This is a genomic window from Pseudoalteromonas ardens (assembly GCF_030125445.1).
Classification (GTDB): domain Bacteria; phylum Pseudomonadota; class Gammaproteobacteria; order Enterobacterales; family Alteromonadaceae; genus Pseudoalteromonas; species Pseudoalteromonas ardens.
The window spans coordinates 1-81,684 of record NZ_JASJUV010000012.1 but is presented as its reverse complement, the minus strand read 5'-3'; the positions used below and the strand labels follow the sequence as shown (position 1 = coordinate 81,684).

Below are 81,684 nucleotides of genomic sequence, written 5' to 3'. Positions count from 1 at the left end.
CATAGCATTTTGGAACCACCTGACCCCATGCCGAACTCAGTAGTGAAACGAAATAGCGCCGATGATAGTGTGGGGTTTCCCATGTGAAAGTAGGACATTGCCAAGCTCCTAATAAAAGAAAGCCCGATTCGAAAGAGTCGGGCTTTTTTGCGTTTTGAATTTAAAAAAGCGTCGATGAAGTTGTAGACAGAACGGTGTTGTCTACTCATCCATGAAGGTGGTATCTAGCAACCTTTGGAGACACTTCCCTGTGGAGGGCTCCTTTTGCGCTGTGAATAGGTCTGCGTTCTCTACAATTGCTCATTTCACCTTGCGCAAAGGCCGCGCTAAAGCACGACTTTGCACGATAGCTGCGAAGCGGTGCTTCGGTCGCAATTCACCCATGAATCTCATCGACATTCGTACCTCCTTGTACATCAAAGCCCGATTCGAAAGAGTCGGGCTTTTTTGCGTCTGGACTCAGAGTACTTTTTATTTGGCATGAGCATAACCCACATTACCGTCATCCCGCACTTGATGCGGGAGCTACTCACAGGTCACACGGCGAGTATAAATGGCACATCGATCTGACAGTCACTATCAAGCGCCGCATTAAATCACCTTTGTCCATATCCACTCATATAACCAAGTATCTTGAGATCTTTTCTGGTGCACAGCACCGAAGTTTCTCAATAGTTAAGTTGCACCGATATGGCGGCTCATATTGGCGGCTCGGTAGTTATTTTAGTTGGCGGATCCACGCTTGGCGTTCATTAAGGTGCTTGCATTGCTCTGTACGCAATGACCCGTTATGATGAATGCTGGTTGTTGAATTTATGAGTTGATTGTGTCCCTATACTTACTTGTCTTGTTTGTTATTTTTGCCCTATTTGGCTGTGCTTCTACTTACCTGGTGAAGTTTATTTATTGTTATTGGGTAAAGAAGCAGATTGAGATCCGCTACGTATGGCGAGCGTGCTTGTGCGCATTACTCATCATACCTATCTCTTTACTGAGTCAGTGGTTGGTATAGTTGCAGAGTAAGAAAGGTTACTGCCAGACAGACGTTTAGCTTACTGGCAGTAAAGCAGGGTTATTTCAGTGTAATGGCCTGACATTGACTGTTAATACAGAGTGCCTGAATAGGAAGTACCTGCTTGCACACTTCGCTGGGTGGCGTTTGTTGGTTAAAGGCGCGCTCTTTTTGGGTAATTGCAACGGCCATTTGTTCTACTTGGGTTTCATCGACGTTTCGAACCGAATAGACGACGTACTGGCTTGGCCCACCGCAGGTTTGTCGCTCTCCTACTCCAATGACTTTACACTGAAAGCTCGCATCACAGCCTTTGTCTGCAACGAATTCTGCCAGCGCAAAGTCATCACCATTGCTTGCTGACTGCGCGGTCTGTGTGGTGCTACAGCCACTGAGTAAGCCTGTCAGTAAAAACAGCGTCAAACACTGATACTTCATCGAAAATCCCTAGTAGGTTGCCTGATTTGAATGCTCGAGTTTAACACATTTATTGTTAACGCACTGAGTGGCCGGTGCACTTAGGTGCTCGCAAATACTGATCATCCGGTTTTTGGCATTGTAGGTGGCTTCGGCATGGGTTAGCTTATCCGCCAGTTCCTTCACTTTGTCGGGATCGGCTGTTTTTGTGGAAAAAATCACATAATCAGATGGGCCACCGCATGCACGGCTGCCGACAGGCAGGACTTTGCACTGAGTGGTGGTATCACATTCTTTGTCTTTGGTAATGAATTTCAGATAGGCGCGTTGATTCTTCAGGCCAGCTTCGCTGATCGCGTCTTTATCTATGTGCGCGACAGGTTCTTTTTCCATGACTTTGTCTGCTGGTGAAGGTTTACTGTGCCCAACATCATGGCGCACCGCTGCCTTTTTTTGCAGCTTGGCAGGTTCAACTGCACGCTGCTCCGCAGAGCCTTGTGGCGTGGTAACGGTTTCCTCGTTGTTTTGGGGTTCACTGTGTGAGGCGTTGCAGCCTGCAATGAATAACAAACTGCAAAGAGAGAGTTTAAACGCGTTCATATTCGATCCTGTTAATTTTTTATCCAGTGTGCCGCGCTTTTTCTTCAGATACAAGAGGTCACGCGCCAGAATAACAGGCGCGTGACTTGCTTACAGGCCCCCGAGCGTGAGTTTCTGCGGGTCTAATAATTCGCGCAGTTGGGTTTCGCTTAGATCAGTATGCTCTGCGGCGACTTCGATGATAGGTCGACCTTGCTGATAGGCCTGTTTAGCAATAAATGCTGCCTTCTCATACCCGATCACCGGATTCAGTGCCGTGACCAGGATTGGGTTACGGGTTAGGGTCTGTTGCAGACTGGATTCGTTGACCTTGAAAGTAGCAATGGCTTTGTCTGCAAGCAAACGGGATATATTTGCCAGTAACTCGATACTTTGCAGGATATTGTAGGCAATGACCGGCAGCATAACGTTAAGTTCAAAGTTACCCGACTGACCCGCCACAGTGATGGTCGCATCATTGCCAATGACCTGAGCACTGACCATCGCTGCGGCTTCCGGGATCACTGGGTTGACCTTACCTGGCATAATAGACGAACCGGGTTGCAATGCCTGTAACTCTATCTCGCTCAGTCCAGCCAGAGGGCCCGAATTCATCCAGCGTAGATCGTTAGCGATTTTCATATTTGCGACGGCCAGCGTTTTTAACTGACCAGACAGCGCCACAACGGCATCTTGTGAGCCAATGTTATAGAAAAAGTTTTTACTTGGGGTGAAGCGGATCCCAACATTACTGCTTAAATAGCTGTTAAACGTAGCCGCGAAACGGGCATCTGCGTTCACGCCAGTGCCAACAGCGGTGCCGCCCTGGCCAAGCTCATAGATCTTTTCCAATGCCTGTACAATGCCCTCACAGGCAGAGTCGATCTGATGCTGCCAGCCACTGAGTGTTTGTGCAAAGGTAACCGGCATGGCGTCCATCAAGTGAGTGCGGCCTGTTTTAACCAAATGACCGACTTCTTTACTTTTGCGTTCAATGGTCTGAGACAGGTGTTTAAGTGCTGGTAGTAGTTCGTATACAGCGAGTATGGCACTGCTGACATGAATCGCAGTGGGGATCACATCATTGGAGCTTTGCCCCATATTTACATGGTCATTGGGATGGACCGTTTCGCCGCTTAGTTGAGTAGCCAAAGAAGCGATGACTTCATTGGCATTCATGTTGGAGCTGGTACCTGAACCGGTCTGGAATACGTCGACAGGAAACTGAGACTGGTGCTCCCCGTCAATGATCTGCTGGCAAGCAGAGACAATGGCCTGAGCCTGGTGCGAAGGCAGGTGACCCAGCTCTTGGTTTGATTCTGCGGCTGCTTGTTTGATATACGCCAGGGCACGAATAAAGCTACCGGGCAGTGTCAGGCCACTGACGGGAAAATTATTGATGGCCCGCTGAGTTTGCGCCTGATAAAGCGCATCTTGTGGTACGTCTAACACGCCCATGCTATCTGAAACTTGACGAAATTCGCTCATAACAACTCCTAGCTGTACGGATTAAATTCATGGCTGATGATCCTGGCTTCCCGCTCAAGCAGGTAAAACTTGTGTAAGCCTCTGCGCCTGGCTTTGTAATAGCGTTTTAGGGCCAGCAGGGGTTTATAAATTTGCTCCAGACATTGTTGTCTGATGCAGGTATGAACCAGAGGATCAGCAATGTGGTTAAGTAGCTCAAAGAATACTCGTCTGAGGTATAGCTCCTGTAACAACGCACAGGATTGTCGCTCATACCATTTTGCTAACTCGCAGCCAGTGCGTATGAACTCTGCAACTTGTTGTGGTGCATCAAGATGAGGGCGTGTGCAGTGCGCGTTGAGATGCGGCTTAAAATTAATAAGCGCAAGCGGTGTTAGCATAGTGGAATATCCTTTAGTGTAACGATAATAATTATCATTACACTAAAGGGCGATGTAAGCAAGCCCAGATTGTTGTGCGGGCATTTAATTGCTTAGTTGTAACCAAGTAGAAATTGCTGAGAGGTCTTTTCTCGTTCTTGCTCCGGGCTGGTCAGGATGTTGGCAACTTCCTGGCAGTAGTCCTGGCTTTCCAGTAAATTGGGTTCCGCATCCGTGTCGATCAGACCACGGCTTTGCAACGGGGTTTGAGAGAGATCTGAGGTTGTCATAATGTGCTCCAAGCGTTAAGTGGAAATTTCAGTATAGACAATGCATGCTTTATACCAAGGATAAAAGCGTATATTTTTTATATGTTTAAGGTTATGCAATCTAAAATGACTTGCATTTTAATGGCAGGGTTGCCTCAATAGAGCGCAAATTTGGATCACAGAGGTGCAATATGGACAAACCTTTCTCACAAGCCTGCGAAAATAACAAACGACCGATACTGGAAAAAATACGACCCTACGTCACTGAGGTGACGTCTGTGCTGGAAATAGGCTCCGGTACTGGTCAGCATGCTGCTTTTTTTGCCAGGGCGCTGCCTCATTTAGTCTGGCAGTGCAGCGATCTGGCGGTGAACCACGCCGGGATCCAAATGTGGTGTGAAGACAGTGGCGCAGCGAATTTGCCGGCGCCGTTGACCCTCGATTTGTCATCAACGCCCTGGCCAGTCCCGCTGGTGCCCGCGATTTATACGGCGAATACCTTACATATTGTGTCTGAAGCCCTGGTCGAAGCTTTTTTTACGGGGGTCACACGGCATTTGGCACCGGGTGGACTACTGATGATATATGGACCTTTCAATTATCATGGTCAGTTTACTTCAGCGAGCAATCAGGAGTTTGATGCGTTTTTACGTAGTCGTAACCCGCACAGTGGGATCCGCGATATCGAATGGATCTGCTCGCTGGCCAGCAATGCCGCACTGACGTTACAAGAAGACAATGCGATGCCAGCGAACAACCGTTTACTGATCTTTAAACGGCAGTAATTCGGCACACTGACTCAGGTAATCGGCCATATGGACTCGTTCACGGGCCAGGTAGTCGCCGATTGCTGAAGCAAAATCAGGATGACGAATATGATGATAAGAATAAGTGAAGACGGGCTCGAATCCGCGCGCCAGTTTATGCTCGCCTTGTGCACCTGCGTCAAAGCGCGTTAATCCGTGGCGAATGGCATACTCGATGCCCTGGTAATAGCACAACTCAAAGTGCAAATGCGTGTGGCTCTGCAGTGCGCCCCAGTATCGTCCGTACAACGTATGTTGATCATACAAATACAGGCTTGCTGCCACGATTTCTCCCTGTTGGTATGCACATACTATCGCTACCTGCTCGCTCATGGTGTCACAGATCTGTCGGAAAAACGCTTCGTTCAGATAACCCTGGTGTCCAGAGCGTTTTAGATAGGTGGTGGCATAGCACAGATAGAATGCTTGTCGTATCTCATCGGTGATCTCGGCACCCTGGTACCAGCGAATGGTTAACGCCTGACTGGTGACGGCTTTTCGCTCTTTTTTGATGGTTTTGCGTTTGCGAGAGGTCATCGTGTTAAGAAAGTCGTCAAAGTGCCTGTAGTCCTGGTTTTTCCAGTGAAACTGAACTCCATGGCGCTCCATCAGCAGCTGTTTTTGCCAGCCTGCCCGGTGTGCCGGAAAGTTGATATGCCACCCTGACCAGTGCTGATGTTGTGCTTCCTGGTGCAAGGCCGTTGTGACATAGTCATATAAAGCCTTGGAGAGCGGTTCATCGGACAGCATGCGACTACCCACCACAGGTGTGAAGGGAATGGCACAGATCCATTTAGGATAGTAAGCAAGCTGATGACGCTCGTATGCTTCAGCCCAGGCCCAGTCAAAAACATATTCACCATAAGAATGGAGCTTGATATAACCAGGCAAGAGCGTCTCCAGTTTACTGTCACGGTATACCAGTAAATGGTAGGGCAGCCAGCCGGTGTCTTCGCCCACACAGCCACTCAATTCCAGCGCTTCGAGCCACTGAACACTGCTAAATGGGGATTGGCCTGACAGTACCGCTCGTTCGGTCGCAGTGAGGGGGGACAGGCTGGTAATAAAGCGATGTTGATACATAGTTTACTGCATTGCCTTGCCTAAAAACGTGACCAGCTGAGTGGTCATAGGATCATAATCCGGATTAAAAGAGACCCTGATCAACGGTGTGTGCGCAGCGAGGTTTGCCTGACTACGCTCACCAAAATGTGGCGTATCTGTGGTTTTGCAATGGGCAAAAGCCGTGATGTCATCCAGGTAAGTATCGCAGTTTCGAAACACACCGGCTTTACCATAGTAAGGATGATCGGGCGGATTCAAAAAGCCAATGTGTGACATATCAATCACGCCGTTCAGTGTTGTGACTTCAGTGACATCGATAGATTCGGGTAGCGCGGTGAGCGTATCAGGTGCGTAGACTCGCAGTGCCAGCGGCGCTGTGCGTGCCTGTGCCCAGCGTGATAAAAGCTGATAAGTGACCTGACTATTAATCGTGGCATCGACATCGCTGGCAATCACCAGCGTTGGCAAGGAAGCCGGCAAACTGGCTTCGCGCATGTCCGCCATAGCTTGCTCCACCAGGGTGACCGCATGCAGTGGAAATGACTCATACTTTGCCAGGTCCAGATCGGCTGCTTTATCCACCCAGTCAACCCAGGGGAGCCAGTCCAGCCATTTTGCCAGCCAGGCTTTCTCGCTGTGGCTCTGTGTTGCGGGCGCGACCAGTACCAGGGCGGCTAAATTATCCGGCCGGCGTGCGGCAATTTCTGTGGTTGCCAGCGCGGCACCGGTTGAATAGCCCAGCACAGCAAAATCGCTGTAATCACTGGCTGTGCGTGAAATGGCGTAGCGGACATGCTGTTGCCAGTCACGGTAGTCTGTTTCTTTGAGGTCGCTGGCCGCTGTACCGTGACCGGGTAAGAGCATGGTTCTTACGTCGTAACCTTGTGCATACAGATCTGCGGCCAGGCTATGAAAGGTAAAGGGCGAGTCGGTCAAGCCGTGGATCAGCAATATCGCTTTTTGGTTGTTGGGATGCGTTAACTCAAACGGGGCTACGTAGTCTGCAACCTGGATTGGCTTACTGGGCAGCAGCGCAGAGACTTTGGTCTCCAGCTCACAGGGAAGCCTTGCTTTAGGATTACGGGCAAAAATCAGCGCCTGCGTTGCACGGATATACGCTGAGTATGACTGCGCCTCGGGAATGTCTAGGACCGCATCGCCGGCGTTGTTAGCAAAGCGATAGCTGCCCTGCTGCGCATCAGACTGATAGCGAGCCAGATCGCTCACCAAACTCTGGCACGTTTGCGCCTGCACCGGCATGACCACCAGATGGTTCAGTGCGACCAGAAGAGAAACTAACAATCCTTTTTTCATCATGATTTTCGGTATTGTGTTAAGCATTGCACCAGCTTATCGCGCTCCAGCGGTTTTGCAAGGTGGCTGTTAAATCCGACTGCCAGCGCGTAAGCTTTATCTTCGGGCATCACATCTGCTGTCAGGGCGATGACAGGGAGCTGCTGCTGAGTGTAGCGTTTACGCAACAGCGCGGTTGCCTGATAGCCGTCAAGGAGTGGCATCTGACAGTCCATAAGTACCAGGTCGAAGGTTTGGTCGTGACACGCATCTACGGCTTGCTGGCCATCACTTACTAAGACAAATTCAACCTCAATCGACTGTAGCATGGCTTTGATGACAAGCTGATTAACCGGGTTATCCTCTGCTACCAAGACCTGCATACCTTTGAGTAAGGTCGGATCGGGCGCAGTATTATGCGCCAACTGCGCATCGCCAAAGGGGCAACGCAGCGCAAAGGTAAAGGTACTGCCTTGTCCCGGGGTACTCTTTACCGTGAGTTGGCCAGCCATGAGTTCTACCAGCTCTTTGCTGATTGCCAGGCCCAGCCCGGTGCCGCCAAAGCGCCTCGACGTTGAGGTATCGGCCTGTGTAAAGGGGGCAAAAATAAGCTGCTGTTTGTGGTAATCAATACCAATGCCGGTATCAATGATGGAAAAGGTAAGCAGGTAATCACTATCACCATGTAGCACCTCACAGTGTAAGGTTACTTTACCATTGTCGGTGAACTTGACGGCATTACTGCACAGGTTTAAGAGGATCTGCTCCATCCGTAGTTCATCGGCTTTGAGCCAGCAGGCGCCACTGATGTTGGTATTCAGCTGCCACTGTAGTCCTTTGTCCGCAGCGCTGGTGGCAAACAGGCTATCTATGCGGCCGAGTAAATGCTGTAAGTTAAAGTCGTGTTGTTCAATGACCAGGTGGTTCGACTCGATTTTGGCAATATCAAGAATATCATTTACCAGGTTGAGCAAGGTTTTTGCTGCCATATCAATCCGGCTGGCATAAGACTGGAGCGTGTCAAAAGAGTCGGTCGTCTTCATCAAAGAGGCAAACCCCACCACGGCATTCAGTGGCGTACGCAGTTCGTGGCTCATGTTAGCTAAAAAGCGGCTCTTGGCCTGGTTGGCTCGCTCGGCATCGTCAACGGCCTGGCGCAATGATTGAGTGCGTTGCTCAACCAGGTGATTGAGTTCATAGTGCTGATAGTTGTTGAGCAGCACGATAAAGATGATCAATGCCGTGATACTGAGCTGCAATAATAACAGCAACACAGTTTGTCGGTGGTTGAGGCTGGCGACAAAATCAGCCCTGAGTTCAAGCTTGATCCGCCAGATTTGGCCACCAAACTGAATACGGGTTTCAAACAAGTTGTCTACTGCCACCTCAGCGGCCGAGAGGGCATGATTGCTATAGAAAGGCTCGGCCTCATTGCCATCATAGACCGCAATATTATAGCTGCTGGCCTGCGACTGTTTCAGTGCTGAACCGAGCAGAGTATCGGTTTGCACCACCGCAGTGGCATAGCCAAGAATGTCTGCCTGAGGGTCGGTAGCGCCGCGCCGGTAAACCGGGGAGAACAACAAATAAGCTGGCACCGGCGTATTACTTTGAATTAACTCAATGATGTCTGTGGCCTGGGGTTGTACTGTGATGATCGGGTTTTCTAGTGCCTGCTTACGGTTTTCACGCGAATACACATTAAAGCCCAGCGCGCTGAAGTTTTCTGTTTGCGGTGAAATATAGGTCACCACCACCAGAGGGTCATTGGGGGTCAGGGGCAGCCCTTTGAGTTTCACTCGGCCATCGTATAGCGTATCAAACTTTTCCTGAAGGGCATTTCCTTGCGTTTGGTCCAGCCTGACATTCCAGGATATCGCCCGTAAAAATGGATAGCGTACACGTTGCTGTTCTGCGATTTGGTGAAACTCTTCGCCATTCACCTCACTCAGCGATTGCAACTTAGCTGCGACGCCCTGCACGGCCAGCATGCTGAGGTTGACCTGTTGTAACAGCAGGTTTTCTATCAACCTGAGCTCTCTTTGCGCTTCTCGTTTGGCAGCCTGAATATTGCCTTGATTGTATAAGTAAGTGGTCAGCACCACAGATAAAAACAGCACAAAGCTGGTGGCAAACACATTACGACTGCGGTGATAACTGTGTTGTTGAAACGCCCATGCATCCAGCATCAGCAGCAGTAGCGGGGTAAAAATCAGTATACCCAGACTGTCGCCCAGCCACCAGGCCACCACGTTTTGCCAGTGGTGGCTAAACTGATACTCAGGGTTAAACAGACTAAGTGAGAAGACGCCAATGTTGGCCGAGATCAGATTACAGAATATGCCGACCAAAAAGATGTAGTAGGCAATATGCTTGCGCGTTCGCATGCGTAGCGGGTCGCCCAACCAAAGCCGCAGAATAGAGCCGCCTGCCAGCCCCTGCAGGCAGGCACCCAGTGCAATAATTGAGACTTGCAGCTGTTGCGATAAGGTCGCCTCGGAAAATACATAGCCGTGGGCTGTGGTCCAGTTAAACAGCGCCGAGGCGGCAAACAAGCCGGGTAGAAAGCGCCAACCCCAGATCAGCACACCTACCAGCCCGACGCCGGCAGGCAGCCAAATGGGCAGCACCTGGTCTTGAAACGCAAAAGCGGTGAGTATTTTTCCCAGCGCAAAGTAGCTCACTGTCATGAGCAAGTAAGTAGCCCATTGGTGGTAAGCTGTGCGGAATTGGAACTGCATGTTGATCCTGTCCTTTCGTTAAACTGGCAGGGGGCGTTTGGTAAACGTTTGTTTCAATACTATGGTCGACTCAATCCCTGCAATACAGCCGATGGCGCCAAGGCGGTGTTTGACAAAGTGCTCATAGCTGGGCAAATCTTCGGCAATGATCTCGAGTAAATAATCATGTGCACCGGATACCACGGAGCAGCTGAGTACCTGCTGCAGTTGTTCCACATCAGATTCAAACTGGGTGGCCGCTTGTGCAGAGTTCTCGCTCAGGCGAATAAAGGCATAGACCAGTACAGTATAGCCTAGTGACTGCGGTGCCAAAGTGGCGTGATAACCTAAAATAACACCATCTTGTTGTAACTTTTTGACACGCCTTAAGCAAGGGGTATCTGATAAGCTGGCTTGTTCAGCAAGTTGTGCGTTGCTGAGCCGGGCGTTGTGCTGTAACGCGCTGAGGAGGATACGGTCTTTATTGTCAAGGTGTGCCATAGTAGTGGATTCTGCTAACTGATGATGGTTTATTTATAATTATTACTAACCCAGTCTAGCGTTTACATGAATTTTAGCAAATTTTAGCGCAAGAGTTTTGATAGCCTGAGAGCTCAAAGTTAAGGAGTTCGTCATGACTACGCTGACACAGGCATTTGATCACTGGATCCGCAGTGATTTTGTTACGCTCAACGACACGCTGGAGGCTGCATACTGGCAGCAGCAGGATAAGGCGAATGTTGTGGGTGTAGAAGACCAGGTAAAACAACAACTATTAAACGAAGGTCAGCAACACATCCAGGCCTTGCTGGCAGAGGGCAATACCGATGAAGGCTTCGACAATGCGTTTGATCTGCTTGGCAATGTCGGCCTGTACATGGCGGCATGTCGTCGTCATGAATTGACCGAGCCCAGCCGGGAGCAGTATTCACCACTCAAAGAAGCCTCTGCACTGGCCATGCACATTGGTGCGTCGATTGGCGTGACGCCTCGTTTTGCAACGGCACACCTGACCACACATAATCGCGCGGTTGATGGGGTATATAAACGCTTTACCAGTCATCCGGCTGAGCAGTTATTCATTGATTACAATACCCGTGCTATTTTGGCCTATAAACGTGCCGCGGAGTGTTTGTTAAAGATCCAGCCTCTGGGGATTTCGCACCCAATGACGCCAGTGCTGCTGAACCAGGTCAAAGAAGGCCTGTTAGATGTGATCCGCTCCAATCAATGTTTGTTTGAACAGCTGGATACCGATGCCTTCTTTTACGTTGTGCGACCCTATTACAAGCCTTATCGGGTGGGTAAGGAGGTATATCGGGGGGCCAATGCCGGGGACTTCGCCGGGATCAATGTGATCGATATGCTGCTGGGCTTGTGCCAGGCCAATGATGTAAATTACGCTCAGATGCTGGTGGATAAGTTCCTGTATATGATGCCCGAAGATCAGGCCACGTTGCGCGAGTGCATGCGCCTGCCTAATCTGATGGATGCGTTTGTGGCAGCAGCGCCGCAGCATCATACCAGCGGCTGGTATCAGGAAGCGGTGAGTGCATTTGTACAAGTGTGTAAGCTGCATGGCGACACCGCTATTCAGCACCACAATCAGCTGGTAGAAAAATACATTGCACAACCTTCAGGCGATATGAACACTCAGCACCTGGACAAAGTGACAGCCAGTGGGCCGCCTTTACCTGTGCTGCTGAACCAGCTGGCATTATTGCGAGACAAACGGGCGGCGGCAAAACGTGAAGATGCCTTTACCCGCTTTGATGACTTAAATACGCTGCGTCGCAGCATAGTAAAGGACACACAATGAAACAGGCCGATTTCTCATTACCGCAGGGCCATTATTTACTCAGTCACTCGGTAGGCCGGCCGCTCACGACGGCCAGACAGGATTTTATGACGCGCTATTTTGACCCCTGGGCAGGTGACAATCATGAGCCCTGGTATCAGTGGATCGACGGCATACAGCAATTTACCGCTGCCCTGGCGAGGTTATTCAATAGCCAGGCGGAGTATTTTTGTCCGCAAAGTAACCTCTCCAGCGGCTTGACTAAATGGGTAATGAGTTTGCCGGAAACAGGCAAGCAAACCGTGCGGGTGCTGATGAGTGAAAGTGACTTTCCCAGCATGGGGTTTGTGTTGCAGCAAGCAGTGCCGGATGTCGAGATCCGCTTTATCCCTGCGGCACTGGATATGTCAGATTTAAGCGTCTGGCAGCAGCACCTGGATGATGATATCGACTGGGTATTTGTCAGTCAGGTTTACTCCAATACGGGGCAGCAGGCACCGGTTGAAGCCATCACCCAGCTGGCAAAAGCACAGGATTGCCGGGTGATCGTCGATGTGGCACAGGCGGCAGGGGTGATCCCTATCGACCTGTCAGACAGTGCAGCGGATTGTGTGCTGGGTTCCTGTGTCAAATGGCTGTGCGGCGGTCCAGGTGCCGGGTTTATCTGGGTTAATCCCGATATTATTGAGGTGTGTCAGCCTAAAGATGTCGGCTGGTTCTCTCATCAAAATCCTATGGAATTTGATATTCACCACTTTACGCCTCACCACACTGCACTGAGGTTCTGGGGAGGCACGCCGTCTGTCGCTGCTTATATTTTTGCTGCCCACAGCATCCAGTATTTTGCTGAGTTCGGTGTTGAGCAAGTACGGGCACACAATCTGGCATTACTGAAGCGCTTGCAGGCCGAGCTGGCACCCTGGTACATCGCCCCGACGGATGCAAAGCGCTGTTCAGGCACGGCGATCCTCAATGTGGAGGATAAGCAGGAACAGGTGCTGGCGACGTTAGGGGAAGCCGGTATTGCGGTCGATGCACGTAAGCTGGGGATCCGCGTATCTCCCCATATTTACACCACCGTGGAAGACATCGACACCTTTATCCGGGTATTCAAAAGTGCCGTATCAGGGTGAAGTGTGACTCAGCCCCAGCGCCTTTCTGGTTTTGGTTTTGACTGAGCGCCAGTGAGTCACCGGTTGTGTGGGCGCACGCTGTAACAGTTGCCCAAAGTCTATGTCGGCAAAGGCAATTTCACTGTGGTGTGCCAGCATCACAGTGTCTGGCTCAAGCTGTTGAAGTTTCAACAGGGTAGCGCGATACAGTCGCGGGTAAAACACCGGATAGGGGGGGATCAGCTTGCCGCGTACCTGCACCATCACATCGGCAATGTACACGGTGCTGCGCTGTGCATGGTACAGGCTGATATCCCGGTCGGTATGTCCCGGGGTATGCAGCACCTGCCAGTCGTCAAACCCGGGTAATGTGACGCCGTCGGGCAGATAGACATCAGGCTTAAGGGTGCGGGCATACCAGAGGTTTTTTCGTGCCTTGCGTTTACGTCCGGCAACCCATAAGGCCAATGCGATGTCCGACAAATGCATCAGCACGCCATCTATCCCCTGATACCACTGACCCGGGCAATTCGCCGTGGCAATCTGTGCACCGCTCAGTTTTCTTAATGCATGAGCCCCGCCGGCATGGTCTGGATGCATATGCGTGACCACAACCAATTTGAGCTGATGTAAAGGGCGGCGCAATTCATCGGTAATAAACCGACAGATCAACGGTACATCTGCCCGGCTGCAGCCATCTAGCAAGAGCAGCCTGTTCGGATACTCCACCAGGTAGATATTCTGAATATAGCCTTCGAGGGTATGGATCTTCATGAGTGTATTTTATTCGCAAGACGTCATGCCATATAGGTAACACATCTGACCAGATAGGCAAGATGAAATAGTTGTCAAAGAGAAGTAGAGTGCAGAATTTTGTGTAAAGGAGCTATCAAAATATCCAGGCTAAAATTGGCGCAAGAAAGGGTGGCTCTGTTCTAATTATAGTGCACCACTGTCGTTTACATATTGAGTGAAGTTAACCATGACTAAAATGTTCGGCATAGTATTCACGATAACTTCTTTGCCAATCATGTCTTGTGAATTGGATGTCGTGAGTATTCTGAATAAGCCCGTAAGTTTTGAAAATAAAAGCGTGAAAGTCCATGGCTACTATCGGCAGGGCGCTTTGTATCAAAGTATGCGCGATGCCAATAATTTTACTGCAAAATTTATAAACGTAACATTGCCAGGTGAGCCATCCTCGCAGTTTTATAAAGAGTGTGACGAGCGGGAAGTTGTGTTGTCTGGTACCTTTACCTCTCCCAAGTATCCAGATTCAATTTTGTGGAAAATCACCGGGTTTTGGTCTGAGACCGGGGCAGATTGTTTATCTTTAGTTTCAAGTAATTGACGTTTTTGGAAGCGACAGCCTTTCAAAGTCGGTACTCTGTAAGACGCGGTTCAAGCTAGTGATCAAGATTCTTATCCAAAATTGTTGCCACCTGGGCAGAGAGTGCATTTGTTTTCAGTTACATGATCCCCAAAATATTTGGAGACTCCTTCAGGAAATAGAGCTATAAATATGTCGAATGGTGAACCTAGTAAAAGAAATATTTTAAAGTCCCAAATTTATAATGGGATGATTAGGGGGAAATGAAAGGTTTGTTATTGTCTTTGTGGCTTTTTGTTGGGTTTTCTGCTTCTTCAAAATCTGAAGAAGCAGAGGGAGTTGCTCATAAACTGTCACTTGAATGCGCGATTGCCGTGCAGGTCGCTTTAAACGAGCTGGAAAAAATTAACTTTGAGAAGCTTACAGCACCTACGTCAAAATTATATAAAGATGTGGAATGCAAGCAAATGAGAAATGAGTACGCTATTTATCTTTCCCCCAGGGGAAAAGGCATGCGTGGCGGAGGAGCTCAATTTATCGTCGATGTTAAAATGAGAAAAGTTAAAGATACGATATTTGGTAAATAGTGATCAGGTTAGAGATGCAAACACACCCATTCAAAATAAGCGCTATGTGAGAGAGAGGCGGACTCAATGTGAACCAGCCCCTCACAAATGGACGTCAGACAACGCCCAGCTATTTCTAACATAACCTACCGCTTGAAAATTCCTCTCATCGGGCCCAACAGGTTATTCGGGTCGAACCAGTTTTTCAGTATTTTCAGTAAAAACCACTTTCTGTGGTAATGCTTTTTCCAGTCTCTTGAGCTCATGGGGATGGCACCCACCGGATACTGGAAGCCGCCTAACGCCCGTGCGCCTTCATAAATGCTTCTGTTGGCCTGGGTGAGTTGTTCAACCCGCTCAGGTGTGGGTGGGATGGCGGTGCGCATCAAGGAAAAGTAAACAAACTTGTCTTCTTCAGGCACGCTGAAAAATAAGCTGCCAAACGCATCTCTTTGCTGCATCGACATCAATACCGGGCCTGCGACATCATTGGGTGGTGTATTGGCCAGGGTATCCTCGATAAATGCCTGAGCTTTTGATGCAGGTATCAGCAGCGGGCACCAGGGGTGGGGCAATGTCCAAAGTCCGGCCGCTTTTAGCTGCTCCACCACAGGTGCCAAACGGTTCAGAAACGTAAAATAAGGCAGATCCTGAATGACTTCTTCTCCATACACAAAATTCAGGCCATCGAGTAGCTCGGCATCCACGGGAGGGGTATCCGGCTCAAAGTACTTAGCCAGCTGCATAACGTAGCGCCAGCCACCGGCTGGATCGGGCTCTGCGCCACCCTGAACGCCATCAAAAATTCCTTCGTCCAGCAGGCGCTGATTGTCATTTAAGTAGTGCGCTAAGTCATCATAAACCAGTTGGTAGGCTCTGACCTGACTGGGGGCTGGCTCCAGTTCAAAGCCAGCCTCTACAATGATACCGAGCTGACCCAGTCCGCCTTTCATTGAATGGAATAGCATGCTGTTTTGGTATGGCGAGCAGGTGAGTAAACGCCCGTCACCGGTAATGACTTTGAGGTGGCAGATATTATCGGCCATGCAGCCATGTTTGAAAGACTGTGCACCCAGGCCGCCCACCGCCAGGGTTCCGCCAACACTCAAATCAACAAAGTCTGTGACAATCGGTAACCCCAAATTGAGCGGTACGGTTTTGCTGAGTAAATCAATCCAGCGTGCGCCAGCCTGGGCAGTAATTTGTTGATTGTTAACGTCGGATACATCCGATAATGTCACCATGTCAATGACAACGCCACCCTGGGTTTGCGTTTCCCCATTGGTAGAATAGCCTTGCCCTTTTACCGCCACTGTTAAATCGTGCTGGTTGGCAAACTGGACCATCTCGATGATGTCCTGATAGGTGGCGGGTTTTAAAATCGCGCGGGACACATAGCGATGAATGTGGCCAAAATCGTCGGCGGCTTCGCTGAGGCTGGTTTCATCTGTGATCAGTTCGCCTTCGAATACCGGAAAGTTATCGGCAAACACCTCTGGGGGTAGCGTGAGTAAATCTGTTTCATTTGCCCAGCTTTGACTTTGCAAGTTAAACCCAACAACCAGGCTCCCTACCCCTACTTTCTTAATAAAGTCTCTGCGAGATGACTCTTTAATCATACATTCTCCTTATCTTGCTGACGCAAAACGGTAAGCTCAAAATCCGATTTGGTACTGAGAAACTCGCGCTGAATGCAGGCCCGCATTCAGTGGTTGTTGCCCAGGTATTCAAGTGGCAGCTGCTAATATGTGTTTACTTCTGACACAGAGCCTCAGCGCTTGGTAAATATGTGTATTGGATATGTTCAGTACCATTAAATGTCTGAATTCAGGCAAGTCCTGCATCAGCGGCACTTACCTTACAGTGTGCGACGAACAGGATTTATTTAACGCGTTAGCCGCAATATCACTATATCAATATAAACATAAAGTTTACAAGTTTTTAACCAGGGAAGGTGAGTCAATAGATCAATGGAGGGGGAGGCGGGGGCGTTCTGTGCCTAACGCCCCGTGCAGTGCATCAGGGCGCAGGCCGTGTATAAAAGTTGTTTCAGTCTTATCAGATCACAGGCTCAAGTACCTCTTCTGGCCTGCCATCTTGTGTGACTTTACCGTCTTTAATTTCAATAATGCGATCCATCATAGCGAGCACGTCATAAGAGTGCGCAACCGAAATCACGGTTTTGCCCTTCATCAGTGTTTTGAGAGACGCGATAAACTCAGCTTTGAGCACCGGGTCCAGGGCGCTGGTTGCTTCGTCCAGTAAGAGGATTTTTTTGTCTCTGAGGATCGCTCTGGCCAGTGCCAGGCGCTGTCGCTGGCCACCCGACAGTTGCCCGCCATTTTCACCAATAAAGGCCGATAAGCCTGTGCGACCCCGGGCGTCAGTGTAGCTTTCTACAAACGTCAGGGCATTGGCCTGTGCCAGGGCTTGTTTCACAGCCTCCCGGCTGACGTTATTCAAACCAAACGCCACATTCTCATAAATGCTTTGGTTAAACAGGCCGATATCCTGGTTCAAAAAGCTAATCTCACCGCATACTTTGTCTGTTGGGTAGTCTTCGATGTTTTTACCATCAATATAAATCGCACCCGCTTCAATTTCGTCAATGCCGGCAAGCATATTAAGTAGCGACGATTTTCCTGCACCGGAAGGGCCGATGATCCCGACTTTTTCACCTGCTTTGATTTTTAAAGACAGATCGGTAAACAGCGGCGCTTTGTTTTCATAGCCAAACTCAACCTGTTTAAAAGTGATTTTTCCGTTCGCGACATTAAAATTGCCTTCGTCTTCGATGGGTTCTACATCTTCCAGAAATTCGTTGACGACCTCTCTGCCCACGGTAACCTGGCCCCAGGAGACAAAGAAGGCGTCAAATTCGTCCTGACACCATTCCGACAGCGATATCACCCGGTAAACCAGGGCAAGTACCATAGAAAACTCACCAATTGAGATACTGCCCTGCATCCACAGTTGCAAACATAATGCGCCCGTACCGACTACTAAGAGACCATTGAGTAGGCCAACCACAGAGGCAAAGTTAGAGAATACGCGGAATTCCTTCGCCACCACTCTGCGGTGTCGGGTGGCCCATTTTTCGGCGAACTGTTGTTCATAGTCGGCGTTAGAGAGCATTTTAACGGTGCGGATACGCGCAAAGCGCTCGGTGAACTTCCCGGTGATCTGCGCGCAACTTTCTGCTTCGAGTCGGTTGGTGGTTTTGGCTTTGGGGATCCATTGCCCCAGTAACATAGCCAAAAACAGACCGGTCCAGACTAGGAAAGGCAGTGCCAGCCAGCCGTTAATGTTACCGACGTAAAACAGCAATGCCCCCAGAAACGCCAGTAAAAATCCGGCAAAGCCACAAAATTGCAATACCACATCGATGATAGCTTCGGAGGTGTCCACAATGACAATGGCGGTTGAGCCAGGATCATCTTCTTCGTGGTAACTGGCAGGAGAGGCAATCAGGGTGCGATACAATTTTATGATGGTGTTTTTTTGCAGGTTTGGTCCGAGCAACTGATGAAACACCAGATTTTTAATCAGGGTGATGGTGGGGATCACCACGGCGATGGCAATAGCAACGAGAGCCAGCGTGTGGCCTTTGTCATTAAGTTGTACGCTGCCGCTTGTGCTATCCAGCCAGTCGACTAAGTCGCCTAAAAAGTCGAACGTCACAATCTGCAACAGGCCACCCAGCAAAGAAATAATAAAGGCAATGGCTATCCAGCCAGAGAACTCTTTGGCGCACTGGCGAATAAACGGCAGGTTGTGCTCTGCTGGTGTTAATTGGCTGTCAAAGGTGTCTTTGTGGCCTAATTTCTCAAATAGCTTAAATAGTGATTTCATTGTGTTGTGTGGCACCTGGGCGGATCGGGTTTTGCTCTGGCTGTGTTGCCGGAACCTGGCACAAACAAGCCACTGGCACGATGACAAGGTGTCGTGACAGTGGCTCTGAGTGTGATGGTAATTTACCTTTATGTCATGCAGGAGAAAGGCTTATTCGTCATCGTCACTCTGATTGGAGGTTGCCGGGGTATAGTCATCCCAGTCACCGGCTTCTGGCATTGACAGCTCATCCACGTTTTCACATTTCACAGCCTGATTGACGTACTCCCGCATGTCTTTTGACAGGAAGAAGGCACCAAAGTGGGCTTCAGGTGAGTAGTATTTAGTGTGAACGTCGGCCTGGGTAAAGCGTGATTCCAGCTCATCAAGCGACAGTGTGTCTATGGTGCCACTGCGTGTTGCCCAGATAAACGCATGAGAGCCGCCAAAGTAGTCGTAACAGCCACCCATATAAATGCCCGCAGGGTTGTTAAACGCCTGGGTTAAACGCGACACCATAGATTGCATCATGTAAGGTTCAAAGTACGGTGTACCACCTTGTGCAACCAAAATCCCGTTTTGCTTCAGTGCAGTTAAGCAATTGCCAAAGAAAGATTGGGTAAACAGGGTTTCTGATGCGCCGCCATCCGGATCTGCCGCATCCAGGATGATGAGATCAAAGCAATCACTGTACTGAGAGATGATTTCCGCGCCATCTCCTATGCGCAATACAAACCTGGGGTCATCAAATGCGCCGTTGTTGATCTCGGGTAAAAACTCGCGGCTTAATTGAATGATTTGTTCATCAATGTCTACCATCACGACGTTTTCGACGCTCTTATGCTTTAGGACTTCACGGGCACTGCCGCCGTCTCCGCCACCCACAATCAGCACGTTTTTAATTTTGCCGTGAAACAGGATTGGGACATGCGCCATCATTTCATGATAAATGTGCTCACCCTTGGTGGTGACCTGAATACCATCGTCTATGCGCATTACTTTACCCAGGTGACGGGTTTCGAAGATGCTGACATCCTGGAACTCGGTTTCTACGTCGACCAAATCTTTTTCTGAACGAAGTGCAATGTGAACGCCACTTGTCATTTGCTCGTAATGCCAATTAATCTTAGTCATGTGCGTGAATACTCCGTTGTTATGCGGTTTTAAGGGTTGCGTGTAACTGGTTCTCTAACAGGGGCTGAAATGCTCCGGTGCGACTCACAGAGCCACCTCGGGTGAGGGTATTAATGACCATTCGGCCCGGCTGAAAACACGCCTCTATTATTGGCAGGCACAGTTCAGGCTGCGCTTCACCGCACATAAAAATGTCCATGGCAGCAAAGTTGTACTCCGGCCAGGTGTGAATAGAAATATGGCTTTCGGCCAGAATGATCATCCCCGACACACCACCGTTGGTTTCAAATGGGTGTAAATGGGTTTTCAGAACGGTGGCGTTAGCAGCGTTGGCGCACTCAATCATCATCTTTTCTATGTGCGCTTCACCTATCAGGTTAGAAGCATCAAACAGATCGACAATAATGTGCTGGCCCAAAGGGTAAACCGACTGCGACTCTGATGAGGGGATAGTCATATGTTTCCTTAATGCTGTGTAGTTGCCGCTTGGCTGGCCAGGCACTGTCCAGTGCCTTTGAACTGGTACAGACCAATTTTCAACCATCGGGTATACCGTAATTGATGGCCAGTGAAACAAGCATGTTGTGAATGCAGACATTCCATCATTGAAATGTGCAACGAGTGTGGAGTCAGGCATGCATGCTGAAGCAAACGGGCTAGTACGCAGTAGGTGGTGATTGCAGCTGGTATAAAAAACACAATGGGTTCAGAAAGTTGTGACTTCACAAATCAAGCAGGTTGCGCCAGGATAAGCACTGAAAAATGACGTGTTGTTTTGACTAGGTGTTTAAATAAGCCGGACAATAGGCGTTTAATACGATGAATCGTCGTCGAGGACCACGCTACAAAGGAGTACTGTCATTGAAAGCTTTTGTCTTTGTTGTTTTTATTCTTGTTATATTTCTTGAGCCAATGATTGAATTTGATACGCTGGAAGAAGCAAAAAAAGATAAATTTGAACTGGATACATTAATAATAATGGACGCCATCGCGCTGTACATGACAACAAACGGCACAGGCGTACCCAGCCTCAGCGACCTTGTCCCACAATACTTAGCTAAGATGCCCGAATGTCCTTATCACGGAGAATACAGGATAATAACCAGTAAAAGTGGATTTGAAGTGCTTTGCGAGTCATCAGAATGAATGGTTCGTTAAAAGTGGGGGTCGTGGCAAACCTTTTAAAAGCACTGGCGGAGAAGGAGGGATGACAAAATACGTCCTGTATTTTGCCCTGCGGGCCGCACTAAAGTGCGTTCAATTTTGTTCCAGACAAAACTGTTGAACCCTGGCCGAGGGTTCTCACCCATCTTCTCATTCGTGAAGAGGTAAAATTTGGGCACAAAAAAACCGCCGTATAGGCGGTTCTTTTAAAGCAATGGTGTGTGCACAAGAGTGAGGGATTCGTTTTCGGGCATAAAAAAAACGTCCACAATGGGACGGTTCTTTTATAAGCAATGGCGGAGAAGGAGGGATGACGAAATACGTCCTGTATTTTGCCCTGCGGGCCGCACTAAAGTGCGTTCAATTAACATTGTCGAACCCTGGTCGAGGGTTCTAACCCACCTTCTCATTCGTGAAGAGGTAAAATTTGGGCATAAAAAAACCGCCAATAAAGGCGGTTCTCTTAAAAGTAATGGCGGAGAAGGAGGGATGACAAAATACGTCCTGTATTTTGCCCTGCGGGCCGCACTAAAGTGCGTTCAATTTTGTTCCAGACAAAATTGTCGAACCCTGGTCGAGGGTTCTCACCCATCTTCTCATTCGTGAAGAGGTAAAATTTGGGCATAAAAAAACCGCCAATAAAGGCGGTTCTCTTAAAAGTAATGGCGGAGAAGGAGGGATGACAAAATACGTCCTGTATTTTGCCCTGTGGGCCGCACTGAAGTGCGTTCAATTTTGTTCCAGACAAAATTGTCGAACCCTGGTCGAGGGTTCTCACCCACCTTCTCATCAGTGAACAGGTTTATTTCAGGCATAAAAAAACCGCCGTATAGGCGGTTCTTTTAAAAGTAATGGCGGAGAAGGAGGGATTCGAACCCTCGATAGGGCTACAAACCCTATACTCCCTTAGCAGGGGAGCGCCTTCAGCCACTCGGCCACCTCTCCGGCGCAAAAACTTAAAAATGGCGGAGAGATAGGGATTTGAACCCTAGATACGCTATTAACGTATGCCGGTTTTCAAGACCGGTGCTTTCAACCACTCAGCCATCTCTCCATGGGCAAAGATAATACTTAGCGAATTTAGCGCTGTAAATAGTTTTTGAATTGTTTGCTTAAATTTTGTACGGATAAGTGCAGTTTTTTATGACTTTGACCGATTTATGGTCGGTTAGGTGTGTTTTATGATATTGAAATAGGGGTAATGAGGGTGGAAGAGGGCATGAACGGTTGGGGGAGCTCATGCCCGAAGCAGACTTACTTATACATAACCACCTGACTTAACATCAGTTGTTTACCCATGTTATTTAACCAAGTCGTTAGTTTAAAGCGGCGCTTGATGACTGGCGCTTCGACTGTGTTTAGGGTGGTTTGCGTGTTGCTGCACGCTGCAGCTGAATTAAGCATGTCTGACTCCTCAAGATTTTGATGTAATGTTGGTCTGTATCGACATGGTTATTTTGCGTGCATTGTGGCTAAAAATAAAACGATAAAAATTACTGGTGACGGATTAAAAAAACTAATGTAAATAAGGTTTTTTTATCCTATTAGGATTTGGGTTCTAATTTTTTATTCACTTTTATGAATACGTGATATCTGATTTTTTTTCTTTATTTATAGCTGTTTGTTTTTTATGGGTTGCTTTTCCTGACTTTATTCTGGGTAATTATTCAGATAAATTGATTTTGTTGTTTTGGGGGTTGTTTGTTAGTTGTATATAAACCGGGAAGTGGGCGAAAATTGCAACGCCATGTACGTTGGTTACGCGCGCAGGCTGAGCAACGCCAGATCCCCCTCAGCTGGTATGAGACGAGCGGGTTTTATGGTCGCGATGAGGAGGCGATCCGGTTGCGGCTCCAGACTGAATCATCGGTGGTGGTGGTTGGGGGCGATGGAACCATCAACCTGGTTGTCAATGCGATGTGTGGTTCGTCGGCTCTGCTGGCATGTTTGCCTGCGGGCACGGGCAATGATTTTTGCCGTCAGTTTGGTTATACCGAAATGCAATGGCGCGCGACGGTCTTTTCACCGCACAGTATTGCATTAGACTTGGGCGTAATAGGGGAGCGCTATTTTGTGAATATTGCCGGAGTGGGGTTCAATGCAGACGTCGTGCAAAGCCTGAAGGGACAAAAGCATGGCGGAGCACTGAGCTATGTCTGGGGCGGCCTTAAACAATTGTTTTGTGCACCAACTATTGAGCTCAAAACGGCTCAGGGCAGGAGCTTAACACAGGGCATGATGTTACTTCTGGCCAATGGCCGTTTTTTTGCAGCGGGGCTGCAGCCGGCGCCTTTAGCACAGTTACAGGATGGTCAGCTGGAGTGTATGTGGTTTTCTGCCAAAAGCTGGTGGCAGCGGCTGATAGTGTTTGCGGCGATGCTGGTGGGATGTCATCAGCGCTTGCCCTGGGTGCACCGGGAAAAGCGCACCCAGCTGGATATTGTGACGCCAGGGCTGGCCGTGGAGGCAGACGGCGATCTGGTGGCAACAACGCCAGTGACGATCCGCAGCCTGCCAGGGGCCATACAACTCAGGAGTTTGCCCGGGACGGCGTCGTCGGACTGAGCCAGGCGCGAATACGGCGGTACGGTGTGAGCACGATGGCGTTACCAATCAGCACCAAAGAGAACCCGATAAAGGTGTTGAGCTGCCAGACAAACCCTTCAAACCAGGTACTGAGCGTCACTGCGACCAGTGGAAACAGCACAATCAGGTAGCTGGCTTTTTCCGGACCAATGTTTTTTAGCAAGTGGAAGTAACAGGCAAACGCTATCACAGTGCCAAACACTGACAGGTAAAGTAACGACCCCCAGTACTGTGCATCGGCCTCAATACTAAACTGTAATGGGCTGAGCGCCACATAGCCGCCTAAAAACAGTGCGCTATACAACATGCCCCAGGCATTCCCCTGCAACACCCCAATCTGGCGATTGGAATTACGGACACTGACCATATTACCGAGCGAGGCGATAAACATCCCTGCCAGTGCCAGCAGTAACCCGATGAAAGCGTCGCTGTTGAGATCTGCATTGATCAAGTCCTGCCAGAATAAGCTGACGATGCCGCCGAGTCCCAGTGCTGCACCAATGTAGATGCGACCCGCAATGGGTTTGGCAAAAAACAATCGGGTATTGACGATATTGGCGACCAGCAGCAGTGAAAAGGCAATGGAGGCCATCGCGGAGGTCAGGCTGCCTTGCGCCCAGTAGAGTAAGAGGTAATTTAAGCCGAAGTTACCCAGTGCCAGCAGCATAAAGAAGCCATGATCCGTGAGTGAGTATCGCATCGGTGGGCGTTTGATCAGCACATAACACCACATACAGGCGGCAGAGATTGCGAAGCGGTAAAACAAAGAGACCACTTCGTCTACCGTGCCCAGCTGGAACTCGATCGCCAGCCAGGTGGAGCCCCAGATCAGGACGGTAATCGTATACAGAAAAACGTTATTCATTCTTTTAACTCACAAGAAGGACTAGTCAGCGTGGCCAGTTTAGCGATATATTCTGTACATGCCAGATACAAAAAATGTGTTTTTATACCTATACAGATGAATCATTCAACTTTGAAGTCTGATTACCTATATCAGCAAGTGATTACCGTGATCCGTGACATGGTCGAGCAGGAGTTGCTCAACCCGGGCGATAAGTTACCGTCGTTAAGGGCCATGGCAAGCCGTTTGCGGGTCAGTATTCCCACAGTCCAGCAGGCTTATCAGCACCTTGAAATGTCGGGTCAGATTGTGGCGCGCGAGAAGTCGGGGTATTTTTTGCAAGATGGACAACAGACAGCGACACCGCAGCGCAGCAAATTACCAGCCAAGCCTGTGATGGTAAACAAGCAGCAGTTGATTGAACACGTGTACGAGGGGATCCATTTGTCGGATGTTGCCCCGCTGGGGCTGGCAAATCCGGTTGCAGCGTCAAGCCCGCAACAGGCACTGGCCAGAAGTATGCGTCAGGCAATGCGACAGGCTCAGGCGCGTATGCTGGACTATGGAGCCATTGATGGCCTGAAGATGCTTAAAGCACAGGTGGTGCAATATTATCTGGCATTGGGATTAACGGTGAATAGTGATGAGCTGATCATCACCAATGGTGCCCAGGAAGCGATTGCGATTGCGTTGCAGTGTGTCACTCAGCCCGGAGACATCGTGGCCATTGAGTCACCCTGTTACTTTGGGATTGTTGAGCTGGTCGAAAACCTCGGTCTGAAAGCGATCGAAATTCCCGTCTGTCCGGATGATGGCATTTGGCTCGATGATCTCAGCGCCGCTCTGGCACGGCACCCGATCAAGGCCTGTCTGTTTTCAACCAGTATCAATAATCCACTGGGCAGTCAGATGCCTGAATCTCGGATGCAGCAGTTGTTGCAGCTGCTCCGTGCGCACGAGGTGGTGCTGATCGAAGATGATGTATATGGCGATCTGTATTTTGGTGAGCAAAGAGTCAGGCCAGCGCAGTGCTTTGCACAGCCGGGTGAGGTATTGACATGCTCGTCGTTTTCCAAGACCGTGGCGCCAGGCTATCGCGTTGGCTGGATGCTGGCAGGGCCGCAAAGCGCCCGGGCAAAGCGCTTTAAGCGGGCACTGAGCTGCTCTGCACCTATGATGAATCAATGGGCGCTGGCAGATTTTATGGCCAGTGGTGAATTTCAGCGCCATTTGCGACAACTTCGTAAGCGCCTTTTTGATAATAAACAAAAGATGCGCCTGGCGGTTCAGAAGTACTTTCCTGACCACGTGCGTATTAGTGATCCTAAAGGCGGCTGTGTATTATGGCTGGACCTGGGGGACGAATATGACGGTGGACTGTTCTTTCAGCTGGCCCTCCAGGCGGGGATCAGTGTTGCACCCGGCGCGATATTCAGTGCCTATGAGCGCTATCGCAGTTGTGTTCGGATCAGCTACGGTCTGCCCTGGTGCGACAAGATGGAAGGCTATGTGCGCACCCTGGGCGAGTTAGTGGTTCAGGCAAAAAAGCAGCCACACCTGTGATAAGCAGTTAGCTTAGACAAGTGTGGCTGACTGCACAGGGATAACCGGGGCTTAGCGATAAGCGAATAACTGATACCCTTCCATCTGGGGGATCATTGCACTGAGCTGTGATTCCTGCTCTGCAATGGTTTTGAAGTTGCCACACAGCGCATCGGCCTGCTGCTCCAGCATGTCTGCCTGCTGTGCGACTTTTTGTTCAATTTCGGCGCCGAGGTTTTCCATACGTTGCTCGAATCGCGCCATATCGCCACCTGAGCTGACCATTTCAGAGCCGATAGCAACCAGCAGGCTACCTATAGACTCCATCATGGCACCTTCAATGGCTTGCTCAATTTTCTCTTCAAACTGATGCTCAAAGTGTTCACCAAAGTCATTAAAGGTTTGCTCACCCATCACAAAAGTACCTTGCTGATAAAACGCCCCTTCAATTTCGGTATGCAGCTCATCCATCAGGCCTGACAGTGATTCGAAATTGTGCAGGTTAAAAGCGCTGGCGACTTCTTCTATGGCGACGCCGGCCAGTTCCACGCCTTGTAATGCAATGCTGGCGACTTTGGGCAGCTCGCCTCGCAGCGTATCCGCATATGTTTGCATTGCCATGCGCTCATCCTGACTCAGTTGCACCGGTTGATCTGCAATATAAAGAAAGCCCTGAGCATCTATCATCAAAGGCTGACCAGAGCCGTTTTTGATATACACCTGATCAGGCGTAATGTGCACGTCGTTTTTAAAATCTACGGCACATTCATCTGTACTGACGGAAAAGTGGCTGTCTGAATGGGCAGCGACCTGGGTGGACAAAACCAGAGTTGAAGCAAGCAGCATAGTTTTCATAATGTGTTCCTTGGTGTGTTGATGACCAGTATGAAATAACAAGAACAGTGCCACTTTATTATGCTATTGAAAGATATGAGATTTTGTTATTTTGGCCTCTGAGGAGCGATATCACTTTGTTAGTAATATGGCTAAAAAGTGGTGATTTTAACCAGAGTGTTTAGTTGGGGAAGTGGCAATAAAAAATTTTTATCGTATGGATAAAAAAGACTTGCTTTTCAGCGTCAGCTTTTAGCGCTAAATACTAACTTATGCAGCGTCATCATAGTGTGAACTGCTGGACTATTTAGCATAATTAAGTTTGGAGCACATCGTGGGTAAAACATTTTCCTATGATCCGTTAGATGATGATTATGAAGACGACTTTGGGTCGTTGGATAAAGAACTACAGGCACAGCAAAAGAAGCAGGTGAAACGTCGTCTGGATGATTATCTGGAGCAAAAACGCCTGAAGCGTAATCTTGGCGAGGACGATTTAGACTTTTTTGATGACTAAGCCGAAGTGGCGTGACTTAGAACCTGAGTGAAATTGGCATGTGCGTGATGATACTCGGTCACATTATAAGGCAGCGGCGGCTGCCTTATTGCTATTTATCGCTTAGTCTTTAAATGAATTGTGGCAATCTTTACAGCCTTTTGCCCAATTCTTGAATGCTGCGCCAATGACTTTTTTGTCGCCTGACTCTGCTGCAACAGCCAGCTTTTGTGCGTAGTCTGCAAAAGCTTGTGCTTTTTTATCAAAGGTTGCTCGATCAGACCAGATTGCCGGTAGTGCGTCCGTTGCCCCTTTGTCTGAACCTGCCGGGAAGGCTTCCCAAGGCATTGCTGATAAATGCGCTGCATTGTTAGCACGTTGCTTAAAACGCTCTGCATCAAACGGGACTTTGCCTTTCAGCATGTCGCCCATATCACCAATCTGATAACGGATCAGTTGAAATGCTGCTTTACGGTATTCGATAGCGTCTTCTGGTTTTTCGAATAGTGAACTTGCCTGTACGTTCAAAGACAGTCCGGTTAATAAACTTGTTAATAATAGTGTAGTTCTCATTTCGACCCCTTAATTTAAAAAAACTGCCTCTTTTCTAAGTCTTTACAAAAGATATTGCAAGTCTCTTAGACGAGTTCAGAATTATGAACTACATTTGGTACTCAATTTGTGTGTATTTTGTTCACCTTGCTTTACAACGTCCTCAATATGACAACATTATTGCAGGTCGGTTTACGTTCGTTTACAGTTTTAAAATTCTTAATAAACAGTAGGTTGCAAAGCTGATTGTGATTTGAATGAAAAGTTTGTAACTTCTTTGTATGTTTAATATTGTAATTAACAGGCGAGTCACACTATATTGATGGGCGAATCTACTCTCTAAAACTAAAAGAAACATCTTTTACACAACAAGTCCTAGGGGAAACTATGGCCAAGTATTCATTTAAAGCCACCGCGGTAGCATCAGCTGTCTCTGGTGCATTGATGGCAGCATCTGCAACGGCTGCAACCGCACAAGTTCAACCAAGCACATCACTCAAAGTCAGCCAGGTTGCTTTAGAGCAAGGCAACAAAGCTGAAGCGCGCACTAACGCCTACCTGGTCGTTATGAAACAAAACACGGCGGTAGACCTGGTCGCAAAAGGTGTGTACAGCGAAGCGGCAGCAAAGCATACATTTGCCAGCGTACAGGCTGCTCAGTCTAACCTAAGACAGCAAATTCAACAGCTTGATTCAGGTGCTAAGGTACTTGGCTCAACTAAAGTCTTGGCTTCTACTCTGATTGTTGAAGCATCAGACAGCACACTAGACAAATTACGTAATAATGCAGCGGTTGAGCGCGTTTTACCACTGAGAGATTCTCGACTGTTTGTTGAAGAAAGCTCGGGCTACATTGGTGCTGACTCAGTAAAACAAAACCTGGGCGTAACCGGTGAAGGTGTTAAAGTCGCGGTACTAGATACTGGTATCGATTACACGCACAAAGTATTCAATGAAGCGGCGGGTACTGTTGAGGCGTATGAAGCCGAAGCGGCTGATCCGGCAACTGTTTCTTGGCCACAAGGCCAGGTAAAAGGCGGTTACGACTTTGTACGTAACGACGCTGACCCAATCGAAGATGATCCAAAATTCCGCGAAGGTGCGACTGAACTAACTGACCATGGTACACACGTATCACACGACGTAACGGGTATTTCACCTGATGTTGAACTGTATGTGTATTCCGTATGTGGCGGCGGCTGTACCTGGGCTGCACAGATCAATGCCCTTGAAGCGGCAATGGATCCAAATGGCGACGGCGATATCAGTGACCGTGTTGACCTGATGAATATGTCACTGGGTGGCGAGTTTGGTAACACTTACACAGACGATGGTACGCAATATCTGATCCAGCGCGCGGTAGAGCTGGGCACTAACATGATCATCGCGGCCGGTAACGACAACGACGTACCGTTCCGTGTTGGTGGTCCAAGTACAACTCCTAACGCGCTGTCTGTGGCGTCTTTGACTCACCCAACACATGAAAGCTTGTTCGGTGAAGGTTCTATGGCAGGCTCTGAAACGGTGATCCAGCCTGCAAGCTTTGGTCCGCAAGAAGCATTCAACTTCACACAAGACGACGCTGAACTGGTTTATCCGAGCGCAAACCAAAACGGCTGTACTATTCAGCCAGCAGAGGATGCTGAGCCAGACGCAGAGCCTACCAATCCTTTTGCTGACATGGATTTCACCGGTAAGGCAGTGCTTATTGACCGTGGTGAATGTGCTTTCACAGAAAAAGTTCTCAACGCACAGGAAAGAGGTGCGGTACTTGTACTGATTGCGAACAACAATGATGATGGCTCTCCTGCTCCTATGGGTGGTAGCGATGCTTCTGTGACGATCCCGTCTGTAGGTATCAACTTTGCGGCAGGTGATGCCCTGAAGAACCAACTACGTGATGGCGCGGCAACCTATAGTGTAAGCGGTGTATTGAAAGCAACCACAGGTGGTGTATCGAGCTTCTCTTCACGTGGTCCTTCAATGGACGGTTTGTTGAAACCTGAAATTGCGGCTCCTGGTTCAAGCATTTTGGCGGCTGCGCCGTCTACCGGTGACCAGCTGCACAGAATGTCTGGTACATCCATGGCGAGCCCAATTGTGGCGGGTGCCGTTGCCCTGATGAAAGAAGGTCGTCCTGAGCTGGATGCTTTTGAAATCAAAGCTATGCTGATGAACACCGCCAACCTGGATATCCATGTTGATTCACTGAATGTTGATCCTGAGTCACCACTGGCGCCAATCAGCCGTATCGGTGCGGGTCTGATTGATGTTGAAAAAGCGATGGCATCGCCGGTTGCAGCGTGGAACTGGGTTTCTGAGTATGAAACCAACCAAGGTGCATTGTCGTTTGGCTATGACCAACTTGAAGAAGAGACAACCTACACTAAGACAGTAGAGCTGAAAAACTTCTCTGATACACCTAAGACTTATAACCTGCGCATCGAAGCACGTTATGAAAATGACGTAGATATGGACGCGCTAAGCTGGGAATACCCAGAAGAAGTCACTGTACCTGCGGGTCAGACGATTGCGTTTGACGTATCCGTGACAGTAGATCCTGCTAAGCTACCTGAGTGGGGCATGACTAACCCGCTATCAGCTGATGAACTTGGCCCTCGCGCTGCTGCGTTGACCTTGTCAGAAATGGACGGTGCGCTGGTATTTGACGACGTTGAAACTGAAGGTGACCACGACCTACACATGGTTTACCACATGCTGCCTAAAGCGCATGTCGGCCTTGATCTACACCATGAAATGGTTAATGGCGAACCGATGCTTGTTGCAATGAACAACGGTTACAGAACAGTTAACCCGCTGGCAGATCAGCTGGTTGCCGTTGGTGAAGAAGCGAGCGAAGAAGAAAAAGCCTTTAATATCCTGGGCACAACGTTCAATGTGTTTGCATCAGATGCCTGTACAGATACGGGTCTGTTCTTCACTGCATCAATGAAATTACGTGATGATGTGACGCATCTGCGTCAGGCCGGTTATCACATGAATCTTGATACCAATAATGACGGCACTTTTGACTATGCACTGGCGATTTACAACGATGTAGGCCGCAGCGCTGCAGTACCAGGTCGTGGTCGTACCGTATCAGGTGCAATTGTTGATGGTGCACCATCATGGAGATTCTTGACGCCGATGTTCCATGAGACAGGCTCAAGCACGGTGACATTCTCTGGTTGTACTGACATTATTGGTTTGACTGCCGATCAGTTGGGCAACGAAATGAGCATTGAAGCGCAGGTTGGTTGGGATAACTACCAGCTTGGCATCAGCACAGTCACTGATTCACTGACTGGTAACGCAATCTTTGGTATTTCAAACGCAACACTGGTAGATGCAGATGGCAACGCTGTGAGAGAGCTGGCGCCAGGCGAAAAAGCGTATGTGAATGCAGACGCACCATTTGCAATTGCAGATGCAAGCGGTACTGAAATTCTGGCAGCAGTAACTGAAGAAGTGCTGGCTGGCCCTGATGCAGCAACACCTCCTGCGATTATCAACGCGATGCATGAGACGCCTGAGCACACAGAAACAGGCACTGTGTTAGGTCAGGTAGAGCTTGAAGAGCAAGAAGGCACAGTAGATGTTTCTGAGTTCTTCGTTCGCTTCCAGTCAAACGAAGGTATCACAGTAACTAAAGACGGTGACATTGTTGTAACCAACGGTGACCTGTTAGATTACGATGCTGGTGTACATCAGGTTGAGCTGGTTGTTGTAGCAATTGACGTACAAGGTAACGTATCTGAGCAAGGTTACATCACAGTGATGATCACCAACGAAGCAGATACTGTTGAAGAGCAGACGCCAGTTATTGCTGCTGACCAGAGCTTTGAAGTGATGGAAAATGCTGAAGAAGGCACAGAAGTTGGCATGCTGATGGTGATGGACCAGGACGATGACCTGGTGTCTTTCAGCATTGAAGGTAGCAATTCTTTTGCAATCGATGAAGAAGGTTACATCACAGTTGTTGGTCCTATCGACTACGATGCAAGCGACATGATCACGGTTAAGGTTACTGCGCACGACGAAGCGGGTAATATGTCTGAGCCGGTAGACGTAGTGTTCTATGTACTTGAAGACGAGTATGAAGGCACGCCAGAAGTTGAAATGAACCAGCGTTTCACCGTAAATGAAAATGCGGCAATCGGTACTGAGATTGGCCGACTAGCATTCTCTGATGTTGATGGTGATGTGACTCAGTTCGTAGTGACAGGTACTAACCTGGTGTCTATTGACGAAGACGGTATCATCACTGTGGCAGGCAACATTGACTTTGAGTACGAGCGTGTAATCAAGTTCAACGTTGTAGCTGTAGATGAGATGGGCAAATCGTCTGAGCCTGTGATGGTTGAAGTTCGTGTGAACGACCTGACAGGTGGTGATGACAATGATGACGACGACTCAGGTTCACTGGCTTGGTTGACGTTACTTGCAGCACCGTTTGCAGCGCTACGTCGCCGCAAGCGTAAGTAAGCAGCTAATACAACATTAGTTGAAGAAACCGCCCCGGGTTACCCCGGGGCGGTTTTTTTATGGGCGTTTTATGGTGCTGGGTTTATGGGGTACGGCGGGAGTCATGCTTTGTGGCTTATGCGTTGAGCACGGGCAGAACACAGGGTGAGGGAGTCAGGCTGCTTTAACAGCCCAACGAATAGATCTAAGGTGTCTAGCTCGGATGGTTGAGGGGCATTTTTGCGTGCTATTCTCCGATATCTTTAAAGATCATACCCCGGCGCATACTCCGGGTGGCGAGAAAGACTTCAGCAAGTAAGGCTAAAAATGCGCAGATCAGTAACAGCATAGCGGCAATAAAACAGCTCGACAGCGTGATACCCAGCGACAAAGAATAAAGGTGGGAAATAAATAGCACCATGACGACGGCACACACTAATAACGCAGAAAGCACGCTCATGCTAAAAGCAATGTGAATGTAACGTGAGCGTTTGAGCAATGCGCGCATTTCGCGGGTGAGGTGGTCTTTTAGTTCTTCGTCCTGGCTGTTGTTTAATTTGCGATCCAATAATCTGGCTCTATCAGTGATCCGTGCCAGTCGATTTGACAAGACACCCAATGTGGCAGCAATACCTGTGATAAGAAACACAGGGGCGACCGCCGTTTGTATCACTTTAGCCATGGTCAATATGCTTACGACATCGGTACTCATTGCCAACGTACCTGTTCAATAATACCTGCCTGTTCGCCAATCAGTGTTTTCACAACCCGGTTCTGGTTATCCAGCATAATTAAACGTGGGATCCCCTTATTGGCATACTGGCTGTAAATGGCTCTGTCGGGGTCGGCTATCAGGTTAAAGTCGATGCCAAAGGAGGTGCGGAAGGCTTTTAAGGTGTCGGCATCTTCTTCGCGGCCTATGGCGATAATTTGCAATTGCGGATCGGCCATCAGTTGAGATGCTTTTAACTCGTTCAGCGTGCGCTGAGAGTCAGAGCACCAGCTGGCAAACAGGATGATCAGCTTGTTACCCTGAGCCAGCCGGACCGGCTCACCATCTATGTTGATGAGCTGTGTGTGCCTGAAAGTGTCGCCGGGGTTGATATAGGTTTCATAGCCCTTTGAATGAGCCTCTGGCAATGGGGTGGCTTTACAGGCACTCAGTTGACTGCCCAGTGCGGTTATGAAAGCGGCAATAGCGAGACGTTTTATCATTATTATGGTCCTTGCGGTACAATACCTTCATTAATGCGTATTTTTAAGGTGAGCGCAAGCTTCAGTGGTGTCTGAATCGCTACGCTGAGACAGGGTGTCACGGCATCCCGGCAGGCCAGCTCCGAGTATTATAGTTATGTTGTATCTCTCTTTGTTTTTTTCAGCCCTGATCTCCGCCACCCTGTTGCCTGCTTCTTCAGAGTTGTTGCTGTCCGGATTGGTGGTAAAGCAGCAAGGGGAGCTGTTTTTGCTATGGCTTAGCGCAACCGCCGGCAATGTGCTCGGCAGTGTGATTAATTATTACCTCGGTACCATTATCAGTCGGGTAGAAGACAAGCGCTGGTTTCCTGTTTCCAAACAGGCAATGAGCAAAGCGCAGCATCAATTCGAAAAGTATGGGGTCTACAGTCTGGTGTTTGCCTGGTTACCTGTGGTGGGCGATCCCCTGACGCTGGTTGCCGGCGTATTTAGAACCCGGTTCAGTCTCTTTTTGCTGTTGGTTGCAACAGGTAAGGGGTTGCGTTACGCGGTGGTGATAGGACTGGCAGCCGGCTTTATGTAAGTGGCTGCCAGCGTATGATCACATTGGTTTACGCCATTCGAGCGTCAGTGACACAGAATCAGCAAAGCGCAGTGCATGTGGTTTATCGACTTTCACTTTCGCGTAGCTGACATCAGGGTGTTGGTGACATTCTGTCAGAATGTCTGCGACCAGTTTTTCTAACAACAAGAAGTGGCCTTCTTCAACTTTGGCGATCACCGCTTTGGTAATGGTTTTGTAGTTCAGTGCATGGCCAACTTCATCGTGAAACAAGCACTCTGCATCAGCCGGGTAGTGGATCTCGATGTTGATCACAACATCTTGCTTTTTCTCTCTTTCTTCCTGGTTGAATCCGATGAAGGTACGTAACCTTAAGTTGGTAATATTGATGATCGCCGTGTGCATAAGCGGTCCTTAGCGTTTTAGTAGTTGTAAGAATTCATTACGTGTTTTGGCATCTTCACGGAAGTTACCCAACATTACTGAGGTACGCATCTGCGAATTTTGCTTTTCAACGCCACGCATCATCATACACATGTGCTTGGCCTCAATAACCACACCGACACCGCGGGCACCGGTCACTTCCTCTACGGCTTTGGCGATTTGATGCGTGAGCTGCTCCTGGATCTGAAAGCGACGAGCGTACATGTCCACGATGCGTGCAAACTTAGACAAGCCTAACACCTTGCCATTCGGAATGTAAGCGATGTGCGCGCGGCCAACAAAGGGCAGCAGGTGATGTTCACACATAGAATAAAGCTCGATATCCTGGATCAAGACCATGTCATCGGCATCAGAGCTGAATACGGCGTTGTTGGTCACATCACTGAGCTCCTGACGGTAGCCCTGAGTCAGGTATTCCATAGCCTTGGCAGCACGTTTGGGGGTATCAAGCAGCCCTTCACGGTCTTTGTCTTCGCCTACGGCGGTAATGATCTGTTGGAAACTGCTTTTTAATTCGTCATGCATAATAAAACTCACTGTAGTTAATTCGCTCAGGCCTGCTATTTCAGGTGGCGGCCTCCGTCCACGGCCAAAGTCCGGCCGGTGATGTAATTACTTTTACGCAGCAACTCTACGGCGTCGATCACTTCGCGGCAGCCAGGTTCAATGCCCATAATGGATTTCTTCAGGGTCTTCTCTTTATACTCTTCGCTGTCATCGTCATTAAAAATGATCAGTGATGGGGCAACGGAGTTCACTTTGATATGCGGTGCATATTTGGCGGCAAAAGAACGACTGAGGTTATCCAAAGCTGCTTTGCTCGCGGCATAGGCGATGTGTTTTGGGCTGCCTTTTTCAACCACATAATCGGTGATATGAATAATGTCGGCTGTACCTGAGTAGTTTTGTAGCAAAGGTGCGAGGCCCATATTGAGCAGATACGGCACTTTGGCATGGATATGCATCATGGCATCAAATAAAGCACTGTGATCCGGATTTTGCGCTTCACAATCCCAGCTTGAGGCATTATGTATCACCGCGCGCAAGGTGTCGGTATGTTGCTGAACTTGGGCAATCAGCGTTGCGATTGCGTCTGCCTGATTGAAGTCCACCTGGATACAGATCACGCCTTGTTCTGTCAGGGTATCTATGATCGGGCGTTGTGTGCGATAGGTCATGATCACCGGAATGTCTTCAGCGATAAAATGCTGAACCATCGCCAGACCAATACGCTGTGCGGCTCCGGTGATTAAAATGGGCGCTGTCATTGGCATGTATCCTTCTTTGCAGAGTTAACGGGTGGCGGGTGATCCCGCGACTGTACCCGCAGTGTGCGTCTGGCCTTGTACGTGGGTTAGTGCAGGCCAGATCACTCAGACTATGTCGGGGTATTACTCATCATCGTAAATGGTGGGGATAGGCTTGCGCTTGTGCTGGGTCTTTTGATAAATATCAACCAGCAGTTGCTCGACATCCAGGCTAATGGACTTGCCTTCCAGAAAATCATCAATGTCATCATAGCTCAGACCTAAGGCTTCCTCGTCAGCAAGACCCGGGCGGTCACACTCCAAATCTGCGGTGGGGGTTTTATGGACCAATGACTGTGGTGCACCCAGGTGATCGGCCAATGCTCTTACCTGGCGCTTAGACAGGCCAAACAGTGGTGCCAGGTCACAGGCTCCATCACCAAACTTGGTATAGAAACCAGTGATATTTTCAGCGCTATGGTCTGTTCCAACCACCAGGCCGCGTGTCAGGCCGGCGATTTCATATTGGGCAACCATGCGTTGTCTGGCTTTTACATTCCCTTTCACAAAGTCGACCAGGGCTGCGCTCGGCAGCTCTGTTTCACTGATCTGCATTGCCTGAAGCGCCTGATCATGCATGGCATCGGCTGCGGCTTTTATATTGACCGTTAAGCGCTTAGTGGGTTGAATGAAGGAGAGAGCCTGTTGGGCTTCATCTTCGTCAGCCTGGGTGCCATACGGTAAGCGCATGGCAATAAACTGATAACCCTGGCGACCTGATTCGGCATTCAGTTCATCAATGGCCAGCTGGCACAAACGGCCGCAAGTAGAAGAATCAACACCACCGCTGATCCCCAGCACCAGGCTGTGACAATGGGCTGAAATCAGCGTTTGTTTAATAAACTGAACACGTCGGGCGACTTCTGCCGCGACATCAATGGTTGGCTGAACTTTCATTTCAGCAATGATAGCTTCACGCATGGGATTTCCCTCTGGCCAACGTTATATTATCTGGCTGGCCTAAATATGATTGATTGCTCTAAGTTTACTTGAAATTGTTACCAATTAGATCTGTTTCTTGCTGAGATCGCATGGTTACAGGCCAAGATGTTGCTTGATGACCTGAAGTTCCTGCTTAAGCTGATCGATTTCTTCTAGTAGTTCATCCAGGTTTACTGCGGGCTCAGCAGGGCTGCTCTCGGCCTGTTCCAGGTCTGCTGTATCGCCGAATAAGTGCTGATAGCGCGCCTCTCGTTTGCCAGGCTCTCTGGCCAGGCGGGTGGCGAGTTCTTGTTGTATGAGTTCATTCAGTGCACTCTCAACTTCAACGACTGTGCTAAACTCGGCCAACCGGCCGCTTCGGGTACGCAGTTCGCCCGGTGTCTGGGGTCCGCGTAATAGCAACAAGCAGACAATAGCGCGTTGCTGTTCAGTGAGCTTCAGGCTACCAAATTCGCTGTTACAAAAGCGATGTTTGTACTTACTTACTCGACCTGATAAGCCCTCATCGCAAACGACGATGCGTTTTTGTTCGAGTTGGGTCAGGGTGTCAAGCACGTCTGATTCAGACAAGGTCATGACCGGTTCGCGGTTAGATTTCTGGTTACAGGCATTGGTCAGCGCGTTGAGTGATAAAGGGTACTGATCGGGGGTGGTGGTTTGCTTCTCCAGCAGACAGCCGATGATCCGTTGTTCAATCTTGGATAAATTCATCTCTATTCCCTATATGAAGTGCTGTGATACTTTGCAGCAGATCAGGTTGATTTTCATAACTTTACTCTATGCGATTTGCACGACCTTGCATAGTGGCGTCAGGTGAATAGCGGATAATTTCAATGTGTGACTCGGCACGCTTTGGTTTCATCTACCCAGCGCTGTAGCATTTTGCTCAGCGCGGCAAAGTTGATTGGTTTACTCAGGTAGGCATCCATACCGGCAGCCAGACATTTTTCTTCATCGCCTTCCATTGCATTGGCTGTGAGGGCAATGATAGGCGTTTGCTGGTGCTGCTCTCCAGCGACGCCGGCACGGATCTCTTTGGTTGCGGTGTAGCCATCCATTTCGGGCATCTGGCAATCCATCAAAATAATCGCATACGCCTCTTCGCGGACTTTAAGGTGCTTAATGGCGGCAAGGCCATTGTGCGCGCAGGTGACATGTGCCCCCAATTTCTCAAGCAGTGTGGTTGCCACAGTTTGGTTTATCTTATTGTCCTCGACCAGCAGAATATCCACATCCAGGCAGACGTCCTCTGTGATATTCGCTGCCAGCGGCTCTTTGCGTTTAACCAGAGACAACGCATTGGCAGGAGTGAGTGGGCAGAGTAATAGGTTGTTCGCTGAGAACTGTGGCCAGGCCTTGGTTTCTTGCATGGTATGGCACAGCAGGGCGTAGCTGAGCTGCTTTGCTTTGATGTGTTTCAGCAGACTTTTGAGTTCCGATTCGGGCGTCGTACTCAGCACCTCTGTGGCAATGATCAAAGCGGGTTTGTGTGATGTATTTGCATCGTATGCTTTAAGCATCTGTGCAACACTTTCAAAATGCTCTGTTGGGATATGCCAGGCATCCAGCATGTGTCGTGCAGCCAGATCGGACGGAGAGTGTGCATCTATCACATACAGGCTGTCATTATTGGTATCGAGCACCCGAATCGGCTGGGGATCTTCGAGCGCAACGTAAAAGGTGAACGTGCTACCTATATTTGGCTTGCTGTAGGCATTGAGTGCCCCGCCCATTAACTCGCACAATTGTCTGGCTATGGTCAGGCCAAGCCCGGTACCACCAAACTTACGGGTGGTAGAAGGGTCGGCCTGAGTGAAGGAGTCAAAAATTTTACTGAGCTGTTGTTTGCTGATCCCGATCCCTGTGTCTTCAACACTGCACCACAAACGAGACTGCTCACTGGTCCGCTCCGTATAACAGGTCAGTGTGACTTTCCCGCCTTCGGTAAACTTGACGGCATTACTGATCAGGTTATTGAGGATCTGCTTGAGCCGATGGGGATCCGTTTTGGCATATTGGTATTGCATGTTGCGGCTATCAATGAACAACTCGGTCTGCTGGTCGTTCGCACGAGGTGCAAAGGCAGCAAAACAGTCGCTAATTATCTGGATCAGGTCACATTCAATTTGTTCAATATTGAGCTTGCCAGCCTCAATTTTAGAGAAGTCCAGTATGTCGTTAATAATGGTTAACAGAGATTCTGCTGAGCTTTGCGCCAGCGCCAGGTTACGTTGCTGTGTGTCGGTGAGCTGAGAATTGCCCAGGATCTCAAGCATGCCAATGATGCCATTCATGGGGGTACGAATTTCATGGCTCATACTGGCCAGAAAGTCCGCTTTGATTTTAGCGGATTGCTCTGCCAGCTCTTTCTCAATAATCGCTTTGCGCTTAGCCTGCTGCTGTTGCTGGCCACTGAACAGGCTGGCTAACATCGCGGCGATGGCTTGAATAAAGCGCCGATCACTGTCTGTCCAGTCGGGGTAGGGGTCGCCGTATTCAGTGCACAAAATGCCACAGACCGCGCCGCGATGAAGGATGGGTGTAATCAGCATTGCTTCGACTTCAAATGGCTCAAGGTACTGATCAGCTAAAGGTCGGGTTATTGGGTGTTTAGTGGCGGTGCTAGCTTCAATAAGCTGCTTGCTGAGTACCGCTGAGAACAAGCCGGGTAGTGTCGCTTTGCGCCAGGGCGGGAAATGTTGCAGGCTGTCTCGTCGGGTATTGCTGAAGCACGTGGGGTAAAGTTGGGCGTGATCTTCGCTAAGTAGCCAGATACTGGCACGTGATGCGCGGGCTGCCTGGCAAACTGCATCGGTGCATAGCTCCTGTGCGCGTTCTGTGTGATTGTTGAGAATGGCTTCATGTGTGCTGAGTTGTGCCAGCAATTCATTATTTCTAGCCACTTTTTCATGTTCTATTGCCATCAATTTACGGTCATTGATGTTTTGTACCGAACCAAATACCTGTAACGTCCAGCCATTTTCTTGTTTTGCTTGCGCTTTAATGAGTACCCAGCATTCCAGGCCTTTTTGTGGCTGGACAATGAATTCATCCTCAAAGGGCCTGCCATGTTTGATTGCCTGGTTCATATAATCCTGAAACTTCTTGCGATGGGGACCCTCTTTAAAAAATTCAGTGCTGCTCATCCAGGTTGGCTGATAATAGGGGGAGATAGCAAAAATCTGACGTGTGACTTCCGACAAAGTGATTTGATGGCTTGCCAGGTCAACAGACCAGGCACCGACCTGAGCCAGCGAGCCCATGTTGGTCAGTGCACTGGTTTTGCTTTTTAGTTCGGAGAGTAAGCGTGTGTAAAATGAAAATGCGAACAAAAAGAACAACACTATGGTCAATAGTGCCAGGCGAAATGGCCATAAGGCGGCGGAAGAGGCCTTCCAGCCGTAGCGCGGTGCGGCGTACAATACCCAGCTGCCCGATGGCACATGGATCGTGAAGGCGAGCGGGTTGTGTTCTTGTATCGTGGGAGAGCCATAGAAATATTCACCACTGTCCCCCAGACCATTTCTACCCTGAATGGCAATCAGGTAATCACTCTCCAGGTTATTCAGCGACACTTGTTCGTACAGTTTGGGCATATCAATCACAACCGACAATAGCCCCCAAAAGGTGTCTTTATCAACATAGACCGGGATGCGGGCGATCAGGGCTACCCCGCCCTGCACCAGCTCAAGTGGGCCGGTCAGCACAATGGTGCGGGAATCTCTGGCCTTGATGGCGTCTTTTTTTTGTTGTGGGTGAGTGAGGTAGTTGAGCCCAATCGCTTTTTTATTCTCTTCGAGCGGGTAGATCATCTGTAGCACCATGTCTGGCGCGGCGCCGACATTGCGGAGTACTTTACTGGTCTCAAAGAGTGGCGCTGCAAAGCGTTCAAACTGCTTTTGGTCGAGGCGCTCTTGAGGTGCTAATGCAATGGCCAATCCTCGTACCAGCTGAATATTCGCAGCCAGTGTGCCTTCGAGCTGAGTGCGATAGACATTAAGTTCTTCAAATGTGCGGTTTTTTTCCACTTCTATCAGGCGACGTTCGTTTACCCCATCTATGTACCAGCCAGCTGCCAGGATCACCAATAGTAATCCACCCACCATAAAACGGGTTAAAAAAGCTTTCCTTGACGACAGCACGTGTATGGTCTGCATGTGAACGTGAAAAAGTATCCTTGAATCATTTAACTATAGTTGTCTGTGTGAAAACTCGCCAAGACTCAGACGAATTTATGATGGAAAAACCTTCTGCATGCTAACTATTGGTGCGTATCTGGCGGAGTTCTTTGCTGGTAAGGCAGCGTCGGGTTAGATGTCACTGACATGTAATGCAATCGCGCTTAATTAACGCTAAGCTGGCTAAGGTCATTAATCAACCAAGTGAGGGAAAAATATGCTGATGTGGCTGAAACGCGGGATTGCGGTGCTGGTGTTACTCGCACTTGCTGCCAGTGCAGTGGTATATGGCATTTTATCACTGAGTTTGCCTGCGCTCGATGGGCAGGGTCAGTCGACGGCGTTGAGTGCACCAGTGACGCTGGAACGGGATGCGATTGGTCAGGCGGTGATCACCGCGCGGAACCGACATGATGCTGCCTACGCGCTCGGCTTTGCGCACGGTCAGGATCGCTTTTTCCAGATGGATCTGTTGCGTCGCAATGCGGCCGGAGAATTAAGTGAGTTATTTGGTGAAGCAGCGCTTGGACTGGACAAACGCTTGAGGTTTCACCGATTTCGTACGCTGAGTCAGCGCATATTACAACAGCTACCGGCATCAGAGCAGCGTTTGTTGGCGCGTTACGCTCAGGGGGTCAATGAAGGACAGGCGCAAAGTGGCGTACAGGGCTTTGAGTATCTCCTGCTCGGCGCAGAAGTACGACCCTGGCAACCAGAAGATAGCTTGTTAGTTATTTTTAGTATGTACCTGGATTTACAAGAAAGCACATTAAAAAGAGATGAAGCACTCATTTTAGTTGAATCACTACTTGGTGAGGAAATGAAGTACTTTATTATTCAGCCAAGTAATTATCAGGCGGCGCTAGATAGTAGTGAAGTCGTTAAAAATGATATCAAAATACCAAAACTAGACGACATTACTAAATTTAAAGGCGTGGCTCATATTAAAGAGCTTTCAGTTTTTGGTAGTAATAACTGGGCAGTAACAGGACAGCATACTAAAACAGGAGCAGCAATGCTTTCTGACGATATGCATCTGGGTTTAAACACACCTGCTATCTGGTACCGCGCTCAGCTTAATTATGACACCGCCTCAGGTGAGGTGATCCAGGTATCCGGGGTTACTCTACCTGGCGCGCCTGCTGTGGTTGTGGGCAGTAACAATCAGGTAGCCTGGGGGTTTACCAATGGTTATCTGGATACGGCTGACTGGATCAAGCTGGACCCACAGGTCGACACTACCTGGCAGGTTACTGAACAACTTAAGTTACCGGGTGGCAGGAGTGAGGCATTTACCCTGACATTAAGTGATTACGGGCCGGTTAAGCAGATCCGGGACGAAGCTTATGCATTGAGCTGGGTGGCGCATCAGGATTACGCGGTCAATCTGGGGCTACTGGGACTGGAGTCGGCAGAGAGTGTCGATGACGCACTGGAACGTGCTGCGCAAATAGCTATTCCGGTTCAGAATATGGTGGTTGTGGACGCCCAAGGGAATGCGGCCTGGCGCCCTACGGGGGCTGTACCAGGGCGCGCTGTACCCAGCGATACAGCCATACCCAGTCAGGCTTACAGTGACGACTGGCAACGTAATGAAGTGCAGCGGCCGGTGGTTAAAAACCCAACCCATGGCAAGATCTGGACTGCCAACTCACGGGTGGTTTCGGCGCAGCAACATCAGCGTTTCGGTGATGGTGGATATGCACTGGGTGCGCGGTCAGTGCAGATCCGTGATCGCCTGATGGCGCAGAATCAGTTTGATGAAGCGGATTTTATGCGCTTGCAACTCGACAATGAAGCACGCTTTTTAGTCCCCTGGCATCAGTTGCTGAGTGCGCTGCTTGCCAATGAGGGCGACAGTTATGCGCGAGACAGCGGGTATTTATCTGACTGGCAGGCTTGTGCCTGTCCTGAGTCAGTTGGTTATACTTTGGTCAGGCGTTTTCGCGATCATACCCTGGATCTGCTGTTTGCGCCGGTTGAGCACACTTTGCAACAAGTTGACGGCAGCTTGTCGCCCCTGAAGCGCTATCTTGAGCCCGCTGCATGGCAATTGATCCACGAGCGACCAGCGCACTGGCAGCAGCAGTACAGTGATTGGGATGCCATGCTGCTGGCTGCTTATGAGTCGGCGAAATCGCAGTTGCGTGAAACTGAAGGCAGGGATATGGCCGCGTGGCAATGGGGACGGGTCAACCAGCTTGAAGTAAAGCACCCGTTTAGCAGGCAAATACCGCTGCTCAGTGGCTTGTTGGATATGCCGGTGGTGGCCGGTTTTGGTGACAGTTATATGCCAGCGGTACAAAAGCCGGCATTTGGCGCATCTCAACGTTTTATTGCCCAACCTGGTCATCTGGATAAGGCGATAATGAGTGTCGCGGGTGGGCAAAGTGGTCACCCGCTGTCACCCTTTTACCGGGCTGGCTTCAGCGCCTATGCGCAGGGCGAAGCAGTCCCTTTATTACCCGGAGCCATTAATCATCGCATCACATTTACACCTATCAACTAGTTGGTGTGGGCCGCAGTCACTCGATTGCGGCCCTGTGCTTTACTGGTGTAGAGTGCATCATCGGCCAGTTGCAAAGTGACAGAAAAAGGCAAAGCGGTATGCCACAAAGCCACGCCAAAACTCATCGTTGCAGTGAGTTCTTCGCCATTAAAGCGTTGCTTCTCAAGGGTTTGCCGCAATGTTTCAATGCGTATGAGCGCTTCTTCCTGGGTACAATCAACCAGCACGAGCAAAAACTCCTCACCGCCCCACCTGACGGCGATATCCTGATCGGTGACATGCTCGCGCAAGATATCAGAGACGGTTTGCAGCACCTCATCCCCCATATCATGACCCAGTTGGTCATTAATCTGTTTAAAATGGTCGAGATCGGCCATGACCACACAAAGGCTTTGTCCGTTGTGTGCACAGCTGCTGTGCGCTCTGAGGATCAGTTCTTTGGCATAGCGGCGATTAAATAAATTGGTGAGCGGGTCTCTGGCTGCCAGCTTAGCCAGCTGACGGCGCTGAATAAAGGTGCTTTCGCGCACATGGCCAATAACGTAGATCATGGGTAAGCCGCACACGAACACATTGATAAAGTGAATAGAGCGGGCGTACTCCTGGAGCATAAAAGGGGTATTTACGGTGCTGTAAAGCTCATACAGCAGGGCAAATAACACAATCATGCTAAGGGACAAAACAATGGCCAACCGTAACTTTAGCTTCATATCCAGCAGCAACATACAGGCAATGGTCCACAGGTAATACTGGAAGCCATAATCCATTCCTAACGTGGCACATACCAGCACCGAGTGACCCGTCACTTCGACACAAAAAACCCGCAGTGCCAGGTGGCTGTGACCCCGGTTAAGCAGATAAATCCCTGTTGCCCAGGCTGCAACGCTGGCGATATTGGCGATGGACAGGATGTAGACATGGCTGTACCAAAAAGCAAAGATAAACAGCAAATGTAAGCATAAACAATAGTAAGCGACTTGCTTAAACAGCTTCACTTTGACCAGCTCTACTTCATCCGGCTGACTATAAAAATGTTGCGCAATCGGCACGTAAGGCACTCAGTTATCATTGTTGCAATATATTCAGTATAGAAAGTGCCGGCGTTTTTTCCCTGAAAATTTATGCCAGACCAGTCACCTAACCCATCATAACCAGGATTGCAGCCAGTGCGATGAGCAGTAAACCCAGGGTGTCACGCCGGGCAACCGGTGTTTTTAGCCACCACACTGCGATGGCAAGCGAAAAGAATACCTCGATTTGGCCGAGTGTTTTTACATAGGCAACGTGTTGCAGACTCATAGCACTAAACCAGCCAACGGAGCCGATACAGCTGGTGGTACTGATGGCACAGGTGAGCCGGCGGTGTTGCCACAGTTGACGCCAGGAACCTGCCTCCGCATAGCTCAGGTAGCAAGCCAGTATTAAGGTTTGGCAGGATAGCACCAGTAACAGCACCCAGGCTGCACTGTGCGGGAAGGGTAACTGGGTGGCAATACTGGCTTCTCGTACCCACAAAGAGGTGAGGGCAAAGGCTCCGCCACAGGCAAGCCCCAACAAGGCGGTCGTCAGTTGAAAATGGCGCAGTGTAACACCGCTGAGTAACAGCACCGCAATACCGCCCAGCAGGACGCCTAACCAGCCCAGCGCGCTCAGATGAGAGCCAAAAAAGACCATGCCCAGGATGGCAGCCAACAAAGCCTCACTTTTGGCCAGTCCGACACCGACTGCATAATTATTACGTTTGAATAATACCACCATGAGTCCGGTTGCAATGATCTGCATAATGCTCGCGCCTGCAATATAGCCTATCAGTGTTGGGTTCAGAGTGAGTGTGGGTGCTGCTTGCCAGTGATACAGGCCCAGCAGGTATAACGCGGCCAGGGGCGTGGCCAGCAGAAAGCGGGCCAGTGTGACGCTGGCAACGCTGGCGTGTTGACTCAGGCGGCTTTGCAGCGCATTACGCCAGGCCTGGCTGAAAGCGGCCAGGCAGGTAAAGGCAATCCATTCCATATTTTTCGGCTTTGATGAATATCGGAACACTGAAACTAACCGGACCTGCACAGAAATGCCAGACCCTTGAAAAATATTCAGCATAACGCGTGGAAATGATGGTGCGACAATATGCCGCAGTGTGCTGCAATCGGCTGCGCGCTATACTGTTTATCGATGCTACTTTTACCGCCCAGACAATCGATTGGGCGGTACTATTTTTCTTCCTCTTCGAGCTTAAGCTCTGTCATCGCAATCGGCTGAAAGTGCCCTGCTGGCAAAACTTGCGGATCGAGTTTCAGGTTTGCTATTCGCACCCGGTATAAATCCACCACCCGGTAACCGCAGTAACGTGCCATTTTACGGATCTGACGATTTAACCCCTGCCTGAGGACAATGGTAAAGGTATCCGCAGCGACAGGCTCAACCCGGCAGGCCTGGGTTATCACCCCGTCGACCGGCACCCCCGCACTCATCCGGTCACAAAATTGGGCGTCAAAGGGACGGTCGACCACTACGCGGTACTCTTTTTCCTGATGATGTTTTGGGTGGATCAGGCGGTTACAAAGCTCACCGTCATTGGTTAGTAGGAGCAGTCCATGGCTGTCTTTATCTAATCGGCCAATGGGGTAGACGCGCTCACCGGGTGGCAAATAGTGGCTCAGGCTGCTTGGGTCGTCCGGGCGTAATTTACAGTCGATACCAACCGGTTTGTGATACATGTAAAGTTGTTTGGGGGCCGGCCCCTCAACCAACTGGCCGCTGACGAGAATATGGTCGGCCTCTGTGACATGATCTATGTGGTTAGCCGGGTGGCCATTCACCGTGACCTCGGCGGCTTCGATTAATCGTGACGCCTGACGGCGGGAACAGACACCACAGTGGCTCAGATATTTGGCTAGGCGCATTGGCTGCATACAAAGTAAAACCGGGAAGCAAAAGCGCAGTATATCAATTCTGACTGCGGGGGCGCAAAATCAGTACGGCGTTACGCTGATCGATGTCAAAATCAAAGTGACGCAGAAAATTCATGCCCAGCAAACCCGGTCCGGCGCGCATTTCATTCATGACGGCAAACTGTATGGGCCCGCGTACCTGATCGCCAATCTGCATTTGCTCACTTTGATAAAATTCTACATTTGCCAGTCCATTGGCTGTCGATACGGTCCGGGTGTCAAGGTAATCCACAGCCTGGATCAGCGTGTTAAATTGTTGCTGGGTCAGCGATGTGACGCTGGCGCCGGTGTCGATCATCAATTCGATGGTGGTGCCCGCCAGCTGGGCTTCAAGCACAAAATGACTACCGAGACGGCGCAATGGCACATGCGTAACCCCTTGCTGTAAAGCCTGCGCCTGCTGTCGCAGCGCTGCTGTTTCCTGATGGTGGCGCAAGGTGTCGTCTGCCTGCGCGATTAAAAACAGCGCTTCGTCAGGTTGAGATAAAGCCAGATGCGCTTTGACCTGGTGTGTCAGCAACGGCAACATGTGTGGCTTTTCATCGTACCAGGGCGCGGCGAGAGTCAGCAGCTCATGCCATTGTTGTTGCTCGCTCAGCTCAACCAGGCGCGATACCAATAACGTATCGACCAGAGACTGCCAATCAGCGTAATGGGGGTTGTGTCTGTACGCAATGAGGAGGCGGTTGAGTGCTTCGTCGGGCTGTGCAAGCGCCTGATATAAAAGAATCTCAAGACGCTGTGCTGCCAGTGCTTGCGGTTCTGCCCTGAGGAAACCCTGTACCAGAGCGAGCTGTGCAAAAAGCTGAGCGTGCGAAGCCTGGTCCAGCTGTGCATTGATCCACTGCCACCACCGCTTAGCAGATTGGCTCACCGCGTGTGGGTGTGTTTCTCGCGCTTGCAGCAGACTGGCCAGAGCTCGCTCATAGTGGGCCTGCTGGAATGCTTGTTGTGCCTGGGTAATTAATATGGGTGTCTGGCGGTCATTAGGTGGGGTTGTCACGGCAACTGGGGTAGTTGATGTTGTGGGGGGGTTATTTGGCACGGCAGGTGAAGGACGATATAGCTGCCAGCCCAAATAGCCATTGAGTAGCAAAGACAGCCCCAAGAGCATCGATTTCACCTGCATTGTATATTACTCCTATTCGTGCCGGGCCAGCACAGCAGCAATCGCAGCACCAAATTCGCGTTGGTGAGTGATCCCCAACAAATGCAGTCGAGTATCCTGGAGCGCACAGTTATGTGGCCGGGCTGCACTTTGGGTGGGTTCAGGGACCGCGATGAGCTGCTCACCATCTAAGCCCAGCAGCGGTGCTATGGTGCGTGCCATCTGATATTTGGTCATCGCCTGGTTATCCGATACATGATAAATACCGCCCAGCTTTTCTGCCGGAAGTGCCACCAGATCCGCCAGTGTCAGCGCGATATCTTCGACATGGGTAGGGAAGCGAATAGCCCAGTCATCATGGGCGCTCTTTGCATTCAGTTTGAGTTGCTCAGCGATCACTGTGACAGCCGACTCAGCCAGATATTCAACATCCCCGTACAGCACTGGCACTCGGATCACGCTATGTGAAGGGTCGCTCGATAGCACGGCTTGTTCAGCTTGTTGTTTGCTTTGGCCGTAAAAGTTCAGCGGGTTGGTGTGTGCCTGCTCAGTATAAGGCGGCTGAGTGCCATCAAAAACGTAATCAGTGCTGATAAAAAATAAGCGAATACCCCTTTGGCTACACTGTGTTGCCAGGTGCTCACTGGCGGCCACATTCAGTGCGAGCGTCTGAGTATGATCTGTTTCACAAACATCAGGCTTTCGCTCTGCCGCAGCGTGGATGAGCACATCCGGTGCATATTGATCGAGAAAAGCGTTGACGGCTTGCTGGTCGGATAAATCTAGCGACACCAGTGGCGGGGCGGCACGGCGAAAGCCACACCCTATGATTGTGTGCTGTTTCTCCAGTACTTTGACGAGTGCACGTCCCAGTAGTCCGGTCGCGCCGGTAATAGCGATGGTTTGCATAGCAACTCCGTTGATTGTCTGGCTGTTTTATACGGGGAGTGAAAATAATAACACTCGCGAACGGATCATTGTGCCACACGCTTTTTGTGTTATTAAATAAGCGTTTCACATCGGCAAGGTCGCATGAATGCGCGGTGTATTTCACCAACTGCCGTAGAGTGTGACAGCAACCTTGCCAGCTTACCCAATTTCCAGACAGTGTCCAGATGCGATGCCTGGTTTTTCTCTGTCTCTGTAGCGGGGGCTTAATCCGGGGCCGGGTAAGGCCGGCCCCGGAGCGACTAAGCGGCTTGTTGTTGAGTCTGACCTTCCCAGATTTTGGCTCGCAAGCCAAACAGGCCAACCAGGATCCCCACGCCAATACAGAACAGGCTGATCTGCAGGTACAGGTTTGGCATCTGTTCAACGTTGTTGGGGTCAAAGTTACCAGCTAGCAGGCCTGAGATGATGTTCCCGATTGAGTAAGTTAACACAAACACGCCCATCATCTGTCCGGCAAAGCGTTTTGGCGATAGTTTGCTGACGGCACTCAGCGCCACCGGGCTTAGACACAATTCACCAACTGTATGCAGGAAGTATGTGGTTACCAGCCACATAGGGGCCACTTTAAGTCCTTGAGCAGCATATTGGGCGGCAAAGAACATGACAATAAAGCCGCTGGCCATGATCACCAGGCCAATGGCGCATTTAACTGTGTATGACGGGGAAATCATGCGCTTTGCCAGGTTGATCCACAGGGCTGCAAAGAAAGGAGACAAGATGATGATAAAAAAGGAGTTGGTAGACTGGAACCAGGCAGTAGGAATGCTAAAGTCGCCAATGAGTCGGTCAGTGTAATCGCGGGCAAACAGATTCAGTGAAGATCCGGCCTGCTCAAACCCGGACCAGAAGCAGGCTGAGGCCACACAAACTAAAAAGAGTGCCCACATTTTGCGTTTCTCATCGTGCGCCAGGTCACCGGCAAAGTAGATGAACCCATAATAGGCGAAGAAGATGAGGGTAAACGCCACGGCCACATATTGGGCAACAACAACCGGGTTAATGATGAGCAGTCCTGTATAGGTCAGTGCTACGACGCCAGCGACGACGGCAACCACTGCGCCTATGACCGACCAGGCCTTGCGTGCTTTCTCTGCAGACAGCGGGTTACTGGGTTGATCACCAACATGGGCAATATTACCCAGGGTTTTACGATACTGGATCAGGCCAACGCCCATGCCCACAGCGGCTGCACCGAATGCCCAGTGCCAGCCCAGATTTTCCATGAAATAGCCACAGATGGTATACCCCAGCACAGAGCCTAAATTGATACCCATGTAATAAAGCGCATAGCCACCATCGCGCCGTTCGTCTTCATCACGATAAAGCTGACCAACCATCGCACTGATATTGGGTTTTAGCAGACCCGTACCGGCGGCGACCAGGATAAGCCCAATGAAAAAGGTCTCATGGGCGGGAATGGCCAGCACGATGTGGCCACACATAATGATGATCCCGCCATACCAGACGGTACGTTGTCCACCCAGCAAACGATCTGCAATCCAGCCACCCGGTAAACCCAGAAAGTACACGGCGCCGGTGTATAAACCGTAGATGGCAGCCGCTGCGGCGACAGTAAACTCAAGGCCTTCCTCTTGTAAAGACGCTGTCATAAACAGTACCAATAGGGCGCGCATACCGTAATAGCTCATGCGCTCCCACATTTCGGTGAAAAAGAGGGTTGAGAGGCCCCGAGGGTGGCCAAAAAACCCGGTATCCTGATGGGTATCCAGTGATGACATAATAGACTTCCGATTGTTGTTTTATTATACGAAAGTCTTATTAGTACGTGATTTGTTAAAATTTTGCAACTGACGACGAGGTCGCCAGTCCGTTTGTTGAAATAAACGTGTTTGTGCGTTTAATCAGCCAGCACAGACAGGGCATGAATGTCTGAAATTTCGAGATCGGCAAGGCCCAGATAACGATAGGACGTATCCTGGTTATTGAGCCATACGCTGCGACATCCTGCCAGGTTTGCACCCTGTACGTCTGTATCCAGACTGTCCCCAATGTGTAGCAACTGGTGCGGTGCTACTGCGCACTGTTGGCACGCGGCGTCAAACAGATCGGCATGGGGCTTGGCGCGGCCATCTCGACCAGCCATGAGTACGTATTCGAACTGGCCAGCCAGGTTGAAGCGGTCAACTTCCACATTGCCATTGGTGATAGCGATGAGCCGAAAGCGCTTTCTCAGGCGTGCCAATAACGTCAGTACTGAGGCATCGACCACGATCTGACTCCGGGCCGTAGCGAAAGCCAGATAGGCTGCCTCGGCATGAAGATCTATGTCCGAGGCGCTGAATCCAGCTTGTTGTAAACCATAGCGCAGTGCAACCTGACGCCAACGGGTGACATCATGGGTGAGTTCTGGTTGCTGCAAGGCAACCTGTTGGCGACATGCGAGCCAAAACTGTGGGCCCTGAGCACGCCAGGGAGCCAGTGCATTGACATAATCGTTCATCGCTTTGACCGCAGCTGCGATCACGGGGTGGTTGTTATACAGCGTATCGTCCAGGTCAAAGCTCAGCACCTGAATCTCATCAATGGCACGGTTAAATCGCATAACATCTCTCTTGGTTTTTTGGTCCGCTTGAGTGTACCTAAAGAATGCCTGAAAGCCTACTCAGTCTTTGCGTTGTTTGCGGGCTCTGGGGTGCGCGTTGTCGTACACTTTTGCCAGGTGGCCGAAATCGACATGGGTGTAGACCTGGGTGGCGGATAAACTGGTGTGGCCTAACATTTCCTGTATGGCCCGCAGATCACCACTGGATTCGAGTAAGTGCGTGGCAAAGGAGTGGCGTAGTTTATGAGGGTGAATGGTGCCCGTTATCCCCTGGCGGATCCCCCACTCCTGCATTCTGGCGCGCACATGGCGCACCGAAATTCGGGTTTTTCGCTTACTGACAAACAGCGCAGGCTCATCGGCTTGGGCAAATTGCGGACGGTGTTTTAACCACTGTGCTATGGCGTCCAGGGCTTTAGAGCCAACCGGTACAACTCGTTCTTTATTGCCCTTGCCCAGTACCCGGATCTCGCCATCTCGGATATCATGCAGGTTGGCGTTGACCAGTTCACTGACTCGCAGCCCACTGGAATACATCAGTTCCATCATGGCCTTGTCGCGTACGGCGAGTATATCGTCATCCTCTATATCCAGTAGTTGCGCCATCTGATCCACATCCAGACTTTTGGGGAGTGGTTTTTGAAACTTTGGTCCTCGCAGCCCTTGTGCCGGGTTATGGGTGTCATGGTTGACGGATTGCTTATGCTGCAGAAACTTGTACAAGCTGCGTACACAGCTGAGCTTTAGATTGATACTACGTGGATTATATTGTCGGCTGCGTAGTTGCACTGAGTAGCGTCTGACCAGCTCGCTACTGACGGCCAGCCAGTGATCACAGTGTGGGGCAAAAAACGTGGCGGCTTGCAATAACTGACGCTGATATTGCCCGAGTGTGTGTGCCGAATACTGGCGCTCAAACTTTAAATAGGCAGCAAAGTCAGCAATTGGCTCCAGCCAGCCCGGACCGAGCGCGTTGGGGTTCGCATCAAGGTGCGGCTTGCTCATGCCAGATGCTGCAATCTGAGCTGCAAAGAAGACACCAGCTCACTGACGAACAGATCCCCGTTGTCGGGGGCGAAATGATCGGCGCAATGACTGGCAAAGAGCAATACCACATGTGGGTTATCGCTCTCTCCGAGTGGATAGAGGGCAAAGGACTGACAGCGGGTGTCTGAGATCAGGCTGCTACGTTCTGAGGCGCTCAGGCGACCCAGATAACGGTTACACGCTTTCAGACGACTGTGCCTGAGCGCATTGAGCGCACGGGCTTGTTCACTGTCGTCACTGAGGTTGACCAGTTGGCAGTGACTGACGTTAGGCAACTGTGTTAGTTCATCACTTAACAACACACTCAGTGCACCGACATCCTGACATTGCCATAGGCGTCGCTGACACTCGCTGAACAACCGATAAATCTGTTCATTCTCTTGTGCATGCGCGACCATCTGCGCAATTTGTTTTTTTTGTTGCTGGTTTTGCTCACGCAATGTGCGCTGTTGCAATAACGCCAGGTTAGGTGCACCTTGTGTGTCGTTATACAGGTTCAGCTCCAGCAGCAGGTAAGGGTGCGCCAGCAAAAAATCAGGATGCTGGTGGAGAAATGCCTGTACCTGCTCGGGTGTCAGTGGCTCTGGGGAGTGACTCATAATGCAATTTGTCCGTCGAAGACGTGTTCTGCAGGACCGGTCATTTTGACGCTTTGCCCTGGCCCATTCCAGCGTATCTGAATACTACCACCGGGTAAGTCGACTCGCACTGTACTGGCCAGTTTATCCTGAGCAATGCCGATCACCGCAGCGGCGCAAGCCCCACTGCCGCATGCCAGTGTTTCTGCAGCTCCCCGCTCCCAGACTCGTAGCTTGATGTGTTCACGATTAATGATTTGCATAAAGCCAATATTAGCACGTTTTGGAAAACGTTCGTGTTGTTCCAGTAAGGGACCCAATGTGTCGACGTCTGCCTGTTCAATATCCTCGACTTCAATCACACAATGGGGGTTACCCATGGAAACCACGCCACAAAAGACGGTATGTTCCTCGGCACGCAAAATATAGGTTTGCTCTTGCTGTTTTGCTTTGAACGGGACCTGCGCTGGTGCAAACTCTGGTTTGCCCATGTTGACAGTGACCTGACCATCTTTTTCAGTGAACAGAGTAATGTTGCCACCCTTGGTGGAAACACTCACTTTATGCTTATTGGTCAGGCCTTTCATGCGTACAAAGCGGGCAAAACAGCGTGCGCCATTACCGCATTGCTCTACTTCTGTGCCGTCGGCATTGAATATGCGGTAGTGAAAGTCCAGATCCGGGGAATAGGGCGGTTCAACCAAAAGCAGCTGATCGAAACCGATGCCAAAATTACGGTGTGCCAGTTTACGGATCTGGTCTCGTGACAAAAAGACATTCTGGGTCACGTTGTCCACGACCACGAAGTCATTACCCAGACCATGCATCTTAGAAAAATTTACAAACATAAAGCCTTATCTATTTTGGTGTCGGCGGCCAGTATGCACCGCACCTATTTTATGATTGTGATAACCCTACTTTGCCATGCTGTGCGCCATTACGGAAGCACTTGCTCACCCTGCCACAGTGATTCCAAAGTCTCTCTTTTGCGGATCAAGTGACAAGTATCGCCGTCGACCATGATTTCTGCAATCCGAGGGCGTGAATTGTAATTCGAGCTCATCGTAAAGCCATAGGCGCCCGCACCGCGTTGTGCCAGCAGATCGCCGGGTTGAATGGCCAGCGGCCTGTCTTTCCCGATAAAGTCACCTGTTTCACACACCGGACCCACAACATCATAAGTGTGCAATGGGGTATCGTCCTGCCTGGGGGCAACGGCAATGATTTGCTGCCAGGCCTGATATAGCGAGGGCCGCAACATATCATTCATGCCCGCATCAACAATGGCAAAATGCTTATCTTTGGTTGGCTTGAGGTACTCCACCTTGGTGACTAACAGCCCGGCGTTGGCGGCAATGGCACGCCCAGGTTCAAAAATCAGCTCCAGATGTTGATAGTCTGCCAGTCGCGCTTTGACTTCAGCCGCATAGGCACTGGGATGAGGGGGCTTTTCGCTGTCATACGGCACGCCCAGGCCACCCCCAATATCCAGGTGCTTCAGTGTGATACCGGCTGATTCCAGCGTTTGGACCAGGGCCAGTACTTTATCCAGTGCGGCAATAAAGGGGGCAACTTCAGTAAGCTGTGAGCCGATGTGGAAGTCTATGCCCACCACCTCAAGACCCGGCAAAGCGCAAGCCAGCTGATAGACATCAAAGGCTTCTTTGATATCGATACCAAACTTGTTTTCTTTTAGTCCGGTGGAAATATAGGGGTGTGTTTTGGCATCGATATCCGGGTTCACACGAATTGAAACAGGCGCAAGCAGATTGAGCTCACTGGCGACTTCGCTGATGCGATGCAGTTCAGCAGCAGACTCGACGTTAAAGCACTTAATGCCTGTTTTGAGTGCATAGGCGATTTCCTGCGCGGTTTTAGCGACACCAGAAAACACTATTTTGGCCGCATCGCCGCCTGCTTTGAGCACCCGTGCTAATTCCCCCTGGGACACGATATCAAAGCCTGCACCGAGTCTGGCGAGGACATTGAGTACCGCCAGGTTACTGTTGGCTTTGACGGCATAACAAACCAGATGCGGATGCCCCTGTGCGGCATCGGTGAATGCATGATAATGACGCTCCAGCGTCTTGCGTGAATACACATAACAGGGCGTACCATACTGTTCAGCGATGTCGCTTATGGGCACCTGCTCGGCATGCAATTGGTTATCCTGGTAGTGAAAGAAATCCATTTACGACTCCTGTTTCGTATCATTGTCTTCAGACGGTGTAGTATCCTGGGCAGGCTGAGGTGCTTGCTCAGGCGCATTGGTCGGCTGGGGACGTTGCTCGGGTAAATACAGAGGCCCACTCTGACCGCATGCACTTAGTAGCAAGAGGCTGGTCAAGATCAGGGTAAATAGGCTAAATTGAGTGTATGTCGCTTTCATTAGATTAATGATGTCAGTGCCTTTATAATCGCAGAGTAACAGAATTGGTAAAAAAAGCAGCTTAGAAAGTAAATTTAATTCCGTCCGAGCGGCGGACTTTCGGGGTTTGCACAGTAAGGATCAAGCTATGACAGATCATGAATATCATGAGTTAGCCGATGCGTTAATGTTGACCATTGAGGAACAAATTGACGACTGCGAGGTCGACCTGGATTATGAATCGGCATCCGGGATCCTGGAAATTATTTTTCCGGACCGAAGTAAAATTGTGATTAACAAGCAAGCCCCGTTACATCAGGTGTGGGTCGCCACTAAGTTTAATGGGCATCATTTTGAGTTGCGCGATACGCAGTGGATAGACAACCGCAGCGGCGCTGAGTTCTGGCAGTTTATGAGTGATGCTGCCACGCGTCAGGCCGGTCAGACCATAGAATGGCAGCACGACTGATGTTGCCGTTTGTAGAATACCCGGCCCAGGGAACCCACAGGGCAAGCGTGATCTGGTTACATGGTCTTGGTGATTCCGGAGAGGGCTTCTTGCCGATTGCCCCTGAGTTACGATTACCTGCTGAACTGGGCGTACGGTTTGTTTTTCCACATGCGCCAGAACAGCCGGTCACCGTGAACAATGGCATGGTGATGCGTTCCTGGTACGACATCAAATCCTTTGATCTGGATAAAAGAGCTGACGAAGCGGGTGTGAGAGACTCTGCGAAGTTGGTTGAAGCGCTTATTGAGGCTGAACTGGCGGCTGGTATCCCAGCTGAGCGCATCATTTTAGCCGGTTTTTCGCAAGGCGGGGTGATGGCCCTGCATGTGGCGCCGCGTTTCAAGGCGCGCCTGGGTGGCGTGATGGCGTTATCTTGCTATATGTGTGCCCCTGAAAAACTTGCGCAACAAGCAGTGCAAACCGACCTGAACGTATTTATGGCCCATGGCAGCTTGGATCCCGTGGTTCCTATGGTCGCAGGGCGACAAGCATTTGAAACCTTACAAGCACAAGGCTATGAAGTAAGCTGGCAGGATTACCCGATGCAGCATCAGGTTTGTCAGGAAGAGCTGGAGGCAATTCGCACCTGGTTACAGGCCAGGTTAACGTGATAACAGAGTGATCCCCCATGACACAACGCATTGTGATTAAAACAGCGGTAACGAAAGCAAATGAGGCCCCGGCTAAGTCCATCACATACCAATACCACTGGCGCCGCATTGGTGTGGTCGGCAGCGCGGCAGCATGTGGCCTGGCTGCTTTGTTTTATGGGATCGTGAATTCGGTCAGTGCCGATGAACAGCCTGTGACGACGATGAATACTTACCAGCAAACGGCTCAGGCCGACAGTGTTATTGACGCTAGTGGTATGGACACATCTGAGCCTGTCAGTGAGCCCGATGGGCAGCTGGCCTTTGAGCCTGTCTCTGCACCATTAGTATCCGAACCGGTAGTGGCTGCATTGCCGCAAGCCACAGCGAATTTGGCTGTGGCGGCAGCAGCGGTAAACAGTCAGGTGGAACCCGAGCTGACCGATGAGCAAGAGGTGGTCGCTGATGAGCAGGAGACTACTGAGCTGACCGTTGACGAAGACACCAACAATACTCCGACTAAGCGTTTTGCTGAGGATGCACAGGTTGCCAGTGTGGCCATGGCTGCTCAGGTGGATACCAAGCACATTAGCCGTGCCGTGTTGACCACTGAAGTGATGAACCGGGAACCGGTGAATGTGCTTAAAGACAGTGTTGAGCAATCGGCCTTTTCGGATAAGCTGTATTTCTTTACTGAAGTACGTGGTTTGCAGGGACAAACCATTCGCCATTTATGGTTTCATCAGGATCAGTTAATGGCAGAAATTGATCTGGCCATCAGTGCGTACCGGCATCGCACCTACTCCAGCAAAAACATAATGCCCAGCCAAAGTGGTCAATGGCGTATTGAAGTGATCACCGCAGATGATCGGCTACTGGCGCAAAAAACCTTTAGAATTATCGCAACCGCTCAATAGTGAGCAGACTGAGTAAAGCATGACGACGAAAAAAAATGTGTTGCGCATCGCAACAAGAAAAAGTGCGCTGGCCTTATGGCAGGCCGAGTATGTGAAAGCTGAACTGGAAAAGTTCCACACCGATCTGACGGTTGAACTGGTACCCATGTCGACCAAAGGCGACAAAATCCTGGATACCCCCCTGGCGAAAATCGGTGGCAAAGGACTATTCGTGAAAGAGCTGGAGCAAGCCATGCTGGAAGGTCGTGCGGATATTGCCGTACACTCGATGAAAGATGTCCCTGTTGATTTCCCTGATGGTTTGGAACTGCACACCATTTGTGAGCGTGAAGATCCCCGTGATGCATTTGTTTCGAACCGCTACAAGGCGCTGTCTGAGCTTCCGGCAGGTGCCGTTGTCGGCACTTCAAGCCTGCGTCGCCAATGTCAGATCCGGGCCCAGCGTCCGGATTTGGTGATCAAAGATTTACGTGGCAATGTGAACACGCGCCTGGCGAAGTTGGATGCCGGTGAGTTCGATGCCATTATTCTTGCCGCTGCGGGCTTGATCCGACTGGAGATGGCAGAGCGGATCGCCAGTTTTGTGAGTGTTGAAGACTCACTGCCTGCCAATGGCCAGGGGGCCGTGGGTATTGAATGTCGTAGCGACGATGCGCAGGTTCAGGCCTGGCTTGCCCCGCTTGAACATAGTGAAACGCGCATGCGTGTGCTGGCTGAGCGCGCAATGAACCGTCGTCTGGAAGGTGGCTGCCAGGTGCCGATTGGCGCTTATGCAGAAATCGACGGCGAGCAACTTACCTTGCGCGGGCTGGTTGGTGCGATAGACGGTAGCCAGATTTTACGCGGCGAGCAAAGCGGACCGGTTGCCGATGCAGAGCAATTGGGAGTCCGCCTGGCGGAATCTTTGCTGGCACAAGGTGCGGACCAAATTTTGGCTGAGGTTTACCGGGACAACTAATGTGAAACTAGCCATCACCCGCCCGGCAGGCAAAGGAACCTTGCTTGGTGAACAGCTCGAGGCACAGGGGATCAGCTGTGACTGCACCCCCGTGCTGGAGCTGGTAAAGCTGCCAGTCAGTGAGGCTGAACTGGCACCTATCATGGAAGCTGAGCAGCTGATTTTCATTTCTCAGGATGCGGTGTATTACCTGGCCCAGCATCAGCCTACCTTTTCCCCCGACTGTCAGTTTTTTGCTGTAGGTGAAAAAACCGCAGCGGCCATAGACGCCTGTTTTAACCGCCGTGCCATGGTACCCGAGCAGCATGATTCAGAGGGATTACTCGTTTTGCCCGCACTGCAACAGATTGAGGATAATCGAGTTGTAGTGGTCAAAGGACGAGGTGGACGCACGCTGATCAGCAAGACGCTCAAACAGCGCGGCGCCCGGGTATCACATTGTGTGGTGTATGAGCGGATCCCGGCTGCCACCGGGTCTGATATCTGGTTGGACCACTGGCAAAGGCAAGGCATTGACGGTATAGTGATCACCAGTAATGCGGCCATTGATGCCATCTTTAATACCCAGCAGAGCGAATTACTAAACTGGCTGAGCAGCCGTCGGTTTTATCTGGTCAGTCAACGCAGTGCAGAATACCTTCGCGAACAATACGCGATAAAGGACAAACAAATCGCCATCAGTGCAGGCGCCGATAACGATGCGTTACTGGCCTGCATTATGGATAATCAGCCCCGTCAAGGTGGAACTATGACAGAACAACAACAAAGTCAGTCAGGCCCTCAATCTTCGGATAAGTCACCCAAACCCGCCGCTGTGTCGGGCAAAATCAGCAAAACGGCCGTCCTGGCTCTGCTGGTGGCGTTGACTTCCGGGGTCGGGGCTGCGGGTGTCTATTATCTGGGACAGCAGCAGCTGACTCAGTATCAGCAAACGCTGGCGCAACTGACTCAGGATAATCAGCAATTGCACGGTGAACTGGCGTCGAGTAAAAAGACACTGGCCGAGCTACATGAGCAGCTGGCGCAACGTGACCAGGCAGTCGCGCAGCAACTCAAGGCGCAAACGCGTGAACTTGAACAGCGACTACAGGCGACCTTACAGACAGCCAAGCAACAGCTTGGGGGCGCTCAAAAAGCAGAAATAGCCGCGCTGACACGCAGTGCTGAGTTTCAGGCCAATATTCAGCGCCATTATCTGGCTGCTGCCGCGACACTGACACGCTTGCACACACTCGTGCGTGAACAAAGCAATACTACGACTGTGCAAACCGCCATTGCTGCCGATCTGGCACTCTTGAAAGCTCAGCCTAAGCCGCAGCTGGAAGCGCTGTATTTGGATTTGCATGGTTATGTGATCCAGGCTGACGATTTGCCTTTACAGATCATGACCAAACCGGCAGATCCGCAAAGTGAACAGCGTGAACTAACGGAGCAGGTAAGTGACTGGAAAGCCAATGTCTGGCGTTCCTGGTTAAAAATCCAGGATCAGTTCATTAAGGTTCGCACCCATGATAAACCGGTCATTGATCCGCTGCTGGATGCCCAGGAGCAGCAACTTATTCGTGCTCAGCTGAACAGTTATCTGCGTCAGGCGCAGACTGCATTAATGCAGCAACAGCAGAGTGTGTATTTCACCGCACTGGAAGGTGCCGGCATGACCTTAGCGCGTTATTACCGCTCTGATAACAGTGCAGTGGTTGCGATGCAGGCAGGTTTGAAAGCGCTGCAACAAAAAGAGTTTGCAGCTCAGGCAACGCTTGAGTTACAGACCCCACAGGCGGTGAAGGAGTGGTTACAATGACACGTACACTGATCTCGATCATTGTGCTGCTGGGCGTGCTGGCAGCAGGCCATTTGTTGATTGACGAAAAAGGCTACTTGTTGATTGCGGTGAACAACCACACCATAGAGACCTCTTTGTTTGCGCTTGCTGTAATTGTGATTTTTGCTGTGTTACTGGGTGCTTTGCTACTGAGCGTGCTGGGTGCACTTTGGCGGACATTCGCTCGTAGCCGTGGCTGGCTAAAAGGGCGCAAAAATAAGCGTCAGCAACACGCTTTGGAAGCGGCTGTCTGGGCATGCATTAATGATGATGACGCGCAGTTGCAGCAGGCTCTCAGCATCGCTGAGTTGCCAGCACAGTGGCAGGATCAGCAGCGCGCCATGGCGGCGCGGGTTGCGTTGCAGCAGCAACAGTCTGCACAGGCGCTGGCACAGTTGCAGGGGATGTCTCCAGAGTCCCAGGGACAGGTCGCTAAGTTGTGGCTGCAAGCCAATCAGGGTGAGCAGGCACTGTCCTTGCTGGGTGCACAAATGGATGAGAAAAAAGTCCCGGACAACGTGGTTGCCAGTTACCTGGATGCGTTGATCCAGGCTGAGCAGCGTGAGCAAGCGTTGACGCTGATCCAGCAAAGGCATAAACAATTGCGCTGGTCAGAAGCGCGCTGGAAAAAGCACCTCAATGCGTTGTTTGCCTTAGATGACAGCTCGGCGCAGGCGACCTTTAACGCGCTACCCAAAGGGTTGCGTCCTATGGCTGCAGGTGCTCTGACTCAGCAAGCCTTGCGACAGGGACAATTTGATGCCGTGCGCGGTGACTTATTAAAATATCTGAAAAAAGGTCAGTACCAGCAATTGGCTGAGGCGTTGCAGTATGCTGGCAGCTCAGATCCTGAGTTGCGTAAACTGATACAGGCGGCGTTGCATAAGCAGCCGGAGCAACCTGAGTTGCTGTTTAGTCTGGCATGTCTGGCCAATGCGGAGGGAGAGTACGAACTGGCAGCTAAGATATTCGACACGCTGGCAAACTCCCCCTGGCAAACGTTGTGGCAGCAGCAAGCACAGCGCGCTTATGCCCAGACCGGGCAATTTGATAAAGCCTATTTGCTGGCCACTCAGTAATACCATGATACAGTTAAAACACCGGTCGCCTGACCGGTTTTTTTTGCGATGAATATTCCGCTTTGCGGATATTTGTCCTTGAAACTACACTTAAGCTGCGTATGATCTGAAAAATTTTATCTGCAATCCGAGTGCCTTATGATCAATACCAAACTACCTTTACTTGATTTACACCGCCACTTAGACGGTAACGTGCGTGCTGAGACCATTTTAGACCTTGGTCAGAAGTTTAATATGCCGCTGCCTGCTCATGATGTGGAAGGGTTAAGGCCACATGTACAGGTCATTGATAATGCGCCAAACCTGATGGCTTTTCTGGCCAAGCTGGACTGGGGCGTCAAGGTGCTGGGTGATTATGATGCTTGTCGCCGAATTGCAGTTGAAAATGTGGAGGACGCCATTGCGCAGAAGATGGATTACACTGAGCTGCGCTTCAGCCCGTATTATATGGCTAAAACCCATAATTTACACCCGCAAGGCGTGGTCGAGGCAGTGGTTGATGGCATAAAATCTGCCACCCAAGGTCAGGATATCAAGGTGAATCTGATTGGCATTATGTCGCGTACCTTTGGCGTTGAAAAATGCCAATATGAACTCGATGCCTTGCTGGCGTTCAAAAACGATTTAGTGGCAGTGGATTTGGCCGGGGATGAAATCGGCTTTCCGGGTGCCTTATTCATTGATCATTTTAAACAAGTTCGTGACGCCTACTTGGGCGCAACAATCCATGCCGGAGAAGCTGAAGGGGCCAGCAGTATCTGGCAGGCTATCAATGAGCTGGGCGCGACGCGGATTGGCCATGGTGTGAAAGCCATTGAAGATCCTAAACTGATGGATTATCTGCGTGATAATCGCATTGGTATCGAGTCTTGTCTGACCAGCAACTTACAAACCAGCACCGTGGCAAGCATTGAGACGCATCCGCTCAAACAGTTTTTAGATCACGGTATTCTGGCTACCATCAATACAGATGATCCAGCGGTACAAGGCGTGGAGCTGGACAATGAATTTGAACGCGCTGCACCACAGGCTGGTCTCAGTGGTTCTGATATCCTCCAAGCACAAAAGAATGCAGTTGAAATTGCATTTTTGAGTGATGCAGACAAGCAGGCGCTGTTACAAAAGTATGCGTAACCCGCGTTAGTGTTTTGCCGAGCTGCTCAGTGTGTTGAGCAGCTTAAGTAATTTTCTTTTAATGCACTCAACACCTGGCTGCGGGTGACTACCGCTATCACCTTATCATTATCGACAACCGGATAGATTTTTGGCTTGTCCTGTTGCATCTGCGTCGCTAAATCCACCACTGTGGTGGTTTTACTGACGGATAAAGTGTCTTTTCGCATTAACTGACCAACCTGGGTGGCACCATCACAGAAATAGCTACTTTGTAGCAATGGCGCAAGCAGTTGTTGCTCGGAAATAAAGCCGACCAGTTTACCATTACGGTCCTGTACCGGGGCGCCAAAAAGGGCAAACTTTTCTAGCTGTGCAATGGCTTCCGTGATTTCAGTATCAGGGGTGATCAGCGGAAACTGTGTGGACATGATGTCTGAGATAAATTGTTTAGCCATGGGGGTTCTCCTGTTAAGTGACAAACCCAGTATGGATAACTATTATCAATTTTTAAAATGGATTATTTGTATCAGAGTGATTGATTTTATGAATTGAATGCGCGATTGGGCAACCGCGCATCACAGGGCATTATTTGATAAATGCGAAAGCGTCCGCGAACATAAACTCACGTTGTGCGCCATGATTGATGAAGTCGTCACGTACTATGCCAATCATGTCAAAACGGCCTGCCATGTAGACACTATATGGTTCAAGCGAGACGATGTCCTTCATAACTGCCTGATGGACATAGCCGGTATGGCCTTTCCAGTGCTCTGACGCATGTTCAACCACAGGAATAAACTGAAAGTTTGCTTTGCTGTTTGCCCACGCCTCCATGTCTGCCTTAGCATACAACGCAGACTCTTCTTTAACGCCCCAGTAAAAGAGTACTGGCTGGTCGTAGTTAATTTCAGCAAGGTGATCGGCCATGGACTTAACGTACGAAAATCCTGTGCCGCCTGCCAGTAATACCAGCGGTCTTGCCTGTTCAGGGCGAACCTGAGAAACACCCAGTCCTACTTCCAGGTCAACCTGTGTTTGGTTGGTGTGGGCGGCTTTTAAATGATCCAATGCTTGCATCGCATAAGAGTCGGCACCTGATGCACCAATGTGCAGCTCCAGGGCATTTTTCTTCGAAGGGCTGCTGGCGATTGAAAAGGCGCGTTTGTCTTTTTCACCTAGTACTAACTGCAGGTAATGGCCAGCTGCAAATTCGGCATCCTGCTCAGGTGTTAAGACAACTTTAGATACGTATTCGGTCAGTGACGAAATCTCGGCCACTGTGGCTTTGAGTACTTGCATTTTTTACCTTAGAAAATAAGCACGGTGGTGAAAGTGTGTGCACTGTAGCACACTCAGGTTGACCCTGTAACCGCTTTCACACCAAGACAGACAGATTCCCACTTAGCTTATCGTCGTATGCCAGAAAAAAGTCTGTCGAATTAATTAAGTTTTAATGATTTTCAGGCTATCCCAGATTTCATCCACGCGCTGTTTAGTCGCCTCGTCCATCACGATGGGCTCACCCCATTCCCGATCGGTTTCACCTGGCCATTTATTGGTGGCATCCATCCCCATTTTTGAGCCAAGGCCCGACACGGGTGACGCAAAATCGAGGTAATCAATAGGCGTGTTTTCTATCATAGTGGTATCCCTGGCGGGGTCCATGCGCGTCGTGATCGCCCAGATCACATCATTCCAGTCTCTGGCATTGACGTCATCATCACACACAATCACAAACTTGGTATACATAAACTGACGCAGGAAAGACCACACCCCCAGCATCACACGCTTGGCATGGCCCGGATATTGTTTCTTCATCGTGACCACCGCCATTCGGTAAGAACAGCCTTCTGGTGGCAGGTAAAAATCAACAATCTCTGGAAATTGCTTTTGTAAAATCGGCACAAAGACTTCGTTGAGCGCAACACCCAGGATGGCCGGTTCATCGGGTGGACGGCCGGTGTAGGTGCTGTGATAAATGGGATCCTCACGGTGCGTAATGTGTGTCACTGTCATCACCGGGAAGTCATCCACTTCATTATAATAGCCAGTATGGTCGCCATACGGGCCTTCCGGCGCGGTTTCGCCCGGCTGAATGTAGCCTTCCAGGATAATTTCCGCAGTGGCCGGGACATGCAGGTCGTTGGAAATAGATTTAACCACTTCGGTTTTACTGCCACGCAACAGGCCAGCAAAGGCATATTCGCTCAGGGTGTCAGGCACCGGGGTTACGGCACCCAGGATGGTAGCGGGGTCAGCGCCTAAGGCAACAGACACCGGATACGGCTCTCCAGGGTTTTGTTGGCACCATTCCTGAAAATCGAGTGCGCCGCCACGGTGGGACAACCAGCGCATAATGATCTTGTTTTTGCCGAGTAGCTGTTGACGGTAAATGCCGAGGTTCTGACGTTTTTTATGCGGTCCACGGGTGACGGTTAGTCCCCAGGTGATGAGTGGGGCGGCATCCCCTGGCCAGCAATGCTGGATAGGGAGGCGGGTGAGATCGACCTCATCACCACTTATTACTACTTGCTGACATGGGGCTTTTTTGAGCTCCTTCGTCGGCATATTCAGCACTTGCTTAAAGACCGGGATTTGCCCGAGTGCTTCTTTGATCCCTTTGGGCGGCTCAGGTTCTTTCAAAAATGCCAGCAATTTACCCACTTCACGTAGTTCACTGACGTCATCCTGACCCATGCCCATTGCAACACGTTTGGGGGTGCCAAACAGGTTAGCCAGCACTGGCATATCGAAGCCAATGGGGTTTTCAAACAGGATAGCCGGTCCACCGGCACGCAATGTACGGTCGGCAATTTCAGTCATCTCCAGTTTGGTGGAAATGGGCTGGCTGACCCGTACCAGCTCGCCCTGCTTTTCCAGCAGAGCAATAAATTCTCTCAAATCTTTATATTTCATCATTTATTTGGGCTGCACAGATTTTATGGCGCTAGTATAACAAGTCGCCAGAGGTAGAACAGAGATTTACGACTGGTTTGCCGGTTTGGTTTACTGGCAAGGTGACGTTAGATGAAAAAGGGTGCGCAGTGGGTGTATCAAAGTTCTATTAACGACTATTATGCTAACAGGGGAAATAATTGATTCGGCGCAATAGTCTGAACCGGGTATATATCTTTGCTTTTGGCTTTCAGTTATAGTCAGTTGCATTGCGCAGTATTTGATTGGAGGCGGCTTGAAGATAACAACCATAATAGCCAGCTCATGTATTGCCATTCTGGCCTTATTTTGTTCCGCTGCGAGTAGTGCAAGCGCGCAGCCATTTTTGCCTGTGAGTGCGTTTGAACAGCACAGTGCTGTGATGTTACTCATTGAGCCCAAAAGCGGTAACATCGTCCAGGCGAATGAGGCTGCGGCGCAGTTCTATGGCTACTCTCAGGCCCGCCTGGAAACCATGCAGATCCAGCAGATCAATCAGTTTACACCCCAGCAGGTTGAGCAGGAGAGAATGTCAGCGCTCAGCGAAGGGCGTAATTATTTTATCTTTCAGCATCAGCTTGCCAGCCAGGAAATTAGAACCGTGAGCGTGTATTCTGCCCCGTTTAGCAATGAACAGGGACAGCCACTGTTGTTGTCAGTGATCCAGGATATCAGTGCACAACGCAGTTTGGAGCGCGACCTGTGGCATTACCAGTCTAACCTTGAGCAGCAAGTCGCCTTGCAAACCGCCGAATTGAAAGAGGCGAATACGGTGCAGTTGATCCTGCTTGGCAGTGTGATTGCGATTCTCGGCGGTTCTATTTTGGTGCTAGTGTTGTTTACCTTGCGCTTGCGCCGCGCCAAACGTCGTACCGAACTACAGAAAAACCGCTTCAGTGCCATTTTTAATGCCATTGGGGATTATCTTATCTATACCAATTCCAGCAATGTGGTGGCCTCGGCTAACCAAGCAGCGCGGCGAGACTTAGGTAGCATTCAGGGTCGCCCAATGGCGCTTATTCTGGAGGATTGTCACTGTCTGGATAACCTGGGTGCTGAGCCGGTGGAATGTCAGGTTATACTGGCAGGTAAGCGGCGCGATGTTGAGATCAGTAAAACCCCAGTGCTGGACAATGCGGGCGCGGAGACGGGATCGATTTATTTGATCCAGGACATCAGCAAGCGTCTTGCGGGCGAAAAAGAACAGCGCCTGGCCAGCACGGTATTTGCGACAACCAGCGAAGGGGTGTTGGTGTCGAATCGTGACAATCAGATCCAGATGGTGAATCAGGCTTTTACCGACATTACGGGATTCTCGGCAGCAGAGGTGCTGGGCAATACACCGTCCATATTCAATTCAGGCCGGCATGATGCGGCCTATTTTGCTCAGCTATATGATGCTCTGACCTCGCGTGGACACTGGGAAGGCGAGATCTGGAATAAACGCAAAAATGGTGAGGTTTATCCAAGCTGGCTGCAAGTGTCAGCAGTGTTTGATGCCGCGGGCGAAATCGACATGTATGTGGCACTGTTTAATGACATTACGTCACGTAAGCGCAATGAACAGCTGATGTGGCAGCAGGCCAACTTTGACAATCTTACCGGGCTGGCAAATCGTCACCATTACCACACCAAGTTTGATTTGGCGCTGGCGCAGGCTAAACAAAAGCAAACCCGTCTGGCGGTGTGCTTTATCGACCTGGATCGCTTCAAAGCCGTGAATGATACGCTGGGCCACCATATTGGTGACCAATTATTGATTGAAGCGGCCAATCGGATCCGCGAGTGCACCCGTAATTCGGATACCGTTGCGCGATTAGGTGGTGATGAATTTGCGCTGCTGTTGCCCGACATGGCAAAGATCAGTGATATGGAAAAATTGGCGACCAAGGTACTACATACGCTGAGTGAACCGTTTTTTCTGGAAGGCCATGAAGCGTTTGTGTCTGGCAGTATGGGGATCACCTTCTACCCCGATGATGGCGCAGATCGCAAAGTGTTGCTCAGAAATGCCGACAGCGCCATGTATAAAGCAAAAGAGCATGGTCGTAATTGTTTTCAGTTCTTCACCTCTGCGATGCATGAGCATGCAAAAGCACGCAGTGCGCTGGAAGGAGCGTTGCACCGCGCGCTGACAAATCGTGAGCTTTATCTGGCGTACCAGCCGATCGTCGGGCAGAAACGACTGGGTTGTGAAGCCTTATTGCGTTGGCATAATCCGCAGCTGGGGTTGGTGTCGCCAGCTGATTTTATCCCCATCTGCGAAGAGCTGGGATTGATCATCACTATCGGTGAATGGGTGTTGTATCAGGCTTGTGCGCAGGCTAAATCCTGGATCACGCAAACGGGTCAGCCCTTATTTGTTTCTGTGAATGTGTCGAGTACGCAATTTAAGCGACAGGACATTGCCAGTCTGGTTGCCAAGGTACTCAAAGAAACCGGGTTAGCGGCCGATGCGCTGACACTGGAGATCACTGAAACCGTATTGGCGGACAACTCAGGTCATATTCAGCGACAGCTGGAGAGCTTGCGTGGGATGGGCGTCGGCCTGGCCATTGATGACTTCGGGACGGGCTATTCGTCATTGAGCTATCTCAAACGTTTCCCGCTGTCCAAATTGAAAATTGATCGCGCCTTTATTCGGGATCTGCCTGAGGATGAGGAAGACCGAGCCCTGGTGAGTGCGATTATCTCCATGGCCGGACAGCTTAATCTGACAGTGATTGCGGAGGGGGTTGAAACCCAGGCCCAGCTGGCGTTTTTACAGTCGCTCGGGTGTGATTACACACAAGGCTTCCTGCATGCGAAACCCGCTGATGCGGCACAATTTGAAGCCTTTATACATAGCTATGCGGAGCAGTCTGACGGAGAGTCTAAGCAGGTAACTGTGGCGCGCTAGCTAGTCACACACCTTATTATCAGGACAAAGCTCGCTGAGCAGAGTGTGTGCTTTGACGTTGCCCTTTGCAGCGGCCTGACGCAGTAATTCGATTGCCCGCTTAGGGTCTGCCTCCCCCCCTTCGCCACCAAGTAGCATGGTTGCGAGATTATACTGCCCCCAGTGATCATCCTGTTGCGCTGAAAGAGCAAAGGCCTCACGTGCCTGCTGCAGTTCACCCATTTGATAGTGCGCTATGCCGCGTTGGTTGTCGGGTGAGAGCCGGTGTTTGGCTGTTGGTGTATGCAGGTGTGGTATCACTCTGGGTTTGACTATCCCACCCATGACATAAATGTCATTGGGGCGGTGGATAGCGTAGATCGCACCTTGCTCAAAATAGTCTGTCAGTTCAGCGCGAGGCCATTGCAGTGTTGCGGTATCAAAATAATTGTCCAGCATCAGGTTATCTAACTGGATCGCCCGTTTTACATCCCGTTTGCGTCCGTAGGTATATCGCCCTTGTTTGACTGTGATTGTGTCGTCGGCTGTCGCCACAACCTGAGTGATCCGAAATTGGGCCTGGTAGACTCGTTGTGTGTCAAAGCGACCCAAATCAATCAAAATCAGGTCATCTGTTTTGGGCTCGAGTAACAGACGCTGAAACTGCGCTGTTTGCTGGGTATGCTGGAGCCAAAAATACCCGATAATGCTCAGTATGGCCGCAATCATTAACACGTTTTTAAAGCGGATGAGAAAGCGGGAGATCAGGTCGTGGGATGTAAACAGACTGGCGGTGAGTTTATCCATGTGCATTCCTTGGTTGGGATGAGGCACCGGCCAATTCAGTCCGGTGCCTGTGAGGAAATTACTTACTGAATCATACAGGCATTATTTGCCTTGCATCGATGTTTTCCCATTCGCAGCCATGAGGGCAAAGACGGCATAGGCTGCGGTATTTTGCTTAAGTTTTTCCGGATCTACTTTATCCAGCGTATCGTCGGCCGTGTGATGATAATCAAAATAGTCTGTGCCATCCTGATGCAGATCGAAAATGGGCGCAGACGTCATGTTATTTAACGGGATCAGGTCTGGACCGCCACGCGCGCGGTTAGCGCCAATATAGGTAATGCCGAGCGGCTTAAGTTGTTCTGCAATGGCACGCACCAGCGGCAGAGACGCTGCATTTACTTTTGACTCGAACGCATAGACCACATCAGCGCCAAAGTCTGACTCAGCGGCGGCTACAATCTGCGCCAGTTTGTCTTCATGGCGTTTAAAGTAGGCTTTTGCACCCCACAATCCAAGCTCTTCCGCGGCAAACAGGACTACCCGGATACTGCGCTTGGGGCGAGTCACTGACGCAATGTGTTTGGCCGCTGCCATGGTCAGCGCCATGCCTGCGCCGTCATCCAGTGCGCCTGTCCCAAGGTCCCAGGAGTCATGATGGCTGCCGAGCAGCACGTATTGCTCAGGAAACTCTGAACCTGTGATTTCGCCGATCACGTTAAAGCTGGTCCCTTCGCCCAGATCTTCGGTTTGAATATTAATTTCGACCTGAGGGGTGTGGCCATGCTTGAGCAGACGCGCGATTTGGTCGGCGTCCGGGTTTGCAATGGCGGTCGCCGGGATTTTTGTAACCTGCTCATCGTAGTGACTACCGCCAGTGTGAGCAAAACGATGATGGGCAGTACTGACCGAACGCATCATGTAAGCAATCGCCCCTTTTTTCGCCGCTTCTACCGCACCTTTATTGCGTGCCTGAACCGCCGGGCCGTAGCCGTTGCCATCGATGTCCCGATTCATTCGGTAGTTGATGAAGGCAATTTTACCTTTCAGGCTACCCACAGGTGCGGCTTTTAGTTCATCAAATGTTTCAAACAGCACGACCTCACCACGTAGCCCTTGTTGTGGGGTACTGATACTGTTGCCCAGCGCTGTGATATGCAGCGGTTGCTCACTAGGCGCAATCAACTTGGCCGATTCATGATAGCGGCGCCATTCAGGGAAAGTCGCAGCTTCTAGCCAGACTTTATCAAAGCCCAAACGATTAAACTGTTTCTCAGCCCAGGCCACGGTCAATTTGTCGTTTTCTGTGCCGGGCAGGCGTGGGCCAATTTCTGTGGTGAGCGATTCCAGTAACTGCCAGCTTAAGTCGCTCTGACTTGCCAGTGTGCGCACTTTAGCGACGTCTTCGAGTTGTTTTTGCGTGAGTTCATCAGAGTGACTCACAAAACTGGCGGTTAACGCACACAGTGGTAATAGCCAGTGTTTGGCGGCGCTGGTTAGCCTGCCAAAAGGCGCAAAGCGTATTCTCTGATCCATAGTAACCCTTGGTAATTTACATCACTGGAGATTGTCGCAACAATTGGCGTTAAATTAAACTGTTTCGGGGTGAATGGGCGTTTTTGCTTACTGAAGTGACGGCGCTATGTGGGATTTGCTAAACTTGGCAGATTGAATTCATCCGAGGTAACAGTGTGACTCAGTCGTTTAATCAAGTGTCGTTGACCCGGCAGCTTCAAAGTGGTTTACAGCAAGCCGGTTTTACTACCATGACGCCCATCCAGGCGCAGGCATTGCCCGCCATTATTGCCCGCCAGGATGTGATTGCGCAGGCAAAAACCGGGTCGGGTAAAACACTGGCATTTAGCCTTGGCTTACTGAATAAATTGGTGGCCGAAGAGCAGGTGATCCAGAGTTTAGTATTGGCGCCGACCCGAGAGCTGGCGCAGCAGGTGGCTACTGAGATCCGCAAGCTGGCGCGTAGTATGCAAAATATCAAAGTACTGACCGTGTGTGGTGGTGAGCCTATCGGGCCCCAGATCAGTTCACTGGAGCATGGTGCGCACGTGGTGGTTGGCACCCCTGGGCGGATTGAAGAACATTTGTATAAAGGCACACTCGACCTGACCCAGGTGCAGACCTGGGTATTGGATGAAGCCGATCAGATGCTGGCCATGGGGTTTGTCGAAGCGCTGGAAAATATCGCGATATATCTGCCACCAGAGCGCCAGACCTTGATGTTCAGTGCCACTTATCAGAAAGACATCGAAGCGCTGACACAGCAGTTTATGCGTGAACCTGTGATGGTGAAAGGGGAAGAAGAAGCCCTGAACAGGCAGATTAAGCAGCAGTTTTTTGCACTCAAAAATAACAAGCTGAGGTTCAATACACTGCGCCTGTTGCTCCAGCATTACAAACCGGTCAGCTGTATTGCTTTTTGTAACACCAAAGTGGAAACAAAAAAGCTGTACAGTGAACTCAAGGGCAGTGGTGTTAACGTTGTGACCTTACACGGCGACCTGGACCAGGCTGAGCGGGTCCGTTCGCTGATCCGCTTTGCCAATAAAAGTGCATCGGTATTGGTTGCCACAGATGTCGCCGCCCGGGGCCTGGATATAGAAGATGTTGATATGGTGATCAACTACCATATGGCTCTGGATCCGCAAACCCATGTACACCGGGTCGGCCGAACCGGACGGGGTGGTAAAAAAGGCCTAGCTTGCTCTTTGTATGGTGAAAATGAAGCGTTTAAAGTCGCTAAATTGGGCGAAATTTATGAGCAAACCTTTGAGCCGGTGACTCCGCCGCCACTGAGCCTGCTCGACAAACCTGTGTTTAAGCCTCCGATGGTGACGTTGCAGGTCGATGGCGGCAAGAAAGATAAACTTCGTGCCGGTGATATCGTCGGTTGTCTGACTTCTGAACAAGGGGTTGGTGCCAGCCTGATTGGTCATATCGATGTGCTGGACCATCAGGCGTTTGTCGCAGTGGCCCGAGAAGGCGTGAAACCTGCGCTGAGGAAGTTGCAGGAAAGCAAGCTTAAGGGACGTAAATTTAAAGCGAAGCGGATGAGCCTGTGAGGCTATCAATCCCCCGTTAATTGCTAAGCAATTTGAGGAGAAGTCTGGCGGTAACAGGGCTAAAAACGGTTAATTCTGCGGCGCTGAATAGCAAGATGATTACCGTGTACCCGCTAAGATTCTCCCGACTGATGCGGAGCGCTATGACTCTTCTGCTGTCGCAAAGTGTTTGAGTTGTTCATATTCGTTCTGGAGCTGCTGAAATGCGCAGTGATTACCCTGTTGATCCGGGTGAGCTGCAAATGCCAGTGCGCGCCAGCGCTTGCTGAGTTGGCGTCGACAATATGGGTTGGGTAGCTGCCATTTTGCAATTAACTCCGCGTGTTGCTGCGGCGCCAGTTGCGGTAATTTGAGATAGCGTTGCCAGAACTGATCAAGTAACGCTATCACGTCGTCCTTACTGGTATCATAATTGCGCCAATCTAAATAATAGTCTCTGAGCGGGTCGTGTGTTTGCAAGGCGGATTGGGTCGATTGCTCATTCAGGCGGATATCCATGGCCTCGACCTGAAGGTAGTAACCTTGCTCCGCCATCTCTTGTTGTAGCTGATACAGTGCGTTCATCAACAGAAAATTGCGTTTAAAAAGGTCCTTGTCTGGATCATTATCTAGTTTCGGCAATCCAAATTCAGCATCCAGGGCTGCGGCCAGTCGATGTAGTTGGGTCGCACGCTCACGGGTGATTATTCTAAAAGTGGCATCAAGGAGAGGGTTCAACATTGTTCCGCCTGTAAACATAGTGTATCTTCTTTGTTCAATTCTTATTTTTTGACACGTCTATTGCAAGTAATACGGGGCAGACAGGGATGACAAAGGGGTTAAAGTGGGCTGTGACCACGGTGTTACTGGTGGGGATCTGGTCGGCGCAAGGCCATGCTGAGACATCTGCCGCCAAACCTGCGATTACATCACAAATTGAGGCATTATCAGATCTGCCCAACTGGCAGGAGCAGGTGCTTAGTGCTGAACGCTTGCTGCAGGTCACTGAATTAAGTCCGCAACACCGTGCAGCGACCCTTAAGGCCATAGGTAAAATTGCACTGGAAAGCACGCGCTATGAGATGGCGATCCGTTATTTTGAGCAACTGGAGTCTTTTAGTCGCGATGAGGGATTGTCTGACAGTTTGTATTATGCGCTTAAAATGCAGGGGATCAGTGCGTTTTATCAGGGTGATTATGCTGCATCTGTGGTTGATTATCAGCAGGCGCTCGCCGTTGCAGAACAAAGAAATAACCCCATTGAGCGCGCAGACATTCACAATAATCTGGGTATGTCATTTATCCAGATCCATGACTTAGAAGCCTCTTTGGAGCAGTACCTGGCCGCATACATGTTGTATGAACAGCATGGTAATGAGCAGGACAGGGCAGACATGTTGCTGAATCTTGCTGGCGTTTATATTCGTCAGTTTCGCTATGACAAAGCAGAAGAGCTACTCAAGCGTGCAAAGACGTTATTTGAGGGGCTTGAAGATCATTATGGTGTGGCGTTGGTACAGGGTAACCTGGGCGTTATTTATACCGAGTCAAATCGCCCAGAGCTGGCCCGAGAAGCTGTGAAAGCAGCGGTTGATTACTACCACAGTATTAATGATACACGTCACCTGGCGTTTGAATATGTCAACATGGCGAAACTGAGCTTGTTGATCCGCGATTACACCGCAGCGGAGCAGGAGGTCAATTTTGCCATGTACTACGCTGAAAAAGCCGATAATCAGGCTGGGGTAATGCATGCCTTGCATCCGATGGCCAGGTTGCAGCTGATGCGTGATGATATCGCCGGTGCGGAAGCCAGTATTGATCAGGGACTCATGCTGACCCGAAAGCTGGGAGATAGGCTCAGGGAGCGTGAGTTTTTACATTTACTGGCGCTGGTTCAAGCGGCAACAGGCAAAATGCAGTCTGCGGCTGAAACGCTCGATTATTATCGGGACTTGCAATTCTCGTTGCTGAATGAGGGGCTCATTACGCGCCTCAATAAATACCAGAGTCAGTTTGAAGAAAGTCAATTAAGCCAGGAACTGGCGCAAATGAAGCAAGCGCAGGAGCTGCAACGACTGCAGGACGAACAACGTAATCAACTACTGTGGATGAGTGGACTGATCTTGTGTCTGGCGCTGATCTCTGTGTTTGCTTTTTACCATCGCGCGACCGAGCGACGGGCAAAAATTGAGCTCAGTAAAAAAGTTGCGCAGCGAACGGCACAGTTACAGCAAAGCGCCGATGAGCTGCGCAATGCCAATCAGGTAAAAAGTCAGTTTTTGGCCAATATCAGCCATGAAATTCGCACGCCGCTGACTGCAATTTTAGGCCATGCCGAAAGTTTGCAGCAGGATTACATGCACGATGCTCATCTTATGTCGTCACTGGCCGTTGTGACACGGCAGGGCAATCATCTCAAAGACCTTATCAGCGATGTATTAGACCTGAGTAAAATAGAGGCGCAGCGACTGGAACTGGAGTACACCGAATTTACCATAGAGAATTTACTGGCTGATGTCTGCGATATGTTCCAGCGCCCCTGTATGGAAAAGTCACTTGCTTTGTTGGTAGAAAACGATTTGCCAGTGCCCTATTTGGTTCGGCTCGACTATGTGCGTCTGAAACAGATATTAATTAATTTACTCAGCAATGCGGTTAAGTTTACCCAGCACGGACAGGTAGAGCTGATTATTCGCCAGTATGAGGATGGCCTTACGTTTATCGTTCAGGACAGTGGCATTGGCATGTCGCCATCTCAGGTGGCCAGGATATTTGAATGCTTCCAACAGGGAGATAATAGTATCACGCGTCGATTTGGCGGCTCTGGGTTAGGGCTTAGTCTGTCACAGCATTTGGCTAAGATGATGGGGGGGGAGATTTCAGTGCACAGTGAAGTCGAGAAAGGGAGCCAGTTTAAGCTGGTTGTTCCCTGTGCCCGCCTGAGTCATACCAAGGAAACCGATTGCCTTAATGAGGTGCAGCCCATTCCCTCCCAGCTTCCCGATTCACGTTTGTCCGGTACAGTATTACTGGCGGAAGATCATGATGACAACCGAGTGCTTATCACTCGTTTGCTGGAAAAAATGGGTCTGGAAGTCGATGCCGTCAGTAACGGCAGGCAAGCTGTAGAGCGCTGTCTCAGCGCGTATCCCGATGTGGTGCTGATGGACATTCAGATGCCCAAAATGGATGGTTTGGAAGCGTTACAACTATTACGACAGGCTGGCTTTGAAGGTGAGGTTTATGCACTGACAGCAAACGTGATGGAGCACGAAATTAAAGGCTATCTGGCTCAGGGGTTCAGTGGCCATCTTAGTAAACCGATCAACAGTGATGTGCTATATCAAACGCTTGCTCAGTCCTTGCAGCGCACCAATGCGGCTCAGGCACTGGATTTGTCGATAGATATGAGCGATCTCAAACAGAGTTTTGCACAGACCCTGGAACAGGAAAGGTACAAGCTAATTGATCTGTGGCAGGAGCAGGACTGGCAGGCATTACAGCATCACTGTCATAAATTAAATGGGGCGGCGAGTATGTTCGAGTTTGTGCATATTGCAGATATTGCCTCACAGTTTGAAGCGGCGCTGAAGCAGGAGCAAACGGCACTTTATCAGGATTTGTTTCTGATCCTGTGTGATGAACTCAAAGTGTGCAGTTACTCAGAACAGCTCGATGTCTCCTAATTTACTGTGTTCCTCAGCTTGGGGGCTGTGAGGCTTATTGGAGACCGCGTTCGTATCGGCATCACTGTTATAGCGACTGGTATCGGTTCTATGAGACATATCTGGATGTGGTCGCTCTGCCGTAAACATAGACAATTTCTCATGAATACATTCGGCCAGATTGATCAGATCACTGCTCGACACCGCCTGAATTTTTGACGCAGACAGGGCATCTGAATTGAGTTCAACCATAGACTCTATGCTGGATTGCGCTTCATCAGAGACAGTTTTCTGTTGGCTTACCTGGTCATGGATGCTGTGTGACATGGCGTTTATATCTATCATGGCCCGCTCTATCTGATCGACTTCTTTCGTTGAGGCTTCTGATAAACTGACCGTTTTATCGGTTTCTTCCAGCGCAGTTAACATCAGGGCGTGTGCACTGTCTGTACCGGCCTGGATTTTATTGACCATGTTGCGCACTTCTTGTGTCGACTGACTGGTACGTGCTGCAAGACTGCGTACTTCATCGGCTACCACGGCGAACCCCCGACCTTGTTCACCCGCTCTTGCGGCCTCAATGGCGGCATTCAGGGCCAGTAAGTTGGTTTGATCGGCAATAGCATTGATCACATCAATCACGGAGCTAATAGCATCACTGTCTGTTTTTAATGTGGCTATTTGTTCGCTGGTTGCCTGAATATTGCTTGCCAGCGTCATCAGGCTTTGCTGGCTCCTGTCGGTATCCACTCGGGTTTTCTTGACTGCTTGAGTGGCATTTTCGACGGAGCTGTAGATTTTTTCCAGGCTGTCATCCAGCTCTCTTGAAACCGTTAGCATATGGTTGATGGCCGTGGCGAGGTCTTCTCCATGGGCATGTTGGATGGTCGCCTTTTGTGTCATGGAGGCATAGGTATCACGCAGGCTATCGGCCATAGGGGTCAGCCGTGATGAAGAGGCATAGACCTCACCAATGATGTGCTCCATCATTGCCATACTGGCGTTTATGGCCAGGCAAGCTTTGGGCAGTGATTTGTCTTTTTCGTCGAAGCGAAAGGTTAGATCAATCGTGTCCTGGTGATGAAGTGCACTGACAAAACTTTGCAGGTAGGCGCCTTTTTCTTGCTTCTTATCTACCCAGAGTGTGATCAGAACAGATGAAACCAGCATCATAGCAATGAGTGAAGCGGTGGCTGTCAGAGGTAGGGAGAATATGGCTGCACAGATCAGTACGGCGGCTATGTTCACCGTAGTCACGGCCATGGCACTGGCTACTAAACGCATGGATGTGTTCTTCCTTATCAGGCTGACTAAATAACACGAGCTGTAATGCAATGCGGGCTCAGGTTGTGAGCCGAGTGCTTGGGGGAGGAGGCCTTCCCTGACATACAAACAAGTGTTTTGCACACTTCCTAATATATAGAACACCAATCAGAGAGTTCCAAGCTATGACGCCATAAAAAAAGCCTGCATAAGCAGGCTTTTTCTGAAGTAATGGGTTACTTGCGCTTCATCGAGTCAAAGAACTCGTTATTGGTTTTGCACATCGACAGCTTATCGATCAGGAACTCCATGGCATCGATTTCGCTCATCTCATGGACAATTTTGCGTAAAATCCACATCTTCTGAAGCTCATCTGGCTTAGTGAGCAGCTCTTCACGACGAGTACCTGAACGGTTAAAGTCGATCGCCGGGAAGACGCGCTTTTCAGCAATCTTACGGTTTAAGTGCAGTTCCATATTACCGGTGCCTTTAAACTCTTCGTAAATGACTTCATCCATCTTAGAGCCCGTGTCGATTAGGGCTGTGGCAATAATGGTCAGACTGCCGCCTTCTTCTACGTTACGTGCAGCACCGAAAAAGCGTTTTGGTTTGTGCAGTGCGTTGGCATCAACACCACCTGTCAGGACTTTACCTGAAGAGGGGATTACAGTGTTGTAGGCACGTGCTAGACGAGTGATTGAGTCCAGCAGGATGATGACGTCTTTCTTGTGCTCGACTAAGCGTTTCGCCTTTTCAATGACCATTTCTGCAACCTGTACGTGGCGGCTTGCTGGTTCATCAAAGGTAGAGGCAACTACTTCACCTTGCACCAGGCGCTGCATCTCTGTTACTTCTTCCGGACGCTCGTCAATCAGTAGTACCATGAGCGTTGCGTCTGGGTTGTTGTAAGAAATAGACTGCGCAATATTCTGTAGCAGCATGGTTTTACCAGCTTTAGGTGGTGCAACTATCAATGCACGCTGACCTTTACCGATAGGAGAAGCCAGGTCCAGAACTCGGGCTGTGATGTCTTCTGTACTGCCGTTACCGCGTTCCATCACCATACGTTCGTTGGCATGGATAGGCGTCAAGTTTTCGAACAAAATTTTCGTTCTGGAGTTTTCCGGCTTATCAAAGTTAACTTCATTCACTTTCAACAGTGCGAAGTAGCGCTCACCATCTTTAGGTGGGCGGATCAGACCGCTGATACTGTCACCGGTACGTAGGCTAAAGCGTCTGATCTGGCTGGGCGAAACATAAATGTCATCCGGGCCTGCCAGGTAGGAGGCTTCCGATGAGCGTAAAAAGCCGAAGCCATCCTGAAGAATTTCCAGCACGCCGCCACCATAAATGTTTTCGCCGCTTTTTGCGTGCGCTTTCAAGATGGCGAAGATGATGTCTTGTTTTCTCAGACGGGCGACGTTTTCGAGTCCCATAGACTCGGCAAGTTTTACAAGCTCATTGATTGACTTGTCTTTCAGTTCGCGTAAATGCATATTGGTGGGTTCTTTATTTAAAAGTTGTTCTCTCGTGGTACGAGGGATTGAATTGAAATTGCTTAAGGTTAGTGGCTCTATAAGTTAGCAGCTAGGGGAGCAGTCGTCCAGTCTTTATACAAATTTAATCAGGCAGTGCCAACACAGCACCACCTGTTACATTCAGACTGTGACTTATTCAGCGACCAGCGTAAGCTGATGCTGGTAATTAAGTGTTCAGTTAAATGTTGTTCTCAAGGAACTCGATCAGTTGTGTTTTAGACAACGCGCCAACTTTAGTAGCTGCAACTGCACCGTCTTTGAATAGCAGCAGAGTTGGAATACCACGAATACCAAATTTAGGTGGTGTCAGCGAGTTTTGATCGATGTTGAGCTTAGCTACAGTTGCGCGACCTTCGAACTCGTCTGCAATTTCGTCCAGGATAGGTGCAATCATTTTACATGGACCACACCATTCAGCCCAGAAATCTACCAGTACAGGGGTATCCGACTTAAGCACGTCTGCTTCGAAGCTGTCATCAGTTAATTGAATAATTTTGTCGCTCATTGCGCTCTCCGTTAGAATTAGGTCAATTATTTAATGCGTATTTAAACACTCTTGTTTCTTATTGCAAGTTTAAACGTTATGCTTAATCGCTATGACTAAGACACATTTGACCAATAAAAAATTTATCGACTTTGCTTTAGCGCCGGAAGTGGTCGCCGGTTTGACAGCGAGTGGCTTCGAATACTGTACGCCAATCCAAGCAAAGTGCATGCCCTACATTAGTGAGGGCAGAGACATTGCCGGTCAGGCTCAGACAGGTACAGGTAAAACGCTGGCGTTTTTAACTGCAACTTGTCACAGGCTGATGCAAAGCCAATCTGACGCCCAGGTTGCCGGTCAGCCACGTGCGTTAATTATGGCACCGACACGAGAGCTCGCGATCCAAATCCACAAAGACGCACAAATCATGGCGCCGGCGTGTGGGTTAAAGCTTGGTTTAGTATATGGTGGCGAAGAATACGAAAAACAACGGTCACAACTAGAAAAAGGGGTAGATATCCTCATTGGTACGACCGGACGCCTGATCGATTTCTATAAACAAGGTGCTTATAACCTTAATAATATTGAAGTTGTTGTGTTAGATGAAGCGGACCGAATGTTCGATTTGGGCTTCATCAAAGATATTCGTTATCTGTTCAATCGCATGCCGGATACACAACAGCGTCTGAACCTGCTGTTTTCTGCAACTCTGTCTTACCGTGTTCAGGAGCTAGCTTTTGAACATATGCACAACCCTATCCATGTGCAAATTGAACCGGATGTTAAAACAGGCAAACGGATCAAAGAAGAGTTGTTCCATCCCTCGCAAGAGGACAAAATTCCTTTACTCCTTACCTTGATTGAGGAAGAGTGGCCAGATAAGGCCATTGTATTTGCCAATACTAAACACAGTTGTGAAAACGTATATGAATGGCTAAAAAATGATGGGCATCGGGTTGGACTGTTAACCGGTGATGTCAATCAGAAAAAGCGTTTGTCGATTTTGTCTAAATTCACTAAGGGTGAATTGGACCTGCTGGTTGCAACCGATGTTGCAGCACGAGGTTTGCACATTCCTGAAGTGAGTCATGTACTCAATTTTGATTTGCCAGACGACTGTGAAGATTATGTGCATCGCATTGGCCGTACTGGCCGAGCAGGTGCGTCAGGGCATGCAATAAGTTTTGCCTGTGAGCAATATGCATATAACTTACATGAGATTGAAGAATACATTGACCATGCAATTCCGGTTTCACACTACGATAAGTCAGCTCTGCTAGATGATATTAAAGCGCCAGCCAGACAACAAAGGCGCAGAAATACGTCCGGTCAGCGCGGTAATCGCAGTGGTAATAACCGTCGACAAGGTAGTTACCAAAAATCGCGCCCGCGTAATTAATTGGGCGGTTTGGTAGAGGTAGATAGAGGTTAGTAAGCGTGGTTCAGAGATCTCCACATGAAAATGTGTATGCGGTGATTGATTTAGGATCAAACAGCTTCCATATGTTAATCGCAAAACATATGGCCGGTGGTGTGCATACAATTGGTCGGGTCAAACGTAAAGTGCGGCTGGCAGCTGGCTTGGATGAGCAAAATTTGCTGAGTGAAGAAGCGATGCAGCGAGGTTGGGAATGTTTATCCTTGTTCGCTGAACGACTTCAGGATATCCCGGCTAACAATATACGTATTGTGGCCACCGCAACCTTGCGCCTGGCAACCAACGCTGATGTGTTTAAGCATCAGGCCGAACAAATTCTGGGTCACCCTATTTCTATTATCAGTGGCGAAGAAGAGGCTCGGTCTATATACAAGGGCGTCGCACATACCTCAGCCTGCCAGGGTCGACAGCTTGTTGTTGATATCGGTGGCGCGAGCACCGAAATTGTCATTGGTCAGGGCTTTGAAGCACAGCTGTACCACAGTCTGAATATGGGATGTGTCACCTATTTAGAACGTTATTTCTCAGATGGTGCACTGAGTGAGGCCAATTTCTTTGCTGCAACGTCAGCAGCGCACGAGGTGGTTGCCCCTTATGCTGCGCAGTATAAATCGTCTGGCTGGGAGCTTGCAATTGGCGCATCCGGGACTGTTCAGGCCATTCAGGAAATTTTTGCGGCGCTAGGCCTGGATGAGATGTTGACGCTGGATAAGCTCCAGGCAATTCGTGCGCAAGCCATTCAGTTCGAAAGTATAGAGCAACTTGAGTTGCCCGGACTAAGTGAAGAACGCCGCTTGGTCTTTGTTTCTGGTCTGGCAATTTTGATAGCATTGTTTGAAGCATTACAGATTGAGCAAATGGGCCTTGCAGGCGGTGCTTTGCGTGAAGGCATTCTATATAGCATGATTGATCAGCTCAATCAGGCTGATATTCGCAAACGCACACTCGATGGCTTTATGTCTCGATATCATGTTGATACTGGGCAGGCGACACGCGTATTTGATATCTGTAAAATCTTTCTACAGCAGTTGAAAGCACCAATGCAGTTTGATTTTCAAAGTGCCTGTAGTTTATTGCATGCTGCTGCATCCATGCATGAGGTTGGTCTGGTCATTGACTACAAGTCTTATCATTCGCACAGTGCCTACATTTTAAAGCACACCGGCATGCCAGGTTATTCCCGAGTACAAAAGCAAATGGTGGTAACTTTAGTGGGTAACCACCGGCTCGACGTGGAAGAAGATACCTTCATCCAGTTTGGTCATCATCAGGGATTCATTGAATTACTTGTCAGGATCTTCCGGGTTGCTGTTATTTTGTCTATGCGCCGCCAGGATGATGTTTTGCCAGATCTATACATCACAGCGACTGAACCTGAAACGCTTACCCTGACTTTACCGGATGAGTGGCTGCATGGGCACCCATTGATGCGCAGTGAATTAGAGTTAGAAGCTGGGTATCAGGAAAAAGCCGGTTGGATATTGAAAATTGAGCGCGATTAAGCGCTCTTTTTGTACATAAAAGGTCTAAAAAGGTGCGTTTTGTTTGTATTTTGTCCGAACGCGCTATTTTTCTCACTTTTCTTCAAAAAAGGGGTTGCGCTGGGTTTCGATTTCCCTATAATGCGCATCCACCGACACGGGGCACAACGCTGAAAAGCAACGAGCCAGCGAGTTGGGAGTCAAATAA

General features: G+C 49.9%; 71 protein-coding genes, 2 tRNA genes and 1 rRNA gene. 25 read left to right on the top strand and 49 right to left on the bottom strand.

Annotated features, from left to right (window positions below):
• Positions 1-106: ribosomal RNA gene (gene rrf, locus QNM19_RS23690) — 5S ribosomal RNA — on the top strand; the annotation flags it as partial.
• 966 nt (positions 107-1,072) lie between these two features.
• Here rrf and QNM19_RS23685 read toward each other — a convergent pair.
• The 5 genes from QNM19_RS23685 to QNM19_RS23665 form a co-directional block, all read right to left on the bottom strand.
• The gene (locus QNM19_RS23685) at positions 1,073-1,450 is read right to left on the bottom strand and encodes a hypothetical protein (RefSeq protein ID WP_049864809.1); all 378 of its coding nucleotides are present in this window, start codon (positions 1,448-1,450) and stop codon (positions 1,073-1,075) included.
• A gap of 9 nt (positions 1,451-1,459) precedes the next feature.
• Positions 1,460-2,029 carry a hypothetical protein gene (locus QNM19_RS23680; RefSeq protein ID WP_049864810.1) on the bottom strand — a complete coding sequence of 190 codons (570 nt, stop codon included), beginning with the start codon at positions 2,027-2,029 and terminating at the stop codon, positions 1,460-1,462.
• A 90-nt stretch (positions 2,030-2,119) separates the two neighbouring features.
• Positions 2,120-3,496, bottom strand: a complete 1,377-nt coding sequence (locus tag QNM19_RS23675) for a class II fumarate hydratase (protein WP_049864811.1) — start codon at positions 3,494-3,496, stop codon at positions 2,120-2,122.
• 8 nt (positions 3,497-3,504) lie between these two features.
• The gene (locus QNM19_RS23670; protein ID WP_082225454.1) at positions 3,505-3,876 is read right to left on the bottom strand and encodes a hypothetical protein; all 372 of its coding nucleotides are present in this window, start codon (positions 3,874-3,876) and stop codon (positions 3,505-3,507) included.
• 92 nt (positions 3,877-3,968) lie between these two features.
• Positions 3,969-4,145 carry a hypothetical protein gene (locus QNM19_RS23665; RefSeq protein WP_156202308.1) on the bottom strand — a complete coding sequence of 59 codons (177 nt, stop codon included), beginning with the start codon at positions 4,143-4,145 and terminating at the stop codon, positions 3,969-3,971.
• 170 nt (positions 4,146-4,315) lie between these two features.
• On the opposite strand from QNM19_RS23665, the gene QNM19_RS23660 reads away from it, so the two are divergent.
• Positions 4,316-4,909: a DUF938 domain-containing protein gene (locus tag QNM19_RS23660; protein ID WP_049864812.1), complete on the top strand. Its 594-nt coding sequence runs from the start codon at positions 4,316-4,318 to the stop codon at positions 4,907-4,909.
• On the opposite strand, the gene QNM19_RS23655 is transcribed toward QNM19_RS23660, so the two are convergent.
• From QNM19_RS23655 to QNM19_RS23640, 4 genes are read right to left on the bottom strand one after another with little or no spacing between them, the layout of a single operon-like run.
• On the bottom strand, positions 4,886-6,013 hold the full coding sequence (locus QNM19_RS23655) for a GNAT family N-acetyltransferase (protein ID WP_049864813.1): 1,128 nt from the start codon (positions 6,011-6,013) through the stop codon (positions 4,886-4,888). The genes QNM19_RS23660 and QNM19_RS23655 overlap by 24 nt on opposite strands.
• 3 nt (positions 6,014-6,016) lie before the next feature.
• Positions 6,017-7,336, bottom strand: a complete 1,320-nt coding sequence (locus tag QNM19_RS23650; protein WP_082225455.1) for an alpha/beta hydrolase — start codon at positions 7,334-7,336, stop codon at positions 6,017-6,019.
• Positions 7,309-10,029, bottom strand: a complete 2,721-nt coding sequence (locus QNM19_RS23645; protein ID WP_049864815.1) for an ATP-binding protein — start codon at positions 10,027-10,029, stop codon at positions 7,309-7,311. The genes QNM19_RS23650 and QNM19_RS23645 overlap by 28 nt, the downstream gene beginning before the upstream one ends.
• A gap of 18 nt (positions 10,030-10,047) precedes the next feature.
• Positions 10,048-10,509, bottom strand: a complete 462-nt coding sequence (locus tag QNM19_RS23640) for an Lrp/AsnC family transcriptional regulator (RefSeq protein WP_049864816.1) — start codon at positions 10,507-10,509, stop codon at positions 10,048-10,050.
• Between the two features lie 133 nt (positions 10,510-10,642).
• Here QNM19_RS23640 and QNM19_RS23635 point away from each other — a divergent pair, with 133 nt between their 5' ends.
• Together QNM19_RS23635 and QNM19_RS23630 are read left to right on the top strand one after the other, a co-directional pair.
• Positions 10,643-11,827 (top strand): PrnB family protein, encoded by a 1,185-nt coding sequence (locus QNM19_RS23635; RefSeq protein ID WP_049864817.1) that lies wholly within the window; start codon positions 10,643-10,645, stop codon positions 11,825-11,827.
• Positions 11,824-12,939 (top strand): aminotransferase class V-fold PLP-dependent enzyme, encoded by a 1,116-nt coding sequence (locus QNM19_RS23630; protein WP_049864818.1) that lies wholly within the window; start codon positions 11,824-11,826, stop codon positions 12,937-12,939. Before QNM19_RS23635 ends, QNM19_RS23630 begins: the two co-directional genes overlap by 4 nt.
• Here the strand turns inward: QNM19_RS23630 and QNM19_RS23625 are convergent.
• Entirely contained in the window at positions 12,931-13,692 is a 762-nt protein-coding gene (locus QNM19_RS23625; RefSeq protein WP_284027283.1) for an MBL fold metallo-hydrolase, read from the bottom strand. The two genes, QNM19_RS23630 and QNM19_RS23625, sit on opposite strands and share 9 nt — an antisense overlap.
• A gap of 208 nt (positions 13,693-13,900) precedes the next feature.
• Between QNM19_RS23625 and QNM19_RS23620 the strand changes: the two genes are divergently transcribed.
• Together QNM19_RS23620 and QNM19_RS23615 are read left to right on the top strand one after the other, a co-directional pair.
• Positions 13,901-14,269, top strand: a complete 369-nt coding sequence (locus tag QNM19_RS23620) for a hypothetical protein (protein ID WP_156202309.1) — start codon at positions 13,901-13,903, stop codon at positions 14,267-14,269.
• A 242-nt stretch (positions 14,270-14,511) separates the two neighbouring features.
• Positions 14,512-14,835, top strand: a complete 324-nt coding sequence (locus QNM19_RS23615; RefSeq protein WP_049864820.1) for a hypothetical protein — start codon at positions 14,512-14,514, stop codon at positions 14,833-14,835.
• A 125-nt stretch (positions 14,836-14,960) separates the two neighbouring features.
• Here QNM19_RS23615 and QNM19_RS23610 read toward each other — a convergent pair whose 3' ends face one another.
• The 4 genes from QNM19_RS23610 to speD form a co-directional block, all read right to left on the bottom strand.
• Entirely contained in the window at positions 14,961-16,433 is a 1,473-nt protein-coding gene (locus tag QNM19_RS23610; RefSeq protein ID WP_049864821.1) for an FAD-binding protein, read from the bottom strand.
• A gap of 439 nt (positions 16,434-16,872) precedes the next feature.
• The gene (locus QNM19_RS23605) at positions 16,873-18,666 is read right to left on the bottom strand and encodes an ABC transporter ATP-binding protein (protein ID WP_049864822.1); all 1,794 of its coding nucleotides are present in this window, start codon (positions 18,664-18,666) and stop codon (positions 16,873-16,875) included.
• A 150-nt stretch (positions 18,667-18,816) separates the two neighbouring features.
• Complete coding sequence (gene speE / locus QNM19_RS23600) at positions 18,817-19,779, bottom strand: polyamine aminopropyltransferase (RefSeq protein ID WP_284027282.1); 963 nt, start codon at positions 19,777-19,779, stop codon at positions 18,817-18,819.
• A gap of 19 nt (positions 19,780-19,798) precedes the next feature.
• Positions 19,799-20,236, bottom strand: a complete 438-nt coding sequence (gene speD / locus QNM19_RS23595) for an adenosylmethionine decarboxylase (protein ID WP_284027281.1) — start codon at positions 20,234-20,236, stop codon at positions 19,799-19,801.
• 404 nt (positions 20,237-20,640) lie between these two features.
• Between speD and QNM19_RS23590 the strand changes: the two genes are divergently transcribed.
• Positions 20,641-20,925, top strand: coding sequence for a hypothetical protein (locus tag QNM19_RS23590; protein WP_049864364.1), 285 nt, complete (start codon positions 20,641-20,643; stop codon positions 20,923-20,925).
• Positions 20,926-21,795: 870 nt separating this feature from the next.
• Here the strand turns inward: QNM19_RS23590 and QNM19_RS23585 are convergent.
• The 3 genes from QNM19_RS23585 to QNM19_RS23575 form a co-directional block, all read right to left on the bottom strand.
• Positions 21,796-21,888 (bottom strand) — tRNA-Ser (locus QNM19_RS23585).
• A gap of 18 nt (positions 21,889-21,906) precedes the next feature.
• Positions 21,907-21,997: transfer RNA gene (locus QNM19_RS23580), tRNA-Ser, on the bottom strand.
• A 200-nt stretch (positions 21,998-22,197) separates the two neighbouring features.
• Positions 22,198-22,347 (bottom strand): hypothetical protein, encoded by a 150-nt coding sequence (locus QNM19_RS23575; RefSeq protein ID WP_156202263.1) that lies wholly within the window; start codon positions 22,345-22,347, stop codon positions 22,198-22,200.
• A 297-nt stretch (positions 22,348-22,644) separates the two neighbouring features.
• Between QNM19_RS23575 and QNM19_RS23570 the strand changes: the two genes are divergently transcribed.
• Entirely contained in the window at positions 22,645-23,508 is an 864-nt protein-coding gene (locus QNM19_RS23570) for a diacylglycerol/lipid kinase family protein (RefSeq protein WP_284027280.1), read from the top strand.
• Here QNM19_RS23570 and QNM19_RS23565 read toward each other — a convergent pair.
• A complete protein-coding gene (locus QNM19_RS23565; RefSeq protein WP_049864367.1) occupies positions 23,474-24,394 on the bottom strand; it encodes a DMT family transporter in 921 nt (306 codons plus the stop codon). The genes QNM19_RS23570 and QNM19_RS23565 overlap by 35 nt on opposite strands.
• Before the next feature lie 96 nt (positions 24,395-24,490).
• Between QNM19_RS23565 and QNM19_RS23560 the strand changes: the two genes are divergently transcribed.
• Positions 24,491-25,936: an aminotransferase-like domain-containing protein gene (locus QNM19_RS23560; RefSeq protein WP_197094278.1), complete on the top strand. Its 1,446-nt coding sequence runs from the start codon at positions 24,491-24,493 to the stop codon at positions 25,934-25,936.
• 51 nt (positions 25,937-25,987) lie between these two features.
• Here the strand turns inward: QNM19_RS23560 and QNM19_RS23555 are convergent, their stop codons facing one another.
• Entirely contained in the window at positions 25,988-26,770 is a 783-nt protein-coding gene (locus tag QNM19_RS23555; RefSeq protein WP_010387041.1) for a DUF2884 family protein, read from the bottom strand.
• A 313-nt stretch (positions 26,771-27,083) separates the two neighbouring features.
• On the opposite strand from QNM19_RS23555, the gene QNM19_RS23550 reads away from it, so the two are divergent.
• Positions 27,084-27,266 (top strand): PA3496 family putative envelope integrity protein, encoded by a 183-nt coding sequence (locus QNM19_RS23550; RefSeq protein WP_010387042.1) that lies wholly within the window; start codon positions 27,084-27,086, stop codon positions 27,264-27,266.
• A 102-nt stretch (positions 27,267-27,368) separates the two neighbouring features.
• Here QNM19_RS23550 and QNM19_RS23545 read toward each other — a convergent pair whose 3' ends face one another.
• Positions 27,369-27,818: a c-type cytochrome gene (locus QNM19_RS23545; protein ID WP_049864369.1), complete on the bottom strand. Its 450-nt coding sequence runs from the start codon at positions 27,816-27,818 to the stop codon at positions 27,369-27,371.
• Positions 27,819-28,184: 366 nt separating this feature from the next.
• Between QNM19_RS23545 and QNM19_RS23540 the strand changes: the two genes are divergently transcribed.
• Entirely contained in the window at positions 28,185-32,282 is a 4,098-nt protein-coding gene (locus tag QNM19_RS23540; RefSeq protein ID WP_284027279.1) for a S8 family serine peptidase, read from the top strand.
• Positions 32,283-32,508: 226 nt separating this feature from the next.
• On the opposite strand, the gene QNM19_RS23535 is transcribed toward QNM19_RS23540, so the two are convergent.
• Together QNM19_RS23535 and QNM19_RS23530 are read right to left on the bottom strand one after the other, a co-directional pair.
• Entirely contained in the window at positions 32,509-32,973 is a 465-nt protein-coding gene (locus QNM19_RS23535; RefSeq protein ID WP_049864372.1) for a DUF2721 domain-containing protein, read from the bottom strand.
• Positions 32,970-33,476, bottom strand: a complete 507-nt coding sequence (locus QNM19_RS23530) for a TlpA family protein disulfide reductase (RefSeq protein WP_049864373.1) — start codon at positions 33,474-33,476, stop codon at positions 32,970-32,972. Before QNM19_RS23530 ends, QNM19_RS23535 begins: the two co-directional genes overlap by 4 nt.
• Positions 33,477-33,612: 136 nt before the next feature.
• On the opposite strand from QNM19_RS23530, the gene QNM19_RS23525 reads away from it, so the two are divergent.
• A complete protein-coding gene (locus QNM19_RS23525) occupies positions 33,613-34,038 on the top strand; it encodes a YqaA family protein (RefSeq protein WP_049864374.1) in 426 nt (141 codons plus the stop codon).
• An 18-nt stretch (positions 34,039-34,056) separates the two neighbouring features.
• Here QNM19_RS23525 and folX read toward each other — a convergent pair whose 3' ends face one another.
• The 6 genes from folX to QNM19_RS23495 form a co-directional block, all read right to left on the bottom strand.
• Entirely contained in the window at positions 34,057-34,422 is a 366-nt protein-coding gene (folX, locus tag QNM19_RS23520; protein ID WP_010387050.1) for a dihydroneopterin triphosphate 2'-epimerase, read from the bottom strand.
• Between the two features lie 9 nt (positions 34,423-34,431).
• Positions 34,432-34,986 carry a GTP cyclohydrolase I FolE gene (folE, locus tag QNM19_RS23515; RefSeq protein WP_058796844.1) on the bottom strand — a complete coding sequence of 185 codons (555 nt, stop codon included), beginning with the start codon at positions 34,984-34,986 and terminating at the stop codon, positions 34,432-34,434.
• A gap of 35 nt (positions 34,987-35,021) precedes the next feature.
• Complete coding sequence (folM, locus tag QNM19_RS23510; RefSeq protein ID WP_049864375.1) at positions 35,022-35,729, bottom strand: dihydromonapterin reductase; 708 nt, start codon at positions 35,727-35,729, stop codon at positions 35,022-35,024.
• A gap of 123 nt (positions 35,730-35,852) precedes the next feature.
• The gene (gene nadE, locus QNM19_RS23505; RefSeq protein WP_049864376.1) at positions 35,853-36,689 is read right to left on the bottom strand and encodes an ammonia-dependent NAD(+) synthetase; all 837 of its coding nucleotides are present in this window, start codon (positions 36,687-36,689) and stop codon (positions 35,853-35,855) included.
• A 114-nt stretch (positions 36,690-36,803) separates the two neighbouring features.
• Entirely contained in the window at positions 36,804-37,421 is a 618-nt protein-coding gene (locus tag QNM19_RS23500; RefSeq protein WP_049864377.1) for a YceH family protein, read from the bottom strand.
• A gap of 119 nt (positions 37,422-37,540) precedes the next feature.
• Positions 37,541-40,867, bottom strand: coding sequence for an ATP-binding protein (locus tag QNM19_RS23495; protein ID WP_284027278.1), 3,327 nt, complete (start codon positions 40,865-40,867; stop codon positions 37,541-37,543).
• A gap of 238 nt (positions 40,868-41,105) precedes the next feature.
• Here QNM19_RS23495 and QNM19_RS23490 point away from each other — a divergent pair, with 238 nt between their 5' ends.
• Positions 41,106-43,397, top strand: a complete 2,292-nt coding sequence (locus QNM19_RS23490) for a penicillin acylase family protein (RefSeq protein WP_284027277.1) — start codon at positions 41,106-41,108, stop codon at positions 43,395-43,397.
• On the opposite strand, the gene QNM19_RS23485 is transcribed toward QNM19_RS23490, so the two are convergent.
• From QNM19_RS23485 to lptM, 12 genes are all read right to left on the bottom strand, one after another.
• Entirely contained in the window at positions 43,394-44,455 is a 1,062-nt protein-coding gene (locus QNM19_RS23485) for a GGDEF domain-containing protein (protein WP_284027276.1), read from the bottom strand. The two genes, QNM19_RS23490 and QNM19_RS23485, sit on opposite strands and share 4 nt — an antisense overlap.
• A gap of 79 nt (positions 44,456-44,534) precedes the next feature.
• A complete protein-coding gene (locus QNM19_RS23480; RefSeq protein WP_049863446.1) occupies positions 44,535-45,407 on the bottom strand; it encodes a multidrug transporter in 873 nt (290 codons plus the stop codon).
• Between the two features lie 194 nt (positions 45,408-45,601).
• A complete protein-coding gene (locus tag QNM19_RS23475; protein WP_049863448.1) occupies positions 45,602-46,294 on the bottom strand; it encodes a pseudouridine synthase in 693 nt (230 codons plus the stop codon).
• Positions 46,295-46,337: 43 nt separating this feature from the next.
• The gene (locus tag QNM19_RS23470; protein WP_049863449.1) at positions 46,338-47,471 is read right to left on the bottom strand and encodes a retropepsin-like aspartic protease; all 1,134 of its coding nucleotides are present in this window, start codon (positions 47,469-47,471) and stop codon (positions 46,338-46,340) included.
• 12 nt (positions 47,472-47,483) lie between these two features.
• On the bottom strand, positions 47,484-48,359 hold the full coding sequence (locus QNM19_RS23465) for a dTDP-4-dehydrorhamnose reductase family protein (protein WP_049863450.1): 876 nt from the start codon (positions 48,357-48,359) through the stop codon (positions 47,484-47,486).
• Positions 48,360-48,640: 281 nt separating this feature from the next.
• Positions 48,641-50,140 (bottom strand): peptide MFS transporter, encoded by a 1,500-nt coding sequence (locus QNM19_RS23460; protein WP_417712667.1) that lies wholly within the window; start codon positions 50,138-50,140, stop codon positions 48,641-48,643.
• 119 nt (positions 50,141-50,259) lie between these two features.
• Positions 50,260-50,964, bottom strand: a complete 705-nt coding sequence (locus QNM19_RS23455) for an HAD-IA family hydrolase (protein ID WP_049863451.1) — start codon at positions 50,962-50,964, stop codon at positions 50,260-50,262.
• A 60-nt stretch (positions 50,965-51,024) separates the two neighbouring features.
• Positions 51,025-51,969 (bottom strand): tyrosine recombinase XerC, encoded by a 945-nt coding sequence (gene xerC / locus QNM19_RS23450; RefSeq protein WP_049863452.1) that lies wholly within the window; start codon positions 51,967-51,969, stop codon positions 51,025-51,027.
• Positions 51,966-52,610 (bottom strand): DUF484 family protein, encoded by a 645-nt coding sequence (locus tag QNM19_RS23445; RefSeq protein WP_049863454.1) that lies wholly within the window; start codon positions 52,608-52,610, stop codon positions 51,966-51,968. Before QNM19_RS23445 ends, xerC begins: the two co-directional genes overlap by 4 nt.
• Positions 52,607-53,437 (bottom strand): diaminopimelate epimerase, encoded by an 831-nt coding sequence (gene dapF, locus QNM19_RS23440; RefSeq protein ID WP_010387068.1) that lies wholly within the window; start codon positions 53,435-53,437, stop codon positions 52,607-52,609. Before dapF ends, QNM19_RS23445 begins: the two co-directional genes overlap by 4 nt.
• Positions 53,438-53,526: 89 nt before the next feature.
• A complete protein-coding gene (gene lysA, locus QNM19_RS23435) occupies positions 53,527-54,780 on the bottom strand; it encodes a diaminopimelate decarboxylase (protein ID WP_049863455.1) in 1,254 nt (417 codons plus the stop codon).
• Positions 54,781-54,978: an LPS translocon maturation chaperone LptM gene (gene lptM, locus QNM19_RS23430; RefSeq protein ID WP_049863456.1), complete on the bottom strand. Its 198-nt coding sequence runs from the start codon at positions 54,976-54,978 to the stop codon at positions 54,781-54,783.
• Between the two features lie 127 nt (positions 54,979-55,105).
• On the opposite strand from lptM, the gene cyaY reads away from it, so the two are divergent.
• The 7 genes from cyaY (at position 55,106) to add (ending at position 61,968) form a co-directional block, all read left to right on the top strand.
• Positions 55,106-55,426: an iron donor protein CyaY gene (gene cyaY, locus QNM19_RS23425; RefSeq protein ID WP_010387071.1), complete on the top strand. Its 321-nt coding sequence runs from the start codon at positions 55,106-55,108 to the stop codon at positions 55,424-55,426.
• A complete protein-coding gene (locus QNM19_RS23420) occupies positions 55,426-56,079 on the top strand; it encodes an alpha/beta hydrolase (RefSeq protein WP_049863457.1) in 654 nt (217 codons plus the stop codon). Before cyaY ends, QNM19_RS23420 begins: the two co-directional genes overlap by 1 nt.
• A gap of 17 nt (positions 56,080-56,096) precedes the next feature.
• Positions 56,097-56,975, top strand: a complete 879-nt coding sequence (locus QNM19_RS23415) for a DUF2914 domain-containing protein (RefSeq protein WP_049863458.1) — start codon at positions 56,097-56,099, stop codon at positions 56,973-56,975.
• Positions 56,976-56,994: 19 nt separating this feature from the next.
• Entirely contained in the window at positions 56,995-57,933 is a 939-nt protein-coding gene (gene hemC / locus QNM19_RS23410) for a hydroxymethylbilane synthase (RefSeq protein ID WP_049863459.1), read from the top strand.
• A gap of 1 nt (position 57,934) precedes the next feature.
• Complete coding sequence (locus QNM19_RS23405) at positions 57,935-59,734, top strand: uroporphyrinogen-III C-methyltransferase (RefSeq protein WP_284027275.1); 1,800 nt, start codon at positions 57,935-57,937, stop codon at positions 59,732-59,734.
• Entirely contained in the window at positions 59,731-60,834 is a 1,104-nt protein-coding gene (locus QNM19_RS23400; RefSeq protein ID WP_049863464.1) for a heme biosynthesis HemY N-terminal domain-containing protein, read from the top strand. Before QNM19_RS23405 ends, QNM19_RS23400 begins: the two co-directional genes overlap by 4 nt.
• A gap of 138 nt (positions 60,835-60,972) precedes the next feature.
• On the top strand, positions 60,973-61,968 hold the full coding sequence (gene add, locus QNM19_RS23395; RefSeq protein ID WP_049863465.1) for an adenosine deaminase: 996 nt from the start codon (positions 60,973-60,975) through the stop codon (positions 61,966-61,968).
• A gap of 26 nt (positions 61,969-61,994) precedes the next feature.
• Here the strand turns inward: add and QNM19_RS23390 are convergent, their stop codons facing one another.
• The 3 genes from QNM19_RS23390 to ubiD form a co-directional block, all read right to left on the bottom strand.
• Complete coding sequence (locus QNM19_RS23390) at positions 61,995-62,405, bottom strand: CBS domain-containing protein (RefSeq protein ID WP_049863467.1); 411 nt, start codon at positions 62,403-62,405, stop codon at positions 61,995-61,997.
• A gap of 130 nt (positions 62,406-62,535) precedes the next feature.
• Positions 62,536-63,249, bottom strand: coding sequence for an NAD(P)H-flavin reductase (gene fre / locus QNM19_RS23385; RefSeq protein WP_010387081.1), 714 nt, complete (start codon positions 63,247-63,249; stop codon positions 62,536-62,538).
• A gap of 144 nt (positions 63,250-63,393) precedes the next feature.
• On the bottom strand, positions 63,394-64,866 hold the full coding sequence (gene ubiD / locus QNM19_RS23380; RefSeq protein ID WP_049863477.1) for a 4-hydroxy-3-polyprenylbenzoate decarboxylase: 1,473 nt from the start codon (positions 64,864-64,866) through the stop codon (positions 63,394-63,396).
• Positions 64,867-65,140: 274 nt separating this feature from the next.
• Between ubiD and QNM19_RS23375 the strand changes: the two genes are divergently transcribed.
• Positions 65,141-67,783, top strand: a complete 2,643-nt coding sequence (locus QNM19_RS23375) for a sensor domain-containing protein (protein WP_082225339.1) — start codon at positions 65,141-65,143, stop codon at positions 67,781-67,783.
• Here QNM19_RS23375 and QNM19_RS23370 read toward each other — a convergent pair whose 3' ends face one another.
• Both QNM19_RS23370 and QNM19_RS23365 read right to left on the bottom strand, forming a co-directional pair.
• On the bottom strand, positions 67,784-68,569 hold the full coding sequence (locus QNM19_RS23370) for a tetratricopeptide repeat protein (protein WP_049863468.1): 786 nt from the start codon (positions 68,567-68,569) through the stop codon (positions 67,784-67,786).
• An 81-nt stretch (positions 68,570-68,650) separates the two neighbouring features.
• Complete coding sequence (locus tag QNM19_RS23365; RefSeq protein ID WP_284027274.1) at positions 68,651-70,084, bottom strand: M28 family peptidase; 1,434 nt, start codon at positions 70,082-70,084, stop codon at positions 68,651-68,653.
• Between the two features lie 155 nt (positions 70,085-70,239).
• Between QNM19_RS23365 and dbpA the strand changes: the two genes are divergently transcribed.
• Positions 70,240-71,625, top strand: coding sequence for an ATP-dependent RNA helicase DbpA (dbpA, locus tag QNM19_RS23360; RefSeq protein ID WP_082225341.1), 1,386 nt, complete (start codon positions 70,240-70,242; stop codon positions 71,623-71,625).
• A 141-nt stretch (positions 71,626-71,766) separates the two neighbouring features.
• On the opposite strand, the gene QNM19_RS23355 is transcribed toward dbpA, so the two are convergent.
• A complete protein-coding gene (locus QNM19_RS23355; protein WP_049863470.1) occupies positions 71,767-72,345 on the bottom strand; it encodes a DNA-J related domain-containing protein in 579 nt (192 codons plus the stop codon).
• An 86-nt stretch (positions 72,346-72,431) separates the two neighbouring features.
• On the opposite strand from QNM19_RS23355, the gene QNM19_RS23350 reads away from it, so the two are divergent.
• Entirely contained in the window at positions 72,432-75,293 is a 2,862-nt protein-coding gene (locus QNM19_RS23350; RefSeq protein WP_284027273.1) for an ATP-binding protein, read from the top strand.
• On the opposite strand, the gene QNM19_RS23345 is transcribed toward QNM19_RS23350, so the two are convergent.
• From QNM19_RS23345 to trxA, 3 genes are all read right to left on the bottom strand, one after another.
• The gene (locus tag QNM19_RS23345) at positions 75,270-76,556 is read right to left on the bottom strand and encodes a methyl-accepting chemotaxis protein (protein WP_049863474.1); all 1,287 of its coding nucleotides are present in this window, start codon (positions 76,554-76,556) and stop codon (positions 75,270-75,272) included. The two genes, QNM19_RS23350 and QNM19_RS23345, sit on opposite strands and share 24 nt — an antisense overlap.
• Positions 76,557-76,771: 215 nt before the next feature.
• Complete coding sequence (gene rho, locus QNM19_RS23340; RefSeq protein ID WP_010387091.1) at positions 76,772-78,031, bottom strand: transcription termination factor Rho; 1,260 nt, start codon at positions 78,029-78,031, stop codon at positions 76,772-76,774.
• 220 nt (positions 78,032-78,251) lie between these two features.
• Positions 78,252-78,578 carry a thioredoxin TrxA gene (gene trxA / locus QNM19_RS23335; RefSeq protein WP_010387092.1) on the bottom strand — a complete coding sequence of 109 codons (327 nt, stop codon included), beginning with the start codon at positions 78,576-78,578 and terminating at the stop codon, positions 78,252-78,254.
• Positions 78,579-78,669: 91 nt separating this feature from the next.
• Here trxA and rhlB point away from each other — a divergent pair, with 91 nt between their 5' ends.
• Together rhlB and gppA are read left to right on the top strand one after the other, a co-directional pair.
• Positions 78,670-79,956, top strand: coding sequence for an ATP-dependent RNA helicase RhlB (gene rhlB / locus QNM19_RS23330; RefSeq protein WP_049863475.1), 1,287 nt, complete (start codon positions 78,670-78,672; stop codon positions 79,954-79,956).
• Between the two features lie 38 nt (positions 79,957-79,994).
• A complete protein-coding gene (gene gppA, locus QNM19_RS23325) occupies positions 79,995-81,497 on the top strand; it encodes a guanosine-5'-triphosphate,3'-diphosphate diphosphatase (protein WP_049863476.1) in 1,503 nt (500 codons plus the stop codon).
• The last annotated feature ends 187 nt before the right edge of the window (positions 81,498-81,684 follow it).

Coding starts and splice junctions, on each gene's coding strand:
- QNM19_RS23685 (WP_049864809.1), bottom strand. CDS start 1,450: ATGAAGTATCAGTGTTTGACGCTGTTTTTACTGACAGGCTTACTCAGT.
- QNM19_RS23680 (WP_049864810.1), bottom strand. CDS start 2,029: ATGAACGCGTTTAAACTCTCTCTTTGCAGTTTGTTATTCATTGCAGGC.
- QNM19_RS23675 (WP_049864811.1), bottom strand. CDS start 3,496: ATGAGCGAATTTCGTCAAGTTTCAGATAGCATGGGCGTGTTAGACGTA.
- QNM19_RS23670 (WP_082225454.1), bottom strand. CDS start 3,876: ATGCTAACACCGCTTGCGCTTATTAATTTTAAGCCGCATCTCAACGCG.
- QNM19_RS23665 (WP_156202308.1), bottom strand. CDS start 4,145: ATGACAACCTCAGATCTCTCTCAAACCCCGTTGCAAAGCCGTGGTCTG.
- QNM19_RS23660 (WP_049864812.1), top strand. CDS start 4,316: ATGGACAAACCTTTCTCACAAGCCTGCGAAAATAACAAACGACCGATA.
- QNM19_RS23655 (WP_049864813.1), bottom strand. CDS start 6,013: ATGTATCAACATCGCTTTATTACCAGCCTGTCCCCCCTCACTGCGACC.
- QNM19_RS23650 (WP_082225455.1), bottom strand. CDS start 7,336: ATGCTTAACACAATACCGAAAATCATGATGAAAAAAGGATTGTTAGTT.
- QNM19_RS23645 (WP_049864815.1), bottom strand. CDS start 10,029: ATGCAGTTCCAATTCCGCACAGCTTACCACCAATGGGCTACTTACTTG.
- QNM19_RS23640 (WP_049864816.1), bottom strand. CDS start 10,509: ATGGCACACCTTGACAATAAAGACCGTATCCTCCTCAGCGCGTTACAG.
- QNM19_RS23635 (WP_049864817.1), top strand. CDS start 10,643: ATGACTACGCTGACACAGGCATTTGATCACTGGATCCGCAGTGATTTT.
- QNM19_RS23630 (WP_049864818.1), top strand. CDS start 11,824: ATGAAACAGGCCGATTTCTCATTACCGCAGGGCCATTATTTACTCAGT.
- QNM19_RS23625 (WP_284027283.1), bottom strand. CDS start 13,692: ATGAAGATCCATACCCTCGAAGGCTATATTCAGAATATCTACCTGGTG.
- QNM19_RS23620 (WP_156202309.1), top strand. CDS start 13,901: ATGACTAAAATGTTCGGCATAGTATTCACGATAACTTCTTTGCCAATC.
- QNM19_RS23615 (WP_049864820.1), top strand. CDS start 14,512: ATGAAAGGTTTGTTATTGTCTTTGTGGCTTTTTGTTGGGTTTTCTGCT.
- QNM19_RS23610 (WP_049864821.1), bottom strand. CDS start 16,433: ATGATTAAAGAGTCATCTCGCAGAGACTTTATTAAGAAAGTAGGGGTA.
- QNM19_RS23605 (WP_049864822.1), bottom strand. CDS start 18,666: ATGAAATCACTATTTAAGCTATTTGAGAAATTAGGCCACAAAGACACC.
- speE (WP_284027282.1), bottom strand. CDS start 19,779: ATGACTAAGATTAATTGGCATTACGAGCAAATGACAAGTGGCGTTCAC.
- speD (WP_284027281.1), bottom strand. CDS start 20,236: ATGACTATCCCCTCATCAGAGTCGCAGTCGGTTTACCCTTTGGGCCAG.
- QNM19_RS23575 (WP_156202263.1), bottom strand. CDS start 22,347: ATGCTTAATTCAGCTGCAGCGTGCAGCAACACGCAAACCACCCTAAAC.
- QNM19_RS23565 (WP_049864367.1), bottom strand. CDS start 24,394: ATGAATAACGTTTTTCTGTATACGATTACCGTCCTGATCTGGGGCTCC.
- QNM19_RS23560 (WP_197094278.1), top strand. CDS start 24,491: ATGAATCATTCAACTTTGAAGTCTGATTACCTATATCAGCAAGTGATT.
- QNM19_RS23555 (WP_010387041.1), bottom strand. CDS start 26,770: ATGAAAACTATGCTGCTTGCTTCAACTCTGGTTTTGTCCACCCAGGTC.
- QNM19_RS23545 (WP_049864369.1), bottom strand. CDS start 27,818: ATGAGAACTACACTATTATTAACAAGTTTATTAACCGGACTGTCTTTG.
- QNM19_RS23540 (WP_284027279.1), top strand. CDS start 28,185: ATGGCCAAGTATTCATTTAAAGCCACCGCGGTAGCATCAGCTGTCTCT.
- QNM19_RS23535 (WP_049864372.1), bottom strand. CDS start 32,973: ATGAGTACCGATGTCGTAAGCATATTGACCATGGCTAAAGTGATACAA.
- QNM19_RS23530 (WP_049864373.1), bottom strand. CDS start 33,476: ATGATAAAACGTCTCGCTATTGCCGCTTTCATAACCGCACTGGGCAGT.
- QNM19_RS23525 (WP_049864374.1), top strand. CDS start 33,613: ATGTTGTATCTCTCTTTGTTTTTTTCAGCCCTGATCTCCGCCACCCTG.
- folX (WP_010387050.1), bottom strand. CDS start 34,422: ATGCACACGGCGATCATCAATATTACCAACTTAAGGTTACGTACCTTC.
- folE (WP_058796844.1), bottom strand. CDS start 34,986: ATGCATGACGAATTAAAAAGCAGTTTCCAACAGATCATTACCGCCGTA.
- folM (WP_049864375.1), bottom strand. CDS start 35,729: ATGACAGCGCCCATTTTAATCACCGGAGCCGCACAGCGTATTGGTCTG.
- nadE (WP_049864376.1), bottom strand. CDS start 36,689: ATGCGTGAAGCTATCATTGCTGAAATGAAAGTTCAGCCAACCATTGAT.
- QNM19_RS23500 (WP_049864377.1), bottom strand. CDS start 37,421: ATGAATTTATCCAAGATTGAACAACGGATCATCGGCTGTCTGCTGGAG.
- QNM19_RS23495 (WP_284027278.1), bottom strand. CDS start 40,867: ATGCAGACCATACACGTGCTGTCGTCAAGGAAAGCTTTTTTAACCCGT.
- QNM19_RS23490 (WP_284027277.1), top strand. CDS start 41,106: ATGCTGATGTGGCTGAAACGCGGGATTGCGGTGCTGGTGTTACTCGCA.
- QNM19_RS23480 (WP_049863446.1), bottom strand. CDS start 45,407: ATGGAATGGATTGCCTTTACCTGCCTGGCCGCTTTCAGCCAGGCCTGG.
- QNM19_RS23475 (WP_049863448.1), bottom strand. CDS start 46,294: ATGCGCCTAGCCAAATATCTGAGCCACTGTGGTGTCTGTTCCCGCCGT.
- QNM19_RS23470 (WP_049863449.1), bottom strand. CDS start 47,471: ATGCAGGTGAAATCGATGCTCTTGGGGCTGTCTTTGCTACTCAATGGC.
- QNM19_RS23465 (WP_049863450.1), bottom strand. CDS start 48,359: ATGCAAACCATCGCTATTACCGGCGCGACCGGACTACTGGGACGTGCA.
- QNM19_RS23460 (WP_417712667.1), bottom strand. CDS start 50,140: ATGTCATCACTGGATACCCATCAGGATACCGGGTTTTTTGGCCACCCT.
- QNM19_RS23455 (WP_049863451.1), bottom strand. CDS start 50,964: ATGCGATTTAACCGTGCCATTGATGAGATTCAGGTGCTGAGCTTTGAC.
- xerC (WP_049863452.1), bottom strand. CDS start 51,969: ATGAGCAAGCCGCACCTTGATGCGAACCCCAACGCGCTCGGTCCGGGC.
- QNM19_RS23445 (WP_049863454.1), bottom strand. CDS start 52,610: ATGAGTCACTCCCCAGAGCCACTGACACCCGAGCAGGTACAGGCATTT.
- dapF (WP_010387068.1), bottom strand. CDS start 53,437: ATGTTTGTAAATTTTTCTAAGATGCATGGTCTGGGTAATGACTTCGTG.
- lysA (WP_049863455.1), bottom strand. CDS start 54,780: ATGGATTTCTTTCACTACCAGGATAACCAATTGCATGCCGAGCAGGTG.
- lptM (WP_049863456.1), bottom strand. CDS start 54,978: ATGAAAGCGACATACACTCAATTTAGCCTATTTACCCTGATCTTGACC.
- cyaY (WP_010387071.1), top strand. CDS start 55,106: ATGACAGATCATGAATATCATGAGTTAGCCGATGCGTTAATGTTGACC.
- QNM19_RS23420 (WP_049863457.1), top strand. CDS start 55,426: ATGTTGCCGTTTGTAGAATACCCGGCCCAGGGAACCCACAGGGCAAGC.
- QNM19_RS23415 (WP_049863458.1), top strand. CDS start 56,097: ATGACACAACGCATTGTGATTAAAACAGCGGTAACGAAAGCAAATGAG.
- hemC (WP_049863459.1), top strand. CDS start 56,995: ATGACGACGAAAAAAAATGTGTTGCGCATCGCAACAAGAAAAAGTGCG.
- QNM19_RS23400 (WP_049863464.1), top strand. CDS start 59,731: ATGACACGTACACTGATCTCGATCATTGTGCTGCTGGGCGTGCTGGCA.
- add (WP_049863465.1), top strand. CDS start 60,973: ATGATCAATACCAAACTACCTTTACTTGATTTACACCGCCACTTAGAC.
- QNM19_RS23390 (WP_049863467.1), bottom strand. CDS start 62,405: ATGGCTAAACAATTTATCTCAGACATCATGTCCACACAGTTTCCGCTG.
- fre (WP_010387081.1), bottom strand. CDS start 63,249: ATGCAAGTACTCAAAGCCACAGTGGCCGAGATTTCGTCACTGACCGAA.
- ubiD (WP_049863477.1), bottom strand. CDS start 64,866: ATGAAATATAAAGATTTGAGAGAATTTATTGCTCTGCTGGAAAAGCAG.
- QNM19_RS23370 (WP_049863468.1), bottom strand. CDS start 68,569: ATGGATAAACTCACCGCCAGTCTGTTTACATCCCACGACCTGATCTCC.
- QNM19_RS23365 (WP_284027274.1), bottom strand. CDS start 70,084: ATGGATCAGAGAATACGCTTTGCGCCTTTTGGCAGGCTAACCAGCGCC.
- QNM19_RS23355 (WP_049863470.1), bottom strand. CDS start 72,345: ATGTTGAACCCTCTCCTTGATGCCACTTTTAGAATAATCACCCGTGAG.
- QNM19_RS23350 (WP_284027273.1), top strand. CDS start 72,432: ATGACAAAGGGGTTAAAGTGGGCTGTGACCACGGTGTTACTGGTGGGG.
- QNM19_RS23345 (WP_049863474.1), bottom strand. CDS start 76,556: ATGCGTTTAGTAGCCAGTGCCATGGCCGTGACTACGGTGAACATAGCC.
- rho (WP_010387091.1), bottom strand. CDS start 78,031: ATGCATTTACGCGAACTGAAAGACAAGTCAATCAATGAGCTTGTAAAA.
- trxA (WP_010387092.1), bottom strand. CDS start 78,578: ATGAGCGACAAAATTATTCAATTAACTGATGACAGCTTCGAAGCAGAC.
- rhlB (WP_049863475.1), top strand. CDS start 78,670: ATGACTAAGACACATTTGACCAATAAAAAATTTATCGACTTTGCTTTA.